The 110,707-nt window shown below is 65.3% G+C and carries 112 protein-coding genes and 1 other annotated feature (2 of these 113 running past the window's edge); of the genes, 64 read left to right on the plus strand and 48 right to left on the minus strand.

The genetic code is table 11. The features are described from left to right. Both QOL62_RS06090 and QOL62_RS06095 read right to left on the minus strand, forming a co-directional pair. Positions 1-278, minus strand: partial view of an FAD-binding protein gene (locus tag QOL62_RS06090; RefSeq protein WP_283405601.1) — the 5' end (the start) only. Its footprint begins 1,417 nt before the window's first position; 278 of the gene's 1,695 nt are visible here — the first part of the coding sequence; the start codon lies at positions 276-278; the stop codon falls past the left edge of the window. Between the two features lie 49 nt (positions 279-327). Continuing rightward, entirely contained in the window at positions 328-1,101 is a 774-nt protein-coding gene (locus QOL62_RS06095; protein ID WP_283405602.1) for an SDR family NAD(P)-dependent oxidoreductase, read from the minus strand. A 148-nt stretch (positions 1,102-1,249) separates the two neighbouring features. Between QOL62_RS06095 and QOL62_RS06100 the strand changes: the two genes are divergently transcribed. The 6 genes from QOL62_RS06100 (at position 1,250) to QOL62_RS06125 (ending at position 8,308) form a co-directional block, all read left to right on the plus strand. Continuing rightward, positions 1,250-2,011: an SDR family NAD(P)-dependent oxidoreductase gene (locus QOL62_RS06100; RefSeq protein ID WP_103730777.1), complete on the plus strand. Its 762-nt coding sequence runs from the start codon at positions 1,250-1,252 to the stop codon at positions 2,009-2,011. Between the two features lie 151 nt (positions 2,012-2,162). Continuing rightward, positions 2,163-3,029 carry an SDR family NAD(P)-dependent oxidoreductase gene (locus tag QOL62_RS06105; protein WP_283405603.1) on the plus strand — a complete coding sequence of 289 codons (867 nt, stop codon included), beginning with the start codon at positions 2,163-2,165 and terminating at the stop codon, positions 3,027-3,029. Positions 3,030-3,053: 24 nt separating this feature from the next. Continuing rightward, a complete protein-coding gene (locus QOL62_RS06110) occupies positions 3,054-4,778 on the plus strand; it encodes a class I adenylate-forming enzyme family protein (RefSeq protein WP_233204160.1) in 1,725 nt (574 codons plus the stop codon). Positions 4,779-4,786: 8 nt separating this feature from the next. Next, complete coding sequence (locus QOL62_RS06115; RefSeq protein ID WP_346770669.1) at positions 4,787-5,650, plus strand: amidohydrolase family protein; 864 nt, start codon at positions 4,787-4,789, stop codon at positions 5,648-5,650. Between the two features lie 22 nt (positions 5,651-5,672). Next, positions 5,673-6,788 carry a Rieske 2Fe-2S domain-containing protein gene (locus QOL62_RS06120; protein ID WP_283405604.1) on the plus strand — a complete coding sequence of 372 codons (1,116 nt, stop codon included), beginning with the start codon at positions 5,673-5,675 and terminating at the stop codon, positions 6,786-6,788. Between the two features lie 101 nt (positions 6,789-6,889). Next, a complete protein-coding gene (locus tag QOL62_RS06125) occupies positions 6,890-8,308 on the plus strand; it encodes an amidase (protein ID WP_283405605.1) in 1,419 nt (472 codons plus the stop codon). A 44-nt stretch (positions 8,309-8,352) separates the two neighbouring features. Here the strand turns inward: QOL62_RS06125 and QOL62_RS06130 are convergent, their stop codons facing one another. Next, positions 8,353-9,135: an SDR family NAD(P)-dependent oxidoreductase gene (locus tag QOL62_RS06130; RefSeq protein WP_283405606.1), complete on the minus strand. Its 783-nt coding sequence runs from the start codon at positions 9,133-9,135 to the stop codon at positions 8,353-8,355. Positions 9,136-9,252: 117 nt separating this feature from the next. On the opposite strand from QOL62_RS06130, the gene QOL62_RS06135 reads away from it, so the two are divergent. The 5 genes from QOL62_RS06135 to QOL62_RS06155 all read left to right on the plus strand — a co-directional run bounded on the left by QOL62_RS06135 (position 9,253) and on the right by QOL62_RS06155 (position 13,680). Beyond that, positions 9,253-10,011: an SDR family NAD(P)-dependent oxidoreductase gene (locus QOL62_RS06135; protein ID WP_283405607.1), complete on the plus strand. Its 759-nt coding sequence runs from the start codon at positions 9,253-9,255 to the stop codon at positions 10,009-10,011. Continuing rightward, positions 10,004-11,314, plus strand: coding sequence for a spinster family MFS transporter (locus QOL62_RS06140; RefSeq protein ID WP_283405608.1), 1,311 nt, complete (start codon positions 10,004-10,006; stop codon positions 11,312-11,314). Before QOL62_RS06135 ends, QOL62_RS06140 begins: the two co-directional genes overlap by 8 nt. A 200-nt stretch (positions 11,315-11,514) precedes the next feature. Further along, positions 11,515-11,991, plus strand: coding sequence for an Lrp/AsnC family transcriptional regulator (locus QOL62_RS06145; RefSeq protein ID WP_103730770.1), 477 nt, complete (start codon positions 11,515-11,517; stop codon positions 11,989-11,991). After that, positions 11,991-12,470 carry an Lrp/AsnC family transcriptional regulator gene (locus QOL62_RS06150; protein ID WP_103730769.1) on the plus strand — a complete coding sequence of 160 codons (480 nt, stop codon included), beginning with the start codon at positions 11,991-11,993 and terminating at the stop codon, positions 12,468-12,470. The genes QOL62_RS06145 and QOL62_RS06150 overlap by 1 nt, the downstream gene beginning before the upstream one ends. 130 nt (positions 12,471-12,600) lie before the next feature. After that, entirely contained in the window at positions 12,601-13,680 is a 1,080-nt protein-coding gene (locus QOL62_RS06155; RefSeq protein ID WP_283405609.1) for a 3-ketosteroid-9-alpha-monooxygenase, oxygenase component, read from the plus strand. Positions 13,681-13,755: 75 nt separating this feature from the next. On the opposite strand, the gene QOL62_RS06160 is transcribed toward QOL62_RS06155, so the two are convergent. Continuing rightward, positions 13,756-14,508, minus strand: coding sequence for a glucose 1-dehydrogenase (locus QOL62_RS06160; protein ID WP_283405610.1), 753 nt, complete (start codon positions 14,506-14,508; stop codon positions 13,756-13,758). A gap of 79 nt (positions 14,509-14,587) precedes the next feature. Between QOL62_RS06160 and QOL62_RS06165 the strand changes: the two genes are divergently transcribed. Next, positions 14,588-15,679 carry an alkene reductase gene (locus QOL62_RS06165; RefSeq protein WP_283405611.1) on the plus strand — a complete coding sequence of 364 codons (1,092 nt, stop codon included), beginning with the start codon at positions 14,588-14,590 and terminating at the stop codon, positions 15,677-15,679. Between the two features lie 190 nt (positions 15,680-15,869). Further along, positions 15,870-17,987, plus strand: a complete 2,118-nt coding sequence (locus tag QOL62_RS06170; protein ID WP_283405612.1) for an NAD(P)/FAD-dependent oxidoreductase — start codon at positions 15,870-15,872, stop codon at positions 17,985-17,987. A gap of 200 nt (positions 17,988-18,187) precedes the next feature. On the opposite strand, the gene QOL62_RS06175 is transcribed toward QOL62_RS06170, so the two are convergent. Beyond that, positions 18,188-20,713 carry a TonB-dependent receptor gene (locus QOL62_RS06175; protein ID WP_283405613.1) on the minus strand — a complete coding sequence of 842 codons (2,526 nt, stop codon included), beginning with the start codon at positions 20,711-20,713 and terminating at the stop codon, positions 18,188-18,190. Positions 20,714-21,220: 507 nt separating this feature from the next. On the opposite strand from QOL62_RS06175, the gene QOL62_RS06180 reads away from it, so the two are divergent. Continuing rightward, a complete protein-coding gene (locus tag QOL62_RS06180; RefSeq protein WP_283405614.1) occupies positions 21,221-22,195 on the plus strand; it encodes an alpha/beta fold hydrolase in 975 nt (324 codons plus the stop codon). Positions 22,196-22,283: 88 nt separating this feature from the next. Here QOL62_RS06180 and QOL62_RS06185 read toward each other — a convergent pair whose 3' ends face one another. From QOL62_RS06185 to QOL62_RS06195, 3 genes are all read right to left on the minus strand, one after another. Continuing rightward, the gene (locus QOL62_RS06185) at positions 22,284-23,708 is read right to left on the minus strand and encodes an aldehyde dehydrogenase family protein (protein WP_283405615.1); all 1,425 of its coding nucleotides are present in this window, start codon (positions 23,706-23,708) and stop codon (positions 22,284-22,286) included. A gap of 160 nt (positions 23,709-23,868) precedes the next feature. Beyond that, positions 23,869-25,647 (minus strand): thiamine pyrophosphate-binding protein, encoded by a 1,779-nt coding sequence (locus QOL62_RS06190; RefSeq protein ID WP_103730762.1) that lies wholly within the window; start codon positions 25,645-25,647, stop codon positions 23,869-23,871. A gap of 103 nt (positions 25,648-25,750) precedes the next feature. Next, positions 25,751-26,923: a CaiB/BaiF CoA transferase family protein gene (locus QOL62_RS06195; protein ID WP_283405616.1), complete on the minus strand. Its 1,173-nt coding sequence runs from the start codon at positions 26,921-26,923 to the stop codon at positions 25,751-25,753. A gap of 138 nt (positions 26,924-27,061) precedes the next feature. Between QOL62_RS06195 and QOL62_RS06200 the strand changes: the two genes are divergently transcribed. The 4 genes from QOL62_RS06200 to QOL62_RS06215 all read left to right on the plus strand — a co-directional run bounded on the left by QOL62_RS06200 (position 27,062) and on the right by QOL62_RS06215 (position 31,263). Then, on the plus strand, positions 27,062-28,228 hold the full coding sequence (locus QOL62_RS06200) for an acyl-CoA dehydrogenase family protein (protein WP_283405617.1): 1,167 nt from the start codon (positions 27,062-27,064) through the stop codon (positions 28,226-28,228). Between the two features lie 72 nt (positions 28,229-28,300). Further along, complete coding sequence (locus QOL62_RS06205) at positions 28,301-29,191, plus strand: HpcH/HpaI aldolase/citrate lyase family protein (protein ID WP_103730759.1); 891 nt, start codon at positions 28,301-28,303, stop codon at positions 29,189-29,191. Positions 29,192-29,225: 34 nt separating this feature from the next. Beyond that, a complete protein-coding gene (locus tag QOL62_RS06210; RefSeq protein ID WP_283405618.1) occupies positions 29,226-30,494 on the plus strand; it encodes an acetyl-CoA hydrolase/transferase family protein in 1,269 nt (422 codons plus the stop codon). Position 30,495: 1 nt separating this feature from the next. After that, complete coding sequence (locus QOL62_RS06215) at positions 30,496-31,263, plus strand: enoyl-CoA hydratase/isomerase family protein (RefSeq protein WP_283405619.1); 768 nt, start codon at positions 30,496-30,498, stop codon at positions 31,261-31,263. A 9-nt stretch (positions 31,264-31,272) separates the two neighbouring features. Here QOL62_RS06215 and QOL62_RS06220 read toward each other — a convergent pair whose 3' ends face one another. Further along, complete coding sequence (locus QOL62_RS06220; protein WP_103730756.1) at positions 31,273-31,833, minus strand: thiamine phosphate synthase; 561 nt, start codon at positions 31,831-31,833, stop codon at positions 31,273-31,275. On the opposite strand from QOL62_RS06220, the gene QOL62_RS06225 reads away from it, so the two are divergent. Then, a complete protein-coding gene (locus QOL62_RS06225; RefSeq protein WP_283405620.1) occupies positions 31,832-32,491 on the plus strand; it encodes a YggS family pyridoxal phosphate-dependent enzyme in 660 nt (219 codons plus the stop codon). The two genes, QOL62_RS06220 and QOL62_RS06225, sit on opposite strands and share 2 nt — an antisense overlap. Before the next feature lie 76 nt (positions 32,492-32,567). On the opposite strand, the gene pyk is transcribed toward QOL62_RS06225, so the two are convergent. Continuing rightward, positions 32,568-34,040, minus strand: a complete 1,473-nt coding sequence (pyk, locus tag QOL62_RS06230) for a pyruvate kinase (RefSeq protein WP_283405809.1) — start codon at positions 34,038-34,040, stop codon at positions 32,568-32,570. Positions 34,041-34,141: 101 nt separating this feature from the next. Here pyk and QOL62_RS06235 point away from each other — a divergent pair, with 101 nt between their 5' ends. After that, positions 34,142-34,453, plus strand: coding sequence for a DUF1244 domain-containing protein (locus QOL62_RS06235; protein ID WP_103730754.1), 312 nt, complete (start codon positions 34,142-34,144; stop codon positions 34,451-34,453). Between the two features lie 30 nt (positions 34,454-34,483). On the opposite strand, the gene sugE is transcribed toward QOL62_RS06235, so the two are convergent. After that, positions 34,484-34,798, minus strand: coding sequence for a quaternary ammonium compound efflux SMR transporter SugE (gene sugE / locus QOL62_RS06240; protein WP_103730753.1), 315 nt, complete (start codon positions 34,796-34,798; stop codon positions 34,484-34,486). 239 nt (positions 34,799-35,037) lie between these two features. Between sugE and QOL62_RS06245 the strand changes: the two genes are divergently transcribed. Further along, a complete protein-coding gene (locus QOL62_RS06245; RefSeq protein ID WP_103730752.1) occupies positions 35,038-35,274 on the plus strand; it encodes a DUF2312 domain-containing protein in 237 nt (78 codons plus the stop codon). A gap of 43 nt (positions 35,275-35,317) precedes the next feature. Here the strand turns inward: QOL62_RS06245 and QOL62_RS06250 are convergent, their stop codons facing one another. Continuing rightward, positions 35,318-36,040, minus strand: a complete 723-nt coding sequence (locus tag QOL62_RS06250; protein ID WP_283405621.1) for a CPBP family glutamic-type intramembrane protease — start codon at positions 36,038-36,040, stop codon at positions 35,318-35,320. A 188-nt stretch (positions 36,041-36,228) separates the two neighbouring features. On the opposite strand from QOL62_RS06250, the gene QOL62_RS06255 reads away from it, so the two are divergent. Both QOL62_RS06255 and ruvC read left to right on the plus strand, forming a co-directional pair. Further along, entirely contained in the window at positions 36,229-36,972 is a 744-nt protein-coding gene (locus QOL62_RS06255; protein WP_283405622.1) for a YebC/PmpR family DNA-binding transcriptional regulator, read from the plus strand. Between the two features lie 56 nt (positions 36,973-37,028). Continuing rightward, the gene (gene ruvC / locus QOL62_RS06260; protein WP_103730749.1) at positions 37,029-37,505 is read left to right on the plus strand and encodes a crossover junction endodeoxyribonuclease RuvC; all 477 of its coding nucleotides are present in this window, start codon (positions 37,029-37,031) and stop codon (positions 37,503-37,505) included. 16 nt (positions 37,506-37,521) lie between these two features. On the opposite strand, the gene QOL62_RS06265 is transcribed toward ruvC, so the two are convergent. Further along, the gene (locus tag QOL62_RS06265; protein WP_283405623.1) at positions 37,522-39,045 is read right to left on the minus strand and encodes a glycosyltransferase family protein; all 1,524 of its coding nucleotides are present in this window, start codon (positions 39,043-39,045) and stop codon (positions 37,522-37,524) included. A 75-nt stretch (positions 39,046-39,120) separates the two neighbouring features. Between QOL62_RS06265 and ruvA the strand changes: the two genes are divergently transcribed. After that, positions 39,121-39,726: a Holliday junction branch migration protein RuvA gene (gene ruvA / locus QOL62_RS06270; RefSeq protein ID WP_103730748.1), complete on the plus strand. Its 606-nt coding sequence runs from the start codon at positions 39,121-39,123 to the stop codon at positions 39,724-39,726. Between the two features lie 12 nt (positions 39,727-39,738). Next, the gene (gene ruvB / locus QOL62_RS06275; protein WP_103730747.1) at positions 39,739-40,770 is read left to right on the plus strand and encodes a Holliday junction branch migration DNA helicase RuvB; all 1,032 of its coding nucleotides are present in this window, start codon (positions 39,739-39,741) and stop codon (positions 40,768-40,770) included. A 535-nt stretch (positions 40,771-41,305) separates the two neighbouring features. Here the strand turns inward: ruvB and QOL62_RS06280 are convergent. The 5 genes from QOL62_RS06280 to QOL62_RS06300 all read right to left on the minus strand — a co-directional run bounded on the left by QOL62_RS06280 (position 41,306) and on the right by QOL62_RS06300 (position 46,290). After that, the gene (locus QOL62_RS06280) at positions 41,306-41,896 is read right to left on the minus strand and encodes a hypothetical protein (RefSeq protein WP_283405624.1); all 591 of its coding nucleotides are present in this window, start codon (positions 41,894-41,896) and stop codon (positions 41,306-41,308) included. Positions 41,897-41,963: 67 nt separating this feature from the next. Continuing rightward, entirely contained in the window at positions 41,964-43,199 is a 1,236-nt protein-coding gene (locus tag QOL62_RS06285) for a hypothetical protein (protein ID WP_283405625.1), read from the minus strand. 2 nt (positions 43,200-43,201) lie between these two features. Further along, positions 43,202-43,999 (minus strand): sugar phosphate isomerase/epimerase family protein, encoded by a 798-nt coding sequence (locus QOL62_RS06290; protein WP_283405626.1) that lies wholly within the window; start codon positions 43,997-43,999, stop codon positions 43,202-43,204. A 2-nt stretch (positions 44,000-44,001) separates the two neighbouring features. Beyond that, positions 44,002-45,168, minus strand: coding sequence for a sulfotransferase family protein (locus tag QOL62_RS06295; RefSeq protein WP_283405627.1), 1,167 nt, complete (start codon positions 45,166-45,168; stop codon positions 44,002-44,004). Positions 45,169-45,171: 3 nt separating this feature from the next. Next, on the minus strand, positions 45,172-46,290 hold the full coding sequence (locus tag QOL62_RS06300) for an LLM class flavin-dependent oxidoreductase (RefSeq protein WP_283405628.1): 1,119 nt from the start codon (positions 46,288-46,290) through the stop codon (positions 45,172-45,174). Between the two features lie 142 nt (positions 46,291-46,432). Here QOL62_RS06300 and QOL62_RS06305 point away from each other — a divergent pair, with 142 nt between their 5' ends. The 3 genes from QOL62_RS06305 to QOL62_RS06315 all read left to right on the plus strand — a co-directional run bounded on the left by QOL62_RS06305 (position 46,433) and on the right by QOL62_RS06315 (position 49,256). Further along, positions 46,433-47,518 carry a helix-turn-helix transcriptional regulator gene (locus QOL62_RS06305; RefSeq protein WP_283405629.1) on the plus strand — a complete coding sequence of 362 codons (1,086 nt, stop codon included), beginning with the start codon at positions 46,433-46,435 and terminating at the stop codon, positions 47,516-47,518. Positions 47,519-47,665: 147 nt separating this feature from the next. After that, positions 47,666-48,418, plus strand: coding sequence for an SDR family oxidoreductase (locus QOL62_RS06310; RefSeq protein ID WP_346770670.1), 753 nt, complete (start codon positions 47,666-47,668; stop codon positions 48,416-48,418). Between the two features lie 28 nt (positions 48,419-48,446). Next, a complete protein-coding gene (locus tag QOL62_RS06315) occupies positions 48,447-49,256 on the plus strand; it encodes an SDR family NAD(P)-dependent oxidoreductase (protein ID WP_283405630.1) in 810 nt (269 codons plus the stop codon). Here the strand turns inward: QOL62_RS06315 and QOL62_RS06320 are convergent. Together QOL62_RS06320 and QOL62_RS06325 are read right to left on the minus strand one after the other, a co-directional pair. Further along, positions 49,253-49,777: a VOC family protein gene (locus tag QOL62_RS06320; protein WP_283405631.1), complete on the minus strand. Its 525-nt coding sequence runs from the start codon at positions 49,775-49,777 to the stop codon at positions 49,253-49,255. The genes QOL62_RS06315 and QOL62_RS06320 overlap by 4 nt on opposite strands. Next, on the minus strand, positions 49,774-50,925 hold the full coding sequence (locus QOL62_RS06325) for a sulfotransferase family protein (protein ID WP_283405632.1): 1,152 nt from the start codon (positions 50,923-50,925) through the stop codon (positions 49,774-49,776). The genes QOL62_RS06320 and QOL62_RS06325 overlap by 4 nt, the downstream gene beginning before the upstream one ends. A 133-nt stretch (positions 50,926-51,058) precedes the next feature. Between QOL62_RS06325 and QOL62_RS06330 the strand changes: the two genes are divergently transcribed. Both QOL62_RS06330 and QOL62_RS06335 read left to right on the plus strand, forming a co-directional pair. Continuing rightward, on the plus strand, positions 51,059-51,862 hold the full coding sequence (locus QOL62_RS06330) for an SDR family oxidoreductase (protein ID WP_103730737.1): 804 nt from the start codon (positions 51,059-51,061) through the stop codon (positions 51,860-51,862). Beyond that, positions 51,855-52,277, plus strand: a complete 423-nt coding sequence (locus QOL62_RS06335; protein ID WP_283405633.1) for a nuclear transport factor 2 family protein — start codon at positions 51,855-51,857, stop codon at positions 52,275-52,277. Before QOL62_RS06330 ends, QOL62_RS06335 begins: the two co-directional genes overlap by 8 nt. Here QOL62_RS06335 and QOL62_RS06340 read toward each other — a convergent pair. Beyond that, positions 52,268-53,344 carry an aldo/keto reductase gene (locus QOL62_RS06340; protein WP_283405634.1) on the minus strand — a complete coding sequence of 359 codons (1,077 nt, stop codon included), beginning with the start codon at positions 53,342-53,344 and terminating at the stop codon, positions 52,268-52,270. The genes QOL62_RS06335 and QOL62_RS06340 overlap by 10 nt on opposite strands. A gap of 132 nt (positions 53,345-53,476) precedes the next feature. Between QOL62_RS06340 and QOL62_RS06345 the strand changes: the two genes are divergently transcribed. The 3 genes from QOL62_RS06345 to QOL62_RS06355 all read left to right on the plus strand — a co-directional run bounded on the left by QOL62_RS06345 (position 53,477) and on the right by QOL62_RS06355 (position 56,168). Next, entirely contained in the window at positions 53,477-54,625 is a 1,149-nt protein-coding gene (locus QOL62_RS06345) for a pyridoxal phosphate-dependent aminotransferase (protein ID WP_283405635.1), read from the plus strand. Positions 54,626-54,706: 81 nt separating this feature from the next. Further along, the gene (locus QOL62_RS06350; RefSeq protein WP_283405636.1) at positions 54,707-55,423 is read left to right on the plus strand and encodes an alpha/beta fold hydrolase; all 717 of its coding nucleotides are present in this window, start codon (positions 54,707-54,709) and stop codon (positions 55,421-55,423) included. A gap of 286 nt (positions 55,424-55,709) precedes the next feature. Next, positions 55,710-56,168 (plus strand): hypothetical protein, encoded by a 459-nt coding sequence (locus tag QOL62_RS06355; RefSeq protein ID WP_283405637.1) that lies wholly within the window; start codon positions 55,710-55,712, stop codon positions 56,166-56,168. 22 nt (positions 56,169-56,190) lie between these two features. On the opposite strand, the gene QOL62_RS06360 is transcribed toward QOL62_RS06355, so the two are convergent. The 5 genes from QOL62_RS06360 to QOL62_RS06380 all read right to left on the minus strand — a co-directional run bounded on the left by QOL62_RS06360 (position 56,191) and on the right by QOL62_RS06380 (position 60,163). Further along, entirely contained in the window at positions 56,191-56,793 is a 603-nt protein-coding gene (locus QOL62_RS06360) for a response regulator transcription factor (RefSeq protein WP_283405638.1), read from the minus strand. A gap of 206 nt (positions 56,794-56,999) precedes the next feature. Further along, positions 57,000-57,401, minus strand: coding sequence for a nuclear transport factor 2 family protein (locus QOL62_RS06365; RefSeq protein ID WP_283405639.1), 402 nt, complete (start codon positions 57,399-57,401; stop codon positions 57,000-57,002). After that, complete coding sequence (locus tag QOL62_RS06370) at positions 57,398-57,808, minus strand: nuclear transport factor 2 family protein (RefSeq protein ID WP_103730730.1); 411 nt, start codon at positions 57,806-57,808, stop codon at positions 57,398-57,400. The genes QOL62_RS06365 and QOL62_RS06370 overlap by 4 nt, the downstream gene beginning before the upstream one ends. Before the next feature lie 145 nt (positions 57,809-57,953). Further along, a complete protein-coding gene (locus QOL62_RS06375; RefSeq protein WP_283405640.1) occupies positions 57,954-59,705 on the minus strand; it encodes a bifunctional metallophosphatase/5'-nucleotidase in 1,752 nt (583 codons plus the stop codon). A gap of 56 nt (positions 59,706-59,761) precedes the next feature. Next, positions 59,762-60,163, minus strand: coding sequence for a metallopeptidase family protein (locus QOL62_RS06380; RefSeq protein ID WP_283405641.1), 402 nt, complete (start codon positions 60,161-60,163; stop codon positions 59,762-59,764). A 127-nt stretch (positions 60,164-60,290) separates the two neighbouring features. On the opposite strand from QOL62_RS06380, the gene nagZ reads away from it, so the two are divergent. From nagZ to tatC, 6 genes are all read left to right on the plus strand, one after another. Next, positions 60,291-61,301, plus strand: a complete 1,011-nt coding sequence (gene nagZ, locus QOL62_RS06385; RefSeq protein WP_283405642.1) for a beta-N-acetylhexosaminidase — start codon at positions 60,291-60,293, stop codon at positions 61,299-61,301. A 47-nt stretch (positions 61,302-61,348) separates the two neighbouring features. Further along, on the plus strand, positions 61,349-62,113 hold the full coding sequence (locus QOL62_RS06390; RefSeq protein ID WP_103730726.1) for a segregation and condensation protein A: 765 nt from the start codon (positions 61,349-61,351) through the stop codon (positions 62,111-62,113). 1 nt (position 62,114) lies between these two features. Next, entirely contained in the window at positions 62,115-62,744 is a 630-nt protein-coding gene (gene scpB, locus QOL62_RS06395; protein WP_283405643.1) for an SMC-Scp complex subunit ScpB, read from the plus strand. Positions 62,745-62,856: 112 nt separating this feature from the next. Further along, entirely contained in the window at positions 62,857-63,108 is a 252-nt protein-coding gene (locus QOL62_RS06400; RefSeq protein WP_103730724.1) for a twin-arginine translocase TatA/TatE family subunit, read from the plus strand. A 20-nt stretch (positions 63,109-63,128) separates the two neighbouring features. Then, positions 63,129-63,521 carry a Sec-independent protein translocase protein TatB gene (gene tatB, locus QOL62_RS06405; RefSeq protein ID WP_283405644.1) on the plus strand — a complete coding sequence of 131 codons (393 nt, stop codon included), beginning with the start codon at positions 63,129-63,131 and terminating at the stop codon, positions 63,519-63,521. 20 nt (positions 63,522-63,541) lie between these two features. Continuing rightward, a complete protein-coding gene (gene tatC / locus QOL62_RS06410; RefSeq protein ID WP_283405645.1) occupies positions 63,542-64,372 on the plus strand; it encodes a twin-arginine translocase subunit TatC in 831 nt (276 codons plus the stop codon). Positions 64,373-64,432: 60 nt separating this feature from the next. Here the strand turns inward: tatC and QOL62_RS06415 are convergent, their stop codons facing one another. Both QOL62_RS06415 and QOL62_RS06420 read right to left on the minus strand, forming a co-directional pair. Further along, positions 64,433-66,136 (minus strand): amidohydrolase, encoded by a 1,704-nt coding sequence (locus QOL62_RS06415; protein WP_379501795.1) that lies wholly within the window; start codon positions 66,134-66,136, stop codon positions 64,433-64,435. Beyond that, positions 66,133-67,053: an NAD(P)-dependent oxidoreductase gene (locus QOL62_RS06420; RefSeq protein ID WP_103730721.1), complete on the minus strand. Its 921-nt coding sequence runs from the start codon at positions 67,051-67,053 to the stop codon at positions 66,133-66,135. Before QOL62_RS06420 ends, QOL62_RS06415 begins: the two co-directional genes overlap by 4 nt. 160 nt (positions 67,054-67,213) lie before the next feature. On the opposite strand from QOL62_RS06420, the gene QOL62_RS06425 reads away from it, so the two are divergent. The 7 genes from QOL62_RS06425 to QOL62_RS06450 all read left to right on the plus strand — a co-directional run bounded on the left by QOL62_RS06425 (position 67,214) and on the right by QOL62_RS06450 (position 73,200). Continuing rightward, positions 67,214-68,470, plus strand: coding sequence for a threonine ammonia-lyase (locus QOL62_RS06425; RefSeq protein WP_103730720.1), 1,257 nt, complete (start codon positions 67,214-67,216; stop codon positions 68,468-68,470). 210 nt (positions 68,471-68,680) lie between these two features. Then, positions 68,681-69,514 carry an arginyltransferase gene (locus tag QOL62_RS06430; protein ID WP_283405646.1) on the plus strand — a complete coding sequence of 278 codons (834 nt, stop codon included), beginning with the start codon at positions 68,681-68,683 and terminating at the stop codon, positions 69,512-69,514. Between the two features lie 129 nt (positions 69,515-69,643). Beyond that, positions 69,644-69,796 carry a YjhX family toxin gene (locus QOL62_RS19840; protein WP_417629198.1) on the plus strand — a complete coding sequence of 51 codons (153 nt, stop codon included), beginning with the start codon at positions 69,644-69,646 and terminating at the stop codon, positions 69,794-69,796. Positions 69,797-69,819: 23 nt separating this feature from the next. Then, the gene (locus QOL62_RS06435) at positions 69,820-70,317 is read left to right on the plus strand and encodes a GNAT family N-acetyltransferase (RefSeq protein WP_283405647.1); all 498 of its coding nucleotides are present in this window, start codon (positions 69,820-69,822) and stop codon (positions 70,315-70,317) included. A 110-nt stretch (positions 70,318-70,427) separates the two neighbouring features. Beyond that, on the plus strand, positions 70,428-70,943 hold the full coding sequence (locus QOL62_RS06440) for a hypothetical protein (protein WP_283405648.1): 516 nt from the start codon (positions 70,428-70,430) through the stop codon (positions 70,941-70,943). Between the two features lie 107 nt (positions 70,944-71,050). Further along, positions 71,051-71,467, plus strand: coding sequence for a hypothetical protein (locus QOL62_RS06445; RefSeq protein ID WP_283405649.1), 417 nt, complete (start codon positions 71,051-71,053; stop codon positions 71,465-71,467). Between the two features lie 112 nt (positions 71,468-71,579). Beyond that, positions 71,580-71,636: a sequence feature (sul1 is cis-regulatory element that is thought to sense ions involved in sulfur or methionine metabolism; They are found in Alphaproteobacteria), on the plus strand. Between the two features lie 73 nt (positions 71,637-71,709). Next, a complete protein-coding gene (locus tag QOL62_RS06450; protein ID WP_283405650.1) occupies positions 71,710-73,200 on the plus strand; it encodes a SulP family inorganic anion transporter in 1,491 nt (496 codons plus the stop codon). A 48-nt stretch (positions 73,201-73,248) separates the two neighbouring features. Here QOL62_RS06450 and QOL62_RS06455 read toward each other — a convergent pair whose 3' ends face one another. The 6 genes from QOL62_RS06455 to QOL62_RS06480 all read right to left on the minus strand — a co-directional run bounded on the left by QOL62_RS06455 (position 73,249) and on the right by QOL62_RS06480 (position 79,078). Continuing rightward, the gene (locus QOL62_RS06455) at positions 73,249-73,833 is read right to left on the minus strand and encodes a lysozyme (protein WP_283405651.1); all 585 of its coding nucleotides are present in this window, start codon (positions 73,831-73,833) and stop codon (positions 73,249-73,251) included. Positions 73,834-74,064: 231 nt separating this feature from the next. Next, entirely contained in the window at positions 74,065-75,474 is a 1,410-nt protein-coding gene (gene glnA, locus QOL62_RS06460) for a type I glutamate--ammonia ligase (protein WP_283405652.1), read from the minus strand. A gap of 115 nt (positions 75,475-75,589) precedes the next feature. After that, positions 75,590-75,928, minus strand: coding sequence for a P-II family nitrogen regulator (locus QOL62_RS06465; protein ID WP_021233466.1), 339 nt, complete (start codon positions 75,926-75,928; stop codon positions 75,590-75,592). 390 nt (positions 75,929-76,318) lie between these two features. Further along, positions 76,319-77,242: an N-acetyl-gamma-glutamyl-phosphate reductase gene (gene argC, locus QOL62_RS06470; RefSeq protein WP_283405653.1), complete on the minus strand. Its 924-nt coding sequence runs from the start codon at positions 77,240-77,242 to the stop codon at positions 76,319-76,321. Beyond that, positions 77,239-77,601, minus strand: a complete 363-nt coding sequence (locus tag QOL62_RS06475) for an SH3 domain-containing protein (RefSeq protein ID WP_346770671.1) — start codon at positions 77,599-77,601, stop codon at positions 77,239-77,241. The genes argC and QOL62_RS06475 overlap by 4 nt, the downstream gene beginning before the upstream one ends. A gap of 94 nt (positions 77,602-77,695) precedes the next feature. Continuing rightward, positions 77,696-79,078, minus strand: a complete 1,383-nt coding sequence (locus QOL62_RS06480) for a leucyl aminopeptidase family protein (protein WP_283405654.1) — start codon at positions 79,076-79,078, stop codon at positions 77,696-77,698. A gap of 49 nt (positions 79,079-79,127) precedes the next feature. On the opposite strand from QOL62_RS06480, the gene QOL62_RS06485 reads away from it, so the two are divergent. The 3 genes from QOL62_RS06485 to QOL62_RS06495 all read left to right on the plus strand — a co-directional run bounded on the left by QOL62_RS06485 (position 79,128) and on the right by QOL62_RS06495 (position 81,970). After that, entirely contained in the window at positions 79,128-79,970 is an 843-nt protein-coding gene (locus tag QOL62_RS06485) for a DUF4163 domain-containing protein (protein WP_283405655.1), read from the plus strand. A 38-nt stretch (positions 79,971-80,008) separates the two neighbouring features. Continuing rightward, positions 80,009-80,839 (plus strand): type I methionyl aminopeptidase, encoded by an 831-nt coding sequence (map, locus tag QOL62_RS06490; RefSeq protein WP_103730710.1) that lies wholly within the window; start codon positions 80,009-80,011, stop codon positions 80,837-80,839. A 93-nt stretch (positions 80,840-80,932) separates the two neighbouring features. Further along, a complete protein-coding gene (locus tag QOL62_RS06495) occupies positions 80,933-81,970 on the plus strand; it encodes a DUF7064 domain-containing protein (protein ID WP_283405656.1) in 1,038 nt (345 codons plus the stop codon). A gap of 48 nt (positions 81,971-82,018) precedes the next feature. Here QOL62_RS06495 and QOL62_RS06500 read toward each other — a convergent pair whose 3' ends face one another. The 6 genes from QOL62_RS06500 to bioF all read right to left on the minus strand — a co-directional run bounded on the left by QOL62_RS06500 (position 82,019) and on the right by bioF (position 88,777). Beyond that, complete coding sequence (locus QOL62_RS06500; protein WP_283405657.1) at positions 82,019-84,148, minus strand: TonB-dependent siderophore receptor; 2,130 nt, start codon at positions 84,146-84,148, stop codon at positions 82,019-82,021. A gap of 167 nt (positions 84,149-84,315) precedes the next feature. Then, positions 84,316-85,593, minus strand: a complete 1,278-nt coding sequence (locus tag QOL62_RS06505) for an adenosylmethionine--8-amino-7-oxononanoate transaminase (RefSeq protein WP_283405658.1) — start codon at positions 85,591-85,593, stop codon at positions 84,316-84,318. Further along, positions 85,590-86,222 (minus strand): dethiobiotin synthase, encoded by a 633-nt coding sequence (bioD, locus tag QOL62_RS06510; protein ID WP_283405659.1) that lies wholly within the window; start codon positions 86,220-86,222, stop codon positions 85,590-85,592. Before bioD ends, QOL62_RS06505 begins: the two co-directional genes overlap by 4 nt. Positions 86,223-86,229: 7 nt before the next feature. After that, entirely contained in the window at positions 86,230-86,991 is a 762-nt protein-coding gene (locus QOL62_RS06515; protein ID WP_283405660.1) for a methyltransferase domain-containing protein, read from the minus strand. Continuing rightward, on the minus strand, positions 86,988-87,617 hold the full coding sequence (locus tag QOL62_RS06520) for an alpha/beta fold hydrolase (RefSeq protein WP_283405661.1): 630 nt from the start codon (positions 87,615-87,617) through the stop codon (positions 86,988-86,990). Before QOL62_RS06520 ends, QOL62_RS06515 begins: the two co-directional genes overlap by 4 nt. After that, positions 87,614-88,777 carry an 8-amino-7-oxononanoate synthase gene (gene bioF, locus QOL62_RS06525; RefSeq protein ID WP_283405662.1) on the minus strand — a complete coding sequence of 388 codons (1,164 nt, stop codon included), beginning with the start codon at positions 88,775-88,777 and terminating at the stop codon, positions 87,614-87,616. Before bioF ends, QOL62_RS06520 begins: the two co-directional genes overlap by 4 nt. Before the next feature lie 131 nt (positions 88,778-88,908). Between bioF and ybeY the strand changes: the two genes are divergently transcribed. The 4 genes from ybeY to QOL62_RS06545 all read left to right on the plus strand — a co-directional run bounded on the left by ybeY (position 88,909) and on the right by QOL62_RS06545 (position 92,161). Then, positions 88,909-89,412 carry an rRNA maturation RNase YbeY gene (ybeY, locus tag QOL62_RS06530; protein WP_283405663.1) on the plus strand — a complete coding sequence of 168 codons (504 nt, stop codon included), beginning with the start codon at positions 88,909-88,911 and terminating at the stop codon, positions 89,410-89,412. 22 nt (positions 89,413-89,434) lie between these two features. Beyond that, positions 89,435-90,358, plus strand: a complete 924-nt coding sequence (locus tag QOL62_RS06535) for a hemolysin family protein (protein WP_103730701.1) — start codon at positions 89,435-89,437, stop codon at positions 90,356-90,358. Positions 90,359-90,409: 51 nt separating this feature from the next. Continuing rightward, positions 90,410-91,294, plus strand: coding sequence for a LysR substrate-binding domain-containing protein (locus QOL62_RS06540; protein ID WP_283405664.1), 885 nt, complete (start codon positions 90,410-90,412; stop codon positions 91,292-91,294). A 144-nt stretch (positions 91,295-91,438) separates the two neighbouring features. Further along, positions 91,439-92,161 (plus strand): DUF2059 domain-containing protein, encoded by a 723-nt coding sequence (locus tag QOL62_RS06545; protein ID WP_283405665.1) that lies wholly within the window; start codon positions 91,439-91,441, stop codon positions 92,159-92,161. A 127-nt stretch (positions 92,162-92,288) separates the two neighbouring features. Here the strand turns inward: QOL62_RS06545 and QOL62_RS06550 are convergent, their stop codons facing one another. Further along, complete coding sequence (locus QOL62_RS06550; protein WP_103730698.1) at positions 92,289-93,308, minus strand: PhoH family protein; 1,020 nt, start codon at positions 93,306-93,308, stop codon at positions 92,289-92,291. 276 nt (positions 93,309-93,584) lie between these two features. Here QOL62_RS06550 and QOL62_RS06555 point away from each other — a divergent pair, with 276 nt between their 5' ends. Then, entirely contained in the window at positions 93,585-94,076 is a 492-nt protein-coding gene (locus QOL62_RS06555; protein ID WP_103730697.1) for an RcnB family protein, read from the plus strand. Between the two features lie 66 nt (positions 94,077-94,142). Here QOL62_RS06555 and QOL62_RS06560 read toward each other — a convergent pair whose 3' ends face one another. Continuing rightward, positions 94,143-94,838, minus strand: a complete 696-nt coding sequence (locus QOL62_RS06560; RefSeq protein ID WP_283405666.1) for an alpha/beta fold hydrolase — start codon at positions 94,836-94,838, stop codon at positions 94,143-94,145. Further along, positions 94,835-96,169, minus strand: a complete 1,335-nt coding sequence (miaB, locus tag QOL62_RS06565) for a tRNA (N6-isopentenyl adenosine(37)-C2)-methylthiotransferase MiaB (RefSeq protein ID WP_283405667.1) — start codon at positions 96,167-96,169, stop codon at positions 94,835-94,837. The genes QOL62_RS06560 and miaB overlap by 4 nt, the downstream gene beginning before the upstream one ends. Positions 96,170-96,382: 213 nt before the next feature. Between miaB and QOL62_RS06570 the strand changes: the two genes are divergently transcribed. Beyond that, positions 96,383-97,048, plus strand: coding sequence for a hypothetical protein (locus QOL62_RS06570; RefSeq protein WP_283405668.1), 666 nt, complete (start codon positions 96,383-96,385; stop codon positions 97,046-97,048). A 113-nt stretch (positions 97,049-97,161) separates the two neighbouring features. Here QOL62_RS06570 and QOL62_RS06575 read toward each other — a convergent pair whose 3' ends face one another. Continuing rightward, positions 97,162-97,326: a hypothetical protein gene (locus QOL62_RS06575; protein ID WP_199183877.1), complete on the minus strand. Its 165-nt coding sequence runs from the start codon at positions 97,324-97,326 to the stop codon at positions 97,162-97,164. Positions 97,327-97,666: 340 nt separating this feature from the next. Between QOL62_RS06575 and QOL62_RS06580 the strand changes: the two genes are divergently transcribed. The 3 genes from QOL62_RS06580 (at position 97,667) to QOL62_RS06590 (ending at position 101,016) form a co-directional block, all read left to right on the plus strand. Beyond that, positions 97,667-98,182 carry a hypothetical protein gene (locus QOL62_RS06580; RefSeq protein WP_103730692.1) on the plus strand — a complete coding sequence of 172 codons (516 nt, stop codon included), beginning with the start codon at positions 97,667-97,669 and terminating at the stop codon, positions 98,180-98,182. A gap of 302 nt (positions 98,183-98,484) precedes the next feature. Continuing rightward, on the plus strand, positions 98,485-100,233 hold the full coding sequence (gene argS, locus QOL62_RS06585; RefSeq protein WP_283405669.1) for an arginine--tRNA ligase: 1,749 nt from the start codon (positions 98,485-98,487) through the stop codon (positions 100,231-100,233). 3 nt (positions 100,234-100,236) lie between these two features. Beyond that, positions 100,237-101,016, plus strand: coding sequence for an SPOR domain-containing protein (locus tag QOL62_RS06590; RefSeq protein ID WP_283405670.1), 780 nt, complete (start codon positions 100,237-100,239; stop codon positions 101,014-101,016). 20 nt (positions 101,017-101,036) lie between these two features. Here the strand turns inward: QOL62_RS06590 and QOL62_RS06595 are convergent, their stop codons facing one another. The 3 genes from QOL62_RS06595 to hemC form a co-directional block, all read right to left on the minus strand. Next, entirely contained in the window at positions 101,037-101,936 is a 900-nt protein-coding gene (locus QOL62_RS06595) for a hypothetical protein (protein ID WP_346770672.1), read from the minus strand. A gap of 64 nt (positions 101,937-102,000) precedes the next feature. Next, positions 102,001-102,699 carry a uroporphyrinogen-III synthase gene (locus QOL62_RS06600; protein WP_283405672.1) on the minus strand — a complete coding sequence of 233 codons (699 nt, stop codon included), beginning with the start codon at positions 102,697-102,699 and terminating at the stop codon, positions 102,001-102,003. A gap of 1 nt (position 102,700) precedes the next feature. After that, positions 102,701-103,636, minus strand: a complete 936-nt coding sequence (gene hemC, locus QOL62_RS06605; RefSeq protein ID WP_283405673.1) for a hydroxymethylbilane synthase — start codon at positions 103,634-103,636, stop codon at positions 102,701-102,703. A gap of 53 nt (positions 103,637-103,689) precedes the next feature. Between hemC and tsaD the strand changes: the two genes are divergently transcribed. The 5 genes from tsaD to QOL62_RS06630 all read left to right on the plus strand — a co-directional run bounded on the left by tsaD (position 103,690) and on the right by QOL62_RS06630 (position 108,776). Then, on the plus strand, positions 103,690-104,730 hold the full coding sequence (gene tsaD, locus QOL62_RS06610; RefSeq protein WP_283405674.1) for a tRNA (adenosine(37)-N6)-threonylcarbamoyltransferase complex transferase subunit TsaD: 1,041 nt from the start codon (positions 103,690-103,692) through the stop codon (positions 104,728-104,730). Next, entirely contained in the window at positions 104,727-105,725 is a 999-nt protein-coding gene (locus QOL62_RS06615) for an NAD(P)H-dependent glycerol-3-phosphate dehydrogenase (protein WP_283405675.1), read from the plus strand. The genes tsaD and QOL62_RS06615 overlap by 4 nt, the downstream gene beginning before the upstream one ends. After that, on the plus strand, positions 105,722-107,251 hold the full coding sequence (locus QOL62_RS06620) for a lipopolysaccharide biosynthesis protein (RefSeq protein ID WP_103730684.1): 1,530 nt from the start codon (positions 105,722-105,724) through the stop codon (positions 107,249-107,251). The genes QOL62_RS06615 and QOL62_RS06620 overlap by 4 nt, the downstream gene beginning before the upstream one ends. A 32-nt stretch (positions 107,252-107,283) precedes the next feature. Further along, positions 107,284-108,006, plus strand: a complete 723-nt coding sequence (locus tag QOL62_RS06625) for an OmpA family protein (RefSeq protein WP_283405676.1) — start codon at positions 107,284-107,286, stop codon at positions 108,004-108,006. A 146-nt stretch (positions 108,007-108,152) separates the two neighbouring features. Further along, positions 108,153-108,776 carry a hypothetical protein gene (locus tag QOL62_RS06630; RefSeq protein ID WP_283405812.1) on the plus strand — a complete coding sequence of 208 codons (624 nt, stop codon included), beginning with the start codon at positions 108,153-108,155 and terminating at the stop codon, positions 108,774-108,776. A gap of 181 nt (positions 108,777-108,957) precedes the next feature. On the opposite strand, the gene QOL62_RS06635 is transcribed toward QOL62_RS06630, so the two are convergent. Further along, positions 108,958-109,428 carry a PilZ domain-containing protein gene (locus QOL62_RS06635; RefSeq protein WP_283405677.1) on the minus strand — a complete coding sequence of 157 codons (471 nt, stop codon included), beginning with the start codon at positions 109,426-109,428 and terminating at the stop codon, positions 108,958-108,960. 305 nt (positions 109,429-109,733) lie between these two features. On the opposite strand from QOL62_RS06635, the gene QOL62_RS06640 reads away from it, so the two are divergent. Beyond that, positions 109,734-110,707 carry the start of a RelA/SpoT family protein gene (locus tag QOL62_RS06640; protein ID WP_103730681.1) on the plus strand. It continues 1,120 nt past the right edge of the window, so 974 of the gene's 2,094 nt are visible here — the first part of the coding sequence; its start codon is at positions 109,734-109,736; its stop codon lies off the right edge, out of view.

Here is a 110,707-nt window from a genome sequence, read left to right on the forward strand (position 1 = left end):
GCGCGGATGTTGGCGTCCGGCACGTCGGCAGCCGAAAGGCCCCGGACGTACGTGAAGGCATCTTCGAAGCTGTCGTCGAAGCCCGCAGCGGCGGCCTGGTCGCTCTTCGGGATCCAGATGCCGCCGCCAGAGGTCGCCGAGGTCCCGCCCCACAAAGCGGCTTTCTCGATAATGAGGGTCTCGGCTCCCTCGGTGGCGGCGACGAGCGCCGAGAGAAGCCCGCCGGCACCTGAGCCGACAACCAGTACGTCGATTTCCCGGTCCCACTTGCCAGTCATGCTATCCTCTCGCCGGTCGTTGCCGGTGCTCAGTTTCGGTCGTCTGTGATTATGAGGGCAGATAAAGCTGCGCCGACTTGCCGCCATCCACCGGCAGCGAAACGCCGGTGATGTAGCTCGCCGCGTCGGACAGCATGAAGACGATCGCTTCGGCGAGTTCGTCGGGCTCCCCACCGCGGCCCATCGGGATGGCATCCGCAGTCTTGGCGGCAAGTTCCGGTGCCATGGCGTTGTACTCCATGGTCGCGGCGGTGTTTACCTGGCCGGGGACAATGGCGTTGACGCGAATGCCCTGACGCGCGCCCTCCATCGCGGCCACGGCCGTGAACTGCATGAGGGCAGCCTTCGATGCGGAGTAGCTCGACATGTAGGCCGCAGCGCGCATGCCGCAGGTGGAGGAAATATTGACGATGGACCCTTTGCCGGCGGCGCTCATAGCCTTCATCGCCGCCTTCGTGCCCACGAAAACGGCTTCGGCGTTGACTGCGAAGTCACGGCGCCAGTGGTCGAGCGTGAGGTCGCTGATCGGCGCGTAATGGGTCGACATGGCGTTGTTCACCATCATGTCCAGGCGACCGCGCTCCTGTGTCACACGTTCCACGAGTGCAGTGAACGCGTCGTAGTGGGTCACGTCGAGCTGCATGGCTTCGACGCTGCCGCCCTCAGCTTCGATCTCCGCCCGTGCCTTGTCGAGCTGTTCGGCGCGGCGGCCGCAGATCACCACGTGGGCACCGCGCTTTGCCAGCAGTGCCGCAGTCGCGAACCCGATGCCGTCGCTACCACCTGTGATAATTGCAACCTGTCCGCTGAAGTCCTGTGCCATCGCCAATCCTGCTCCTTGTCATGCCGTTCCGGGCCAAGTTGGGATTGTCCTAGCGGCACAACGCAATTGACGCAAGCATCAGCATCATGGCAGAGCAATGCGTAGATAAATCAATAGCTGTTTACGAAAAACGATTTTGGAGAGAAGAGTGGCCGATCTTTCGGGAAAGGTGGCGCTGGTCACCGGCGCTGGGCAGGGCATCGGGCAGGGCATTGCAATGGCGCTTGCCAATGCGGGGGCTGCGGTTGCGGTTACCGGGCGAACCCAGGCGAAGCTGGACGCGACTTGCGATGCCGTAGCCGCGGCAGGTGTAGAAGTGATGGGGATCACTTGTGACGTCAAGGACCCGCTGGCGCTGCGGGATCTTGTGCAGCAGGTCCGCGCACAGCTGGGCGGAATCGACATCCTCGTAAACAATGCGCAGGAGGTGCCGAACGGAAAGCTGCTGGACGTCAGTGACGAGGCCTTCCAGGCCGGCTTCGATTCCGGCCCTCTAGCCGCATTTCGCCTGATGAAGGCCGTTCATCCGATCATGGTGGAACGCGGCGGCGGCACGATCATCAATCTCGCCTCTTCTGTTGGAGTGCGCTGGGACATGACCGGCTATGGAGCCTATGCTGCGGTAAAGCAGGCTCTGCGTTCGCTGACCCGCGCTGCGGCGGCAGAATGGGGCGACGTTGGTATTCGCGTCCTTACCGTTGCTCCGCATGGTAAGTCTCCCGGGCTGGAGCGCTGGCTGCGCGATAATCCTGAAGAAGGCGCGGCCTTCTTCCGCACAATTCCACTGCGCCGGATCGGTCGACTGGTCGAAGACATCGGCACTGCCGTCGCCAGCCTGTGTGGAGACGAATTCTCGTACCTGACTGGCGCCACCATCCCGCTTGACGGGGGGCAGGCCAATTTCGACTGACGGAGTTCAGCCTTTCGCGCCGCGGCAACTTACGCCACCAGAGCCAAGAAAATTTTAGAACGCGTATTTTTGACCTTTTGTTTCTTCGCAAAGTGAAACATATTGAGGTTTAATAATCGGCTATGCGTCGAATCCATGAGAGGGGACTGAATTGCGTAAGATTGCGCTTGTCACCGGCGGCAGCCGAGGAGCCGGTCGGGGTATCGCTCGCGGTTTCGGTGAACTTGGCTATACCGTATACGTCACGGGGCGCACGCTGCAATCGGGTGCGGCAAAGGGTTGGGACGGCTCGATCCTGCCCGGAACGGTCGCGGAAACCGCTGCCGAAGTGACCGCCGCTGGCGGGCAGGGCATCCCGGCCATCTGTGACCATGCCGACGACGGGCAAGTCGCAGCGCTTTTCCAGCGCATCATGGACGAGCAGGGGCGTCTGGACGTTCTCTTCAACAACGCCACCTACATCCACTCCCAGCTCATCGAAAAGAAGCCCTTCTGGGAAAAGGATCTCGACGCCGTCAGGATCATGGATGTGGGCCTGCGCTCGGCCTACGTCGCGTCGTGGCATGCGGCACGCATCATGGTTCCCCAGGGCAGTGGCATCATCGGCTTCGGGTCCTCGTTCGGAGGATCGTGCTACATGCATGGGCCCGCTTACGGCGCGCAGAAGGCGGGTATCGATAAGCTCGCGCATGACATGGAGCATGACCTGCGCGGGTCCGGCGTGGTCGCCGTTTCGATCTGGATGGGTCCGCTGGTCACCGAGCGCTCGCTTATCGCGCAGAAGACCAACCCGGAGCAATACGAAGACTTCATCGACAGTGCCGAGAACCCGGAGTTCACCGCGCACGTCGTCGATGGCATCGACAAATCGCCGCGCCGCGACGAGCTGTCCGGCCAGACGCTGATCGCAGCGGAAATCGCCCGGGAGCTTGGCATAACCGACCGGGGCAAGGAACGGCCCAGCTACCGCGAGATGCTGGGGAGCCCCCGGGAGAAGAACCCGGCAGCGGTCTACTAAACGAGCAAGAGGGAGAGAGCCGCAGTGGGTGACGAAGAGGTGGCAATTCGCCATCCGGCCACAGAACAAAGCGTGGATGGCGTGACGGAGATCGACCCGATCTTCACGGCCCTCACCGCACCCGGGGCGCCGTTCGCCATTGGTGAGCGCGATGGCATCCGGCAGTTCCTCAACGCCCCGTCTGATCTCAACCAGATGATCGAGCGGGCTCGCGCATTCGGTGACCGAACCTTCATCGTCGAGGAAGGTGACGATGGCCGCCAGCGCCGTTTGAGCTTCGAGCAGGTGTTCGCATGGCGCGATCAGCTCGTGTCGATTCTGGGAATCGCGCGTGGCGATCGCGTGGCGATCTGCATGCGCAACCGCACGGAATGGATCGTTGCGTTCCTCGCCGTGCTGAAGGCGGGCGGCGTCGCCGCCGTTCTTAACAGCCGCGGTGCTCCGGCGGAACTCGTCGCGATGATCGACGATGTCGGCCCGAGGGTCGTGGTCGCCGATACCGATCGTGCCAGGCTGATCCGGGCGGGGGGGTACTCGGGTCGCCTGCTCGACCTGACCAGACCGTTCGAGGACGACGTTCGGCTTGAAACCGGCGCAGAGCCGCTTGGGGATCTGGGTGCCGCTGCTCCGGGTGATCCGTGCGCCATTCTGTTCACGTCGGGCACCACCGGCAGGGTCAAGGGCGCCGTTCTCACGCATCGAAGCATCATCACCGGCCTGATGGGGGTCCAGCTTTCGGGCATGCAGGTTCTGCATTCAACCGCCAACGCGATGGGCATGCCGGTGGACACGTTGTTGCAGCACATGCCGCAGCAGGCCGCACTCCTGGTCTACCCGCTGTTTCATATTTCCGGTCTGGGTTCGGCCTTCCTGTCTCCGATGCTGGCGGGCGCGAAGGTCGTCATCATGCGGCGCTGGGATGCGCAGGACGCCATGAGGCTGATGAGCGAGGAGGCCATTACCATGTTCTCCAGCGTCCCGACCATGCTGTGGGACGTGCTGCAGAAGGCCAGGGGTGTCGAGGCTGACCTTTCGAGCATCCGCAACATCGGCGTGGGCGGGCAGGCCTTGCCGGTCAATCTGCTCGACGAGATCAGGGCGGTCTGTCCTCAGGCAATGATGGGCACCGGCTATGGCATGACCGAATGTTCGGGTGCCATCGCCCAGGCTGTAGGCCACGAGTTCGTGCGCAAGCCGTCTTCCGCCGGTCGCGTGCTGCCCCTCGTCGATATCCGCATAGAAGGTCCCGACGGCACTGAGCTTCCTGCCGGTGAGGTGGGTGAAATCGTCCTGCGCGGCGCACAGATCATGCAGGGGTACTGGAACCGGCCGGAGGAGACGGCTGCAGTTCTTTCGCCCGACGGGTGGCTGCGAACAGGAGACATCGGCCTGGTGGACGAGGAGCGCTACGTCTTCATCGTCGATCGCAAGAAGGACATGGTGATCTCCGGCGGAGAGAACATCTACTGCGCCGAAGTTGAGCGTGCGCTCGGGTCGATGCCGCAGGTTTCCGAATGCGCCGCTTTCGGCATTCCGGACGACAGGCTGGGTGAACTGCTCGTCATGGTGGTCCGGGCCGAAGGCGTGTGCGAGGCGGACGTGATCACCTGGATAGGCGAGCGCCTCGCCCGCTACAAGGCGCCGGGACGGGTCGTCATCACGCGTGAGCCATTGCCGCGCAACGATGTGAGCAAGGTGGACAAGGTGGCGCTGCGCAAGGCCTGGCCCACCATGTCGGGAGGGAAATGACAATGGGAATGCCGAAGAATATCAAAGTCATCGATGCAATGCTCGGGATTCCGGAAGCGGAAGACCGTTCGGAATGGTTCGCTCCGTTCCGGCCGCTGATAAAGGATCAGCAGACGCTGCAGCAGTTCGCCATGCCGGCGCAGTACATGTTCAAGGATATCCCGCAGAGCGCCGGGGTCGACGATTTCGTCAAGTGGACCGTGGACGAGATGGACCGCTTCGGGATCGAGCGTGCCATGGTGGGGTGGAACGACAACGCGACGTCCCGCCGTGCCAAGGAGATGTACGGCGAGCGCTTCTTCTTCGACCTGCCGTGCGATCCCAACCGGGGCATGGAGGAAGTGGCTCGCATCCGTCGCATCCATGCCGAGGTCGGCCTTTCGGCGCTCAGCGTGTTCCCGGCTGGAACGCTTCCCCAGGTTGCGATCAATCATAAGTATATGTTCCCGCTTTACACGGTGGCGTCGGAACTGGGCCTGCCGATCTGCATCAACGCCGGTATTCCCGGCCCTCGCATTCCCATGGAAACGCAGAAGGTCGAATATCTCGACGAAGTCTGCTGGTTCTTTCCCGACCTCAAGGTGGTGATGCGCCACGGCGGTGAACCTTGGGCCGATCTCGCGGTGAAGCTGATGCTCAAGTGGCCGAACCTTTACTATTCGACCAGCGCATTCGCGCCCAAGCACTATCCCAAGGCGATCATCGACTACGCCAATACACGCGGTGCCGACAAGATCATCTACGCCGGTTACTTCCCCATGGGGCTCAGCCTGGATCGCATCTTTTCGGACATGGAGAACCTGCCGCTCAAGGACGAGGTATGGCCCAAGTTCCTGCGCGAGAATGCCGTCAAGGTCTTCAACCTCAAATAACTGGAAAAGCGGAGTAACGCCCATGGCCGAAGCTGATACACCTGCCCCTGGCGACGCTCGTACGCCGCCGGTCGCCGTCTGGCAGATCCTCGAGAAGCTGCGCGGACAGGACCTTGTCGACTGGCGCCTCGCCAATGTCGAGGGCCGCGCCAGCGTTGAGGAACGCAACCTCGACATCGGGTTCCCGTTCGGCTGGTACGCGATGCTGCCCTCGGCGGATCTGGCCGCCGGCGAGGTCAAGCCACTGCGCTACTTCGCCAAGGATCTCGCCATCTGGCGGGGCGAGGATGGTGAAGTCCGCATGGTTGATGCCTACTGTCGCCACCTTGGGGCGCATCTGGGCCACGGCGGCAAGGTCAGCGGCAACCTGCTGGAATGCCCGTTCCACGCCTGGCGCTATGACGGCACCGAGGGGAATGTGAAGGAGATTCCTTACACGAAGATCATCCCGCCGCAGGTCAAGCGCAAGTGCATCCGCACGTGGCACATCGTCGAGGCAAATCGCTGGATCTGGGCGTGGTATCACCCTCACGACATCGAACCGCTGTTCGAGCCCGCACATATCCCGGAGTGCTCAGACCCCGACTGGACGGATTACGAGGTCTTCGAGTGGAATGTCTGGGGCAACATCCAGAACATGGCCGAGAACGGCGTGGATGTGGCTCATTTCAAGTACATTCACGGCACGTCCAACGTGCCGCTGGGCGAATTGCGCTGGAGCGAGTGGGGCCGCGGTGCGGACGTGCGCGCGAAGATGGGGACGCCCTGGGGCGAGGTCGATGGCTGCATCAGCTACGACACCATGGGGCCGGGCCAGAGCTGGACGCGCTTCACGGGCATCTCGGAAACGCTGCTGATCGCCTGCATAACGCCGGTCGATCTCGACCATGTCCACACCCGTTTCTGCTTCACTCAGCCGCGCAGTCAGGCCGAGGGGGAGCGGGCCGGGCTGGCCAAGGCCATCATCCGCGACATCTGCAAGCAGTACGACCAGGACAAGGTCATCTGGGATCGCCAGAAGTTCGAGCCTGAGCCGGTAATCTGCGCCGGGGACGGCCCCATCGCGGACTTCCGCAAGTTCTATTCGCGCTACTACGTCGAAGGCGAGGGCGTACCCGCCTCACGCAAGCGCGACTGAATATGCTCACCCGGCGCGAAGTCGTGGCAGGAGTCTCGGTGTCGGCAGGCGCGCTGCTGGCACCGGCCGTGCAGGCGCGAACTGGAGAAGGAAACGCGGGCGTGCTCGACGAAAACGACGCTCTCGGCCTTGCCGAACTCGTCCGCAAACGCAAGGTCTCGCCGACGGAACTGCTCGACGCGGCGATCGCTCGCGCCGAGGCAACGAACCCGCGTTTCAACTTCATGGCCCAGGAGCTCTATGATCTCGGGAGGCGCGCCATCGCACAAGGGCTGCCGCAAGGTCCCTTCACGGGAGTTCCCTGGCTGCTCAAGGATCTGCAGGTCTACAAGCAGGGGGAGCTGACGCGAAACGGCAGCCGCCTCTACCGCGACTACCGGCCCGATGTCACATCCGAACTCGTCAGGCGCCATGAACGTGCCGGCTTCGTCATCTTCGGCAAGACGACGACGCCGGAGTTCGGGCTGACCGGAACCACGGAAAGCGCCTTGACCGGCGCAACCCGCAACCCATGGGATCCGAACCGCATAGCAGGCGGCTCCTCGGGGGGCGCTGCGGCAGCGGTTGCCGCGGGCGTTATCCCTGCGGCGCACGCGAGCGATGGTGGCGGCTCCATCCGCATTCCCGCCTCGTGCTGCGGCCTCTTCGGCCTGAAGCCGAGCCGCGGGCGGGTTCCCATGGGGCCCCTGCGCACTGAAGGGTGGGGCGGGCTTTCCACCTATCATGCGATCACTCGCAGCGTGCGCGATTCAGCCGCCATTCTGGACGCGACGCATGGAGTGGAGCCCGGCTCGCGCTACGGAGCTCCCTCGCCGGAGGGAACGTTCCTTTCGAATGTCGGCCGGGATCCCGGCTCGCTGCGGGTGGCGCTGATGACGCGGCCGATCTCAGGAAGTCCGGTCGATCCCGAATGCATCGAGGCGGTCCGGAAGGCCGCTCTGCTCTGTGAGAGCCTCGGACACATCGTTGAAGAAGCGAACCTCGAACTTGATGCCGCCGCACTTGGCCAGGCCAGCTTTGCGATTATCGGACCTGCCGTTGCTGCGGATGTGACGGACAGGGCAAGGCGGCTTGGCGTGACGCTCGGGCCCGATCTGCTTGAGCCGATAACGCTGGGCTTCGTCGAGTATGGCAAGACCTTCTCGGCGATGGATCATGCAAGGGCGGGTAACGTCCTGCAGGAGGCGGCCGTTCGGGTCGGGCAGTTCATGCGCCGCTATGATGTCGTATTGATGCCCACCTTGGCGTCACCGCCGCTGCCGATCGGCCGGATCGGCCTTTCTCCCGATTGCAGCTTCGAGGAGTGGGGACGCCGGACTTCGGAGTTCTCGCCGTTCTGTCAGGTGGCGAACTGGACCGGGCAACCCGCGATGTCCGTTCCCCTCGCCCATTCCGCCAGCGGGCTACCTGTGGGTGTGATGTTCCTTGGGCGCTATGGCGAGGAAGATCTGCTGTTCCGTCTGGCGGGCCAGCTTGAGCGCGCGGCACCGTGGAAGGACCGGCGTCCGACATTCCCGTGATGCTCTCATGCCCCACCGCGTCTTAGGGACGCGGCGCGGTCGGCTCAGTCGCTGCCGAGGTCCGGAGCCCAGGCGACGCCATTGATATGCGCTCCGCCATCGACGAACAGCGTGTTGCCGGTCACGTAGCGGCAATCGTCGCTTGCGAGGAATGCCGCCACGCCGCCGATGTCGGCTTCCGGATCGCCCATGCGGCCCATCGGATTTGCCGCTTCGATGCGTTCCATCATCTCCGGCTGCCCGGCCATGATGCGCCGTGTCGAGGCCGCCATGGCTGCCGGGCAGATGACGTTGCAGCAAATGCCGTAAGGGGCCCACTCCCGAGCCGCCGTGCGGGTTAGGGCGCGCAAGGCCTCCTTGGCGGCATTGTAGTCCGCGCTGCCCATGTGCGCATTGACACCGTTGAGCGAAGCGATGTTGATGATGCGTCCCCAGCCTTGCGCCTTCATGTGAGGGAATACGGCCTGCATCGTCCACTGCGTGGCATAGACCCCGAAGCGCAGGGCGGCATCGAACTGTTCGTCAGTTTTCCGTTCGATGCGCGCCACTCCGGAACCGCGCCAGGCATTGTTGACGAGGATGTCGACCTTGCCGGCCCGGGCCATGAGGCGGTTGACGCTGGCCCTGTCAGTGACATCAACGGGTTCGAACCGCGCCTGCAGCCCCTGCTCGACCAGTTCCCTGGCGGCCGCACTCCCGGACTCCTCGTCGAATTCCGCGATGATGACGGATGCCCCTTGTGCCGCCAGCCGTCGGGCGATGCCGTTCCCTACGCCCCCGCCGGCCCCGGTCACGACGGCGACCCGCCCGTTCGGTTCATTCGGCATATTCTCGCCTCCCCATTGCCTCTACTGCGGATTCAGTCCGCATAGCTGTGGCAAAAATATTGATAATCGTCCAATCGCGTATAAAGTGGCGGCTGATAAAACGCAAAGGAGGGTAAGATGCGAGGCTTGAAAGACAAAGTCGGCGTCGTGGCCGGGGGAGCACGCGGAATAGGCGCAGCAACGGCCCGGCGCCTCGCTGAAGAGGGCGCCTGTGTTGTCATTGGCGATCTTCTTCTCGATCTGGCCCAGGCCGTCGCCGAGGACATCGCCGCCAAGGGAGGACGGGCGGTCGCCGTTCCTCTCGACGGCACGAGCGCTGAATCGCAGGCGGAAATCGTTCGCAAGGCGGTCGAGGCGTACGGCCGTCTGGACTTCTACCACTCCAATCTCGCGGGCGGTACGGACGGCGATATCGATGCGCTCAACTGCCCGGTGGAGGTGCTCGACAAGAGCTTTGCGATCAACACCAAAAGCCACTTCCTGGCAACGCAGGCGGCACTGCCGGTGATGCTGGAAAGTGGCGGGGGCGCGATGATCTACACCTCTTCCGGTGCTGCAGCGAACGGCGCGGCATGGCAGGTCGCCTACCCGATGACCAAGAATGCTATTCACGCGTTGGCGCGCCATGTCGCACAGAAGTGGGGCAAGCAGGGCGTTCGGGCCAACGTGATCTGTCCGGGGCTGGTTTTGACGGAAGCTGCCGGCGTTCATCTGACGGAAGAGTTCCGCAAGCAGGGTCTCGAAGCGGTGCCGCACACGCGCCTTGGCAAACCGGAAGATATCGCGGCCGCCGTGACGTTCCTCGCCTCCGAGGACGGGGAATGGGTAAACGGACAGGTCTGGTACGTGAATGGCGGAACCCTGAAGCGTGACTGACGGCCACCCGCGTCTCAGTAATCCCTGGTTGGTCCTGACCACGCTTCTGTTCATCTACATCTTTAACTTCGCTGACCGCTTCCTGATCACGGGCCTCGTCGGACCAATCAAGGCTGAGTTTGCCGTGGGTGACGGCACCATGGGACTGCTGATGGGGCCGGCATTCGTCCTGCTGTACGTCCTTCTAGGCGTACCGCTCGCACGCCTTGCTGATCGCGGTTCGCGGATAAGGATCATCGTCGGTGGATGCCTCCTGTGGAGCGTGGCAACGGCGGCTACCGGCCTTGCGAAGGGTGTCGTCGCTCTGGCACTGGCCCGCGCGGCCGTCGGGATCGGCGAGGCGGCTTTCGTGGCGCCGGCTTATTCGCTGCTTTCCGATTACTTCCGCGCCGAACGACGCGGCCTGGCATTCGCCATTCTCGGTCTGGCGACCTACTTCGGGCAGATGGCCGGGCAGGCTGGCGGCCCGGCTATCGCAGCCCATTTCGGCGACTGGCGCCTTGCCTTTATCTTCATGGGCTGCTGCGGGGTGCCGCTGGCGCTTGCCGCTCTGGCACTTGTCCGCGAACCTCCTCGCGAGCAGCAAGGCCAAGCGCAGCAAGTGGAACAGATCGCCTTCTTGGACCTTGTCGCAATCCTGATCCGCACCCCCGCCTATCTGCTGCTGATGTTCGGCTTCGCGCTGGGCGCACTTTCGGGCGTGGCTTTCGGAGTGTGGGGACCTGAGCTGCTGACCCGGATTCATGCTCTCGACCCGGTGGACGTGAAGTCGGCCTTTGCGATCAACTTCGGTGTTTCAGGCTTGCTCGGCATGCTCGCGTTCGGAGCTCTCTCGGATCGCTTCGCACGATCGGGGATGCACTGGCCGGTGCGGCTGTCTGCCCTGGCGATCGCATCGGCGACACTCGCGGTTCTTGCCGTCTTATGGATGAAGACCTTCACTGCGGCCATGTTCGTGGCGGTGCCTGCCGGCCTGCTGGGTGGAGGCTGGTCGGTCGGCTTGCTGGCGACGCTGCAATACATTCTTCCCGCGCGCTTCCGGGCAAGCGCCACCGCTCTGTTCATCGCTGTCACCACCATCGGTGGCTACTTCGTCGCTCCCTGGATCACCGGGGCGCTCAGCGAAGCTCTGGGCGATGACGCTGCATCGCTGCGCATGGCCCTTACGCTAGTCATACCCATCGGATTTGCCGGTGCGGCACTCGCGTGGATCGCGTCGGCCAAGGTGGAAGCGGCAAGGGCGAACCTGAACGGCGCCCGGGGGGAAGCGAAAGCCGTCGCCAATGAATCGGCACAGCGCTAATGCGCGTCTTGACATTGCGATGCGCCTTTGCCCCTTTGCCTTCCGCCGCTAGATCAATCCGAAATCATTCTCGCGCAAGGCGAAGCGCCGGTAAGTGATGGATGGATGGCCCCTCCCGGGGCGATCTATGGTTACGTTGCTGCAGGTGAATCGAAATCGAAGGCCGCTCTGCCGCCAGTTATGAAGGAACGCTCCACTGCATGCGGGATAATTTCAACGTCGACGACGTCGACATGGCGATCGTCGCGCAGCTTCGCAAGAATGGCCGCGCGACCAACCAGCAGATCGCGGATCTGCTCGGCCTGACGGCCGCTACAGTGTCTGCCCGTATCCGCCGCATGGAAGAAGCGGACCGGCTTCGTGTCGTGGCGGTGTCCGACTTCGCGGCCCATGGCTACAATGTCCTGATGCAGGTGGCGGTCGCCGTCGACGGTCGACCTGCCTCGGAAGTGGCGGCGGAGCTTGCCGAATTTCCCGAGTGCTTTGCCGCGCATCTGGTCACGGGCCGATACGACATCGACCTTCTGGTCGTCCTTCACGACTTCAACGATCTGCCCAAACTGCTGCTGGACAAGTTTTCGCAGGTCAAGGGCATTCGCTCCCTGACGCCCACGATCGCAGTTGACGTGATCAAGTACAAGTTCGACGTCGCCCCTATCTCCAGCGGAGCCAATTGATGAGCACCCCCAACCTTGACGATCTCGATCGCCAGATGATCGAGATCCTGTCGCGCGATGCTCGTGTTTCGAACCGGAAGATCGCAGCCGAACTGGGGGTCACGGAAGGAACCGTGCGTGGCCGCATCAAGCGGCTGCAGCAGGACCGGCTGATCTCGTTCACCGCCATCACTGACTTCGGGATGGCCAACGCATCGAACATCGCGTTCATCGGCGTGCAGGCCAGCGTCGAGCACGTGCGCGACGTGGCGCGGCAGATTGCCGAACTGCCCGATGTCAACGCCGTCATCATCACGATGGGGCAGTTCAACATCTTCGTGATCGCGTTGTTCGACGGGCTGGAATCGCTGTGGGCGGTTGCCTCTGACAAGATACTCGCGATGCCGCACGTGCACCACGTGGAGACCTCGATCGGCGTGAACACCGTGAAGTACAACGCGCGCGTGGTCCGCATTACCGAATCCGACCAGGACTTTTGATGGTGCGCAGAGAATAGGCTTATCTCCTACGCGTTTCATCGTCTCGTGGCGAGTTTACCGGGCTGTGCCGTAAATCAGTTGCTACGGGTGTGCGAATTATATATCTCTCTGACATCAATGGAGAGAGATGATGGCGACGACTGCGGATTATAAGCTCGGAGAATTCACTTTCCCGCGCGGCTGGTTCATGATCGGCAAGTCCGAAGATGCGACCTCCGTGCCGGTGGGCGTGCGGTACTTTGGCCAGGACCTTGTGCTCTACCGTGGAGAAAGCGGTAACGCTTACCTGATGGAAGCCTATTGCCCGCACATGGGTACGCATCTGGCTAAGAACACCACGTCCTATGTCATCAAGGACGGGGTCCACGTTCAGGGCGATAACATCCGTTGCCCTTACCATGGCTGGCGCTTCGGTCCGGACGGTCAGTGCAATCAGATCCCCTACTCCCCTTTGAAACCCCCCAAGGCCGCGAAGCTGAAGTCGTGGAAGGTGGTGGAGCGTGCGGGCTGCCTCTGGGTGTGGAACGACCCTGAGGGCATGGAAGCGGACGTCGATCTGCCTCCGTTCGAGCAGTGGGACGCGCCGGGCTGGGTGAACTGGAATGTGCGCCTGCTGGGCGAACTGGTTTGCCATCCGCAGGAGATCGTCGACAACATGGCGGACAAGGCTCACCTCGAGCCCGTTCATGGTTCGATCGAGATGGAGTACTTCCATAACGAATTCGACGGTGTCGTGTGTCGACAGTACCTGGCGGCAGGCCACAAGACGCTTGCGTCCGACGGGGGCGAAGTGATGACCAACGATACCTGGTACGTCGGCCCCGGCATCCTTCAGTCGACCATGCTCGGCGAATATCCCTCACACATGCTGATCGCCCATACGCCCATCGACGATGGGGTCGTGAAGGTGTGGTATGGCCTTTTCGTGAAGGTGCCCAACGATGAGCCGACGGAGGCCGACCGCGCCGTGGCACGCGGCTACGAGGATGCAGGCGTCGACGCCTTCGCGCAGGATTTCGAGATCTGGGGCAACAAGCGGCCCTGCTTCTCGCCGATGATGGTTCGCGGTGATGGCCCGTTCGACAAGGTTCGCCTCTGGTACAAGCAGTTCTACAACCCTCGCGCCCAGGCGGAGACATACCAGAAGCGTGTCAATGGTCGCTACACGACCCGGGGGACCAAGGAAGCGCCCTGGGAATCGGCGGCTTGAGCGGTAGGCGCTGATACAAAGAAAAGGGCGGATTAACCTCCGCCCTTTTTTCATCACGCTTGAGCGGATGCGGGTTCAGGTAGCGGTGGCGCCGCCATCAATGACAAGCGGGTGTCCGGTCACGAAGCTAGCCTGATCCGAACAGAGCCACAGCACAGCCGCGGCGATCTCCTCGGCCTGCCCCATGCGGCCCATCGGGGTCATGCCGCTGATGACATCGCGCATCCGGGGATCGGCGACGAGCGGAGCCGTCATCGGTGTTTCGATGACGCCGGGGCAAACCGCATTCACGCGGATGCCCTGCCGGGCCCAACGCAGTGCTCCGTGCCGGGTCAGCCCGATCACGCCATGCTTGGTGGCGGTGTAGGCGGGTTGCTGCCCGTTCCCCACAAGGCCATTGATGGACGCGGTGTTGACGATGGCACCCTTGCCCTGTGTCAGCATGACCTCGGCTTCCTCGCGCATGCAGTACATGACGCCCGACAGGTTGATGCCGAGGCTGCGATCCCATGCCTCGTCCTCGTATTCGTCGGCACCGAGGTTGTTTATCCCGGCGTTGTTGTGTGCAAAGTCCAGCCGGCCGAACGCCTCCACGGTGCGGGCGACCAGCGCCTTTACTTCAGACCTTTTGGCGACATTGCAGGATGCGAAGATCGCTCTACCACCGGCAGCCTCGATCTGCTGCACCGTTGCCTCACCGCCCTCGATATTGACATCGGAGACCACAACAGCAGCACCCGAGGCGGCGAAGCCCAGAGCCGTCGCGCGACCTATTCCTCCACCTGCGCCGGTGACGAGCGCAACCTTTCCGTCAAAGCCGTAGTGCATGCCTATCCCTCTTTCAAATGCGTAATTGTTGATCTATGCTTTAGCGCAAATGACATACAGCACAGGAATCTGAAAGCAAATGCGTACCATTGACGCTCTGATGGCCCCATTTGCCCTTGGATCCATAGAGATGCGCAACCGTATTGTCATGGCGCCGATGACGCGGGACCGGGCTGGCCCGGGTGACGTTCCCAACAACCTGATGGTGGAATACTACGCCCAGCGCGCCAGTGCCGGACTCATCATCACGGAGGGGGTTCAGCCGAGCAAGGCCGGGAAGGGCTATTGGCGTACGCCGGGCATCCACTCGCAGGAGCAGATCGAAGGATGGCGTCGGGTCACCGATGCCGTTCATGCGCGTGGCGGCACCATCGTGATGCAACTCATGCACTGCGGCCGGGTCGTTGTCCCTGCAAATCGCGGGTTCGAGGCGGACATCATCGCGCCTTCGGCGATCGCCTGTCCGGCGCTGGTGCCGGGGCCGGATGGCGTACCCGTTGCCACCGCGATGCCGCGCGCCGCCACACTTGCGGACATCGATCTCCTCGTCGACGAGTTTGCGCAGGCGGCACGCAATGCGATTGCGGCCGGCATGGACGGCGTGGAACTGCACTGTGCCAGCGGATACCTGATCCACCAGTTCCTCAATCCGGCCAGCAACAAGCGCGACGATGAATTCGGCGGCTCTGTCGAAAATCGGCTTCGCTTCCCGATCGCGGTGCTGCACGCGGTTGCCGACGCAATCGGCGGCGATAAGGTCGGGTTCCGGATTGCACCGGGCAATCCCTACAACGGCATGGACATCACAGAGCCGGCAGCCACCTATGCCCCGCTGTTGAAGGCTGCCGATGCGCTGGGGCTGGCCTATGTGCATGTGATCGACATGCACCTTGAAAATCTCGACACACTGGCAATGGTCCGCGCCAACTGGTCCGGCGCCGTCATGGCGAACGACAGCCAGAAGGTCGAAGGGGCGTGCAGGCTGCTGGAAACCGGCCTGGCGCACGTCGTGAGCTTTGGCCGCGCCTTCATTTCCAACCCTGATTATGTCGAACGCATCTGCGCTGGCGCTCCGCTCGCGCGGGTGGACTTCGCGCATGTCTATACAGGGGAGGAGAAGGGCTACACGGACTATCCGACGATGGCGGTCCTGGCGGAGAGCCAGGGCTGACCGGAAAGGCGCATCAGTTCGACCGGTGGATACAATACCGGCAGGCATGAGTGAAGCGGCATCATGAACAAGGCGGCGGTCCAGCGCGAGCGCGCCGACGGGCCGCTCCGATGAGAGGATACTGGTTTATGGCATCGATCTCCCAAGACTGGACGAAACGGCACGGGGTGCTCATGGAGGGGGCGGAACGATGACGTCGTCTTCGTTTGACAAGCTCCTCAGTCCGGGACGCATTGGCCCGATCGAGATCCCCAACCGCATCTTCGTGACCGCGATGGGCGTAAGTTTGTCCGAACCCGACGGTTACTGCAATGAACGGCTGATCGCCTATCACGAAGAGCAGGCAAAAGGCGGGGCCGGGCTCATCATCACCGGTGTCACGGGTGTCGCATGGCCGGTCGGCGCGGTCCTGCCGAACCAGACCGCCATCTCGGACGACAAGTTCGTGCCGGGCCTGACCGAACTCGTACAGCGGATCCACCGGCATGGCGCCAGGATCGCCGCGCAGTTGCACCACGGCGGGCTGGTCGCCGGCTATTCCTCGGATGACTTCGACGCCCAGCTCTGGGCGCCCAGTCTCCCCGATCCGTTCTCGGGCGACCTGCTGGACTACTTCCTGCCCGAGGAACTGGCCGGGTTCGCCAGCGGCAAGATGCCGTCGATCAAGGTCATGGAACAGGAGGACATCGACCTCGTCGTGCGCCAGTTCGGAGAGGCGGCGCGGCGGGCGCGTCAGGCCGGTTTCGACGCTCTCGAGATCCATGGCGCGCATGGCTATCTGCTGTCGTCCTTCGTTTCGCCCAAGACCAACAAGCGCACCGACCGTTACGGCGGCTCGCTTGAGAATCGCCTGCGCCTCCTGCTGGAAGTGATCGCAGCCGTTAAGGCCGAGGCTGGCCCCGAGATGGCGATCTGGTGCAAGCTGGACTCGCGCGAGATAGGCAAGCCTGGCGGCATCGCTATCCCGGACTTCGTTGCCGCAGCCAGGATGATCGAGGCTGCAGGCGTCGATGCAATCGCCGTTTCGGCCTACCATGATGCGGGTCAGGGCAAACTTCATTCGGCGTCGAATATCCCGCACGAGCCGGAGAGCAACCTGCCCGCTGTGGATGCGCTCCGCCGGGAAGTTGCGCTGCCGATCATCGCGTCCGGGCGGATCGAGCCCGACGCCGCCGACAAGCACATCGGGGCGGGGCGCTACGATTTCCTGGCGATGGGGCGCAAGCTGCTTGCGGATCCGGCGCTCCCGCGCAAACTGGCGGACGCCAAGGTCGAGCAGGTACGGCCGTGCATCTATTGCTACACCTGCGTCACGGCAGCGTATGTCCGCCAGCCACTTCGTTGTGCCGTTAACTCCGATACCGGCTTCGAATGCGAGCGCACGGCCCCGACCGGCGAGCGGCACTATGCGGTTATCGGCGGCGGGCCCGGCGGTATGGAGGCGGCCTGCAGGCTGGCCGAAGCCGGCAACCGGGTCACCCTTCTGGAAAAGGGCAAGCGCCTGGGCGGGACGCTTCGTTTCGCCAGCCTTGCCTACCCACCCAACGAGAAGCTGCTGAAGTGGCTGATGGAGCGGACCAGGCGCCTTGGCATCGAGGTGCGCCTGGATACCGAAGCAACGCCCGAAATGCTGCGCAGTATGGGCGTGGAGCGCGTGATCGTGGCAACGGGTGCCCGCCGGGACATGCCCGATCTCCCGGGCAACGACTTGCCGCATGTCCTGAGCGGGGACGACCTGCGCTCCCTGATCCTGGGCGAGAGCTCCGAAGAGGTGAAGCGCAAGACCGGCCTCATCACGCGTGCGGCCGCGAAGATCGGCGCTGCCACCGGCATGACCGCCAATCTCGACTTCGTGCGCAGGGCCACGCACGGCTGGATGCCGCTGGGGCAGGACATCGTGATCGTCGGGGGTGAACTGGTGGGCCTGGAACTGGCGGAGTTCCTGCATGAGCGTGGACGTACCGTCACCATCGTCGAACCGGGTTCTCATCTGGGCAAGGGGCTGCTGCTCGTTCGCCGCATGAGACTTGTTTCCGAACTGAAGGAACACGGTGTCGCGATGCACACCAGCGTGCAAAACATAGCCGTAGGGGCAAAGTCGGTTACCGGCGAGAAGGATGGCAAGATCCTCGAAATCGCGGCCGATCACGTCATCGTCGCCATGGGCGCCTCGGGTGACACCAGGCTTGCCGACCATCTCAGGGCGCAGGGCTTCAAGGTCGAAACGGTGGGCGACTGCAATGGCGTGGGATATATCGAAGGTGCCATTCGCGGAGCCGCCGACGCGGTAGCACGCCTGGCCGTCTGACAGCGCCAGCACGGCCATTCTGGATCGAGTAAGGGGCGGATCGGAACCGCCCCTTTTTTGCGCCATCAGCGGAGCCAGTCTGACTGGTCCCCAATGTCTCGCCACGCCGAAAGGCCAAAAAAATACCCGGCCGCAGCCGGGTATCGTAGAGCAGTGCAACTTGATGATGTAGCGCCTGAACGGCGCTACATCCCGATCATTCAGTACTTCACGCCGATGGTGATGCCATAGGTGCGCGGATCGGCATAGTAGCCGCCGGCATAGCCGAGCTGGCCGAAGTCGATGCCGCGCACAAAGTCCTTCGCATTGGTGAGATTCTTGCCCCAGATGCGGATTTCGCCTTCCGCATTGCCGAGCGGAATGCGGTCGATGCCGATCTGAGCGTCGATCAGGTCGCGATCGTCACCCTTGATGGCGTCGTTGAAGGGAGCGGAAAGCGCCGTGGGAAAGCTGTACTTGCCGTCTTCGTGGGTATAGCCGACCCGCCCGACGAGACGCGCACTGCCTGCACCGATAGGGAACTGCGCATTGAGGGCGATGTTGCCTGTCCATGGCGAGGTATACGAAGGAACAGCGATCGATGCGATGTCGACGGCCGGAGCGCCCGGGACAGTCGACTTGCCCCCGAGGAATTCCTTGTAGTCCACGTTCACGTAGCCGATGGCCCCGTCGATCGAGAAGTTGTCGGTAAGGATCGCCTGAAGCTCGGCTTCGAAGCCTGCGTAGTTGACCTTGCCCGCATTCGCGATGCGTGTGCTGAACGTGCCTTGGGGTGCGTCCGGCACCGGAACGTTGACGGCAAGATCCTTGTAGACATTGTAGTAGCCCGCAACGTTGAAGCGCACGCGGCGGTGGAACAGTTCGGTCTTCAGGCCGACTTCATAGGATGTCACGTTCTCCTGGCCGAAGGAGGGGATGGTGTTCGTGCCTGATGCGACCGGATCGGATGCGTTGAAGCCGCCTGAACGGTAACCCGTGGCCACGCGGGCGTAAGAGGAGATGCCATCCGCCAGATCGTAGCCGAGCATGAGGTTCCAGGTGAACTTGCTGTAGCTTGCCTTGCCGACCTGCGGGACCGCGAAGGGAACAGCGCCGTTCTGGGTGCGGAACAGGCGCTTGTTATCCCAGGTGTAGCGGCCGCCAGCCGTCACGCGCAGGCCGCTTCCCCGGCCGCCCGGATAATACGTCGCCTGACCATAGAGCGCCGAACTTTCTGCTTCAGCCGTATAGCTCAGCGTGGTCAGCGTCTGAACGAGACGATAGCGCGCGGGATTTGCGGCCGCTACGGCAGATCCATAGCGGCTGAGAATGGAATTGGTATCTAGCACGAAGCCGCTGTTCTGAGGGTTGTACTCGCTGCCCTTTTCCCAGAAATAGAAGCCGCCGACGACCCAGTCGAGGTGATCGGAGTTGCCGGAGACCTCGATTTCCTGGCTGAGCTGACGGTGACGGCGCGTATTGCTGGTTTCGAAAAGGTTTTGCTGAACCGTCGGAACGGCGGCAGAAGAAATGAACGGGATCGAGGCCGCCGGCACGATGCCCTGCAGAACCGAGGCCGGCAATCCGTTGAGCAGGCTGGTGGGCGTGAATGCCGGACCGCTGAACGCGCCGAGCCCGTCGAGATCAGAGACGGAGTCGCTGTGCCAGATGCGATATCCCGAAGTCATCTTGACCTTGAAGATGTCGAAGTCGTTTTCGACCTGCAGGTTATGGCCCCAGATCTCGTCGACGGCGTAGCTGCTGATATCGTTGCAGATCTTGCTGCGATACGCGCGGCGCGGCTCCGCCAGAGCCGCGCAATCAGCGTTGGCGAAGGTGGCGGACTGAAGGTACTGCTCGACCGGCGCGGGCTGTGTCACGACAAGCTGCTGGCCATCGACCACGATGTTGCGGGGCGTTCCGTCGGACACGTTGGTCAGCTGGAAGGCCATGGGGCTGCCGCTCACCTTCGACCAGTCGAAGATGTACTGGATGCTGCCGGTGCCACCCAGCTCGATCTTCGCCGCACCGCGGAAGGAGTCCGACTTGCGCGAGCCTGGATCACGGGAATCGCGCGGCTCGAGGATATTGTCGACGACGCCGTCGCGCTGGCGGTGGCTGTAAGAGAAGCTGGTGGCGATACCCGCGATCGCGCCCGGATCTACTGTGATCCTGCCATTCCAGGCATCAAAGTTGCCGTATCCGCCTTCCGCTTTCAGGCGAAACTCGTTCGAGGGCGCGCGTGAGATGAAGTGGATCGCGCCACCGGTCGTGTTGCGGCCGAACAAGGTGCCCTGGGGTCCGCGCAGAACCTCGACACGTTCGATATCCGCAACATCGAGCCCTGCCGCTCCGGAGCGGGAGATGTAAACCCCGTCGACGTAGAGGCCACTCGCGGTATCGACGCCGAAAGTCTCCGACCCGCCGTTAGAGATGCCGCGCATGGAGATGACTGCGGCCGAGTTGCTGGTTGTTCCCGACACGATCGTCACGTTCGGAGCGAGGCCGCTGAGATCGCGAGCGTCCTGCACGCCCAGCTTCTCGATCTTGGCGGAATCGATAGCGCTGATGGCGATCGGAACATCCTGAAGGTTCTGCGATCGCTTTTGAGCGGTGACGACGATGGTATCAAGCGCCGGAGCGGCATCGGCGCCGGTATCTTGGGCTGCCGCGGGCTGCGAAACTGCGATGAGACTTACGCCGATAGCAAGCGCAGATGCGCGATGGACGTGGAACGCCTTCTTCAAGATACCCTCCCAAGCAGCTCTTAAGCCTTGTTTCGACGACACTGCGCCAACGCGTAGCATATGTCAATGCATGCTACGCAGAAATGGCTTTCATATGGATTGAGGTGAGGAATGCGATATGTTTTTAATAGTCTTTTGCGCATTGTGTGGGTCCTGCCCCGGGGTTCGTCTGACAGATGGCTGGCCAGCAAGGAGCGGCACTCCTCCTGTGGCCGTTTCTGCTCGGTCATCCCTGCTGGAGAATGAAGGGCAGGCACTCGCGCATGGGCACAGGGTCGTTTTCACTGCGCCAACGAAGAACCTAAGCTGCTCGCTTGCTGCCAAAAGCACGTGCGCGTCCGCCTGAAATCACCTTGCGGGCCGCGCGATTTTCCGGTTGGTAGCAGAAGCGTTTTGCACTCTCGCCGGGTCTTGCAGGGCTTCGGTTGATGGCCTCTTACATCCTGCGGGAACGACTATGCCGGCAGGCGGTTTGGGTATTTTCTCGCAAGGGTTATTGATGAGGCTATGATCAGATCGTTGCTGGCGATGGCGGTGCTGGGTCTTGCTGCACCGGCCGCAGCTCATCCGATGCTGGCCGACTTCGATTATGGCTGGCCGGTGCAGCGCCATTCGCTGACGAGCCAGGGCGAATCCATGGAGATGGCCTATCTCGATGTCCGGCCGCCGCGCGCCAATGGCCGCACCGTCGTATTGCTGCATGGCAAGAACTTCTGCGCCGGCAGTTGGGAAGGTTCGATCCGCCGCCTTGTCGCCGCCGGCTACAGGGTGATCGCCCCCGATCAGATCGGCTTTTGCAAATCGAGCAAGCCGGGGCGCTATCAGTACGGGCTGCACACCCTTGCTGCCAACACGTCGGCCTTGTTGGCGTCGCTGGGCGTGGAAAAGCCGGTGGTCGTCGGCCACAGCATGGGCGGCATGCTGGCGATGCGCTACGCCTTGCAGTACCCGGAGGCTGTGTCCCAGCTGGTGCTGGTCAACCCGATCGGCCTTGAGGACTGGCGCGCCAAGGGAGTTCCAAACGCCACGGTAGATGCCCTGTACGAGGGTGAGCGCAAGACCACTCGTGCCAGCATCAAGGCTTACCAGCAGGCGACGTACTATGCGGGTGAGTGGCGAGCTGAGTACGACCGCTGGGTCGACATGCTGGCCTCGATGTATCTTGGGCCGGATGGGGACGTGGTCGCCTGGCATCAGGCCCTGACCGCCGACATGGTGTTCAACCAGCCGGTCGTGCATGAACTGGAGCGCGTGGCAGTGCCGACGGTGCTCATGATCGGCGAAAAGGACAACACCGCGATCGGCAAGAACCGGGCCGACAAAGTGCTGGCGGCGCAATTAGGAAATTATCCCGTGCTGGCGCGCGATGCGGCGCGTCGAATTCCGGATGCGCGGCTCATCGTCTATCCGCAATATGGCCATTCGCCGCAGATCCAGGCGCCCGACGCATTCCACAAGGACCTTCTGGACGCGCTGCGGTAAGGACGGGAAATTTTTGAGCTGGCGGTAGTTCGATCGGGCAAAAGGAGCCCCGGGTATTGCCCCGGGGCTGCTTTTTCCGATCCGCCGCTCAGGCGGGCGCGGGCAGGCCGATGATCGACTTCACTTCAAGATACTCGTGGAAGCCGTGCTCGCCCCATTCACGTCCGTTGCCCGAACGTTTGTAGCCGCCGAACGGAGCGTGGAAGTCGAAGCCGCCATTCACCCAGATCGCGCCGGTGCGCAGCCGCCGCGAAATGGCGCGGCAGGCTTCGAGATCCTCGCCGGAGACGTAGCCGCCGAGGCCGAAGTTGGAGTCGTTGGCGATCCGTACGGCGTCGTCGACATCGGTGTAGGGAATGATCACGAGGACCGGGCCGAAGATCTCTTCCCGGGAAATGACCATGTCGTTCGTTCCCACGAAGACGGTTGGCTTGACGTACCAGCCCTTGTCCAGCCCGTCGGGCCGGCCGAGGCCACCCGTGATGAGTTCGGCGCCTTCTGCAAGGCCTTGCTCGATGTACTGCTGGATGATGTTGTACTGGCTCTTGGAGACGACCGGGCCCATGGCCACTTCGCCCTGCGGGTTGCCGACGGTCACACCGCCGGCGGCTTCTGCGGCAGCCTTGCGCACTTCGTCGAGGCGAGCGGCGGGGACCAGCAGGCGCGAGCCGGCCGAGCAGGTCTGGCCCGAGTTGCCCATCATGCCAGCCGTCGCGCTCGCCACGTTGGCAGCTAGAGAGGCATCGTCGAGAACGATCCAGGCGGATTTGCCGCCCAGCTCAAGGCCGACGCGCTTGACGGTGTCGGCGGCATCCTTCTGGATCTGGACGCCCACCTGTTCCGAGCCGGTGAAGGAAATCATGTCGACATCTTCGTGCTTCGACAGCGCCGCGCCGATGACGGAGCCCTGGCCCTGCACCATGTTGAAGACGCCGGCCGGTACGCCCGCGTCGTGCAGGATCTCGGCAAGGATCTGTGCGGAATAAGGCGCGAGTTGCGGGGGCTTGAGGATCATCGTGCAGCCCGCTGCCAGCGCCGGAAAGATCTTAACGCAGGTCTGGTTCATCGGCCAGTTCCACGGCGTGATGAGGCCGCAGACGCCGATCGGTTCCTTGCGGATCACCGTGACGCCGCGCTGTTCCTCGAACTTGAAGTCGCGCAGCACTTCGATGGCGGTTCCGAGATGGCCCTTGCCCAGGAGGGTGTGAAAGCCGCAGGCGAGCCCGCGCGGTGCGCCCATCTCCTCCATGATCGCCTCGCCCAGTTCGGTTTCCCGCCTGAGGTATTCGGCCTGAATGGCTTCGAGCAGGTCGAGGCGTTCCTTTACGCTGCTTTCGCCATAGGTGGCGAAGGCGCGGCGAGCGGCAGCAACGGCGGCGTCGACGTCTGCTGGGGAACCGAGGGAGATGGTGCCCGACACTTCTTCGGTGGCGGGATTGATGACGTCGGCAGTGTTTGGAGTGACCGGGTCGACCCAGCGACCGTCGATGTAGAACTGCGTGTAGTTGCGCATGATGGCTCTCCCTTGTGTGTCCCCGTCGCGCAGCGATAGGGAGGGGGCCATGCGAACAGAGTGGAGGGAAGGCGGTGGCAGGAAGGCTGCCGTGGCGCCCGCCCCTCCGATACCGTGCAGATGGTCCCCTCCCCGGCAGGGCCGGGGAGGAATGGTCTGCTTACTGGGTGCCTTCGGCGTACCAGGTGCGGAATTCGGAATAGTTGGGCATTTCCTCCGAGTTCGCGGCCGGGTCAATCGGCACATGAATGACGGTGCAGCCGCCGCGTGCGTAGGCGCGTTCGATGGCCGGACCGATGTCCGCCGCCTTCTCGACGTATTCGCCGGCGGCGCCGAAACCTTCGGCGATTTTGTCGAAACGGACCTTGTCCGACCAGTGCACGCCGGTTTCCTTGGTGCCGTGGCCGAAGGTGCGCTTGTACACACCAACTTCGAGGCCCCACTGGAAGTCCACGCCCACCACGATGACCAGCGGCAGGTTTTTGCGCACCGCCACTTCCAGTTCACCCACGTGGAACAGGAACGAGGAGTCCGACGTCAGCAGCATGCCCGGGCGCTGCTTGCCGGTGGCGGCCTGATCGGCGAGCATGGCGCCGGTGGCGTAGGGCAGGCCCGTGCCGATGTGGCCGTAGTTCTGGTTCCAGATGACGTCGTGCGGCTTGGCTTGCGAGTAGGTCCACTGGAAAATCACCGTGGCGCCGCCGTCACGGATGAGGATGCCGTCCTTCGGGAAAGCCTTGGTGGCTTCTGTCACGAACTGGCTGGTGTGCATCTTGCTGGTCGAACCGTCCGGCTTCGACGCTGCCTCCTCGAGCAGTTCGTCAAGCTGCTGCGCTTCGCGCTGGATGTATTCGGACAGCGATGGCGAAGCGTTGCGGCCGCCAAGAGCCTTCAGGGCACGCGACAGCTGCGGCACGACGGCGCGCACGTCGCCCACCAGCGGCACGTCGATGGGACGGTTGACGCCGATCGCGGTCGGATCCTGCTGGACGTAGATCCACTTGCGGGTGGCTTCGTTGTCCACCCAGTGACGCCAGCGGCCGTAGTGGCTCGGTTCGCCCAGTTCGGTCGCCAGTGCCACGCAGCAGTCGCTTTCGACGACCGCGTCGATCGACGCTTCCGAGAAGCCGTAGGGGAAGGTGCGCTCTTCAAGGCCCTTGATGAAAGAGGTGCCGCCGGAGGTCTGGATGACCGGGCACTGCATGAGTTCGGCCAGTTCGCGCACCGCATCGCCTGCCTTGGCGGTGTGGACACCGTGGCCGACGAGCAGGATCGGGTTCTTGGCGTTCTTGATGGCCTCCGCGGCCTCCGCGATGCGATCACCGTCAGCGCCCTGCATCGTGAGGCGGTAGCGGTGCGGCGGCAGGACCGGCGGCAGGTCCAGCTCTTCGAGGATCACGTGCGCGGGGTATTCGATGTAGGCAGGGCCGGGCGTGCCGGACATGGCGACGCGAATGGCTTCGCGCACGATCTCATCGGTCTGGTCGGCATATTCGATCGAGCTGGAGAACTTCACCGAATCCTCGATCATCGGCTCCTGCCGGACGAACTGGATGCGACCGCGGCGCACGCGGCGCTCGGTCACGCGGGCGCGTTGGCCGCCCATGAAGATCACCGGGTCGTTTTCGACCTTGGCGCACTGGATCGCGGGCATCATGTTGGCAAGGCCCGGCCCAAGCGTGCCGATGCACAGAGCCGGTTTGCCGGTGATGCGGGCCGCAGCCGCCGCCATGTGGCCGGCCGATGCCTCATGGTGGGGCGAGACGACGGTCCAGCCCCGGGTTTCCGCTTCGAGGAAGAGGTGCACGAAGTTGGGATCCGGAATGCCGAAGAGCGTGCGGATACCCTCAGCCTCGAACAGGTCGAGGATGCGCTTGTAAACCGGAATGCCCTTCTTCGCGTTGGCCGGAGCTTCCGCCTGGGGCTGGTCGTCGTACATTTCAGTGCCTTTCTTCTCGATCCGCTGGTGCGCTCTTGGGTCGCTTTGAACAGCTGGTTAGCTCAAGCGTCTGGATGCTGTCAGGTGAAATCAACAGCAGTGTTCAGTCCGGCTCGTGCGCTATCGCCGGGGCGACGCTCGCGAGGATCTGTTCGTTGTCCTGGCCCAGCATCGGTGCCGGGCCACGTACCCGGCCCGGAGTCTTCGAGAACCACGTGGGCACACCGGGGAAGCGCACCGGGCCTTGCGGAGTATCGACCTCCTCGAAGAAGCCGATGGCGTTCAGGTGCTCGTTCTCGAACAGGTCGTCGGTGGCGTGCAGCCGCGAGCAGGGGATGTGGAGGCTCTGCAGTGTGTCGAGCCATTCCTGCGTGGTGCGGGTAAGGAACGTCTCGCCCAGCAAGCCGTAGACGCGCCCGATCTGCTTTGCTCGCTGGGCGAGGGTGGCGAACTCCTCGCTCGCCCAGGGGGGGGTCACGGCGCCGACGAAGGCGTTCCAGTGCTTGTCGTTGTATACGAGCGCGGCGACATACCCGTCCTTCGTCCGGTAGGGACGACGATTGGGCTCGACCGCGCGGTGATAGTGGGCCGGTGTGGTGGGCGGCGAGAACATGGCGCCATTGGCGTGCTCCACCAGCATGAACGAGGACATGGCCTCGAACATCGTGACTTCGACTTCCTGGCCTTCGCCTGTGCGCTCACGGTGGAACAGTGCCATCATGGTCGCATAGAGCGCGTGGAGTCCGGCCACCTTGTCCGCCATGATCGTGGCGACGAAGCCGGGCTCCCCGTTCATCAGCCCCTGCACATGGGGGATGCCGCACTGGGCCTGGATGGTGTCGTCGTAAGCCGGCTTATCGCTCTCCGGTCCGCGGCGCGAATAGCCGTAGCAGTTGGTGTAGATGATGTCGGGCCGGAGCGCGCGCACCGCCTCGTAGTCGAAGCCGAGCTTGCGGATGGCACTCCCGCGCATCGAATGGATGAAGACGTCCGCCGTCGCGATCAGGCGGCGCAGCGCCTCGCGGTCCGTCTCGCGGCGAAGGTCGAGCATGACGCCGCGCTTGCCCCGGTTCACGTTGACATAGATCCCGCCCATGCCGGGCACAGGGCCGGTGGTGATCCAGCGGGTGTTGTCCCCTTCCGGCGGCTCCACCTTTATGACCTCGGCGCCCATGTCAGCCATGATCTGCGTGGCGTAGGGGCCGAACACCACGCTCGTCAGGTCCACGACCCTGATGCCCTTCAGGGGCCCGCCGTCCGGTACTGCTTCGCTCATGCCAATCTCCCGCAGGAGACGTACACGTGTGCGCATTTGCGTTCAATGTGCAAATATCGGAACAACTGCGTTGTGCCAGGCGGGCGGCGCTGTTAGTCGTGTTCTTCAGAGGAAACGCGGGAAAAGGCGGAAAAATAGGTGGATTTCTCTCTTACGCAGGATCAGCTGGATATCCGCGAAGCGGTTCTGAAGCACTGTTCGCAGTTCTCCGACGAGTACTGGCTGGAAAAGGATCGCAGCGGCGAATTCCCGTTCGAGTTCCACACGTCGATGGCGGAGGCGGGCTGGCTTGGTGTTGCGATGCCGGAGTCGGTCGGCGGGGCAGGCCTGGGCATCACAGAGGCGGCGGTGATGATGCAGGCGGTCGCCGAAAGCGGGGGCGGCATGACGGCGGCTTCGGCGATACACGGGCCGGTGTTCGGGCTGGAGCCGGTAATCCTTTTCGGTACGCCCGAACAGCAGCAGCGCATGATCCCGCCGATCCTGTCTGGCGAGGAGAAGATGTGCTTCGCCGTGACCGAGCCGAACACGGGCCTCGACACCACCAGCCTCAAGACCCGGGCCGAGCGTGTGCCAGGCGGCTACAGGGTGAGCGGCGAGAAGATCTGGATCACCAACGCGCACGTGGCCGACCGCATGCTCCTGATCGCGCGTACGACCCCACTTGAAGACGTGAAGAAGAAGACGGACGGCCTGACGCTGTTCTACTGCAAGCTCGATCGAGAGGCGGTGGAGCATCGCCTCATACCCAAGATGGGGCGCCACGCGGTCGGCTCGAACATGCTGTTCATCTCAGACCTGTTCATTCCGGAGGAAGACCGCATCGGTGAGGAAGGGCAGGGCTTCAAGATCCTCCTCCAAGGCCTGAACCCGGAGCGCGTGCTCCTGGGTGCCGAGGCGACGGGCCTTGGCCGCGTCGCGATTCAGAAGGCCGCTCGCTACGCGCGGGAGCGCGTGGTGTTCGGGCGCCCGATCGGGCAGAACCAGGGTATCCAGCACCCGCTGGCCAAGGCTTGGATGCAGGTGGAGGCCGCGTCGCTCATGGTGTTCAAGGCGGCCACGCTGTTCGACAAGGGGCTGGAGTGCGGCACCGAGGCGAACACCGCCAAGTACCTTGCCGCCGAAGCGGGCTTCGAAGCCTGCCAGACGGCAGTCATGTCGATGGGTGGGATGGGCTACGCGCAGGAATACCATGTCGAGCGCTACTTGCGCGAAGTCATGATCCCGCGCATCGCTCCGGTCAGCCCGCACCAGATCATGAACTACATCGCCGAGAGGGTATTGGAGTTGCCAAGGAGCTATTGAGCGTTGTCTTGACGCTCCGCTGCTGCAAGGCCCGGCCCCAGCGACAAACGACCGGATTGAGGATACCCGTCCATGCCTGTGACCCACGAACCCGTTGCCGCCCGCTCATGGCTCTTCGCGCCGGGTGACAGCGAGAAGAAGATGACCAAGGCGATGGAAGGCGATGCCGACATCGTGCTCATAGACCTGGAGGACGCGGTGGCGCCGGACGCCAAGGCGGCGGCTCGCCCCATGGTGCATGACTTCATCAAGGCCAATCCGGCCCAGCGCAACCGGCTGTGGGTGCGGATCAATCCCTTCGACGGTCCGCACACCTTGCTTGATCTTGCCGCGATCATGCCGGCACATCCCGGCGGCATCATGCTGCCCAAGGTCTACAGCCGCGCGGAGGTGGAGAAGCTGGACCACTGCCTTTCCGCGCTGGAAGTCGCGAACGGCATCGAGGAAGGCTCCACGCCGGTCATCGTCCTCATCACCGAAACGGCCGAGGCCATGTTCCACACCGGGAGCTACAAGGGCGCGCCGCGTGTGGTGGCCCTGACCTGGGGCGCGGAGGATCTGGCGGATTCCATCGGTGCGTCGTCCAACAGGAACGAGGATGGCTCCTACAGCTTCACGTACGAACTGGCGCGCAGCCTCACCGTTCTCGGTGCGGCGACGGCCGGCGTGACCGCGATCGAGACGATCAGCGCCGATTTCAAGAACCTCGACGCGCTGCGGGCCCGGGCGGAGAAGGTCCGCCGTGATGGCTTCCGGGGCATGATGGCCATTCACCCGGCGCAGGTGCCGGTCATCAACGAAGCTTTCACGCCGACCGAACAGGAGATTGCCGAGGCTCAGGAAATCGTCGATATCTTCGCGGCCAATCCGGGTGTAGGCGCAATCGGCTGGAAGGGCGGAATGCTCGACCGTCCGTACCTTGCCCGTGCGGAGCGCTTGCTGCGGCAGGCCGGGCGGCTATGAACGCCGGCGGGCTGCCGACGGCAGGGCCGTGGCAATGATCCGCACGACGCTGGAGAACCTTGATCTCTCGCAGTATCTGCGATCAGGCGACCACGTCGTCTTCGGCCAGGCTTGCGGAGAGCCGACCGCGCTGGTGGAGGCGCTTGTCGCGCAGGGAGCCGGGATCGGGGGGCTTCACGCCTTCATCGCCACCAGCTTCTCCGGTCTCTTCACGCCCGGAACAGCCTCTGCCTTCCGCCTGTCCTCCATGGGCGCGATCGGAGCCCTGCGGGCCATGACCAAGGCCAACGCGCTTGACGTGATCCCGGTGCATGTCAGCCAGGTCGCGCCGTTGATCACGGCCGGTGTCCTTCCCTGTGACGTCGCGATGATCCAGGTGAGCCCCGCCGACAGCGCCGGCAATTACTCCTGCGGGCTCATCTCGGACTACGTGCGCGCCGCAGTGGACAAGGCGCGCGTCGTCATCGCCGAAGTCAATGACCAGGTTCCTTGCGTTGCAGGCGAGATGATTCCCGCCAGCGCCATCGACGTCGCTGTGGAGGTATCGCGCCCTCCCGTCGAGGTGGCACCCGCGAAGATCGGCCCCGTCGACGAGGCGATTGCCCGGCTTTGCGCCGGGTTCATCGAAGACGGATCGGTGATCCAGACCGGGGTTGGCGCGGTGCCGGACGCCATCCTGCGCCTGCTGCACGACCGCCGTGACCTGGGCGTGCACTCGGGGATGTTAGGCGACGGTCTGGTGGATCTGGCGGAGGCCGGCGTGCTCACCAACGCGCGCAAGGAGATTGACCGCGGCATCTCCATCAACGGCGCGCTGATCGGGACACGGCGCTTGTACGATTGGGCGAACGGCAACCCCGCCATCCGCATGACCCCGACGAGCTACACGCACGATGCGGGCGTGCTTGGGCAATTGTCGCGCCTCGTCACCATCAACTCGGCGCTTGAGGTGGACCTCACCGGGCAGGTCAACGCCGAGCAGTCCGGCTCGGCGTACCTGGGCGGAACGGGCGGGCAGGTGGACTTCGTCCGCGCGGGCGCACGTTCACCGGGCGGCGCCTCGCTCATGGTGCTGTCCGCGACCGCAAAGGGCGGAACGATCAGCAAGATCGTGCCGTCGCTTTCCGGCCCGGTCACCAGCGCGCGCAGCGAGGTCGATGTCGTGGTTACGGAGTTCGGAGCCGCACAGCTCAAGGGGCAGGCCCTCGCCGAGCGCGCCCGGCGCCTCGTCGCCATCGCGCATCCGGACTTTCGAGAGGAGCTGGACCGGACCGCTTTCGAAATCGCCAGGAGAGGGTTCTGACATGCAAGACGCGGTCCTGTTCGACGCGCGTGAGGATGGCATCGCCGTCATCACCATCAACCGCCCTGACCAGCGCAACGCTCTCACCCGCGAAGTGCGGGAGGGTCTGCGCGAGGCGTGGGCGCGCTTCGAAGGCGACGATAGCTTGCGGATCGCGATCCTTACCGGAAGTGGCGAAAGGGCGTTCTGTGCGGGCGGCGATCTGAAGGAGATGGTCGAAACCGGCATGGCCGTTCCTCCGCGCGATATGTACGCGCTCCCGTACGACACCATGGAACTGTCGAAGCCGACCATTGCGGCGGTGAACGGCGTGGCCTTCGCGGGCGGCTGGATGATCGCGCAGGCTTGTGATCTGTGCGTCGCATCGACCACAGCCAAGTTCGCGATCACCGAGGTCAAGGTGGGGCGCGGCAGTCCCTGGGCGGCGCCGCTCATTCACATGATCCCGCAGCGCATCTTCATGGAAATCGTGCTCACCGGAAAGCCGATCAGCGCCGAGCGCGCTTACGAGATTGGGTTGGTGAACCGGCTTGCCGAACCGGGTGCGGTCCTGGAGGAGGCGATTGCGCTGGCGCAGGACGTTCTGGAAGGCGCGCCGCTTTCGGTGAAGGCTGCACGCGAGACGGTGATGCTCTCGACTGAGATGGGCCGCAGCGCTGCCCTTGCCGCAGCCCGTGCGGCGCATGAACACGCCTACAACTCGCGCGATGCGCAGGAGGGGCCGCGCGCCTTTGCGGAGAAGCGCAGGCCCGTGTGGCAGGGCCGCTGAGCCAGAGGTTCAGGAAAGCCCGTCGATCGCGGCCCAGCGGCTGATGTTGTAGCCGCGCGCCTTGCGGCGGGTCATGCCGCCAAGGGCGATAGGCTTCGCTCTCGCCCGGGCGGCCAGCAAGCGCAGTCGCACCGGCCCCAGCGTCGGTGCGCCGGGGTGCGAGGCGGTCGGGAACGCAGGTGAGATCAAGACGGCGTCCACGCCGGCGCGGTGGGCCTCTCCGAGTTCTCGGAGCGAGTGAACCGTTGCCAGCCGCAGCAGGTTCGGCGCCGAGCCGAGCCGGGCCGGCGACGCGTAGGCGCCATCGGCTTTCCAGCGCCGGGCCTGAGATGTGTCACCGGCGAGGATCACGGCATGGCCATGACGCCGGGCGGTTCGACATAGGCGAAGGTAGCGCGCGCGGCGTCGGTCTGCCGGAAGGTGATAGTGGCGGAAGATGAAGCCCGACCCGCGCGGCAGACGGCTCAGGGCCCGCTCCAGCACCGCATCGTTGCGGGCATCGCTGATGAGCCAAACGTGAGGTAGGGATGACTGGCGGTTCTTCACCGGGACGCTATAGCAGCGCGCCATGGATCAGCTAGAAGACATCCGTTCCCGCATTGCGAAGTCCGCCGCGATCGCCGGGCGCGACCCGGCGGGAATCGAACTCGTCGCCGTTTCGAAGACTCACGACGCCGACGCCATCGTGCCGCTCCTGGAGGCCGGGCACCGCGTCTTCGGGGAGAATCGCGTTCAGGAAGCCGCGGCCAAGTGGCCGGCCCTGCGCGAGGCATTCCCGGATGTGAAACTGCACCTTGTGGGGCAATTGCAGTCCAACAAGGCCGAAGAGGCGGTCGAACTGTTCGACTGCATCCATGGGCTCGATCGGCCCTCGCTGGTCACGGCGCTGGCCAAGGCGATGGAGAAGGCCGGGCGCAAGGTGCCGTGCTTCATCCAGGTGAATATCGGGGACGAGGAACAGAAGGGCGGCTGCGCCATTGCGGAAGTGCCGGCGCTCCTCGCCTCAGCGCGGGAGGCGGGCATTCCCGTCATCGGCCTGATGTGCGTCCCCCCCGCCGGGATCGAAGCAGCCCCGTTCTTCGCCTTGCTTGCCGAAATCGCGGCGGACAACGGGCTGGATCAGCTCAGCATGGGCATGAGCGACGACTTCGAAACGGCGGTGCTGCTCGGGGCCACGCACGTGCGCGTGGGCAGCGCACTGTTCGGCGCGCGCAAAAAAGCCGCCTGAACTCTCCCGCACGGGGCGCAGGTTTCACGTGCAACAGGCGGCGCGTGCAGGGATGCTCCCCCGCACGCGCCGGCTCTCACCTCGGGGTGTCGAGTTCGTTGCCGGTAAGCGTCACGATGTGCAGCAGGTTGGTCGAGCCTGGTACGCCGAAGGGGACGCCCGCCAGTGTGATCAGGCGAGACCCGGCCGCGCCGAAGCCATGGCGCAGGGCCATGCGCTTGCCCTTGCCGATCATTTCCTCGAAGCTGCCGATGTCCTTGGTGATGACGGTGTGCGCGCCCCACAGAAGCGCGAGGCGGCGGGCCGTCTTGCGCGAGGGGGTGAGCACCAGCATCGGCGCAGCGGGACGTTCCCGCGCCACCCGGCGGGCCGAGATACCCGAACCCGTGAAGACGATGATGCCTTCAATCGTCAGCGTGTCCGAAATCTGGGCGCAAGCCTCGGACAGGGCGTCCGCGCTGGTCGCGTCGGGCGGTGTGTTCGTGATGTGGATACGCTCGCGATAGGTCGTGTCGGCTTCGACCTTCATGGCGATGCGGTCCATGATGGTCACCGCCTCGACAGGCCACTGCCCCGCCGCCGTCTCGGCCGAGAGCATGACGGCGTCGGCACCGTCGTAGACGGCGTTGGCGACGTCGGACACTTCGGCGCGCGTGGGCGAGGGGCTCGTGATCATCGATTCCAGCATCTGCGTAGCGACGACCACCGGCTTGCCGAGACGGCGCGTCTTTTCGATGATGTGCTTCTGGATCGGGGGCACTTCTTCGGGCAGCAGTTCGACGCCAAGGTCACCGCGCGCCACCATTATGCCGTCCGATAGCTCGATGATCTCGTCGAGGCTTTCGACGGCCGCCGGCTTTTCGATCTTCGCCATGATGGCACTCTGCCCGCCCGAAAGGCGGCGTGCTTCGGCCACGTCCTCCGGGCGCTGCACGAAGGAGAGGCCGATCCAGTCGGTGTTCTGCTCCACCGCAAAGGCGAGGTCCCGCCGGTCCTTCTCAGTAAGCGCCGGGACGGGGACGATCGCGTCCGGAATGTTCACGCCCTTGCGGTCGGAAATGGGGCCGCCCACTTCCGCACTGCACAGGATGGCGTCCTCGCTGGCGCGGATGACGACCAGACGCAGCTTGCCGTCGTCGATCAGCAGGCGCTGGCCCTTCTGCAGGATACCGAAGAGTTCCGGGTGCGGCAGGCAGACGCGCTCGTCGTTGCCGGGCGCCGGGTCGCGATCGAGGGTGAAGTGCGAGCCGTGGTGGATGAACGCCTTGCCGCCTTCAAACTGGCCGACGCGCAGCTTGGGGCCCTGAAGATCGCACAGGATCGCGATCGGCCGCTCCAGATCCTTTTCCACCGCGCGAATATTGGCGATCGTTTCGCGGTGCGTTTCGTGGTCGCCGTGGCTCATGTTGACGCGAAAGGCATCCGCGCCGGCCTTGAGCAGTTTGGCTATGGTCTCGCGGTCCCGGCTGGCGGGGCCAAGGGTTGCGAGTATCTTTACCTTGCGCTGGCGCTTGATGCCGCGATGATGGGGGGACCGACGATAGGGCATCGCGCCCGAGGGAATGGTGCTGACCAAGTTTGCTGCCTCTTCCGGAAACCGCGCCTCATATGGCAAAGGCCTTATTACAAACCAAGGACGATTGGCGGATTATGAACGGGCAAAATGACATTGATGCAATTGACGATGCCGTGGCCGCGGCGGCTTTCCGCCGGCTGGTGCGCCATCTGCAGCACCGCCACGATGCACAGAACATCGATCTGATGGGCCTGGCGGGCTTCTGCCGCAACTGCCTGGCGGACTGGATCCGCGATGCGGGCTACGCCGGCGACAAGGCACAGGCACGCGCGGTCATCCACGGTATGCCGTTCGACGAGTGGAAGGACAGGTATCAGAGCGAGGCGACGCCCGAGCAGATTGCGCGCATGGAGGAGAGCCTTGCGAAGAACGGCGGCGCGCACTGATCGAATCCCGGCGCGCGCGGCGGCCTGCCGTCAGGAAGAAGCCTTCATGAGCATGATCCCTCCCAAGATCAGGGCCGCCGCCAGCAGCCGTGTCGCATTGGCGGATTCGCCCAGGAACGCGATGCCCACAACGAACGCACCAAGCGCGCCGATCCCGGTCCAGACCGCATAAGCGGTTCCCAACGGCAGCGAGCGCATCGCGGCGGCAAGAAGGCCAAAGCTCGCGAGCATCGCGATCAGCGTGATGAGGCTGGGCCAAAGGCGGGTGAAACCCTGCGATTGCTTCATGGAGAAGGCCCAGACCACTTCCAGAGCGCCTGCAATCGACAGTAGAATCCAAGGCACGACGACAATCTCCTTTCTCGCGAGGGGGATCGCCGGGCCGTCCCGGTCTTGACACTGCCCGTCCGGGCAGACGCACGAACGTGGTCGGCGCCGGGGCGGAATAGGGGCGGCGGAATGGGAAGGCAACCTCGGCGCGTCCTCCACATGATTTCCACAGGGCAGCGCTTTGCCCGAATCCGCACGCGTGGCTATCAGCCGCCACCAACCGATTCACCAGCCTTCACCGGAGCATTCAACCCATGGCCGAAACCACCGACGATCGCCTGCGCCTGCTGATCGAACGCGTCGAGCGTCTCGAGGAAGAGAAGAAGGGCATCTCGGACGACATCCGCGACGTCTACAATGAGGCGAAGGCGGTCGGCTACGACGTGAAGATCATGCGTGCCATCGTGCGTCTGCGCAAGATGAAGCCGGACGATCGCCGCGAAATGGACATGCTGCTCGATACCTACAAGACGGCTCTGGGCATCGACTGAGGCAGCCACTGTCCCCATCCGGTGCCGGATGGGGACAGTGGCCTCAGTTCCCCGCGAGGGCCAGCGCCATGCTGGCCGCGTTTGCCGCGCCGTGCTGGAGCATGGCGGCGACAAGGCCCACGCGCTGGCGGGTAAAGCCCAGCAGCAGCGCGGCCCAGAGCTGGGGCAGGACCATCGGCAACGACAGGAGCGATGCCGACGGATAGTTCATGAGGTGGACGGCGGCGAAAGCGAGCGCCACTACCCAGAACACGATAGGGTAGGCGGCGCGATAGACCTTCGGCGCATCCTTGCGCTTCCGCAGGCGGAACCAGCCCACGCCCGCCGCTGCCGCCATCACCCCGATGGTGGCAATCAGCACGACCGGGTCGAGACCAGGCGCCAATGCGGCTATGGCGACAAGAGCCGCGAAGCAGCCGAGCAACCACAGCGCGCGGGGGCGGCCCGTCTGCCATCCGCGAAAGATGGATTCCTCCAGTACCGGCGCGGCAAGGATCGTCAGCGGCAGGAGCCAGTGTGATGGCACTTTGCCGAAGGCGTCGGGCAGGGGCAAGTCCTGCGTCTTCTGCCACAGGGTCAGCAGCGGCAGTATCAGCAGCAGCATCCCCGCGAGGTGAAGCGCGGTCACTGAGGCCAGTATCCTCCACCCGCTGCCCGAGCGCAGTCCGATCGGGGTGAGCACCTGCGGCCGCGCCAGGAAGCGGGCCAGCTGTGGCAGAACCGCCGGTGCGGTCCGGGGTGAAGGGTCGCTTTGTGTCGTCGTCATGGGGCCTTGTACCTTGGAAAGCCTTGCGGGTTCCTTGCCCGCAATGCGGATGGGGCTCCACCGGCACGGCTGCCGGTCTCCGGTTGCCCTTTGGTGCACGCCTGTTGTAAGGCCCGCGCCACTTCATTCATCGGACCCGCGGAACGGCCTTGCAGAAGGAGGATCGCGGGCAGTCAGCGAGCGGACCCATGGCAGGCCATTCCAAATTCAAGAACATCATGCATCGCAAGGGTGCGCAGGATAAGAAGCGCTCGGCGATGTTCTCCAAGCTGTCGCGCGAAATCACCGTCGCCGCGAAAATGGGCATGCCCGATCCGGACATGAACCCGCGCCTGCGTGCCGCCGTGAACGCGGCCAAGGCGCAGTCCATGCCCAAGGACAACATCCAGCGCGCCATCGAGAAGGCGAGCAAGGGCGACGGCGAGAACTACGAGGAAGTGCGCTACGAGGGTTACGGCCCGAATGGCGTCGCCATCATTGTCGAAGCGCTGACCGACAACCGCAACCGCACCGCGACCAACGTGCGCACCGCCTTCGCCAAGAACGGCGGAAACCTGGGCGCTTCGGGCGCGGTCAGCCATGGCTTCGAGCGTCTGGGCCTTATCGAGTACCCCGGCACCGTGGGTGACGAGGACAAGGTTCTGGAAGCCGCTATCGAAGCGGGCGCCGACGACGTCGAAAGCGACGGCGACAGCCACGCAGTCTGGACTTCCGTCGAGAACCTGCACGAAGTCGCGCGTGAGCTCGAGAAGGTGCTGGGCGAAGCGGAAGGCGTAAAGCTGGCCTGGAAGCCGAGCCTCAAGGTCGATGTCGATCTGGACACCGCCAGCACCCTGATGAAGCTGGTCGACACCCTTGAGGACGATGACGACGTGCAGACCGTCTGGGGCAATTACGAGATCTCGGACGAGGTCATGGAGAAGCTGGGCTGACAGGCCGGAAGCCGGGGCTTCGGCTCCGGCATGCCGGCTGACGGCCTCTTAGCGCGATGATCCTCATCGGTATCGACCCCGGCCTCACCTGCACGGGCTGGGGCATCGTCGCGAAGAGCGGCAGCCGCCTCAGCCATGTGGCGAACGGGCAGATCCGCACCAACGCCAAGGCCGGGATGGCCGAGCGGCTGGTGGAACTGGACGCGGCGCTGACCGACGTGATCCTTCACCACCGCCCGGATGCGGGCGCGGTGGAGGAAGTCTTCGTTAACGTGAATCCTCAGTCGACGCTGAAGCTGGGGCAGGCGCGCGGCGTGGCCATGCTGTCGGTCGCCCGTGCCGGGCTTCCCGTGGCGGAATACTCCACCCGCCTCATCAAGAAGGCGATCGTCGGCACAGGCGCGGCCGAGAAGGCGCAAGTCCAGGCCATGCTCAAGATCCTGCTGCCTGGCGTGAAACTTGCCGGCGAAGACGCGGCCGATGCCCTCGCCGTAGCCATCACTCACGCCAACATGCTCGGCAGCCACCGCTGACCGCCCGCCGGCCGGATTAGAGCCCGGCCCGTTCGAGCGCCGCCTGCACATCGTAGACGGGATCTGCCGTGCAGGTGCCCGGCCGGACATAGAGGCAGGGCTTTTCCTCCGGCAGCACGGTGCAGGCCACGCGCCGGTAGCCGTCTGCGCCTTTCGGCAGGCTGTGCCCCATGAGCAGGGCGTTTGATGAGCGGCTGATGGAAGCGGGGAGTGGCACCCGCCCTTCCAAGACGCCCTCTGGCACGACCGAGAGCGGGAGCGGTCGCGGCAGGATGGAGGGGGCGGCGTAGAGGTAGTATGCCTGCGCCACCGCCAGGCGGCACACCTCCGGGCGCTTCGCCGCAGTTATGGCCAATTCGCTCAGTCCGCCACCGCCCCGCAAGGACCGGTAGCCCCCCGTCGCTGAGGCGGAGGCGAAGCTGAGCAGGCACCAGATCGATGCCGTCGCCAGCAGCGGCTGGAACGGGCTGCGCGCCGCGCCCTGGCGGAACGCGCGCTGCACCAGCGAGAGCGATCCCACGCTGGCGACTATCATTACCGACTGGGTGGCCACCCACACGAAGCGATACTCCTTGTGCGCCAGAAGGCTGTGCGCAAGGATGGTCGCCGCTGCGGCAAAGAGAAGCGGAGCGTAGCGTCTGGCTGCCGGGACGATGGCAAGGACCGTGAACAGGAGCGCGGCGGCGCCGAAGTGTCGGTAGTATTCGACAAGGTACTCGAACGGACCGCTCGTTCCGAACCGCGCCGCCCGTCCTTCCCCGATGTTGTGCGCGAAGTTGGCGAAGATCCATGCGAACGGCAACGTGCCGGCGAGAAGATCACTGGCGGCCCCTGCAGCCGCCGCGGCAAGCCCGCCTGCGAGAAGCGGTCTCCAACGGCGAGGCTCCAACCGCAGCGTATGAATGGCCAGAACCGCGGCGAAAGGGGCGAACTGAAATCGCAGCAGCACACCCAGCCCCAGAAGGCACGCGCTCGCAGCGATGCGGCGGTGCGTCGCTCCTTCATCCAGCAGCGGCGCGGCGGCCAGCAGGAGTATCGCGGCGGCAAGGCTTTCCGAAAGCAGCAGATCGGAGAACAGAATGCTCTGCCACCACACGGCCACGACGAGCATCGCGATCCAGGCGTGCGCGCGCGAGGTCAGTGCGCCCAGCTGCCAGGCCGCAGGCAGTGCCAGCAGGGTGAGCGCGGCATAGATGCCGCGCGCCAGGTAGAGCGGGGCCATCGTACCGGGGGCAAGCCATCGCCCCAGCGCGATCGGCATGGCAAGCAGCTGCGGGATCAGCGAGTTGCGGATGCCGAACCGCGCCTCCCACGGAACGATGCCGCTGCCGGTGACGATGCGGTGTGCCTGCTCGAAGTACTGCGTCAGCTCGTCGGCGTGATGCTGGTCGAGCGGCGAGAAGGCGAGGGCGCGCAGGAGCACGGCCACCACGGCCGTTCCCACGGCGAGCAGTCGCCACACCGACGGCGTGAAAAGTGCCTCGTCGCCCGATCGGAAATCGTCCTGCCCCTTTCGCCCCATCGCTGCCTGATACGGCAAGCCGCCCGGCAAGTCACCGCCGTGCGCGCAATTCGCTCTTTCGTGGCCATTCCCGGTATGCCATAGGAACAAACCATGATCGCCAAGCTCACCGGACTGTTAGACGACACTGGCCCCGACTGGGCGATCATCGACGTCAACGGCGTCGGCTACCTTGTCCATTGCTCGGCCCGGACTCTGAGCCATCTGGGCATCCGGGGAGACCGCGTCGTCATCCACACCGAAATGCAGGTGTCGGAAACCGACCAGCGGCTCATCGGCTTCGCCTCGGCGGCGGAGCGGAACTGGTTTCGCATGCTGACCGCCATTCAGGGCGTCGGGTCCAAGGTGGCGCTGGCCATCCTGTCGGCATTGACGACGGAGGAATTGCAACGAGCCTGCGCGGGCGGGGACAGCGCGATGGTCGCGCGTGCCAATGGCGTGGGTCCGAAGCTGGCGAGCCGCATCGTCAATGAACTGAAGGACAAGGCAGGCGGCCTGCCGGTCGCGCCCGGTGCGCCTGGGGGTAGCGCGGCCTTGCCGCAGGGCTCGTTCAGCGCAGATGCCGTTTCGGCGCTGCAGAACCTGGGCTTCAAGCCCGTCGTCGCCGCTAACGCCGTCGGCAAGGCGGTGGATGAACTCGGGGAGAATGCCGGGCTTAACGATCTTGTGCGCGTGGCGCTCAAGCTGGCGGCCGGGTAAGCGGCCGGTCGCATGACGGACAATCCGATTCTCTCCCCCAGCCGCCAGACCGAGGATGTCGACGCGGCCCTGCGACCCAAGAGCCTTGCGGAATTCGTCGGTCAGGCCGCCGCCAAGGACAACCTGCAGGTCTTCATCGAATCCGCCAAGTCGCGGCGCGAAGCGATGGACCACGTGCTTTTCTTCGGCCCGCCGGGGCTGGGCAAGACGACGCTGGCCCAGATCGTCGCGCGGGAACTGGGTGTCGGCTTCCGTGCGACCTCTGGGCCGGTCATTGCCAAGGCGGGCGACCTCGCCGCGTTGCTCACCAATCTTGAGCAGGGCGACGTCCTTTTCATCGATGAGATCCATCGCCTCAATCCCGTGGTGGAGGAAGTGCTCTATCCCGCGATGGAGGATCGTGCCCTCGATCTCATTATCGGCGAAGGGCCCTCGGCCCGTTCGGTGCGGATCGACCTTCCGCCCTTCACCCTGATCGGGGCCACCACCCGGCAGGGTCTGCTGCAGACGCCGCTGCGCGATCGCTTCGGGATACCCGTGCGGCTGCAGTTCTACACGGTCGAGGAACTGGAGAAAGTCGTGACGCGCGGGGCCGGGTTGCTCGGCATCGGCATGGACCGGGGCGGGGCGACTGAAATCGCCCGGCGATCGCGTGGTACGCCGCGCGTGGCGGGCCGCCTGATGCGCCGCGTCCGTGACTTCGCGCACGTTGCGGGCTCCGATGTCATCACCCGTGGCATAGCCGACAACGCCCTGACGCGGCTTGAGGTGGATTCCATCGGGCTCGACGCGCAGGACCGCCGCTATCTCCGGATGATCGCCGAGATCTACAAGGGCGGCCCGGTGGGCGTCGAGACGCTGGCCGCCGGACTGTCCGAGCCGCGTGATACGATCGAGGAGGTTATCGAACCCTACCTCATCCAGCTCGGCCTGATCGCCCGTACCGCCAGGGGGCGCTGCCTGAACGACCGTGGCTGGCAGCACCTCGGGATGACGCCGCCTGTGGGGCCGCAAGGCGGGCTCTTCGATTCCTCGGACGGCTGATTTCTCTCCGGGCCAAGCGGCCCTCTCCCGACGGCCTGCGCCGGGCGGCGGCTGCCAGACAGTGCCGTTTCGGCACAACCCGTGCCACAGTGCCGAATATTAACCAGGATTTTGCTTTTTAGACGCGGTTTTGCTCGAAATCGCGTTGCCGCATCGGGCGCTCTCTGCGTTTGCTTTTCTCAACCTGGCGAGGCGGCTTCCTTGGCGAGCCGCAGCCGCCATGCGCAAAAAGAGGGCAATGGTTTATGTCGGTTAGGATGGCCCTGGCGAAATTGTCCGCCTGCGCGGCGGGCTGCGCTATCATCGGCGGTGGCGCCGTTCACGTTGCCGAGAAGCAGGCCGCCAAAACCGAATACCGCAAGGTGAAGATCGCCAAAGTCGCCAAGCCCCCGAAGCGGCCAGCCAAGCGTATCATCCGCAAGGAGCCAGCGCCCGAACTCAAGCGCGCCCGCAGGATCGACAGGCCAGATGAACCTGTAGCCGTGGCCATGGTCCCTGCGCCCGCGCCTTACGTGCCGGTATCGGCGCCCCCGTCCTACGTCGGTGGCAGCGGCGGCGCTCCGACGGTGATCGGCGGTGGAGGCGGCTTCGGTGGCTTCGGCGGCGGCTTTTTCGGCGGTTTCTTCGGCGGTGGCGGCGGCGGTGGCGGGGGCAACGTGGTCATCACGTCGACGACCACCGGCGGTGTCACCTCGACCACCGGCGGTGTCACCTCGACCACGAGCTCCAGCTCCAGCACCGGCGGCATGACGTCGACCACGACGACCGGCGGCATCACGTCCACTACGTCTACCAGCTCCGGAAACATCTCCACGTCGAGCAGTTCCTCCTCGTCCTCGTCGTCCTCCTCCAGCTCGTCGTCCTCCAGTTCGTCGGGCGGGGACGACGAGAACACCTCGGGTGGAACAACGTCTGGAGGCTCATCGACGAGTTCCTCCTCCGGTTCGTCCACGTCCAGCTCTTCGTCCAGCTCGTTCGGGGGCACCAGTTCGTCGTCCTCCTCGACAAGCTCGGGTTCCTCATCGTCCTCGACCTCGTCGGGCGGGTCCACCTCGACAAGCTCCGGCGGTACGCCCGTTCCCGCGCCGCCGATGCTGCTGCTGTTCGGTGCGGCGGCCGCGGCCATCTTCGGCCGGCGCCGGCTGGCGCGGGTGAAAGCCTGAAGCTATCCCACTGGGCGCCGTCCCTTCAGGTCAGATGCCGTAGCGCCGCTTGACGGCGCGATACCGTTCCAGCCGCATGTCCTCGCGTTCCGCCGTGCTGACCATCGCGGTATCTGCAGGCAGATGCGCGAGGATTCTGTCACGTGGCACCACTTGCGTGCGGAAGTTGGCTGCGTCCTGCGTCAGCAGATTGCGATAGGTGAGATTACCGGCGCGGAAGCCCTGCGTATCGAGCCAGTTGTGAACGCCCGGGTCGTCATGTGCGAGCACCAGCCGCACGACTCCGTCGCGATCGATGCGCGTTCGGGCGGGCGTGTAGCTGACCGGGCGATGGAGGAAATCCATCGAGCCCACGAAAGCTCCCCCCATTCCGAAGATCCAGAATCCGGGATGGGCATCCATCTCGACGATGAGCGCCTCCTCGGGAGCCAGCTGCCAGACCATGTGCGCCGCCATGCGACCCCGGTGGAGGTCGGAGGCATCGTTGGCGGTCTTGTCGGCAGGGAAGGTGTTGAGCGCGTGGGGATCACAGACCCCGCGCGAGGTGCGCCAGGAATGCTCCGGCCAGTCCCGCATCAGCCCGGTCACGAAGTCCCCGGCCCAATCCATCGCCTGCGTCATGGTGGCCGGTGTCGGGAGCGGGCGCGGGCTGTCCATCCCGACGCGTTCGATCGTCATCGTCGTCGGTGTCTCCTCCCACGCGTCGAAGGCTTCGCGAATGAACAGCTTGCGGCTTTCGGACGTGGTTGGAAGCCAGTTGCCCTTTCGCTCCGGCCCGCCGATGAACAGCTCGAAAACCCCGTCGCTGTCGGCTTCAATCTGGGTGCCGAGGATGTTGCACTCCGGGATGTCGCCGAAGGGCTCGTGCAGCGAAGGCCAGTCCGTGCCGGGGATGGTCAGGGGACGCGGCCCCTGCACGGTGATGTTGAGCCAGCGCGCCGTGCCTTTCCGCCCCGTGATCCGGTAGGTGTGATTGCCGTCAATCCAGGCCTGTCGGTACGTGAAGTCCGCAACGTCGCCGCCGAGCTTGCGTGTAGGGGTGACGAAGGGGTGGATCTGAGGAAAGGCCGGATCCTTCGTCTCCAGCGCCAGATCGAACGCCTGTCCGAGGTTCTGGGTGAGGAAGCGGAAGGCGTCCGCGCGTTGCAGTGGGCTCGCCGGACTGGCGTCCTTGAAGGCTGCGAGCCCCGCATCCTTGAGGCTGTTGCAGAAGCTCTTCCACGCGGCGCGCAGGCGGGCATCGTCGGAACCGTCACCATAGGCCATCGTCAGGCTCCCAGCCGGTAGAGGAGGTCGGAAAGGTAGTGTGCGGCGCGTCTGCACGCCTGGCGCGGGCCTTCGGCCTCGATGCGCGGGCCGATAAGTTCAAGGTCGAAGAGGCCGGCGTAGCCAAGGTCCAGAACGTCGCGCAGGATGCGTTCGAGGGGCATGGCCCCATCGCCGGGAACGGCGCGGCACGGGGTGCTGCGGTCTCCCAGCACATAGTCGCTCACTTGTACCAGACCCGTCAGCGGCAAGGCCTCTGCGAGGTTGGAGCGTAGATTGGCTTCCGGCCAGCAGGCATGGAGCTCCACGCACACGCCTATTCCCGCTGTGCGGGCCAGTTGCGTGGTGTCCGGCAGGGTGTGGGCGATATGGATGTCAGCGTTCAGGGCGGACGCGTTCTCGACCAGCAGGGCAATGTCCGCACGCTCGGCTCTGTCGCGACAAGGCGCGAGCAGGTCGGTGAAGCGGGACGCCGCTTCTTCCCAGGACAGGCGGCCCCGTCCGCCCGTGAGCAGATAAATAGACGGCACACTCAGTTCGGCGGCAAGGTCGATGGCCGCGAGCAGCACCTTGGCGGCATCCCCCTTGTCCCGCTCCAGGTCGGGGTAGAGCGCGAAGGGGTGATTGATGCAGCCGATACGGACCGGGCTTTCCCGCGCGGCCTTGCGATCGGCCTCGTGCCGCAGACGCGGAGTGACGAGCGTGCAATGTTGGATGCCCTCGCCATGGCAGAATTCGAGGAACGCCGCCGTGGGCTCCTGGGCAAGGGCTACCTGGTGCAGGCTGACGCGCGGGTGCATGGTCAGCGGCGGACCTCGATCGGTACGCCGAACCGTTCACGGAAAGGCGCGAATTCGGCGTTAAGCTCGTCGATATCGTATCCGGCACCGACGAGCACCTGTGTGGAATAGTGGAACTTCCCGTGCCGGTCGCCCCGGTTGTTGGCGAGATAGTCGCGCATGGCGGTTTCCTGCCGCTCACCGAAGTTGCGACCGGCGAACGCGTAGTAGCCCCGTACCGTCTCCACCGGATCGGCTACGAAGTCGTGGTAGAGGACGTGGTGGATGCGCGGATCGTTCACCAGGGGATTGCTCATGGTGTTGCCGATCGACCAGCGCACCCGTTCCAGATGAGCGCGCGCCTCCTGCCTGAGGTCGATCCTGCCGACGATCCCCTCCATGATGTCCGACATCATCATCGTGGAACTGGCCGCCACCATCACCGGGTCGCGGTGCAACCACACGAGCGTAGCGTCCGGATAGGTGTCGAAGAACGCTTCAAGTCGGGTCGTGTGAAACCCCTTCAGCACCCAGTAGGCGGGCGGGCGCTTGTACTGAAAGGCCTGCAGCATCGCCTTGTGGATGCGGTACTGCGCTGCCGGATCGGTGGGAAGTCCCATCGACAGGTTCTGCATCGGCACACGCCACCAGGCGGTAGGAGTCATGACGCGGAAGTCGAAAGCCCAGGTCCGCTCATCCTCCGGCAGGCCGTTGCCCAGCATGTCGTTGTAAGGATGGCAGTGTAGCCACTTGGCCATCTTCGTGTTGATTTCGCGCCATTCCGTGTCGGCCTGCGCGTAGCGGGGGTCATCGCCTTCCACGGCACCGGGCGGCGGCGAGGGATGCATGACCTCGGCAAAGCGCAAGGCTCGTGCATCCGGGTCGACCGACATGAGCGCGTGCATCAGGGTGGTGCCGGAACGGGGCTCGCCGCTGGCGAACATGGGGCGCTCGATCACCTCGTCGGCAAGCGGATAGTCCTTGCGGTCCTGAAAGAAGCGGAGCCGGTCCGTAAGCAGCCACTGGATGTTCCGCGCGGCGGCCTGGCGGCCGTTGTCATCCATCGGGATGGAGTTGATGTGCGCCACGGCCAGACCGAACCGTTCCACAAAGCCGTCGTCCGACCAGTCCGACAGGCCGGTGGCTGCCATGGCCTCCTGAAGTAGCTCCTCGGCGTCGAGTTCCGCCACGCCTCAGCCCTCCACCAGCTTCTGGATCTCGTCCTCGGTCTCGCGCACCTTGGCGGCGGATGTGGCCGAGAATTTCATGCCGCCCATGCCGCCATACTCCATCAGCTTGTAGACGCGCATTCCGGCATCGGCGAAGCCCTTGATCTTGCGGGCGACCTCCTTGGGCGTGCCGACCGGGAAAATGTCGCGGATGGCCTGCGGGTTCATGTCGGCGCAGAACTTCAGCATGGCGTCCCGGCTCAGCTTGACCGGATCGAAATCCATGATGCCGCGCCAGTCCGGGCCCATCGGGTGCTCATGGCCGAACTGGGCAAGATCCCTGGCGGTGAGCATCAGGATGATCGACTTGACCATGGGGGCCTGCAGCATCTCGTCGATCTCGTCCGGCTCGCCGATCAGGCAGATCTGAGTGATCGCAGGCGTGAAGTGGCTCATGTCGCGGCCCACCGCGTCGCCTGCATCAAGGATGGTCTTGAGCTTCGCGGCGTAATCTTCGGGCGTGTAGGAGCCCGCGGGCCACCAGCCATCCGCCTCGCGCCCGGTGATGCCGAGCATGCGGGGGCCGGCGGCGCCCAGCCAGATCGGGGGCGCCTTTCCATCGTAGAACTCGGTGTCCATGCGGGCGTGTTCGAGGTGGAAGAACTCTCCCTCGAAGTCGACCGGGCCGTCGGCGTGCCAGAGCCGCTTGATCACCTTGATCGCCTCTTCAAGGCGGCCGACCGGCTTGGCGAAGTCGAAGCCGTAAGGAACCGTGTTCTCCAGCTCACCGGAGCCGAGGCCCAGAATGAAGCGCCCCTTGGACAGGTGGCTGATCGTCAGGGCCGCCTGCGCCAGGAGGGAGGGATGGCGGCGTACGGTATCGACGACGGTCGTGGCGAGCGGCGTTTTCCGCGTCAGCACCGCGGCGGCGGCGGCCACGGCCATTCCGTCGAGGTGACGGTGGGGGCTTGGCGAGGCCTTGGCGAGATCAGTGAATTCCGGCGTCCAGATCGAATCGGGCCAAAAGCTGACCATATGGTCTGGCAACCAGATTGAGTGGTAGCGGCCCGAATCGTAGTCCGCGACCATGTCGATGCCCAGCGGCAGGGTGGTGCGCAGAAAGGCTGCCGGCTGCACGTTCATTGGCCTTTTCCCCTCCGGTTCTTGGGGGCGCATCGCGGGAACGATGCCTGCGGCGCCGCCTCTTTGTCGGTGCCCGGTAGGTGGTCTAGGCATGGAGGAAAGCAAATTCCCATTTGGGGATGAAACGATGCCGGGAGAATCGTTGATCGTTCCTCTGATCGAGGGGCTTCTGCAGGATCCGCCCTGGAGGCGCTTCCTCGATGCGCTGCGCGCAAGCGTTGGCGGCGACTACGCGAGCCTCGTCTTCCGGCCGCTGCCGCTGGGCACGCCTGAAGCGCGTGTGATCCACCTGTATTCGGGGCAGCCTTCGCCGCCGCCCGTGACGCGCCATTACCGCGAGAGCTTCTATCTGCGCGATCCGGTGCCTTACCACGAAATGGAGGAAGGCCGTTCGTACCGGCTGGAGCAGCTGCTTCAGCACGGCGGAGCCGATCACGACGCCTACCTCACGCAACTGCTGCTTCCTTCGGGCATGAACCACCTTCGCATGATCCGCATGAGCGACAACGCGGGCGTAAGCGGGTGGATAACCGTCACGCGTCGCAAGGGCGAATTCGGCACGGAGGTGGACCGGCTGCTTGAACAGCTGGCGCCGTACATGCGCGCCGCGCTCGGCAGCTTTGTAACGCTGGAACGGGAGCGCATGACGGCGGCCGTCGCGTGCGAGGCGGTGCGGCGAATGAATTTTGGCTGGATCACACTGGACGGCGAAGGATGCGTGCTGGACGCCGATCCGCATGGCGCCCGCATTCTGCAGGCGGGTGACAGCATCGCGCGGGCAAAGGACGGCAGGCTGACCGCCAGGGATGCCTCGTTGCGGCGACAACTCGTGAGCGCGGTTCGGGATCTGGCGATCAACCCGCAGGCCAGGCCGCGCGCGGTGGTGCTGGGCCGCGAACCCTGGCTCGACCTGCTGCTCGTTCCGTCCGGTCAGCGCATGGGCACGACGCAGGCGGCGCCAGCCATCGTCGGCTATCTTCATGCGGACAACTGGTCGTCGGCTGATCGCTGTGACCAGCTCGCCCAACTTTTCGATCTCGCGCCCAGCGAGGCGCGGCTTGCGCTCGCCCTGAGCCGCGGCATGTCGATCAGCGAGGCGGCGCCGGAACTTGGACTGACGGTCGAATCGGCACGAACGTACTCCAAGCGTATCTACGCCAAGACCGGCGCACGCGGGCAGGCTGATCTGGTGCGCTTCATCCACCGCAGCGTCCTCGTGATCGCCTAGGACCTTTCGGATACATCCGGGTGCCTCGCCGGAGCGATTAGAACGGGTGTTCAGCATTCCCGGTTGACCTTACCGTCTTGGGGGATCAGCAAATGCATACGATCGGCCCACAAGGAGGGCCGCACAAGCATCGGGAGAATGCCGCAGATGACCAAGCCTCTAGCCGGAAAAGTCGCGCTCGTGACAGGGGCTTCGTCAGGCATCGGGGAAGCCGCAGCGCTGTGCCTTGCCGAAGCCGGGGCGACGGTTGCGCTCTCGGCTCGCCGGGTCGAGCGCCTGTCCGGGCTGGTCACGCGGATAGAGGCCGAGGGCGGAAAGGCTCTTGCGATCCCCGGCGACATGACGGTGGAGGATGATGCGCGGCGCGCGGTGGCGGAAACGGTCGCGCAGCTTGGAAGCATCGACATCCTCATCAACTCCGCCGGCATCATGGAAGCGGGCGGCATCGAGAACTGCGACACCGCCATCTACCGCAAGGTCATCGACATCAACCTGATGGGCACCGTCTATACCTGCGCGGCGGCCGTGCCGCACATGCTGGAGCAGGGCGGCGGAGACATCATCACCATCTCCTCCCTGGCAGGGCGCAAGGGCGGCCCGATGACGAGCGCCTATTCGGCCAGCAAGCACGCGGTCAACTTCATGACGGACGGCATGCGCCAGGAGCTCGGCGGCAAGAACATCCGCGTCACCACCCTGATGCCCGGCGCCACCGAAACGGAGGTGGGAGACAGCATTTCCGACCCCAACTGGCGGGCCGCAATTCAGGCCCATGTCAGCAAGGAAGGGGCGGTGAAGCCGCGCGATATCGGCGAGGCCATCGTCTTCATCCTGTCCCTGCCGCGCCGCACGAACATCTCGGAAATCGCGATCCGACCGACGATCGACACGTCGGCGTAAGCGGCCTCTAATCCAAGGGAGAAGGGCTATGGCCGGAAGGCTTCAGGACAAGGTCTGCATCATCACCGGCGCGGGTTCCGGCATGGGCCGTGCGATGGCGAAGTTGTTTCATGCCGAAGGGGCGCGGCTGGTGCTCGCGGATATTTCGGGCAACCAGGATGAAGTGGCGTCGGAACTGGGCGGCGAAACCGTCGCCGTCCATTGTGACGTATCGGACGAAGGGCAGATCAAGGCGATGATCGCCACCGCCGAGGAGCGCTTCGGCCGATTGGACGTGCTGTGCAACAACGCCGGGTTCGGCGGGGGCATGGCGCCCCTCCACACGCAGCCGGTGGAACTGTGGGACAAGGTCCACGCCACCAATATTCGGGGCGTGTTCCTCGGCATGAAGTACGGAATCGAATCGATGCTCAAGACGGGCGGCGGCGCCATCGTCAATACCAGCTCCGCCTCGGCGGTGGTCGGGTGGAAGCACCACAGCGTGTACAGTTCCGCCAAGGCAGGCGTGCACCAGCTGACCAAGGTGGCAGCGCTGGACTATTCGGACAGAAACATTCGCGTGAACGCCGTCGCGCCCGGCACTATGTGGACGGGGCTCGTGGAAGCCTCGAAGACGCACGATGCGCCGCCTGAAGGCTTTCCGACGCTCGCGGGCATCCCCATGGGGCGCTGGGGCAGGGCCGAAGACATCGCCGCCGCCGCGCTGTTCCTGGCCAGTGACGAGGCGGCCTATATCACAGGCGTCATCCTGCCAGTGGACGGAGGCTATTCGATAGGATTCTCGGGCATGGGAGCCGAGCGGCCCGGCATCGTCAGCGTCAACGCGGACGACAGCTAGAGCCAGGGCGCCACGGGGATGCCTGCAAGCGACGGATCGGCCCACAAATATTCCGTGAAATGGCCGATCCGCCTTCGCGTGTCGACATAACAGAAGCACAGGCCCGCTTCGGGCGAAGGCACGGCAGGAAAGAGCAGCGCCATGGCGTCCCCGCTTGCGTGCACCTCGTCCAGCAGCGTTTCCCACGCGGCGTAAGGGCCGGGGACAGCGATCGCGACGTGATGAAAGGCGAGGATGTGGGCCGAGAGGTCCACCGCTCCGCTGTAGATCTCCGTCACGCCGGACACCGGCTCGATGATCTCGAACTGGCGCACGGCGCCCGGCTCACCCATGTTGGCGATCGCGGATTTCACGCCCAGCCGCCGGTGCTCTCCATAGGAAAGGACCTCGATATCGGACTCGTTGCGGCGCAGCCCGGTGATCCCCAGTTCCGCCCCCGCGTGCGCCACCGCCGCGTCCATGTCGCGGGTGGCGTAGCTCACCTGGACAAGCTGGCCGTAGCGGCGGCCGAGGTGCGTCATGCGCCCTGTTTCACGGGGATGCGATACCGCTCGATGTAGTCCGCGAACGTGGAGTGCACGGCGTCGCGGGTAAGGCCGTAGCGCTCCAGAGAATACTCGTGCTTGCCGTGCTTGCCCTTGGGATTGGCGGCCATGTAGCCTTCCATCGCGGCCTTGGCCTCAGGCGTGAAAGGCTCGCCGAAGTGCTCGTAGATGCCGCGGCACGTGCCGATCGGGTCTTTCATGACATCGACGTACTGCACATCCAGGATTGCGTCCTGCCCGTGCTTGGCGCGGAAGGCGTCCTGCCGCTCGATCATGATTGCGAAGGTGTCCATGAAGGAGCGGCCGATCCCTTCGAGATCGACCTCGTCCGAGTAGATCCGCCGCACGTTTTCGATGAGGCTGCCGACCGAGCCGAGCACATCGGCGGGGTCACGGTGCGTCATCACCAACTGCGCGTCCGGGTAAACGTCCGTCAGCGCGTCCAGGAACAAGGGGTGCCACGGGTTCTTGAGCGTCCACCGTCCGCCGGCCTCGGCCTGCAGCGTCTGGAGCAGGCGCTTGTGGAAGCGGAAGGCGGGGCCGTAATCGGCTTTGTGCAGCAGCCAGTCGCGATAGCTCGGTATGTCCGCCTGCGCTTCGAAGACCTGCGCGCAAAACGAGTACGTCATCGCGAACTGGCACTCGGTCGGGCTATGCGCATCCTCGTAATGGATGGCGGCGATCTGCGGCATGTGCTGCAGCGAGGCCAGCGTCTGGTCCTGCATCTTCTGCCAGCGGGGGCCGGCGGTCAGCTCCTCCGGGCGCGGCGGCGGCACCGGGTCGTGCGATTCCCAGCGCAGAAATGCCCTGCGCGCCGGGTCCGAAGCGAGGAGGTTGATCACCAGCGTCGTGCCCGTGCGCGGCAGCCCGAACACGAAGAGGGGCTTTTCGACTGGTCGCTCGAGCAGTTCGGGGTGACGGGACAGCCAATCCTCGATCCGCATCCTTCCCGAGAGGTACTTCACCAGATCGCGATGAGCGAGCTGCTCGCCGCGTTCGCTGAAGCCGGCTTCCTGTGCGTACGAGCGAAGCAACAGGTCCAGGCCCTCCGTCACCGCTGGATCGCCGATTCCAGTCAGTCCGGTTTCGGCCCGCGCGGCCGCGATCACCTCGTCCAGGGTCATCCCTGTATCCTCCATCCCGTTGTCTTATCGTCCCTGCGGTGATGCGCAGAGGCTCTGGCGATTGCAAGATAGTGATTACTTCGACACTCTGCAGGAGGAAGCGGCAGGGTGCTGGATGGAGAGGTCAAAAGCCATGGATTTGAGTACGGCACGGCATGCGTTCGTCACAGGTGGTGCCAGCGGGATCGGTCTAGGTATCGTCGATGCGATGGTCGGGCGCGGCGTGCGCGTTACCATCGCGGACATCGATGAGGACAGCCTCCGCTCCGTCGTCGCGGAACGCGGCCCGGCCGTGCGCGGCGCCGTTCTTGACACGCGTGATCGAGAGGGTTGGGCGCGCGCGAAAACCGAAGCCGAAGCAGCGTTCGGCCCCGTCGACCTTCTCGTTAACAACGCCGGCATCGCGCCGAACGGTCGCGAATTCGCGGACATGGATCCGGCAAGCTTCGACCGTATCGTCGCGATCAACCTCACTGGCGTTGCCAACGGCGTGTTCACCTTCGCCGCCGATATGCGCGCACGCGGCAAGGGGCATGTCGTCAACACCTCATCCCAGGCGGGACTGGTCGCAAGTGTACCGGGAGTGGGCGCTTACGCCGTGGCCAAGTTCGGCGTCACAGCGCTGACAGAGGCGCTGCGACAGGAACTGGCGCCGCATGGCGTGGGCGTTTCGTTGCTGTGCCCCGGCTACATCGCGACGAACCTTGCCGAGAGCACCCGCAAGGTGGGAGGCGAGATCCGCGACGCGGCCGGCCGGATGCCGCCTTCCCGGATCACGGTGGAGGACGTGGGGCTGATGGTGGTGGAAGGAATTGAGAACGACGAGCCCTGCATCGTCACGCACCCGCGGGTCTGGAGCAGCGTCGAGCCGCGCTTCGCCGCCATCCGCGCCGCCTGCGAGCATCGGGACAGCCAGGCGACGCCGCCGCATGGATGAGGAACGCCTTGCCCGGATCGAGGCGCAGCTGGCCGTGGCGGATCTTGTTCACGACTATGCCCGTGCCATCCGGCGCGAGGCGCATGAGGATATCCCCGCGTTGTTCGCCCCTGACGGCACCTTCGAGGTGCGCTCAGGCTGGCCCGATCGCAGCGACTTCGCGGTGCGGCAGCGCTTCGAGACACCGGACGCGCTTGCCGCCTTCCTGATCGAGGGCAGGGGGAAGCCTCATCCCGTGCCGTTGATCCATAACCTCATGATCGAGGTGGACGGCGATACCGCCACCGCCAACGCCATGATGTCCGCCGCGATACCGGGGACCGACCGCACCGTGACGGGCGAATACCTCGACAGCTTCGTTCGTCAGGAGGGGCGTTGGGTGTTTTCGTCCCGGATCTACACCGTCTATCCCTGACGCGCCCCTCGGCGCTCCACGCTGACCCCGCCGAACATCATTCCTTCGGCGGGGCCGGTGAGCACATCCATGGGAAACACCTTGGGCACGGCACTCACCGCGTCCAGCCGTGCAAGATGGCTGTCGTCCAGCGTCAGCGAGAGCGCGCCCAGATTGTCGTCAAGCTGTAAGAGCGTGCGGGCACCGACGACCGGCGAGCACGTCGCCGGGTTCGCCAGCGTCCAGGCGAGCGCCACTTGCGCTGCGGTGCATCCGAGTTCACCGGCGATTTCCACCACGGCGTCCGCAACATCAAGGTTGCGCGCGGAAAGCTTGCCGGTGAGCGCGTTGATCGCCTTGCGCGAACCGCCAGACTCAAGGCTTTCGCCCTCAGCCAGGTCGGCCCGGGTATACTTTCCGGTGAGAATGCCCTGGCCGAGCGGTGCCCAAGGTGAAACGCCCATGCCCATCTCGACAGCCATCGGGATGAGTTCGCGCTCCACCGTGCGCTCGATCAGGCTGTACTGGATCTGCAAGGCGCAGAACGGCGTCCAACCCCGCAGTTCGGCGATCGCCTGCATGCGGCTGGCCTGCCACGCCGGAACGTCCGAAAGCCCGATGTAAAGAACCTTGCCGCTGCGCACGAGGTCATCGAAAGCGCGCAGGATCTCGTCGACGGGCGTGCGGAAGTCCCACATGTGGAGATAGAGCAAGTCGATGTAATCGGTCTGCATACGCCGGAGGGAGTCCTCCACGGCCCGCACCATCGTCTTGCGCTGGTTTCCCGCTGCGTTGGGATCGCCGGGGCGTGTGGTCAGGGAATACTTGGTCGAGATCACCAGCGGGTGCCGCCGACCCTGGACGATGCGTCCGAGCCATTCCTCCGAGCGCCCCATCCGGCCGTAGAAATTGGCGGTGTCGATGAAGTTGCCGCCGCCGTCGATGAAGCGGTCGACCATGGCCCGAGCCTCATCCTCGGTGCTGCCCCAGCCGCCATCGGCGCCGAACGTCATCGTTCCAAGGGCGAGGGGGGAAACCCTCAAGCCCGAACGGCCGAGCAGGCGGTAGTGATCCAGGCTTGTCGCCATGTCGTGTTCTCCTCCAATCCTTCTTGCGGGCCTGCCGCGCCGCTGGCCATGGGGAGATGCCGCGCTGCCGTCTGGATCAAGCGACCCTTCCGTCGCATTGCGTCGCCTGCGCGCTGGGCGTAGCAGGCGAACATGATCGCGCATGTCGAACCCTTTCACGCCACCACCATCGGCCGCCTCGCCTACGAACTCGCCGCCCAGGGACGCGACGTGATTCACATGGAATACGGCCAGCCATCCACCGGCGCACCGGCGGCGGCCATCGCAGCGGCTCACGCGGTGCTCGACAGCGAGGCTGGCGGCTACTGGGAGAGCCCCGCCCTATGCGACCGGATCGTGCGGCACTACCGCGAGGCTTACGGCGCCGAGGTTTCGCCTGAGCAGGTGTTCCTGACCTGCGGCGCCTCACCTGCTTTCGTGCTGGCCCTTTCGTGCCTCTTCCGGCCTGGATCACGGGTCGCCGTGGCACGGCCCGGATACGTGGCATACCGCAATGCGATGCGCACCCTCTATATTGAGCCGGTGGAGCTGCCCTGCGGTCCGGCGGAGCGTTACCAAGTGACGGCAGCGGCGCTCGACGCGCTTGATCCGGCGCCGGAGGGGCTGATCCTCGCCAGCCCGGCGAACCCGACCGGGACCGTCATCGCGCGCGAGGAACTGGCCGCGATCGCAGAGGTGTGCAGGCGCAAGGGCATCGCCGTCATCTCGGACGAGATTTACCACGGCCTCACCTATGACGTGGAAGCGGACTCCATGCTGCAGCACATGCCGGACGCGCTGGTGGTGAACAGCTTCTCGAAATGGTTCTCCATGGCGGGGTGGCGGCTGGGCTGGCTGGTCGTTCCACTCCACCTGATCGAGGCTGCGCGCGCGCGGATCGCCAACCTTTTCCTGACGCCTCCCGTACTGTCCCAGCATGCGGGGCTGGTCGCCTTCGACTGCGTGGAGGAACTGGAAGGGCATCACGCCAGCTACGCGCGCAACCGCGAACTGCTGCTTTCCGCCCTGCCGCGGCTGGGCCTCCAGAAGATCGCCCCGCCCGACGGGGCCTTCTACATCTGGGCCGACATTGGCCATCTCACGCAGGACAGCCTCGCGTTCTGTCGCCGGCTTCTTGCGGATACCGGGGTGGCGACGGCGCCCGGTATCGATTTCGATCCGGTGGAGGGCAACCGCTTCATCCGCTTCAGCTTCGCCGTTTCCACGCCGGAGATCGAGGACGCCATCGAACGCATGGTGCCGTGGTTCGCGGCGCAGGGGGAGATGGCGTCGCCCGCCTGATCCCTTTGGCACCCGGGCAGATGCGTTGACACGCACTTATCTCGGAGGGATGCTCGCACCCTGAGGAACGGGGAGGGCCGGATGGCGATATTCGTGCTGGTTCATGGCGGCGGCCATGGCGGCTGGTGCTACAAGTTCGTGGCGCAGAGGCTGCGCCGCATGGGCCACGAGGTCCATGCCCCTTCGCTTACCGGGCTTGGCGACCGGGCCCATGTGATGAGCGCGGACATAGACCTGGACACGCACATCAGGGATATCGTGCAGCTCATTGCGTTCGAGGATCTTACCCGGGTCATCCTCGTCGGCCACAGCTATGGCGGAATGGTCATCACCGGTGTGGCCGACCGCGTGCCCGAGCGCATTGGTCATCGCGTCTATCTCGATGCCGCTTATCCGACGGACGGAGAATCGCTCCACGACCATGCTCACGAAGCCATCGAAGGCGCGCGTCGGGGGCTTCATGAGGTGGACGGCGTGCCCCTCGTCATGGCGCCTCATGCGGGAATGGCGGCTTTCTTCGGCGTGACGGATCCGGAACTCGGCGCCTGGACGGATGCGCGGCTGACAGCGCACCCGTGGAAATGCTTCGAACAGAAGCTCACCTTGAGGAACGAAGCGGCGATGAGGGCGACGCCTGAATCGCACCTCATCTGCACCTCGACGATTCCGGGGCGAGCGATGGAGCAGCTTCACACGCGCGCGCAGGGACGGGTATGGGACATCGACACCGGTCACGACCTCATGTTGACCGAACCGGACTGGGTGGCGGACAAGCTGGATCATATCGCTTCACGCTAGAAGCGATTCGCCCGAATGGGGGAAAAGCGGCGGATCTGGTGGATCGGCGCACAGGTTTTCGCCGCTCCTAGAAATCCGGAATGGTTCTCGGTTTTTGGTTAGGCCGCTTTGGCTTAGGATGGTGGTCCCGGCGCTGGACGGTCCGGTTTCGCGTACTGGTATTCCACCTTCATTACACAAGTTGTAATGCGACAAGGATGGCGGCTAACCCCTAGAGTTGGTCGTAGCACCGCGCACCTCTTTTGGGGGACAAAGACGCGCCCTTCGGAACGCGAAAGACGATACAATGATGACGACAATCCTGGAGAAGATGGGCGGCAGCCGCGCCCATGCGGCGCGGCTGCGGGACTTCCTGCATGACGTTGCGGGCAGTACCGCTTGTGAAGAGGCCGATCGTGTCCGGGAGGCATTGATCCTTCTGCCGGGCGGCGGATCGGATGGCGCTTCCGGGCTCGACTATCCGCGTATCGAAGCCATGCTGGAATGTGGCGCTACGCTGAACGCCGTGCTCGAAATCGTGGGGCCGGACGCAGCCCTCATGCTCTCGCGCGGCAGCAATGCCGTCTGCCTGGCGACGGTGGTGCCTGCGGGCGCACCCGAGGAAGCGATCACCGACGGCCCAACGCTGGCGCTTGCGGTGCTTGCCGGGCATGTCTCGGGCGTGGTCGCGCATCTGGAACGCGGTGACGTGGAGCCGGAAACCCCTGAGATGCCGGCCATTCCGCTTTCCCTGCGGCTGCACTGACGACGCATAGCGGGGGCGCCGGTCAGTTTACCAGCGCGGCCTCGATGGCGATGCGGATCGCATCGGAGGTGTGATTAGCGCCGAGCTTGGTAAGCATGTTCGCACGGTGGATTTCCACGGTGCGGGGGCTGATAGCCAGTTTTTCGCCGATCAGGCGGTTGGACAGACCGCTTGCAACGCCGCCCAGCACTTCCCGCTCGCGCCGGGTGAGGCGTTCCACGCGGGCGCGGGCCATCACTTCGCGCAGCTTGGCGTTGCCGAGGCTTTCCGCGCGTGCGATGGCCGTGCCAAGACTGGTCGCCAGATCTTCGGGGGAGATGGGCCAGGCGATGTAGTCGATCGCGCCATCAAGAATGGCGCGGACGATACGTTGCGCATCGGGTTCTTCGCTGAAGGCGATGATCGGGAACCAGTCTCCATGGCTGGCCATGCTGGCGACCAGCGTGTCGATCGCGCCGGCGTGGTCGTGCACCATCACCACGCCGGCACGGGGCCAGGCGGCTGTCAGCTCCTCGATCGTCTCGAAAGGTTCCACGTGGATGCCGCCGCCGGAAAGTACGTGACTGATAGTGGCCCGTCGACGCATGTTTGCGTCGACAAGGATGAGATTGGAAATAAGTTCCACGGCCCGTCTCCCAATGGATATGTCCCTAGGGAGTTATTCGCAGCATCGCTGCCGCGTCTCGCTTCACCTCATCCGAATTCGAGAGAAAGCCGGCCGTTCAGCCAGCAAGGCCACTTTTGCAAAGAGTAAGGATCACCGAAACGGCGCTGTTTCAAGCAGCAGCAGGGGCGGTCTATCGGAACTGAAAGCAGGGGAGCCTGACAACCCTACTCGGCAATGTTCATCACGTAGGTCCGCCGGGCGAAGCGCCAGCGGCCGTCATGGCGCACCAGATCGTCGTCGTAGCGAGCGGCGAACTTCATCACCTTGCCCCCGATCCGGGCGATTTCACGCACATGGCAGCGCGCTGTCGCCGTATCCCCCGCCACCTGGATCGCGCCCGGCATGGCGAAGAAGATCATCGCGTCCATGTCGGTGAAAAGGTCGTCCCAGGTGCGGCCTAGCTCGTCATGACCGCGCACCTGGGCGTGGCTGGTGATCCACTCCGCATCGGGAGCCCAGCAGTCCAGCCACTGCGCCTTGTCGATGCGTGAGGCGGCATCGGCATACGTCTCGAGCAGTTCGCGAATGGCGGCGCGGTCCTCCGGCGGGCCGGAAAAAGCGCTCATTCCGGGAATTCGCCGATGGTCATTGTGTAGGCGCGGTGCGTGAACTTCCATTCGCCGCCCAACCTTGCGAGCGCATCGGTGTAATGGCCGCAAAGCTTGAACACTGTGCCCGCTTGGGTCTGTACCACCTCCCGGGCGTAGGAGCGGGCGGCGGCCATGTCGCCGTCGATCGCCATCGCTCCGATTTCGCCCAGGAACGCGACCGAGGCCCAGTCCTTCCAGAGGCTGTCCCACGTCGCGGCAAGGGCATCATGCCCGGTCGCGTCGAACAGGTGGCTGCTCCACCGTCCGTCTGCAGCGAACGTACTCAGCCACAGTTCACGGTCGCCGCGCCAGCTTGCGTCGGCATAGGTGCCGTAGAGTTCCCGAATGGCGAGACGGTCTTCGAGCGGACCGGTGAATGGCATCGCGTTCTCTCCCCTGTTTTGCAGGTGAGTGTGCGCAAGACGATGCCATGTGCAAGCGCCCTTCCATCGTCCCGGCAGTGAATGTGCGTGGATTGGCGACCGGCAGGCTACGAAAGGGCGGAGCCTTGCTCCTCCGCCCGTTCTCTCACGAGTCGAGCCGGACCGCGCGTTCTTCCCGGGGGACCTGGCGCACCGGCACGGCTGCCAGCCATTCCTGGAACGCCTCGTTGTCCACCATGCCGCGCACCACGTCCGTGCCCTTCCTGAAGGTCGCGAAACCGTCGCCCCCTTCGGCGAGGAAGTTTACGGCCGTGACACGGTACTTCGCCGAAGGGTCGATCGACCGGCCATTCAGCGTCAGCGATACCACCCGCTGCCCGGACGGGCGACGCATGTCGTAGGTGAACTTCAGGCCCGCAGACGCGGCAAGAACCTGCTTGTCGCCCTCGTCGTCGAGGCCGTCCTCGATCACTTCGCGCACTTGCGCGCCGGTGAGGGTCATGGTCACCAGTTCGTTGCTGAAGGGCTGAACCGCGTAGACCTGCCCGAAGTTGACCGAGCCGTCAGGCGCAGGATCAATGGGCGCGCGGAGGCCGAAGGGGTTTGTGAAGGCGATCTGCGCGCCGGCGGAACGGCTTCCGGCGAGCTGCGAGTCGGCAACGAGGTTGCCGAGCGGGCCGCCGGTGCCGCTGGTGCCGCCCTTGGCCACCGGTTCCGACAGCTTGCCCACCGGCCGCGCAATCAGGTCCGCAGCGGCGTGGACGTAGGACGCCACGTACTGCGCGACATCGGCGCGAGGCTGGAACTGCGGGAACAGCGGCGTATTGGGTGCGTCGCCACGGCCGCTGCTGTAACCTTCCGACTGGACGATGACGTTGTGCGCCTTCTTGGCGATGACCTTGTTCGCGACCGGATCGATGGTGAGGGTGATGTCGGTCACGACCTTGCCATAGACGCCCGCGCTCGTCAGCAGGATCGGCGAACCGGTGCCGTTCTTCGCCGGGTACTCGCAGACGTACTGCTCGTGCGTGTGGCCCGAGACGACGAGGTCCACCCCGGGGTTCAGCGCATCGAGGATGGGCCGGATGCCGCCGGTGAGGTCGGTGCAGCCGTTCGGATCCTGGCCGAAGGTCTTGCCGCCCTGGTGGATCAGCACGACGACTGCATCCGCCCCTTGCGCCTTCAGGGCCGGAACGGCGCGGTTGATCGCTTCGGCCTCGTCGCCGAAGGTCAGGCCCTTCAGCTGGTTGGGAGAAACGAGCGTCGGCACCGACTTCAGGGAAAGGCCAACAAAGCCGACCGTCACCCGTGAAGCGCCTTCGCCGAAGGTCTTTATGCCGGTGGCCGGGAACAGGGTGGAACCGTCCTCTCGGAAGGTGCTGGCGGAAAGATACCGGTAGCGGGCACCGCCGAATTGCTCGACCTTGCAGGGATCGAGGCGCGTATTCTTCTCACAGCCGCCGTTCTGCAGGCGCTGGAGCTCCTTGGGGCCGCGGTCGAACTCGTGATTGCCGACCGCGTTGAACTCCAGTCCGATGCGGTTCATCACGCCGACCGCCGGCTCGTCGAGGTGCAGCGAGGAGGCGAGCTGGGATGCGCTGGTCAGGTCACCGGCAGCCACAACGACGTTGTTCGCGTGGCGCGCCTTCAGCGAATCGACGGCGGAGGCAAGCCAGGCCGCGCCGCCCGCGGGAACCGACACCGTGCGGCCGTCCCCGGTCGGCGCCGGGATCGAAGCCTTGGGCGGCTCAAGGGCGCCGTGGAAGTCGTTAAGGGCGATGATGCCCACTTCGACAGGTCCGGCCGCAGAGGACTGGCGAATGGCCTGGGGTGTGGCGCAGGCCGCGATGAGCGGAAGAGCGAGGAGCGGAATTGCTCTGAGGCTTGGGGAGGTCATGGCCGCGCTCTATCGCAGGTGATCGTGACGAACCAAGGACGAATTTGGCTGCCGGATCAGTTCGCCTGGCCCTCCAGCGCGTGCATCTGCTCGTCCGTCAGGCCGAAGTGATGACCTACCTCGTGAACGACCACGTGTGCCACCAGATCCTCCAGCGCGACATCCGTTTCGCACCATTCGGCAAGGAGGGGCTGGCGGTAAAGGGTGATGCGCGGCGGAAGCTCACCCGAAAGCCAGACCGAATCCTCGTCCATCGGGCGGCCGTGGTAGAGGCCGGTCAGTTCCCAGGCGTCTGCGATGCCCATGTCGCGCAGGGTGTCCTCGTCCGCGAAGTCCTCGATGTGAACGGTGATGCCCTCGAGGTGTAGGGAAAATGGCTCCGGAATACGGGCGAAGGCCGCATGAGCCAGAGCTTCGAATTCGGCGGGCGAGGGGGGAGATCCGAAACTGCGCGTCATAACCCCAGGTGTGACAGCATCGAGGGGGCGGCGTAAAGCCCGGCGGGTACAGGGCCGATTGCGCCATCCACATCCTGTCGTGGGCGCTTCCTTGCGATCGGTGCAGGATTCTGCGACGAAACCGGGCATGACTCCCGCGATATTCGGCCTTTCCGGCCTGACCCTGACGGACGATGAACGCGCCTTCTTCCGCGATGCCGACCCCGCAGGCTACATCCTGTTCGGCCGCAATGTGGAAAGCCGCGAGCAGGTCCGGGCGCTGACCGACGAGTTGCGCGCCCTCTTTGGTCGGGACCGCCTGTTCATCTGCATCGATCAGGAAGGCGGCCGTGTCGCCCGCATGAAGCCGCCGGTATGGGACGCCTATCCCGCCGGTGAGGCGTTCGACCGCCTGTTCGACCAGGCGCCTGCCAGCGCCATCGAGGCCGCACGGGTGAATGCGCAGGTCCTCGGCATGGATCTGGCCGAAGCCGGCATCAGCGTCGACTGTCACCCGTCGCTCGACGTCCGCCAGCCGGGCGCCCACGATGTGATCGGCGATCGCGCCCTCGGCTCGGACCCCGTGCGTGTCTCCGCTTTGGGCCGCGCGATCCTGGATGGTCTGGGGCGAGCCGGGGTCGCGGGCTGTATCAAGCATATTCCGGGGCACGGGCGGGCCACGGCGGATAGCCACAAGGAATTGCCGACCGTCACCGCCTCGGGCGAGGAACTGGAAACCGACCTCGCGCCGTTCCGGACTCTGGCTGCGGCGCCCATCGGGATGACGGCGCATGTGCGCTACACCGCCTGGGACGCGGAGAACCCCGCCACCCTTTCCCCCTTCGTGGTAAACGAGGTGATCCGCCGGGACATCGGCTTCGACGGCCTGCTCCTGACCGATGATCTCGACATGGAGGCGCTCTGTGGCTCCGTGCCCGAGCGGGCGGCGCGCGCGATTGCGGCCGGGTGCGACATCGCCCTCAACTGCTGGGCGAAGATGGATGACATGGGCGGCATCGCCGAGGCCTTGCCCTCGATGAGCGAGGCGACCGCCGCGCGGCTTCAGCGGGCACTCGAAGGGGTGTCCGTGCCCGAAGCTGCCGACAGGCGTGCGCTGCTGGCGAAGCGCGATGCGCTGCTGGCGCTGCGGGCAGCCTGAAGGTGGCGAGTTCCCCCACTCTCTTCGCTGACTGGGACGCGCAAGGGATGGACGCCGGCACGCCTGGTGCCGGGGCGGACAAGCTGTACCTCGAGATCGAGGGATGGGAAGGCCCGCTCGACCTCCTGCTCGACCTTGCACGGCGGCAGAAGGTCGATCTGTTGCGCATCTCGCTGCTCGAACTGGTCGATGCATACCTGACCTACATCGAAGAGGCCGAAGCCTTGCAGCTCGAGCTTGCGGCGGACTACCTGGTGATGGCGGCATGGCTGGCATACCTCAAGTCCGCGCTTCTGCTGCCGCGCGAGGAGCAGGAAAGCCCCGGGCCGGAGGAACTGGCGCTGCGCCTGCAGATGCGTCTGCAGCGCCTGAACGCGATGCGCGAAGCCGCAGCCCGCCTCATGGCGCGCGACCGGCTGGGGCGCGACGTGTTCCCGCGCGGTGCGCCGGAAGGCTTGCGGGTGGACCGCAAGTCCCGCTGGCAGTGCGACTGGTATGATCTGGTCCGTGCCTACGGCGGCGTGAAGGTCCGCTCCCAGCCTGTCGTTCACATGGTGCGCGAACGCATGGTGATGACGCTGGACAGCGCGATCCAGCGCGTGTCCTCCATGCTTGGGGTGGCGATCGACTGGATGGACCTGCGCGACTTCGTTCCCGCCGCCCAGGACAGCTGGGCGGATCCGCAGTTGCGGCGTTCGGCGCTGGCATCCAGTTTCGTCGCGGCGCTGGAACTGGCCCGCACCGGCAAGGCGGAACTGGCACAGGAAGAGACGTACGGACCCTTGCGCCTGCGCGCGCTGAAAGGCAGCTGAAGTGACGGAGATCGAAAACGGCGTGCCCGATGACATCATCCGGGCCGTGGAGGCGACCCTGTTCGCTGCGGAAGAGCCCCTGACCGTCGACCAGGTGGCGACGCATCTGGGCCTCGCGGGGAAGGCGGCGGACGTGGCGCCGGCGTTTACTCGTCTGCAGCGGCATTACGAAGGTCGCGGCATCCAGCTGGTCAGGCGCGGCGAGCGCTGGCACTTCGAAACGGCGCCTGACCTTGCTCACCTTCTTCGCCGGGAGAAGGAGGAGCTTCGCCGTCTCAGCCGCGCCGCCACCGAGGTTCTGGCCATCGTCGCCTACCATGAGCCCGTCAGCCGGGCCGAGATCGAGGCGATTCGCGGCGTGCAGACAGCCAAGGGTACGCTCGACGTGCTGATGGAAGCGGGATGGGTGCGCGTCGCCGGGCGGCGCGAGGTGCCCGGGCGGCCGGTCATCTACGCCACGACACCAGCGTTCCTGGAGCATTTCGGCCTTGGGTCGCTGCGGGAACTGCCGGGGTTGGAGGAACTGCGCGCCGCCGGCTTGCTCGATCCTGTGGACGAGGACATGATCGGGGCCGCCCTCGATCTCGAAAACGCCCGCAGCCCGCAGACCGTGGGGAACGGCGACGATTGAGCCTGGGCGGCAGCCACACAGGTGCCATACTCGACTGGTAACTTGCCGCCAAAGGGCTTACATGCCCATTGTAAACCGGTCGGTATCGACCGGCTGATTTGGAGTTGAGGTTATGGGTAGCTTCTCGATCTGGCACTGGCTGATCGTTCTCGTGATCGTGCTCGTGCTGTTCGGACGCGGCCGGGTGTCTGAAATCATGGGTGACTTCGGCAAGGGCATCAAAAGCTTCAAGGACGGCATGAACGAGGAGGAGGCCAGGAAGGCTTCGCCTACTCCGCCTGCTGCCCAGATCGGCACGCAGAAAGCCGATCCGGCGCCGGATGCCGCGGCCACGCCGGTCGAAAACAGGAACGAGCAGGTCTGATCGCCCGGGACTGATCGGGAATGTTCGATATCGGCGCATCCGAAGTGCTGATGGTCGCCATCGTGGCGATTGTCGTCATCGGCCCGAAAGACATGCCGGCGGCGTTGCGCACGGCTGGCCGCTGGATCGGCAAGATGCGCCGGATGTCGAACCATTTCCGGTCCGGCATCGACGCGATGGTGCGCGAAGCCGAGCTTGAGGAGATGGAGCGCAAGTGGCGTGAGCAGAACGAAGCGATCATGAAGGCGAGCCCGCAGCTTCCTTCCATGGAGGCTTCTCCGGACCGGATCGCGCATCCCGGAGCCGAGGACATGCAGGCGCCCTCCGGAGCGGCAGTTGCCCCGGAAGCCGGTGACGAAGGCGAAGCGCCGGTCCGGCAGGCCGAACTGCAGCTGCCGCCGCCCCCGCCCTGACCCTCGTCCAGAGTTCCATCATGCCGCCCTTTCGCATTTCCGACATCGACGACACGCAGGCGCCGCTGCTCGATCACCTGATCGAACTCAGGGGCCGCCTCGTCCGCGCCGTCTTCGCCTTCCTCGTCGCCTTCGCCGTGTGCTTCTACTTCGCGAGCGACATTTTCTCGTTCCTGGTGCGGCCGCTCACCCAGGCCTTCCCGCCGGGCGAGGGCAAGCTGATCTACACCAAGCTCTACGAAGCCTTTTTCGTGGAAGTGAAAGTTGCCATGTTCGCGGCGTTCTTCGTGAGCTTTCCGGTCATCGCCAACCAGATCTGGCTGTTCGTCGCACCGGGCCTCTACGCGAAGGAAAAGAAGGCGTTCCTGCCGTTCCTCATCGCGACCCCTGTCCTTTTCACAATGGGCGCCGCGCTCGCCTACTACGTGGTGATGCCTACGGCCTTTCACTTCTTCCTCGGCTTTGAAGGGCAGAAAGGTGGTCTCAAGCTGGAGGCGCTGCCGGGCACCGGCGATTACCTCTCGCTCGTGATGCAGTTCATCCTCGCGTTCGGCGTCAGCTTCCTGCTGCCGGTTCTGCTCATGCTGCTGAATCGCGCGGGCATCGTCACCCGCCAGCAATGCGTGGCGGCACGGCGTTACGCGATCGTCGTCGCCTTCATCATCGCCGCCGTCGCGACCCCGCCGGACGTCATCTCGCAGCTGCTTCTGGCAATCCCGCTGCTGCTGCTGTTCGAAGGCACGCTGGTCGTCATGTGGTTCACCGAGCGCAAGGACGCTCAGGAACGCGCGGCTGAGGAAAAGGCGATCGAGGAGAACGCCAAGGCCGCAGGACACGCCGCCGCCGAGTGACCCCGGCTCGCGGCGGTCGGAAGGCTGGAGGAGGAGGGGCGTTCCCTCCTCCGTGACGGATCAGCGCCGGACGCCGGCTTTGCCGCCGTCCTGCGCGGCGGACCACGCCAGCTTGCCGCCGATCCACGTTTCCAGAACCCGCGTCGCGCGAAGCTGCTCCGGGCTGGCCGTCATCGGATCGGCATCCACGAACAGGAAGTCCGCGCGCATGCCCTTGGCGATCCGGCCCAGCCGGTCTTCCGCGAACAGCGAGTAGGCCGCGCCTGTCGTGTAGGCGCCAAGCGCTGCCTCGCGGGAGAGGGCTTCCCGCGGCTGCCAGCCGCCCGTTGGCTGGCCATCCGGGCCGGTGCGGCTGATCGCCACGGCTATCCCCTCGAACGGGCGCGCCGGTTCGACCGGAGTGTCCGAACCGCACGCGAGCCGCGCCCCGGCATTGGCGATAGACTTCCACGCGTAGGCACCCGCAAGCCGTTGCGGACCCAGCCGCGCTTCCGCCATGACGCGGTCCGACGCCTGGTGTTGCGGCTGCATCGACGCGACCACGCCGTTGCGGCTGAAGCGGGGAATGTCGGCAGGATCAACGATCTGCGCATGCTCGATGCGCCAGCGCCGGTCGCCCTTGTAGGTCTGGGACAGTTCCTCGATCGAATCGAGCACGGTCGCGTTCGCCTGGTCCCCGATGGCGTGAACGGCGACCTGGAAACCGTCCATCGCGGCCCGGCTCATGAGGTTGCTCAGCTGAGTGCCGCTCATCTGCGGCAGGCCCCGCGTCTTCGCGTCGTCCGCGTAGGGCGCCTTGAGCCATGCCCCGCGTGAACCAAGGGCGCCATCGAGGTAAAGCTTCACGCCGTTCAGGCGCAGCCGGTCGTCGTAAAGCCAGGGTGTAGGGCCGGGGCCACCGATCAGGGTCATGGCGTCGATCCCGCCGGCATAGGCGACAATGCGCATACGCATCTCCCCACGGTCGGCCGAACGGCGGAAGGTCTGCCAGTCCTCCATTGTGGTGCCCATGTCGGCGATGGTGGTCACGCCTGCTGCAAGGAACTGCAGCTGCGCTTCGCCAAAGGCGGTGTCGCTGTCCTCGGCCCGGGGCTTGGGGCGACGCTTGTCGACGAGATCCGTCGCCGCATCGACCAGCACGCCGGCTGGCGCCGTCGAGCCTTCGACGCGCACGATCTGCCCGCCCGCCGGATCCGGTGTTGCGGCGTTCACGCCTGCGGCCGCCAGCGCGGCGCTGTTGGCCCAGCCGGCGTGGCCGTCGACACGGGTGAGCCATGCCGGCTTGCCACCTGTCACCTGGTCGAGCTCGGCTGCGGTGGGCATACGGTCCAGCCCCCACTGAGCCTGGTTCCAGCCATGGCCGAGGATCCACGGTGCGTCCGGATGCGCCGCGCTCCAGGCAGCGACACGCGACAGCGCCTCGTCAAGGGTCCGCGCCGCCGAGAGATCTAGCGTCATGCGAGCGAAACCGGTGGCCATCACGTGGCCATGCGCGTCGATCATGCCGGGAACGAGCGTGCGGCCCTTGCCGTCGACCTGGTATTCCACCTTCTTGGGCCTCTTCTCGCCCTTGCGGAACACCTGCTTGATGCGGCCGTCGGTGCCGACCAGGAATCCTTCGAAGCGCTCCACTCCGCCGTGTCCGTCCGGGGTGATGCCCACCACGTTGTCCACCAGCACGTCAGCCAGAGCCGTGTTCGGGCTCGTCAGTACCAATGCCGCGCCGCAAAGCAGAAGGCGGGCGGCCGTATTCGATTGCTTCACTTGTTACCCTTCTTCGGGAGCCGCTTGATGATCGCGCTCGTGTCGAGACGCCCGCCGCCCTGGCTCTGCACTTCGGAAAAGAACTGATCGACGAGCGCGGCGATCGGCAGCGATACGCCAAGGCCCCGGCCTTCCTCGAGGCTGAGGCCCAGATCCTTGCGCATCCAGTCGATCGCGAGGCCGAAGTCGAATTCGTCGGCGTCCATGGTCTTCCAGCGGTTGTCCATCTGCCAGGACTGCGCGGCGCCGCCGGAGATCGCATCGTAGACCTTGTCCATGTCGAGGTGCGATGCCTGGGCGAAGCGCACCGCTTCGGCAAGGGCGGCGACGTTGCCGGCGATGCAGATCTGGTTGGCCATCTTGGCGATCTGGCCGGAGCCGGCCTTGCCCACGTGAACGATACGGCTGGAGTAGGCCTCCATGATCGGGCGCGCCGCCTCGATCGCATCGTCGCGGCCACCGCACATGAGGGTGAGGGTGCCGTTCTCCGCACCGATCTGCGAGCCGGTCATCGGCGCATCGACGCAGTGGATCTTGAGATCGCGGGCCTCAACCGAGATCTGGCGCGCGATGCGGGCCGAGACCGTCGTATGATCGATGAAGGTGCCGCCCTTTTTCAGCATGCGGAACACGCCGTTCGGGCCGAGCACCACGTCGGCAAGGTCGTCGTCATTGCCGACGCAGGTGATGACGACATCGGCGTCCTGCGCGGCGTGAGCAGGGTTTGCGGCGATGCGATGCGCAAGACCGGGATTGTCCTGCGTCCACTTGCGCGCGCGTTCGGGCGTGCGGTTGTAGATCGTCAATTCGTGCCCGGCCCTGGCGATGTGGCGTGCTATCGCGCCGCCCATCGTGCCAAGGCCGATCATGGAGACTTTCCGGGGCGTGACGGGGGAAGGGGCGGTCTGCTCGGTCATACGGCGCTTTCTAGCGGGTTTTCCAGGAAAGCAAACCGCCAGCCTTCAAGACGTTGCGTCTTGTGGTCTGTGCCCCGGCACAGAGGCGCCGACGCTGCGCCTTCACCCCTGTCCGGACGCGCTTTCCATCGGGCGCCAATTCCGGTACTCGCCCGCAGCTATGGACCAGACTCTGCTCAACATCGCTCCCGCGGCCGTCGACGACGCCCCGCTGACCGCAGCCGACGTACGCGCGGCGGCCGAGCGAATTTCGGGCAAGGTCGTGCGCACGCCTACCGCATACAGCGCCACTCTCAGCGCGATCACGGGCGCAGAGGTGTGGCTGAAGTTTGAGAACCTGCAGTTCACCGCCGCCTACAAGGAGCGCGGCGCGCTCAACGCCCTGATGCAGCTGCCGGAGGAGCGCAAGGCGCGTGGCGTCATCGCGGCGTCGGCGGGCAACCACGCACAGGGCCTGAGCTACCACGGCACGCGCCTGGGCGTTCCGGTGACGATCGTCATGCCCAAGACCACGCCGACGGTGAAGGTCATGCAGACTGAGAGCGTGGGCGGGAATGTCGTGCTGGAAGGCGAGAGCTTCGATGAGGCTTACGCCCACGCCCGCAAGCTCGAAACGGAGCTGGGCCTCACCTTCATCCATCCTTTCGACGATCCGCATGTCGCCGCCGGTCAGGGAACCGTCGCTCTGGAGATGCTGGAGGACGTGCCGGATCTCGACACGCTGGTCCTGCCGGTCGGCGGCGGCGGCCTCGCCTCGGGCATGGGCACGATCGCGCGGGACATCAATCCCGCGATCCGGCTGATCGGCGTTGAGGCGCAGCTTTATCCCTCGATGTATAACCTGCTCAAGGGCACGAATTTGCCTATCGGCGGCGATACGCTGGCGGAAGGCATCGCCGTGATCGCGCCCGGCCTGTTCACCTCGAAGGTGCTGCGCCCGCTGCTGGACGAATTCCTGCTCGTCAGCGAATCGCAGATCGAAAGTGCGCTGGCGCTGCTCCTGCAGATCGAGAAGACACTGGTCGAAGGCGCTGGCGCTACCGGTCTGGCCGCCGTCATCAACAACCGCGAACTCTTCGCCGGCCGCAGGATCGGCATGGTGCTGTCTGGGGGCAACATCGACACCCGGCTGCTGGCCAATGTCCTCCTGCGCGATCTTGCGCGATCCGGCCGCCTCGCCCGCTTGCGCATCGGCCTGCAGGATCGCGCCGGTGCCCTGTTCAAGGTGGCCAAGGTGTTCCACGAGCACAACGTGAACATCATCGAGGTCTTTCACCAGCGCATCTTCACGCACCTGCCTGCCAAGGGCCTGGTCACCGAAATCGAGTGCGAGGCTCGGGACAAGCAGCAACTCGAAGCGCTCGTCTCCGCCTTGCGGCGCGAGGGCTACGAGGTGAAGCTGGTCGAGACGGAGTAAGTACGACCAGAAGACCCGTGCCCATGCCGGCAGGGGTTCCGATGCCCCGAAATGGCACGGCTGCGCCGGATAGGGCCGTAGCGGTGGGAATCAGGCGTCGGATGGTCGGTTTTTGTTGCTAAAGGACTCGCATGACGCTGATCGGGGATGCATATTTACCCGACGAGACGGACACTGCGCCGGCCCCAAGCTAAAGGATGACACAGTTCGGTGACGGCACCCGTTCGATTCCCGCGCTTTTTCGTGACGAGCCCGGCGCCGTGCCCGTATCTGCCGGGGCGTAGCGAACGCAAGGTCTTCACGGAACTGAAGGGGCCGCACGCCGATTCGCTGAACGATGCGCTCGGCCGCATCGGGTTCCGGCGCAGCCAGACGGTTGCGTACCGGCCCTCCTGCATCGACTGCAGTGCCTGCGTCTCCGTCCGCGTCGTGGCCAATGAATTCCAGCCGTCCCGCACCCAGAAACGGACGCTGCAGGAGCACGCGGATCTGGTGACGACCGTCTGCCGCCCGTGGTCGACCAGCGAACAGTTCGATCTGTTGCAGCGCTACCTTGCCGTGCGTCACCCGGAAGGTGGTATGACCAGCATGGACGAGGTCGACTTTGCCGACATGGTGGAGCACACGCCGGTCACCACCTACGTCATCGAATACCGCGAACCCTCGATCGACGGCACCACGCCCGGACGTCTGGTCGGCGCGTGCCTGACTGACCGGCAGTGCGACGGCCTCTCGATGATCTACTCCTTCTACGATCCGCAAAGCGCGCGGCAGGGCCTCGGCAACTACATCATCCTCGACCACATCCAGCGGGCGGAGGATATGGGCCTCAGCTATGTCTATCTGGGCTATTGGGTCGAAGGCTCGGCGCGGATGCAGTACAAGGTACGTTATCGCCCGATGGAGAAGCTGGGGCGCGCGGGATGGGAACGGATCGATGCCGCTCAACATAGCCGCCTGATCGCGGCAGCCGCCGCCGGCCAGGACTCCCGGGAGAACGTCACCGGGTCCAAGGACGGGATGCCTGCTGTGGTCAAGAGGTAGGTCGCGGCACGAGCGTCGCCTGCAAGCGGAAAACTAGCTGCCCGTCGGCAAACGGCCTCGTTCGGACACTCCGCCCTTAGCTCAAGGCGGACTTATCAGGTTTCGCCATGACACGGCGTCCGACAGCAGATGTCTTCTGCTTTACCCCGCGAGGGCCATGGCCTGTCAGACTGTACGCTGGCTGTTTTCAGCAAGCTGCCACGCGGGCGGCTGACCAAGTCCACATCATGGCAGCCCTACCGCGTTCGTATTTCGACCGGCGCTCCCTGCACGCGCAGCTAGACAATTGCCAAGGAAGTTCGATCATGATGATACGACAAGAACAAGAGCAGGATCGCGATGCGATCAAACAGGTTACCGCTGACGCTTTTGCCTTGGTGGAACATAGCAATCAAACGGAGCCGGCCATCATTGCAGCCTTGCGGGATGCAGGGGCGTTAACGATTTCGCTGGTTGCCGCGGAAGGGGATGAGATCATCGGCCACGTGGCATTCTCGCCGGTCACGATCGACGGCGAAAATCGCAAATGGTTCGGGCTGGGGCCGGTATCGGTCCGGCCAGACCTGCAGGGCCGTGGCATTGGGGGTGCCCTGATCCGGCAAGGTCTCGAGGAACTGCGCGCGCAAGGTGCAGCAGGGTGCGTACTCCTCGGAAATCCCGGCTATTATCGTCGCTTTGGGTTCGAGAATGATCCCGGTCTGCGATATCCGGACGCGCCACCAGAATATTTCATGCGACTTACTTTTGAGGGCAGTGATCCAACAGGCGAGATCGCATACCACGCGGCTTTTGGCGCTTGCTAACATTCCGGAGGCGGGCCACCGTGTAACCCGCCTCCACCGACATTAATTCTCACCGCGTCTCTGCGCGCCAGCGGACTGACTGCTAATCACCCTCTCACGCCGAAATCCGGATGAACTTCAAGCGCCCCATTGTGGACATTCTCCTTTTGCGGCAGCCTTCCGCAATGCTCTCCGCGCTCTTAATCCTCGCTGCTGCTCCGGCTCATTCGTGTGACTTAGGCGACATCACGTCTGCAAGAGCAGTTCACGACGCTCTTGCCCATCGAGCCGTTCAGCTTATCGCCGCAGCGCTGACGCTGACAAACGATAACGGCGCTTCGCAAATGTCACGGATCGTCGATGACAACGCGCAATTTAGCCTTGGTGCAGGCGACGTTGGCAGACCTCTTGGAGCGGGTGTCGCCGGAGCAAAAGCATTGGCTCTAGCGATGAACGCAGATGGATTTAGGTTTTTCGGGTGGGATTACATGGACAGCCCGGCGGACGGATGCGGAGAGCAGACCGTGACAGTCGAGTTTACGAATTCATCCGATCATTTGGTTTCACAAGTTCAGTTTAATTTCGATCAGGGCCGTGTCCGCGAAGCGAAGGGATGGCAGCGCACTTTCCAGAGTGGAGGATTGTAGCCAGCGCCTCCCGCCAAGAATGTCCGCAAACCACCCCTCGCGGACAAAATCTGCCAGTCGGCACGCGCCCCATTGCGGACAAATCTCGGCTGACATTAGAGTGGATAATGACGCACGTATTTTCCGACTTTCACGATGGCGAACTTACAGGAATTGTTCTCGGCAGCGAAACGGCAACGGTCTTCCTGCGGCAAGCAACTGGCGGGGAATATACCCTAACGCTGGCAGGCGTTGAGGTTCTTCACATGGAAGACTTCAGGCAAGGCAATATCATTTCAATGGTCGAGGTGGTCACGGCGCAAGCGCCTTACGAGCATTCCGGACTTGAGCGCCTGTTTGAGCCACCCCATCCGTCAGCCGCCGAGCCGTACCATAGCGAGCATGCTAAGATCATTGAGCAGCAATCAGCGCGCATTGCCGCTGGCGAGGTCTCGATGGTTGTAATCGTGCCATCTTACGGGGCCAACCTTATCGCAATCTGCCGCGACATCGCTTTTGCGCCTTATAAGCTGTCCGTCACTTAACCACCCGTCTCGGTCATCGTGTACGCCGACTTATCCACGCGCCGATGAGAGGGCGTTGCGGATACTCCCACTTGCGCAGGTCCCGCAGCTTCCGCTAAGAGGCCGCCATTCGCAAGGATCCCGGTGCAAATCCGGGTGGCTATTCCGGCCGCCGATCCGCCGGACAACACAGGCATGATCTGCAGCGCAGCACGCAGCTGTGCCGTTCATGCCGGCGACACGCCTTCTTGTCGGAAAATTCTATGTCAGACACTCTCACCCGCTACCGGCGGCAGTGGTTCAGCGATGCTGCGGCCGCGCGCGCCGACATTCTGGCCGGCATCGTTGTTGCCCTGGCCCTGATTCCCGAAGCGATCGGGTTTTCGATCATCGCCGGCGTCGATCCCCGGGTCGGTCTCTATGCCTCGGTCGCCATCGCGATGACCATCTCGCTGATCGGCGGGCGCCCCGGCATGATATCCGCCGCCACCGCCGCAGTGGCGGTGCTGATCGGGCCGCTCGTTCGTGACCACGGCGTCGAGTATCTCTTCGCCGCCACCATCCTCATGGGCCTGTTCCAGATCCTGGCGGGGCTGGCGCGGCTCCACCTCGTGATGCAGTTCGTGTCGCGCTCAGTCATTACCGGGTTCGTTAACGCTCTGGCCATCCTCATCTTCATGGCCCAGATCCCCCAGCTCACCGACGTCAGCTGGCACACGTACGCCATGGTGGCCGGGGGCCTGGCCGTGATCTACCTCTTCCCGCGTGTTACCAAGGCCGTGCCGTCGCCGCTCGTCGCCATCGTCCTCCTCACCGCGATCAGCCTGAGCCTGGGACTGCCGGTGAACACCGTGGGCGACATGGGCAAGCTGCCGGAAGGCCTGCCGAGCCTGGCGCTTCCGCAGGTGCCGCTGACGTTCGAAACCTTGCGGATCATCGCGCCGTACTCCCTGACGATGGCTGCGGTCGGACTGCTGGAATCGCTGCTGACCGCGCAGATCGTGGACGACATGACCGACACCGACAGCGACAAGCAGCGTGAGTGCATGGGGCAGGGCGGCGCCAACGTCGTTTCGGCGCTGTTCGGCGGCATGGGTGGCTGCGCCATGATCGGCCAGTCCGTCATCAACGTGACCTCCGGGGGGCGCGGGCGTCTTTCCACCTTTGTAGCGGGCGCGTTCCTGCTGTTCCTGCTTGCCGTGCTCGGTCCTTTCGTGGGCCGGGTGCCGATGCCGGCGCTGGTGGCGGTGATGGTGATGGTCTCCATCGGCACCTTCAGCTGGGCGTCTATCGCCAACTTGCGCCGCCACCCACCGACTTCGTCTATCGTCATGATCGTGACCGTGGCCGTCGTGGTCGCCACGCGGGATCTGTCGCTGGGTGTCCTCGCGGGCGTGCTGCTCTCCGGGATCTTTTTCGCCGGGAAGGTACAACGCATGTTCTCGGTCGAGCGCATCGCCGAGGGAGACACCGCAATCTACCGCGTGAGCGGGCAGATCTTCTTCGCCTCGGTCGAGCGTTTCACCCGCGCCTTTCAGGCGGAGGACAGCGCCCGCCATGTCCGCATCGATGTCTCCGGCGCGCATTTCTGGGATATTTCGGGCGTCGGCGCGCTGGACCGCATCGTCGATCGTCTGCGGCGCGAAGGTCGCAGCGTGGACGTGATCGGCTACAACCGGGCGAGCGCGGACATCGTCGACCGCTTCGCGCTTCATGACAAGACCGGCGTGGAAACCGGCGCGGTGCCGCACTGACAAGGCCGTGATCGCGCTGTGCCGGCAGCGTGATCGCTTGCGGGAAGGTCAGGCTGTTCCGTAGAGTTCCGCTTCTTCCCGGCGGCGGTTCTGAAGGCCTTTCATGGGTTTGCCGTTGTTGTGAATCCACCGGCCGAACTCCGCGCGGGCCTCCGCGAAGCGGCCGGCCTTGTGCAGCGCGCCCAGTGTCGAGCGGCGGATGGCGCCCGTGTTGTAATGAAACGAGACGAGCGCGTCGAACTGGTTGGCGCTGGTGGGGGAGGCGCTCAGGAACTCCGCCACCTCGCGCACGTAGGCGGCGATGTCGCGTTCGAACCGGGCATCGCATTGCGCCTGTGTCCAGATCAGGCCAGGCCGGATGTCCGGGCCTGTCGAGCCCCAGCCGATCGTCCAGGGGCGACCATCCGCGCTGCCGGGGTCGGGGTAAGCCTCGAAGGTGCCGTCCTTCAGCCGCTTCTCGCAACCTTCCCAGGTCTTGATCAGCGCCGTGCCGGCTGGGCCCAGCGCTCGCGGCGAGGGCGTGCCTTCTTCGATGGCGGCGTCGATCGCCGCGTCGAGAGCGTCGACCTCGGGTTGAGAGAAGGCGCGGCCCAGCGTGCTGCGGACCTGGTCGAAAATGGGTTTGCGATCCATGGCTGTTCCTTTCGCTGCAGCCGGACGCGCGCGATGGCGCGCAGAGGGCCTGCGTGACGTGTATTCGGGCTTTGGAAACGAGGCGGCGTGCGTGTCGCAGGGCCGCCACGGGGGGAAACAACAGATACCCCCGCCGGGATCGTGTAGGAAAGTGAAAACGCCAAACGAAAGGGGCGCCCGGATCGCTCCGGATGCCCCCTCTCGGCGAACAGGTCGCCGCCTGTCCGTGGATCAGGCGCTGTAGTACATGTCGAACTCGACCGCCGACGGCGTGGTTTCCCAGCGCAGCACTTCGGGCCACTTGAGTTCGAGGTACGCTTCGATCTGATCTTCGGTGAACACGCCGCCTTCAAGGAGGAAGGCGTGATCGGCCTGAAGGCTGTCCAGAGCTTCACGCAGTGAACCGCAGACGGTCGGCACTTCGGCCAGTTCGGCCGGCGGCAGGTCGTACAGGTTCTTGTCCATCGCTTCACCCGGATGGATCTTGTTCTTGATGCCGTCGAGGCCGGCCATCAGGATCGAGGCGTAGCACAGGTACGGGTTGGCCATAGCGTCGGGGAAGCGGAATTCCACGCGCTTCGCCTTCTCGCCGGCGCCGTACGGAATACGGCAGGAGGCCGAACGGTTGCGGGCCGAGTAAGCCAGCAGAACCGGTGCTTCGTAGCCCGGCACTAGGCGCTTGTAGCTGTTGGTGGTCGGGTTGGTGAAGGCGTTGAGGGCCTTGGCGTGCTTGATGACGCCGCCGATGAAGTACAGGCAGGTGTCCGACAGGCCGGCATACCCGTTACCCGCGAAGAGCGGCTTGCCGCCTTCCCAGATCGAGATGTGCGTGTGCATGCCCGAACCGTTGTCCTTCATGATCGGCTTGGGCATGAAGGTTGCGGTCTTGCCGTATGCCTGTGCGACCATGTGCACGACATACTTGTAGATCTGCATGCGGTCGGCGGTCTGCACGAGCGTACCGAAGGTCAGGCCGAGCTCGTGCTGGGCCGCGGCGACTTCGTGGTGGTGCTTGTCGCAGGGCAGGCCCATTTCAAGCATGGTCGACACCATTTCGCCACGGATGTCGACGGCCGAGTCCACCGGAGCGACGGGGAAGTAGCCGCCCTTGGCGCGCGGGCGGTGGCCCAGGTTGCCCGTGTCGTACGACTTATCGGAGTTGCCCGGCAGCTCGATGTCGTCGATCCTGAAGCCGTTGCCGTCGTAGCCGTCGTAGAACTTCACGTCGTCGAACATGAAGAATTCGGCTTCGGGGCCGACGTAGACGGTGTCGCCGAAGCCGGCCGACTTCACGAAGGCTTCCGCGCGCTTCGCGGTCGAACGCGGGTCGCGGGCGTAGAGTTCGCCGGTCGAGGGTTCGACGACGTCGCAGAACAGGATCAGCATCGGGGTGGCCGAGAACGGATCGGTGTAGACGGCGTCGAGGTCGGGCTTGAGGATCATGTCCGATTCGTTGATGGCCTTCCAGCCCTCGATCGACGAACCGTCGAACATGAGGCCGTCTTCCAGCTCATCTTCGCCGAGAACCGACGAGACCATGGTCAGGTGCTGCCACTTGCCCTTGGGGTCCGTGAAGCGAAGATCGACCCATTCGATCTCCTCGTCCTTGATCTTCTTCAGGACGTCCTTTGCACTAGCCATTTTCTTCGTTCTCCAGCGTTGCTCTTCCGATCCCGAAAGAGGATTAGGTTGATCGTGTTGCAGGAATGCGGCCGGCACCCCTGCCAGCGCGCGTCCTCATCGGCTGTGGCCGGCGTTACAGTGCGTCGTCGTCCCGCTCACCCGTGCGGATGCGCACGGCGGTTTCGATGGGAACGACGAAAATCTTGCCGTCGCCGATGCGGCCGGTCTGCGCCGCGTCCGCGATCGCTTCGACGACGCGTTCGGCCAAGGCATCGGGGACGACAACTTCCAGCTTCACCTTCGGCAGGAAGTCGACGACGTATTCTGCGCCACGATAAAGTTCTGTGTGGCCCTTCTGGCGTCCGAAGCCCTTCGCCTCGGTGACGGTGATGCCTGACACGCCCACTTCGTGGAGCGCTTCCTTAACTTCATCGAGTTTGAACGGCTTGATGATGGCTTCGATCTTCTTCACGCCTGCCTGGACCCCTGCACTTGCACCCGGACTTTCCTTGTAGAGGTCACCGGTCCGGGAACCAGAAGCCTCGCGCGCGATTCCCATCAAGAATCGTGCCAATGCGGTCGCGCTACTGATAGGACGAGTGGGAGGCCGCGGAAAGACCGGAATTGGGCGATTTGCCCGGTCCACGAACAATCTGTCGCATTCGATGCGGTGGGTTTGTGGAAGGTTGTGTCCAGAAAATAGGCAAGTAGTGCCTTATAATTGTGCAAGCGGTCTTTTCTGCCGTCAAACCAAGCAGGGCCGGCACCCGCCGCGGGCAGCGAAGCGGGGCCGCGGCTGCAGCGCGCGCGTCTGCCTTCCCGTTCCTCGGGACAGGAAGGCGAGCGGTATTCGGGATTAGGCCTAGAGGCGCAGACCGGCCGTCTCGTCGAGATCGGCCATGATGTTGAGGTTCTGGACGGCCGCACCGCTGGCGCCTTTGCCGAGATTGTCGAGCATCGCGACAAGGCGAGCCTGGCTGCCGTCTGCGGCGCCAAGGACGCGAAGCGTGAGCGTGTCGACCGGCTCCATGGAGGCGCGCAGCAGCAGTTCGTCCGGGCGATCGTCCTCGACCTTCACGACCATGCTGCCGGCGTAGAAGTCGGCCAGAGCGCGGCGCAGGGCGTCGGGCGCTCCCGCCCCGCTCATCATCGAAAGATGGAGCGGCACTTCAACCAGCATGCCGCGATGCGCAGGCACCACAGCAGGGGCGAAGAGCGGATCGTGCGCCAGCCCGGCGAGAGCCTTCATTTCCGGCACATGCTTGTGCCCGAGCGCAAGGCCATAGGCACGAAACGCAATGTCGCGATCGGCTTCGAAGCGGCTGATCAGCGCCTTGCCGCCGCCTGAGTAGCCCGACACCGCATGGCAGACATAGGGCCATTCGGCTGGCAGCAGTCCGGCGCGTACGAGCGGCGCGACGAGACCGATGAAACCGGTGGGATAGCAGCCCGGGTTGCTGACGAAACGCGCCGCGGCGATGGCGTCGCGGCCGACGATCTCCGGGAACCCGTACGTCCAGCCGGAAGCAACGCGGTGAGCGGAGGAGGCATCGATCACCCGTGTCCGCTCGTTGCGGATCATGCCGACGGCGGCTTTCGCGGCATCGTCCGGCAGGCACAGGATGACGAAATCGGCGTCGTTCAATGCTTCGGCGCGTGCATCGTCATCCTTGCGGCGCTCGTCGTCGAGGATGACGAGGTCGAACTCGGCCCGGCCCGCCAGGCGTTCGGCGATTTCGAGGCCGGTGGTGCCGGCGGCGCCGTCAATGAAGACGCTGACGCTCATCCGGCGTGCTCCTGTGCGGGGATGTCTTTGAGGTCCGACAGGGCGACATAGCCCACCGGGCCATCTTCGCCGAGCTGGCCCCACGACCAGTCGCCTGCGATGTCGAGGACGTTGAAGCGCTCGCCTGCGGCAGGCGCGGCAACCTCTTGCGCGTCGGTCCGGCCAAGCGTGCGCAGGACCGCTCCCGCGCGCAGGGTTCGCGCCATGGGCACGGCGTAATGAGGCACGAAGTAGCGGCCCGCCAGCTTGATGTGGGCAAGGTCGCCCCGGACGGGAAGGCAGCCGGGATCCGCGCTCACGCTCGGCCCGGTCATGGCGAGCATGCCTTCCGGCACCAGGGGGCGGTCAAACGAATCCACAGTGGCCAACGCGGGTACTTCTCCAAGGGCAAAGAGGGGCGCGCCTAGCCGAGGAACGCGGTTTTCGCAAGTTCGGCCGCAGCCGTGCTCCCCCTCATCCGTAGCGCTGCCGGAGCATGTGCCAGGCGGCGCGCAGGCCCAGGGCGTCGCCCCCCTTGGGCCGTCCCGGCTTCGCGGCCGGCCGCCATGCGAAAGTGTCGAAGTGAGCCCACTCGATGTCCTTGGGTACGAAGCGGTCGAGGAACAGCGCTGCCGTGCTGGCGCCTGCGAAGCCGCTGGAACCCGCGTTGTTGATGTCCGCGATGTCGGACTTGAGGTATTCCCGATATCCTTCGAACAGGGGCAGGCGCCAGCAGGGATCGTCCACAGCGCGACCGGCGGAAAGCAGGGCTTCTGCTGTCGCGTCCTCGCGCGTGAACAGGGCGGGCAGGTCCGGGCCGACGGCCACGCGCGCGGCGCCCGTGAGCGTCGCGAAGTCGATCACCAGTTCAGGCTTGTCCTCGCCGGCGCGGGTGAGGGCATCGGCAAGGATCAGCCGCCCCTCCGCATCGGTGTTGCCGATCTCCACTGAAAGCCCGGCGCGGCTGCGCAGGACGTCGCCGGGGCGAAAGGCGTTACCGGCGATGGCGTTCTCCACCGCCGGGACCAGCAGGTGGAGGCGCACGGGCAGGTTCGCGGCCATGATCAGCCGCGCCAGCGCCAGGGCATGAGCGGCACCGCCCATGTCCTTCTTCATCAGGAGCATCCCCGCGCCCGGCTTGATGTCCAGACCGCCCGAATCAAAGCAGACCCCCTTGCCCACGATTGCGATGCGCGGATGGCTGGCATCGCCCCATTCGAGCTCGATGAGCCGGGGCGCGTGGGACCGTGCGGCCGCGCGCCCGACGGCGTGGACCATCGGAAAGTCGCGCTCCAGAACGTCGCCGCGCGTGACGCGGATTTCGGCGCGGAAGGAACGGTGGAGGTTTTCCGCCTCGGCTTCGAGCTGGGCGGGGCCCATGTCCTCGGCCGGGGTGTTGACGAGGTCGCGCACCAGCATCACGGCTTCGGCTTCGGCGGTGAGCGCATCGATCTGGGCGGGTTCACCGGTCAGGAGGATGCGCGGGCCTTCCTCTTCCGGTTCGCTCTTGTAGCGGTCGAAGCTGTACTGCCCGGTGATCCAGCCGAACGCGGCCGGTCCCGGTTCGCCTCCGACGCGGCGGTAGGTGCCCGCCGGAAGCTTCTCCGCGAGCTTGGCCATGCACCAGCTGCTGAGCGCGTTCGCGTCTGCGACTCCGGCAACCACGGCCCAGCCATCCCCATCCGGCATGATCGCGAATTCATAGCCGCTGCCGTCGAAGCGGCTGGCTTCGAGCGCCGCGCGTTGGCCGGCGCTCAGGCCCTTGAGGAAATCCTCCAGCCCCTGCTTGTCGACGAGGTGGATGGCGATGGCCTTTTCGCCGCGGTCGGGCTGGATCAATGCGTTCTTGTCGCTCATGGCATGATTCTCTAGCCTTTGCCGGCGGGTGAGAGCGAGAGGAAATTTGATGCGTGACAGGTCTTGGGTCGCAGGTCTGGCCCTGCTGGTGGCTGCGTGCGGTGGCCCGGGCCCCGCTGACTCTCCGCCGGGCGGTTCGACCATCCCTGCGGCAGAGGGCCCCGGGGCGGCTGCAACCGAGCCGGTCGCGAGTGCCGCGCCTTCGGCCCCGGCACCGGCCAAGGGGCGCACGGTGAAGGAGGAGAACGAGATGTACACGTTCTCCTACGCCTTCCCGGACGCGGCGGCCGCCATACCCGACCTTCGCGTCCTGTTCGATCGCAGGCTGGAGGAGGAGAAGGCCGATCTCGTCTCCGCCACCCGTAGCGAGAAGGCCGACGCGGAGAAGGAAGGCTTCCCCTTCCGGCCGCACGCGCGCGAGATCGAGTGGAAGGTGGTGGCCGATGTTCCCGGCTGGCTCTCCCTTTCTTCCACCCAGTACGGCTATACGGGCGGAGCCCATGGCATGACCGTGTCCGATTCGCTGCTGTGGGATCGAAGCGCGGGCATCTCACGCAAGCCGAAGGATCTTTTCACCAGCGCCGAAGCGCTGCGTTCGGCGGTGCAAAAGCCCTTCTGCGATGCCCTCGACAAGGAACGCGCAAAGCGCCGGGGCGAGCCGGTGCGTCGCGACAGCGGGGCGATGTTCGACGAGTGCATCAACCCGGCCGAGCAGACGCTGATCCTGGGATCCTCGAACAGGCGGACGTTCGATCGCATCGGCCTGCTCGTCGCGCCCTACGAGGCGGGGCCCTACGCGGAGGGCAGCTACGAGGTGACCTTGCCGGTGACACGGACGGTGCTGGCCGCGGTGAAGCCGCAATTCCGCAGCGCGTTTTCGGTGGCGCCGTGATCTCGCAATTCCGGCCGGGATACGCTATGTAAGGCGGCATGACCGAATACCAGATCGTAGAGCCCGGCCAGGAAGCCCTCCTGCGCGACGGTACCATCAAGCTGCACGGCCCTGACGGCTTCGAGGGGATGCGCCGCGCGGGCGCGCTCGCCGCGAAGATCCTCGACGAGATCGCACCCATGGTGCAGCCGGGCGTCACCACCGCCGCTATCGACGACCGGGTGCGGGAAATGACCCTCGCCGGCGGCGCCGTCCCTGCCACGCTCGGCTACCGCGGCTACGCACATTCGTGCTGCATCTCGATCAATCACGTCGTGTGTCACGGCATTCCTTCGGAGAAGACGCTGAAGGACGGGGACATCGTCAACATCGATGTGACCCCGCTGCTGGACGGATGGCACGGCGATTCGAGCCGCATGTACCTCGTGGGCGACGTGCCCCTTAAGGCGCGCCGCCTGGTCGACGTGACGTACGAATGCCTGATGATCGGCATAGAGCAGGCCAGACCCGGCAACCGTGTGGGTGACATCGGGGCGGCCATTCAGGCTTATGCCGAATCGCACCGCTATGGCGTTGTCCGTGAATTCTGCGGACACGGGCTCGGCCGTCTGTTCCATGACGCGCCGGAAGTGGTCCACGCCGGGCGCCCCGGAACCGGGCCGCTCCTCAAGCCGGGCATGTTCTTCACCATCGAACCGATGATCAATCTCGGCAAGCCGCCCGTGAAGCTGCTCAACGACGGCTGGACGGCGGTGACGCGCGACAAGTCGCTCTCGGCGCAGTTCGAACACTCGATCGGCATCACCGAGGATGGCTGCGAGATCTTCACGCTGAGCCCGGGCGGCCTGCACAAGCCTCCTTACGCCTGACAGCCGTCACTGATCGCCCGGGCGCACGCCTCCGCGCGTGACCCGGGCCTGCCGTCATGACAGCCTCGCCTCTCCAGAAGAGGAGGGAGAGCTATGGCGCAGGACTTGTCCGGCGGCCTTTCGGCTGGCCGCGAACACGTGGTGGCGGAAAAACCTGACGACGGTATCCGCGATGCGGTGAACGTGTGGATCGAGGAGGAGAACGGCCTCTTCGGCATGCGCGTCGGCGTTGAAGCGGTGGGCGCGCAGTGGGATCGGCATGAGCTGTGGCTGGATATCGCCTTTGCGGACGGTCGGCTCTGGTCTTCGCGGGCCGCCGGTCAAACCCATCCTGCCTACGGCCCCGACGGCCAGCCGACCATTCGCGGCACCGGCTCCGTCCGGTTCGAATGCGTGGAGCCGTTCCGGCGCTGGCAGGTGACCTTCGACGGCCCGGTGGCGCGCACGAGCACGCAAGAGATCCTCGACAATCCTGACTTCGAGGAAACCGCCTGGAGTGCGGTATCCTTCGACATCGACATGGAGATGGCCGCTGTTCCCTGGGAGCCGGGCACGATCCTGCCTGAGGCGGCTGAAGCGCTGGGCGGCAGGCAGGGCGATTACATGAGTCCGCGCTACGAGCAGCTGTTCCGCTGTACCGGCACTCTCGCGATCGACGGCGAGGAGCGTGCGTTCCGTGGCAACGGACTGCGCATCCGGCGGACCGGCTTCCGGGCCTTCGCTGGCTTCTGGGGGCATTGCTGGCAATCGGCCATCTTCCCCAGCGGCCGCGCCTTCGGCTTCAATTCCTACCCTCCGCGCGAGGGGGAGCCGCCGAGTTACTCGGAGGGCTGGATCATCGAGAATGGCGTGCGCATCGGCGCGAGGCCGCTGGTGATTCCGTGGCTGCGGCGGCTGGCGACCGGTGGTGAGGATGTCTCCTGCATGCTGGAGACGGTCGACGGGCGCCGGATCGCGATCGCCGGGGAAACTTTCGTCAACGTGCGCTCGCGCGGTGGGCACGTGCTCCCGCCGGACTGGCCGAAGGACTGGCCCATCGTGCAGCAGAGCCATGCCTTCTACAGCTGGGGCGGGGAACGCACCACGGGCATGATCGAACGGTCCAGCAAGCCGAGCGTAATGGACCTTTAAGCGACGGGGGACGCCGGGCGCAGCGCCCGCCATCCCCCGCAGGCGCCCTCAGAAGCGGTAGTTCGCCGCGATCGTGAAGTTGCGCGGCGCGCCGTAGCGGTACTGGCTGAACGAACCCGCCTGGCTGTAGTACTTCTTGTCGAGCAGGTTATCGAGGTTGCCCTGGATCTGCAGCGAGTCGGTCACATTGTAGCGCGCCATCAGGCTGACGAGCGCGTAGCCGTCCTGCTGGAATCGGAAGGCCGCGCCCGTTGTCGGGTTGGTGCCGTCCGAGTAGGCCTTGCTGCGGTAGTTCACGCCGCCGCCGATGGTGAGGCCATCAAGGGTGCCGGTCAAATCGTAAGTGGTGAATATCTTGAGCAGCTTGCGCGGCTGGTCGGTGTTGGCAGCCACGTCGTTCTCGTCGTCGGCCTTGAACTGGCTGTAGCTGGCGTTGATGTTCCAGCCCGGCATCGGCTGGCCGGTGACTTCCACTTCGAAGCCCTTGCTGACGACGCCTTGTGCCGCGCGATAGGGCTGGAAGAGCTGGCCGTCGACGATGATCTCGGGACCGTCCACCTGACCCACGTTGTCCTGCTCGATGCGGAACAGCGCCACCGCAGTCTGCAACGCCTCGTTGAAGAAGCTGCTCTTCAGCCCGATCTCCAGCGCGTCTCCGTCGAGTGGGTCGAGCAGGCGCTGTTCGCGATCGTAATAGTTCTGCGGCTGGAAGATCTTCGTGTAGCTGGCATAGACGCGGTGGTTGGGCGCAAGGTCGTAAAGCGCTCCGAGATAGGGGATGAAGACGTTGTCGTCGCCATAGTCGCTCGGCCCGCTCCACGCGAAACCGCGCTGATTCCAGCTGGCCACGCGGCCCCCGACGATGATCTTGAAGGGATCGGCCACGTTCAGGCGCACCGCCCCGTAGTAGCCGGTCTGTTCGATGCGCTCCTGTTCGTTGCGCTTCGGCGTGGTGCCCCACACCGGCTCGGGATAGGGGACGCCCTCCCGGCCGAGCACCGGGATGTCGGTGAGCCAGGGGAGGGGCGCCTCGAAATTGTCGGTGTGGCGCTTGAGCACGCTGTGGAGCACACCGAGCACGATCTCGTGCTCGCGGCCGAACAGGTCGACCTGGCCCTTCAGCTGCGCATCGATGCTGTTCTGGACGCTGTCGCTCTTTGACTTGTACGGGTTTGTCCCGTCCATCGTCCCGGTTGCCTTGTCGACGCCGCCGTAGAGGTAGAGCAACTGCGTGTCGCCGGTGTTGCGCAGGCGGTTGTAGTTGGCCGTCAGATTCCACCTCTCCCCGATGTCCTGGCTGAGGGTGGCGTAGATGTTCTGGTTGGTCGAGTTCCAGTACGTCCAATCGGCTGCGGTCGTCTGCGAGCGCGGCAGGTCAGTGAGAGTGCCGTCGGTGTAGAAGGTCGGCAGTGCGCCCCAGGTTGCGCCTTTGGGCTTGGTGTCCTGATGGCTGATTCCGGCGCGCACCAGCGTAGAATCGGTGAGATCCGCCTCCACGACGCCGTACAGGACCCATTTCTTGCGGTCTTGGATGTCCATGAAGTACTCGCCTTCCTCGTAACGGCCGACCACACGGGCGCGCACGCGTCCATCCGAGGTGAGTGCGCCGCCGATGTCGGCGGAAAGGCGCCAAGTGTCCCAGCTGCCGATGCTGGCGTTGACGTAGCCGGTCAGATCAGTGGCGTCGGCATGCTTGCGCACGAGGTTGACCGAGGCGGACGGATCGCCCGCGCCCGAGAGGAGGCCGGTCGCGCCACGGACGATCTCGACGCGCTCGTAGATCGATACGTCGATGCTCGTCTCGCCGTTGCCCCCCGCCAGCGTCCATGCGGCCGGAACCCCGTCGACCTGGGTGTTGCGGATCTGAAAGCCTCGGGCGTAGAAGTTGTTGCGCACGTCGTCGAACTCGTTGACCGAAACGCCCACCGCGTTCTGGATCACGTCCTTGATGGTGATCAGGTTCTGGTCGACGATGCGCTGAGCGGTCATGATGCTGACCGACTGGGGCGTCTCCTGAATCGAAAGGCCAAGGCCGGTTGCCGTGTCGATCTTGTTCGGCAGGGTATAGCGGCCGGTGACGACGATCGGGTCGCCATTGCCGGTATTCGCGTCCTGTGCCGCAGCCGGAACGGCTATCACGGCCCCTGCGCAACCTGCGAACAGTGCAATCTTCTTCATATCTGGCCCCCAGCCGTCAGCGTTAACTCTATGCGAGCGGGGCTGCTAATAGGAGTGAGAAGCATTCGCAATAAGAAAAGGCGGCTGCACGGACACATTTTCGAGAAAGGGCCGTGAAGCGACGTGCCGGTATGCCGCCACGCCGCCGTCTAGATCGGGCGATGCGTTCAGAAGGTGGTTACAGCTTCCGCTATCGCCTGCCAGACCTGATCGAGTTGCGCCTGCGTGATGCAGTAGGGAGGCATCACGTAGATTGTGTTGCCAAGCGGGCGGAGCAGGACATCGCGCTCCCGGAAAAAGGCCATGAGATCGGGCGCAAGCGTGTTCATGTACTCGGTCTCTCCATCGGTGCGCAGGTCGAAGGCGGCGATGGTGCCCAACGTGCGGGGGTTGTCGACCGGCGCTGCGCGGCAGAGCGCGTCCAGCCGGGCGGACTGTTCGAAGGCCAGGCTTCCGATCCGGTCGCGCACCGGCTCCTCGCGCCAGATACGCAGGTTGGCCGCAGCCGCCGCACAGGCGATCGGGTTCGCCGTGTAGCTGGAGGAGTGGAAGAACATCCGGGCGCGGTCACTCGACCAGTGAGCGGCGAAGATGGGCTCCGTCGCCATCGTCACCGCCAGCGGCAGCGCGCCCCCGGTCAGCCCCTTCGAGAGGCAGAGGACGTCAGGCACGATGCCCGCCTGTTCGCAGGCGAGAAGCGTCCCGGTGCGGCCCCAGCCGGTCATGACCTCGTCGGCGATGAACAGGACGCCGTGCTTCGCGCAGATCGCGTGCATCGCCCGGAGCGTCTCTGGGCTGTAGACCAGCATGCCGCCGGCGCCCAGGATGAGAGGCTCGATGATGAGGGCCGCCACGTCGCCGGCTGCGCAGAGCGCGTCGAGGGCATCGAGCGTGTCCTGTTCGGCGCCCTCGGCCGGGAAGGGGATGCGGCCCACATCGAACAGCAGCGGTTCGTAGGCGCGGTTGAACACGCCGCGTGCGCCGATGGACATCGCCCCGATGGTGTCCCCGTGGTAGGAATGCTCCATCACCACGATCCGGTGCCGCGCCTCTCCCCGTGCATGCCAGTAGCCCAGCGCCATCTTCAGCGCGACTTCCACCGCGGTTGAGCCGGAGTCAGAGAAGAACACGCGCGTCAGTTCGGGCGGCATGATGGCTGTCAATTCGCGCGCTACGGTTTCGGCAGGCTCGTGCGTCCAGCCCGCGAAGATAAGCTGATCAAGGCGCTTCGCCTGCTCGGCGACGGCCGCCATGATGGGCGGATGGCAATGCCCATGCGTGGTTACCCACCAGGACGAGATCGCGTCGATGACGCTGCGGCCCTCAGCCGTATGGAGAAGCGCTCCCTCTGCGTGCGTGACGAGGGGGATCTGTTCGCGAAGGCCGTGCTGGGTGAAGGGATGCCAGACGGGGGAGGATGAGGTCGGGGATCCGGGCGTAGTCATGCGAAGTCCTCCACGCGGAAGCTGGCGGCAAAGGCATCGCGCAGGGTCGCGGGCGTGAGCGGATCCAGGTGAGGCAAGCGGCCGAGGCGCCGCACTGCGCCCATCGTGCAGATCGTCGCCTCGCTGTCCTCCATGGCATCCCCTACGAACGCGACACCGAGGATGGCCACACCGCGCGCGCGCAGCGCCTCGATCGACAGCAGGCTGTGGTTGATCGTGCCCAGCGACGTGCGCGCCACCAGCACCACCCGGGCGCCCCAGCGGGCGAACTGGTCGGCGTAGGTTTCCTGCCGGGAGATCGGCACGAGAACGCCGCCGGCGCCCTCCACGATAAGTGGTCCACCGACGTCCGGAAGCGCAAGGCGTGCGGGATCGATGGAAACCCCGTCGATCTCTGCGGCGCGGTGCGGGGAGCAGGGCGTGGCGAGGCTGTAGGCCTCCGGGAGCACGCGGTCGCGCGGGATGCCGGCCAGATGAGCCACGCGCTCGGCGTCGGAGCCTTCCTCCTCGATACCGGCCTGAACCGGCTTCCAGTAGTGCGATCCGAGGGCGCCCGTCAGGGCGGCGGCGAAGATGGTCTTGCCGATACCAGTGTCGGTGCCGGTGACGATGATCGGGCGGGTAGTCATGGCGCCATCACCTAGCGCGGTGCAGATGACAGGTCACCACCTCGTACGTCACTTCGCACCCGTTGCGGGCGAAACGGTCCATCACGCGGCGTAGTTGCGCGGGCGAGAGCGGCCGGTGGGACGGCGCTGCCGTTCCTGCGCCTATGGCCTTCACCGCGCGCAGAAAGGCGCGCGGGTCGGCGTGGCGCTCCCGGTGTTCCTCCACGATCAGCATTGCCGGATCGAGGGCGGCAAAACGCTCCACCGGCAGGAAGGCGGGTGTTCCGGGCAGGGCGCCTTCCGCTTCATGGGCGGCGCGCCATTCGCGGAAGCTCCCGCTGCCCAGCGTCGCCACCACGAGGTTGCCGCCCGGCGCCAGCCAGCCGGTCATGCGGGACAGCGCGGCCGGGGGATCGTCGAACCACTGCGCGGCAAGGCTGGAACAGATGAGGTCGAAGGGGCCACCCTTCGGCGTACCGTGTTCGCCGTCAAGCGTCGCGAAGCGCAGCGTGCGCCGACCGTCGACATCCTCCATCCGGGCCCGGCAGCGCGCGACCATCTCGTCAGCGATGTCGGTGACCAGCCATTCGCCCCCGATGCCTTCGGCCGCAAGGGCGCCCGTGAGGAAGCCGGTGCCGCAACCTACCTCAAGGACACGCGGACAGGAGGGCAGGTCGAGAGCGGCGATCCGCTTTGCCAGGGCTTGCGCGATGTCGCGCTGCACACGAGCCTTGCCGTCGTAGTCGGGAGCGGCGGCGAAGGCGTTGCGGATCTGGTCGCGCCGGCTCACGCCCCGATCATCCCGCGTATGGCGGTAGCGCAGAGCTGGGGGAACTGGAGCGGCAGGAGGTGGCCGGCTGCCCCATACTCGATGCGGCTGAGCTCGGCCCCGGCAAACCCGGCCGCACGCGCTGCGGGGGGCAGGAGCGGGTCCTGTCCGCCGTGAAGCAGCAGCACCGGCACTTCGGGAAGCGGCGGTGCGGCGTCCCGCAGGCGCAGCAGGTCGCCGTGGAGCGCTTGCGTGTCGAGCGTGGCCGCGTCCCCTTCGGTGAACCGCCGGGCGCTGCCGCAGTTGGCGTGGAAGTCGTTCAGCACGCCTATGGGATCGTTCTCGAAGCGCCGCAGCATCCGGTCCAGCACACGGGTCGGGACACCCGCGCGTCCCGGCAGCGCCGTGAAGCGCTCGAAGCCGTTGATGGCGACAATCCCGACCAATCCCGCCGGGAGCGCGGCCAGAACGCGCATGGTTCCGAAGGAGTGCGTCACCGCAAGGCATGGCCCCTCAAGGAGAGGTTCGCACGGCTCGCCGAAGTACCCGCGGTCGTCGATGGCGTGGTCCCATTCCGGCAGCAGAGCGGCAAGCGGTGCCCAGAAGTGCCGATCGAAACCCCAGCCATGCGCAAAGAGCAGCTTCACGAATGCGCCTCGATCGCCGCGAGAAGAGCGTCCACGTCCTCTACCGAATGGCCGGCCCGCAAGGCGAGGCGCAGCCGGCTGGTTCCGGGTGGAACCGTCGGCGGCCGGATCGCCGCTGCCAGGAATCCGGCCTCCTCCAGCCGCGTGGACAGCGCCATGGCCTTCTCTTCGGGGCCGATCATGACCGGCACGATCTGGGTCGAGGAGGCGCCATGGTCATACCCCAGCCGCGAGAGCCCCGCGCGGAGGCGATCCGCCAGCCCGGCAAGGTGCGCGCGCTGCGCGTCCATGGCCGGCATCAGGTCCAGGGCGGCATCGATGGCCCCCAGCACGGCCGGCGGGGGCGCAGTGGTGAAGATGAAGCCGCTTGCCGCATTGACGAGATAGTCGATCAGCACCTGCGATCCCGCGACGTAGGCGCCGAAGCCGCCCAGCGCCTTGCTGAAGGTGCCCATCACGATGTCGACCCGCCCAGGGACCAGCGCCGAGAGGCCGCGGCCCTGCGGGCCCAGCACGCCTGTTGCATGCGCCTCGTCGATGAAGAGAGCGGCGTCGTGCCGCTCGGCGATCGCGGCGAGGCGGGCGACATCGGCACGATCACCGTCCATCGAGAAGACGCTCTCTGTCAGGATCAGCCGTGACGACGCCCCGGCTCCTTTCTCCGCAAGCAGGGCTTCGAGGTGATCGAGATCGTTGTGCCGGAAGCGGTGCTGGCGGATGCCGGCCATGGCGACACCCGCGTGCATGCTGGCATGGATCAGGCGATCGGTGAAGACAGCCGCGCCGGGAAGGGCCGCCAGCAGGGCCGGGATGACGGCGGCGTTGGCCTGCCATCCGCTCGCGAAGAGGAGTGCGGCCTCGCAGTGTTTGAAGGCCGCGATGCGCCGTTCGAGCGCCAGGTGCCCTTCGCTCGTGCCAGTCACGAGGCGGGATGCGCCGGAGCCCGAACCATCCCGCGCCGCCCAATGCGCGGCGCGGTCGGCCAGCAGCGGGTGCCGCGCAAGGCCGAGATAGTCATTGCTGGAGAAGTCGAGCATGGTGCGCGCGCCCCGCTGCACACGGCCGCCGGCCAGCAGCGCGGTGGGCCGCAGGACGCGGCGCTGCCCGGCACGCTCTACACGCGCCAGTGCCGCCTCCAGGTGGGAATCGATCCTGCTCATGCCGGCCCGGTATGGCAAGCGGGCGCCCGGCACAATGGCGGGCAGCGCCCAACGCACGGCGTCGGGCGCAACTCAGCCGTGCCGCACGCAAGGCGCTCGACCCGCAGCGGCCGCAGCGGTAAGGCGGGCGCATGGACTTTGACATCGACATCGAGGAACCCTGGAACGGGTTGGGCACGGCAGGGACCGATTGGGCCGATCTGGCTGAAGCCGCGCTGGAGGCGCTGGGCCAGGTTGCGCCGGAACTGGGCAATCCGCGCCTGACCGCAAGCCTGTTGTTCACCAGCGACGCCGAAGTCCACGTTCTGAACCGCGAATGGCGGGCGAAGGACAAGCCGACCAATGTGCTGTCCTTCCCCATGCTGCAGCGCGAGGATCTGCTGTCGCTGGCGCCGGACGGACCGCCCGAGATGCTCGGCGACCTGGCGCTCGCGGGGGAAACCTGCGCGCGCGAAGCCACGGAAAAGGGCGTGCCGGTGGAGCATCACGCCAGCCACCTCATCATTCATGGCCTGCTTCATCTGGCGGGGCATGACCATGAGATTTCGGATGACGATGCCGAGGCAATGGAGGCAATCGAAACGAAAGCCCTTGCGATTCTCGGCATTCCCGACCCATATGGGGACCGCACGTAGGCAGCAGGGATAACACCGAACGATGGCCGACAATGGCCGGCACGCCGACTCCGGGTCTGGAGAAGGGGACAGTACAAACACGCTTTGGCGTGCTTTCAAGCGGCTTTTTCATGCAGAGGGCGACCAGTCCCTGCGCGCCCAGCTTGAGGAAGTCATCAACGAACACGAGGGCGATGCCGAGGAGGGATCCGCGGCTAAGGGCGATCTCTCGCCGATCGAGCGGCAGATGCTGCGCAACCTCCTTCACTTCAGCGAGCATGATGCGGACGATGTCGCCATTCCGCGCAGCGAGATCGTGGCCATCCCGGCCTCGGCCAGCTGGGCGGAAGTGGTGGAGGCTTTCGCCGAGCATGGGCACAGCCGCATGCCCGTCTATGGCGAGACGCTGGACGCGATCAAGGGCATGATCCACATCAAGGACGTGTTCCCGCTGCTGGCGCGCGGCATGCCCGCTCCCGAGGACTGGACCGCGCTGCTGCGCCAGCCGCTCTACGTGCCGCAATCGCGCGGCGCGCTTGACGTGCTGGCGGACATGCGGGCACAGCGTACGCACCTCGCGGTCGTGATAGACGAATACACCGGCACCGATGGCATCATCACCATCGAGGATCTCGTCGAGGAAATCGTCGGCAGCATCGAGGACGAACACGACGATGCGCCAGAGGAATTGCTGGTTGCAATCGAAGAGGGGATGTGGGACGCCGATGCTCGAGCGGAACTCGACGAGGTGGCCGAGCGGATCGATCCGCGGCTTGCCGAGGTGGAGGAATCGGTCGACACTCTGGGCGGCCTCGCCTTCGTGCTGGCTGGGCAGGTGCCGGAAGTCGGCACGGTTCTGGATCACGGCAGCGGCTGGCGCATCGAGGTGACGGACGGCGATGAGCGGCGCGTGACCCGGTTGCGCCTGCATCCGCCGGTGGAAGAGTTGGAGGGAGAGGCGGAGTAATCCTCGCCGCCGTTTCTCCGCAGCATCATTAGTGAGCGAAAAGAACGTCAATTGCCAGTACGCCGATTACCCCCCCTTCGTGCGCTCGAAGCGTTTGTGCGTGTCGTGCGCCTTGGTTCGGCCAAGGCGGCCGCGAACGAACTCGCCCTGAGCCCGTCAGCGCTGTCGCGCCGCGTCGCCGCGCTGGAGGACTTCACGGGCAAGCGGCTCTTCACCCGCCAGCACCAGGCCATGAAGCTGACGGAAGAGGGACAGGCGTTCTACACCGCGATCGCGCCCAAGCTGGAGGATCTCGCCGAAGCGGTGGAGGCGCAGATCGATCGCGGGCAGGTGCTGCGCCTGCATTTGGGCGTTCCTTCGCTGTTCGGTGGCCAGCGCCTGTTCCCGCGCTTGCCCGAACTGCGCAAGCTGCACCCGCGCCTGCACATCGACATCGACACGGGAACGCACCTGGAGGACCGGGTCGGGGACACGCTCGACGCGGCTATCATCCTCGCCAAGGAACCGGACCCGCAGTATTATCGCATCCAGCTTGACCATAACAAGGTCTACGCGATCACCTCCGTCGACCTTGCGGAGGAACTGGGGCCGGTGCCTGACGAGGCGAAGCTTTCGCGGCAGACCTTCCTGATTCACCAGGACCTGCCGGACAGCCTCGATGCATGGAAAAAGGCGATCGATCTGCCCGATCTCGATCCCGCGTCGGTCGACCGGTTCGATTCCGGCCAGATTATCCTGGAAGCTGCCGCGCAGGGGCTGGGCATCGCCATCATGCACGATGACCACTTCCGCCGCGCGCACGACCCGCGGCTGGCGCGTCTCTACGACATCGATGTGGAAAGCCCGTACCGCTACTGGTTCGTCTGCCGCCCGAAGTCGCTGGAATCACGCCCGGTGCGCATCTTCCACGAGTGGCTTCTGCAAGCCGGGCTTTGACGGCCCGCTGCCCGTGTTGAGAACTTCGCGTAGCCGGTGATTGCCTGACGGGCCGCGACCAACCGTCATTTTCGTTTTTCCCATGCGGCGAACGGGATATGCCCCGTGGCGTCCCGCTCGTGCGGCCCATGGGAGAATCCTGAAATGCGTTTCGTCCTCACCGCCTGCGCCGCTTTGCTGGCGTCCGCTTCGCCTGTCCTCGCGGCCGATCCTGCCCCTGCCAACGATCCGGCGCGCCTTGCTGCTGCGAAGCAGACGGTCGACTACGTGTTCCCGCTCGGCACTTACGGGCGGATCATGAACGGCACCATGGACAAGATGATGGATTCCGTCATGGATTCGATGATGCAGATGCCGCTCAAGGACCTTGCGGGGATTGGGGGCGTCGATACCTCCAAGCTGGGCAGCGGCACCATGGCGCAGATCATGGACATCTACGATCCCGCCTTCAAGCAGCGCATGCAACTTACCAACCGCACCATGATGACGGACATGATGGATCTGATGACCCAATTCGAGCCCGACATCCGCGAGGGTCTGGCCGGCGCATATGCGGGACGGTTCGACACGAAGCAGCTGCAGGAGATGAACGCTTTCTTCGCTACGCCCACCGGCAGGGCCTATGCGGCGGATTCCTACATCGTCATGATGTCGCCCGAAGTCATGAGCAAGATGCAGGGGCTGGTGCCCCGGCTGATGAAGGAAATGCCCGCCGTTATCGAGAAGGTGAAGGCCGCCACCGCCAGTCTCCCGGAGCCGCGCAAGTACGCGGACCTGACGAGCGCCGAGAGGGATAAGCTGGCCGCCCTGCTCGGCATTTCGCGCAAGGAGCTGGAGGAGGGCGAGGCGAAGAAGGCGGCGGAGTAACGCTGGGCAGGGCGCGCCATCATCCTTCGACACGCAGGATGAGCGGGGAAGGCGTGATGTCGCCCGGTTTCCCGGAGGCCTTCGATCCGCTCACCCTGAGCGTGTCGAAGGCCCGGCGGCCGGGATCTTACTCTGTCGGCCCTTCGTAAGCCTCGACGATGCGTCCGACGATGGGGTGGCGCACCACGTCCGCCGCCGTGAAGCGGGTGACCGCTATGCCTTCCACGCCCTCCAGCCGCGAGACCGCGTCGGCGAGGCCTGAGTGGCGGTCGCCGCCGGGGATGTCCACCTGACGCGGGTCACCACAGACGACCATCCGGCTGTTCTGGCCAAAGCGGGTGAGGAACATCTTCATCTGTTCGCGCGTGGTGTTCTGCGCTTCGTCGAGGATGACGAAGGCGTCGGCCAGCGTGCGCCCTCGCATGAAGGCGATCGGCGCAATCTCGATTTCACCGTTCGCCAGCCTGCGCTCCACCTGCTCGGGCGGCATGCAATCGTACAGCGCGTCGTAGAGCGGGCGCAGGTAGGGATCGACCTTGTCCTTCATGTCGCCCGGCAGGAAGCCCAGCTTCTCCCCGGCTTCGACCGCCGGACGCGAGAGGATCAGGCGCTGGACGGACCCGGTCATGAGCTGGCTGACGGCCTGCGCCACCGCCACGTAGGTCTTGCCGGTGCCTGCAGGGCCCAGCGCGAAGATCACGTCGGATTTCGCCAGTTGGCGCATGTAATCGATCTGCGTCGCGGAGCGCGGAACGATGGTCTTGCGGCGGGTGCGGATCATGATGGGGGGCGCGCCTGCGTCCCCGGTGATGATGCCTTCCAGCGTGGGTTCGGAAGACATCGCGATCAGCGATTCGATGACGCCGGAGTCGAGATCCTGTCCCATTTCCAGGCGGTGATACATGCCTTTCAGCGTGTCGCGGGCGCGTGCCACGGCTTCATCCGGGCCTTCGATCTGGATCTTGTTGCCGCGTGCCGAGATGTAGACGCCCAGCCGGTTCTCGATTTGCACGAGATTGGCGTCGAACTGGCCGAAGACGGCCCCCAGCAGCACGGGTTCATCGAAATCCAGTTCGACACGCGCCCGACGTTGGTGTTCGGGGCGGAATTGCGCCGGATCTCCGGCACGGGCTGCTTTTCGGGCCATGCGCTCCTTTCGTGCGAGATGCTTTCTCGTCCTGATCCGAAGATGGCTCCGCGCGGGTGCGGCTGCAAGATGCCGAACGAAAGATTTCATGCGCTTCGCGGGGGATAAGCCGCCGATTTTGCTCTTGGTTCTTTCCTCGTCGGCAACTGTAACGGTGCCGCGACACTTATGACCGCTCCCTGCAAGCTATGTTCCTCACGCATTCAGGAGCGGGCGGGCAGTTTCAATTCAGAAGGCCCCAGTGGCTTTGCAACACGAAAGATAAGGAGAATGACGATGCGCAAGGTGTTTATGATTGCTCTGGCAGCAAGCGTCGCACTGCCCACGATCGCCGTTCCGACCATGGCCTCTGCCCAGAGCGCCCGCGAGGTGCGCGAAAGCTCGCGGGACGTGCGCCGCGACCAGCGCGATCTGCGTGAGGCACAGCGCTATGGCGATCGCCGCGACGTGCGCGACGCGCGCCGGGACCTGCGTGACTCCCGCCAGGAGCTGCGCGAGGACTGGCGCGACTACCGGCGCAGCAACCGCCAGGCGTTCAAGCGCTCGGCCTATGTAGGCCCGCGTGGCTACGCCTATCGTCCGGTCTCGGCCGGTTACCGCTTCGAGCCCGCTTACTATGGCGACCGCTACTGGGTGCGTGATTATGCGCGCTACAGGCTGCCCGCACCCCGCGCCGGCCACCGCTGGGTGCGCTACAACAACGACGTGGTGATGGTGAACCCGCGCAACGGCCGTGTGGTTCAGGTCTACAACGGCTTCTTCTGGTAAGAGATCGCCTTCCTTCCCGAACAGCCGATCGGCCCCGGAGCCCAGCGCTTCGGGGCCGTCTGGCGCTCAGGCAGCCAGCCAGCGGCGCAGCGCGGCGTTCACTTGCCCGGCGCGTTCCATCGTGGACATGTGGCCGCAGCAGGGGATGCATCGCAGGTCCGCGCCCGGTATCGCCGCCGCCAGGGCCTGGGCGTGGCGCGGCGGAGTGGTGCGGTCCTCGTCGCCGACAAGGACGAGCGTGGGAACGGTAATCGCGCACAGCGCCGGGCGCGGATCGCTCCTGCCGATGATGGCCGATTGCTGCCTCTCGAAGGCCTGAAGACCTACCCGCAGCGCCATCGCGACGACCGCTTCGCCGATCGCCGGATCCGCCTGCGGGTGAACCAGAAGCGGAAGGCTGCCGCGCAGCACCTTTTCAAAACCGCGCTCCCTTGCGGTGCTGACCGCAGCGCGGCGTACGGCGGCCTGCCCGGTATCGTCCACCGTCCCGCTCGTGCTCAGGAGGGCGAGCCGCGCGACCCGATGAGGCGCCCGCCTGACGGCCTCCATCGCCACGTAGCCCCCCATCGAAAACCCTGCCAGCGCGAAGCGATCGGGCGCCTCGTCAAGCAGTCGCTCGGCCATGGCGGCGATGGTGTCGTCCTCCAGCGTGTCGGCGACGGTCATGTCCGCCACGTCCGACAGCCCGGCGACCTGCCCGCGCCAGACTTCGGCGTCGCAGGTCAGGCCGGGGACGAGAACAAGCGGCTGGCGGCGGCTCAAGAGACCAAGGCGTCGAGCGGAACGGCGCCGAGGCTGTTGGGACCGGCGCTGGTGATTTCGACCCGCACCAACTGGCCGACCTGCGCGTCTCCCGTGAAGTGGACGGATTGCAGCCACGGTGACTTGCCCAGCCACTGGCCCGGGTGCTTGCCCTTGCGTTCGACCAGGACGTCGCAGACCTTGCCGACCGACGCCGTGTTGAACGCGTACTGATCGCGGTTGAGGGCCGCCTGCAGGCGCTGCAGCCGCTCGTCCATCACGGCGGCGGGAACCTGCCCATCCATGGTCGCGGCGGGGGTGCCGGGACGCGGCGAATACTTGAAGCTGAAGCACTGCGCGTAGCCGACCGCGTCGACCAGCTTCAGGGTGTCCTCGAACTCGGCGTCGGTTTCGCCCGGGAAGCCGACGATGAAATCTCCGGACAAAGCGATGTCGGGGCGGACCGCGCGCACCCTATCGAGAATGGCAAGGTAGCTTTCCACGGTGTGACTGCGGTTCATCGCCTTCAGCACGCGGTCGTTGCCGGCCTGCACGGGCAAGTGCAGGAAGGGCATGAGCTTCCCGATCTCGCCGTGGGCCTCGATCAGCGCCTGAGTCATGTCGTTGGGATGGCTGGTGGTGTAGCGGATCCGCGCCAGTTCAGGGATCGCGGCCAGTTCGCGCGCGAGCCCTTCAAGGCCGACGGTTTGTCCGCGGGCGTTCTCACCGGTCCAGGCGTTCACGTTCTGGCCCAGCAGCGTGATCTCCCGCGCACCCGCTTCGACGAGGCGCAGCGCCTCGTCGACAAGGGCGGCGTAAGGACGGGAAACCTCTGCACCGCGCGTATAGGGCACCACGCAGTAGGTGCAGAACTTGTCGCAGCCTTCCTGCACCGTCAGGAACGCGGTCGGGCCCGAACGCTTGCGGCGGGGAAGGGCGTCGAACTTGGTTTCGGCGGGCATGTCCGTGTCGGTGACGCGCTGGCCTTCGCTGGCAGCACGAACCATCTCGGGCAGCCGATGATAAGCCTGCGGTCCGACGACCATCTTCACGGCGGGCGCGCGGGCCATGATTTCCTCGCCCTCGGCCTGCGCGACGCAGCCGGCGACGGCGATCAGGGGCGACGATCCATCCTCGCGCTTGAGGCGGCCGATATCGGAATAGACCTTCTCGGCGGCCTTTTCGCGGATGTGGCAGGTGTTGAGCACGACGAGATCGGCGTCCTCGCCTTCGGGTGCAGGGACGATGCCCTGCTCGGTGAGCAGTTCGGCCATGCGATCGCCATCGTAGACGTTCATCTGGCAGCCGAAGCTCTTGACCCGGTAGGTCTTCGGATTCGCGGAAGTTTGCATGCGCGCGCCGTTACCGGAAAAGGGCGCGCTTGGACAGGGGTGGCATGCGCGCCCGGCGGGCCGTTCGCGCGTTTGCGCTCGGAGCAGCATCGGCGCCGCACCGGCGCTTTGTCACAGCGGTCGTCGTAGTCTTGTGCTTGCGTATTCGCCCCGCTTCGATCAGCATCCTGGAATACAGAGGCGGCTTGTACTCCCTGAGCAGAAGGTGACGGAATGATCGGACTTCTTCTTGTTGCGCTGCTCTCCGCGCAGAGCCACGACCTCCCGCCTGCCGGGCAGGCCCATGTTTCGCAAGCGTCCGTAAAGGCCGAAGGCGCCCCGGCCAAACCGTCGGAGCGGGCGCGGGTGGATCCGGCCTCGGCGGCCCAGATGCAGGCCTTCGGCCGGTGCGTCGCGCAGCGCCAACCCGCCAGGGCTGCGGCCCTGCTGCAGATGGATTTCAACACCCCGCAGTTCAATGGCGCGCTGAAGAAGCTTGCCCTTTCGGAGGCAGGCTGTCTTGGCCTCAGTTCGAAAGCCCGGTTTGCGGGCGTGCTGTTCGCAGGCGCCCTCGCAGAACAGTTGCTGGCTGGGACGGAGGACCTGGCCGCCGCGCTCGCCTACGATCCGGCCGGTGTGCCGGTGAGGACCTTCAGCCTGAGCGACTACATCGCGGCCTGCGTGGCCCGCACCGCACCGGACGGGGTTGCCGGCCTTCTGGAAACACCCCCCGCAAGCGGCGCCGAAGAGACGGCGATGAGCCAACTCCTGCCTGTGGTGCAGCAATGCGTGCCCAAGGACCAGCAGGCGCAGTTCAACCGGGCAGGCCTGCGCGCGATCCTCGCGACGGCGTCGTACCGCATGGTCGAGGCGGCCAGGAACACGGGTGGGCGCGGGTAAAGCCGCGTTCCGACTTTGGCAGTGTCGCACCGCCCTGTGTGCCGCGCTGGCGATCTTTCAGAGGTGGCTGGCGGGGGCATTAGCTAAGCCGCCCCCGGGATTTTCCATCGCCGCTATGGCTGAGGCGGCTCTTGCCGCGCCTGCATCATCGCGATCGCGACCATGGCAAGTAATCCGATTGGAAACCACAGTCCCGGTTTGCCGAAGACAATACCGATGAACCAGCACAGAGCCAGTGCGCCAATAGGTGCGGGCTTCAGGGGATTGAATGTCTCCATGCTGAACACACTATGCCAGGCATGGTAAAGCTGCAATCCCACTCACACGAATCCGCAGTCTGCCGCGACCGTCTCCAAGTATTTCAGTAAAAAGGGCCGGTGAGTAGACGGTCTACCCTACCCCGATCGGAATGAAGGACGTGGTCAGCGGTTGCCATGCAACTGGACTGAAATGGGTGGCTTGGCGGACCGTCCACTTAGACCGGGCTAGACGGGCTAGATACGGCGCGCGACCCCCGCCGCCTCGGTAGAAGCCTTGTATTTTGGAGTGTGCTGAGGGAACGAGGAGCATGTTCCGCGTTTCTTGCCAACGGCGATTCAGCCGCGAAGGAGAGATAGCATGACAAAGGCATCAGCCATCTTCGACACCCATGCTGAGGCAGAGCGCGCAGTGTCCGAGCTGAGATCGTTGGGACTGAACGACAACGACCTTTCCGTTATCGCTCATCACGGGGGCACCACGACGGCTCGCTCCGGCGACGGCGAGATCACGGACGAGCACCACCGCAACGTCCTTCGAGGAATTCTGGGAGGAGGTGCGCTTGGGGCGGGCCTCGGCGTCGCTGCCCTTGCAATTCCGGGAGTGGGGCCGCTTGCCGCCGCCGGAGCTATCGCGGCCTCTGCAGTTCCAGAGGCGATTGGCATCGGCGCTGTGATAGGCGCTATCGGCGGGACGCTCAATGAAGCCCTTACCAAACATGGCGTCAGCGACGAAGATGCGACATACTACAGCGATCGCATCAAGAATGGCGGTGTCGTGGTCACGGTCGAGGACGCCGGCGTTGACGCTGGCAGAGTACGCGAAGTGCTTTATCGCAACGGCGGCCATAACTCCTCACAGGCGCGCAGTCTCTGAGTTGAGCAGAACCACATCGGTCCTGCGAGGGCGATAAAGCCTTCCATGGTAACAGATCGATGAAGAGGCAGCCGTTGGACAAGGCAGCGGCTGCCTTTTACCGATGTGGGCAGCTCAGCCCGGTCCTGTACATTTCACCGATGGCTCTTTGTCCCCCTTCAAGCACCGCGAGATCTCTCGCAAGGTCAAACCTCTGCCCGACGAGGCGGGCCTGTCCTCTCTGGACCCTGTAAACCGTGTAAACCTGCCCCCGTGCGAGGACCTGTTCCCCTTTGCCCGGACTTCCGCTATCCGCGCGCGTCATGAGCACTACGCAGACCCTTTACGCCGCCTTCGCAGGCCACCTTTCCGCCGCGCTCGATGCGCTGGAAGCCGCGGGAACGCTGCCCGGCGGACTCAAGCGAGGCGCGATCACGGTTGAGCCGCCGCGCGATGCGTCGCACGGGGATCTTTCCACCAACGCCGCGATGGTGCTTGCCAAGCCCGCCGGCCTGAAGCCGCGCGATCTGGCCGAGGCGCTGGTGGCGGAACTGTCGAAGCTCGATTCGGTTACTTCGGCGGAGATCGCCGGGCCCGGCTTCATCAACCTGCGTCTCTCGCCCGCGACCTGGCTTGCCGAACTGCGCGCCATCGCCGAACTGGGTGCGGACTATGGCCGGTCGAGCATGGGCGGCGGCACGACGGTCAACGTCGAGTACGTTTCCGCCAATCCGACCGGACCGATGCACATGGGCCACTGCCGCGGCGCGGTCGTGGGGGATGCACTGGCGACGCTGCTGGAATTCGCCGGGCACAAGGTCATCAAGGAATACTACGTCAACGACGCCGGCGCGCAGGTGCAGGTCCTCGCCCGCTCGGCGCACGTGCGCTATCGCGAGGCGCTGGGCGAGGACGTGGGCGCGATCCCCGAGGGGCTATACCCGGGCGACTACCTGATCCCGGTAGGCCAGCAGCTGGCGGCGGAATTCGGGGACAGGTACGCCGCCGCGCCTGAAGCGGAATGGCTGACGCTGTTCCGCGAAAAGGCCGTCGCCGCCATGCTGGTGATGATCAAGGAAGACCTCGCGCTCCTGGGCATCCACCACGACATCTTCTCGTCGGAGGCCGAGCTGCAGGCCAGCGGCAAACCTGACGAGGCGGAGGCCTGGCTGCGGTCGAAGGGTCTGGTCTACGACGGCGTCCTGGAGGCGCCCAAGGGCAAGACACCGGAAGACTGGGAGCCGGTCGAGCTGCCGCTGTTCAAGTCCACCGCGTTCGGGGACGACCAGGATCGCCCGATCAAGAAGTCCGATGGCACCTGGACCTACTTCGGCGCGGATCTCGCCTACCATTTCCAGAAGGCACAGGGCGCCGACGCCCTCGTTGATATCTGGGGTGCGGATCATGCGGGCACCGTCAAGCGCATCAAGGCCGCTGTTGCCGCGATGACGGGCGCCGATGGAGAGCCTACGCCATTCGAGATCAAGCTGGTTCAGATGGTCCAGCTGCTGCGCGACGGCGAACCGGTGAAGATGTCCAAGCGCTCGGGCAATTTCGTGACCCTCGCCGAGGTCGTCACCGAAGTGGGCAAGGACGTGGTGCGCTTCACCATGCTGACCCGCAAGCCCGAGGCGCAGATGGACTTCGACTTCGCCAAGGTGGTCGAGGCGTCGAAGGACAACCCGGTGTTCTACGTGCAGTACGCCAATGCCCGCGTCCACTCGACGCTGCGCAAGGGCCTTGCCGAAGGCGGTTTCACGCCGTCGGGCGAGCATGTCGAGCTGCTGGGCGAAGAGGAGCTGGAGCTGGTCAAGCTGGCCGCGCAGTTCCCCCGCATCGTCGAGGCCGCCGCCGCCGCGCGTGAGCCGCACCGCATCGCCTTCTTCCTCGGCGACATGGCGGCCGCGTTCCACGGCTACTGGAATCTGGGCAACGACAGGGTAGAAAAGCGGTTTGTTAACGCTCAGGATGCCAAGTTGACCGGCGCCCGCCTTTTCCTGGCGGCGCAGATAGGGCAACTTGTCCGCAATGGCCTTGCTCTGCTGGGAGTTGAGGCGGTGGAGGAAATGTAAGGCATGGCAGGCGCGGACGACGGTTATTTCCCGAAGGCGGAGACGCGGAAGAAACCCGTCTTCGGTAACGGATCCCGTAGCAGCCCGTATTTCGAGGATGATGGTCCGGTTGCCGGCGGTTCCGGTGTGGACGCATCGCGTCAGCTGGACCTCGACGACGACGTGCGTCTCCCCTGGCTTGAGGGCAACGATGAGGATTTTCCCCCTCGCCGCTCAGGGGTGAGTCAGGGGCTCCTGCTCGGCGGGCTGGGGCTGGCCGCGCTGGCGGTGATCGGCGGCGGGGTGGCCTGGGCCCTTATGAGCCGGCCGGAGCAGCCGCTCGTCGCGGACGGCGGCGTTATCACCGCGCCCAAGGAGCCTTACAAGGTGCGCCCCGAGAACCCGGGTGGAGAGTTCGTCGCCGGGACCGGCGACACCAGCTTTGCCGTCGCGGAAGGCCAGTCCCGGCCGGTCCAGATCGACAAGAGCCATGAGGCCCTCGCCGCCGTGCAACCGGCCGCCCCAGCGGGCGCCGCACAGGCCGAAGCCGGCGCGGCGGGCGCCGTCGCGGGCGTCGGCGTTCAGGTCGGCGCCTACGCCACGCGCGAACTCGCGGAAGCGGGCTGGAACACGCTCAAGACCCAGTACGAGCCGCTGGCGGCGATAAGCCACCGCATCGTGCAGGGCCGCGCCGATATCGGCACGGTTTACCGGCTCCAGGCCGTGCCGGGGGACCGGGCGGCGGCGCGCGCACTCTGCCAGGGCATGAAGGCGGCCGGGATGAGCTGCCAGGTCAAAGGCTGAGGGCGGCCGCCCCGAACCGCCTAGACGCCCTCTGAGGCGTCGGCCTGGGGCACCGCTTCGGCAGCGGGCTGCGTGTCCGGCGTGGGGGCGCTGCCCGGGGCGAGCGGGCTCGGCTGGTCCACCGTGTGACCGGCCGCGTCCTGCAGCTTGCGCGGCTCCAGCATAGCCGTCGTCTCCAGGAGATCGAGCGCCTTCTGCACCTCCTGGTAGCGGCGCGCGTCGGCGATCCACCTCTCCGCCGCTTCCGCCCCCGGCAGGCGTTCTACCTCGCCGATGGCCGATTCCATCCGCCGCGCCGTCAGCATCAGTCGGGCCCGCTCGATACGGGCGACAGGGCTGGCGAGAGCCGCCGAATCGCGCCGGACGACGAAGAGCGATCTGAATTCCCGCCGCGCCCGCTCCCACAGGCTCATGTCGGTGTCGGTCACCGTAAGCTCGGGCGACAGCGCCTCAAGCCGGGCGCTCAGGCCGTCGATGGTCACGGGATTTGCGGCAAAATCGAGGACCGTCTGCACCGCACGCGGCTGCGCGTTCATGAACCGCAGCCTCAGCTGGTCCGCGACGTAGCCGAGCGGCTCCCCGCGATCCACCATCCGGCGGGCCGCGAAGGCGATCAGCAGCCCTTCCGCACGGCCCGCATTCCCGGCCGCAGCGTGCGTCTGGAAGTCAATGCGCGAGATCCGATCCTCGATCATGGCGAGGCGGCCTTCGACCGTCGCGAACTGCGAGAGTTGCTGCGGGGTCGGTGCGGTGGCTTCGGCGCCGCGGGACGGTGTCTCGACCTGCGCGGGTGCTTCGGGCGTGGGAAGGACGGAGGGGAGATAGCCGCGCGTGGCAAGCCATGCCACCAGGCCCGCGCCGATGACGAAGGCGAGCAGGGCGACGAGCAGGGTCACGCCTGCGGAACGCTTGCGAGGCACGGCTCCGGGTATGGCGGAAGGGGCCGGCGGCGGGGTGTCCTGCATCAAGTCCTTGTCGTCACGCTTACTGTCCGGGACGGGCTTCTTGGCACATCTGCACGGTCAAGGCCAGTAATGCGGAATCTTCGGGATGCGCCGCGCTCCGGACCGATGCCCAACCGTCACCGGCACGGGCGGCCACACGCGGACCGATGGCCACCAGGTGAATGCGCGAGCGATCGATCCGGTGCCCGGCGCAGATCTGAAGCAGCCGCGCGGCCGCCTCGCCGGAGTGGAGCAGGGCAAGGGCGGGGCGTCCCAGCGCCCGGAGGAGCGGGCCCGGCGGCGGCAGGGGCTCGCTTGCGTAGACTTCGCGTGTGACGATGGCGACGCCTTCGGGCGCGTTCAGCACCGTGCGTTCCCGTCCCGCCAGCCTGAGCAGGCGGTGGTGCTCGGCACGGCGTGCATCGAGCAAGGCCTGCAAACCGCCACGGCCGGCCGCAGCAACGTGGAGGCCGGCCTGAGCAGCGGCGCGCGCGGTGGTCTCCCCGACGCAGTAGGCCGGCAGCCCGCAGTATGCCTCAAGTTGAGAGCCACCATGACGCAGGGCATTGGCGCTGCCCAGCAGCAAGGCGTCCACCTCCGTGCGGGCGACGGGTTCCCAGGCGAGCGGGCGCACCTCGAAGAGAGGGAAGGCGCTGGCGTCCAGCCCCTTGTCCCGAGCGAGGGCCAGAGTGGCCGATGCGCCCGGTTCGGGCCGGAGGACGAGTACCGGGAGAGCCACGTCAGGCCCCTGCGAAATGCACCGTGATGGCAGGAACGGCGCGAGAGAGGAGGTCGGCCGCCAAGGCGGCGGGACCGCGCTTGTCATCGGCGGCGAACCGGGCCACGCCGGTGACGTGTTCGGCTCCGTCCGGGCTGTAGATCGCCGCGCGCATGACGAGTTCATCGCCTTCCGTCTGCGTGAGCACCGCGATGGGCGAGTGGCAGCTGCCGCCGAGCCCGGCGAGCAGGGCGCGTTCGGCAAGGACCTGCGCGCGGCTCGGCGAATGGTCGACGGCGGCGAGGAAGTCGCGGGTGCGCTCGTCACCGGCCCGGCATTCCAGCATGATCGCGGCCTGCGCCGGTGCGGGGAGCCAGTCCTCCGCCGCAAGCGGATGGCCGGTGCCGCTCTCTCCCAGGCGCTTCAGGCCGGCAGCGGCAAGGAACGTGGCGTTCGCTTCCCCTGCCGCGAGCTTGGCGAGGCGGGTGGCGACGTTGCCCCGGAATGTGATGACCGTGCAGTCCGGACGCGCATGGAGCAGCTGCGCGGCACGGCGCGGCGCGCTCGTCCCGACGATTGCACCCTGCGGCAGGGCGGCGATACTATCGGCCCCGATCAGGACGTCGCGCACGTCTTCGCGGGGCAGAATGGCCCCGATGGTGAAGAGCTCCGGGCGCTGAGTCTCAACGTCCTTGGCCGAATGGACGGCGAAGTCGATCTCGCCGGCTTCAAGCCAGGCGTCGAGTTCCTTGGTCCACAGCGCCTTCCCGCCGATTTCCGCCAGCGCGCGGTCCTGGATGCGATCGCCGCTGGCGGTGACGGGAACGATCTCTATATGCGCGGGATCGATTCCATGCGCCTGGGCCAGCCGGTCGCGTGCTTCCTCGGCCTGCGCCATCGCCAGGGGCGAGCGGCGGGTTCCGAGGCGGAAGGTGTGAAGTTGTTTATCGTTGGTCATCGGCGGCTTGTGCTACCCCGCAATGTCGTTCAGGGGAAGGTCGGCCAGAAATTATGAAGACACGGACAGTTCTCGGCATTGAATCTTCCTGCGACGAGACTGCCGCGGCGCTGGTCACCGACGGCAGGGTGATCCTTGCCCAGCGCATCGCCTCGCAGGACGACGCGCACCGCCCCTACGGCGGCGTCGTGCCTGAGATCGCGGCCCGTGCGCATGCGGAACGCCTTGCCCCGATGATCGAAGCGACGCTTGCCGATGCGGGCATGATCCTGGACGAAGTCGACGCCATTGCCGCCACGGCGGGGCCTGGGCTCATCGGCGGCGTCATGGTCGGGCTGGTGACGGCCAAGGCGCTGGCGATGGCGACGGGCAAGCCGCTTATCGCTGTCAATCACCTCGAAGGGCACGCGCTTTCGCCAAGGCTGGCGGATGCGAGCCTCGAATATCCTTACCTGCTGCTGCTGGTCTCCGGCGGGCACTGCCAGATCCTGCTGGTGGAAGGTGTCGGCCGCTTTCGCCGGCTCGGCACCACGATCGATGACGCATTGGGCGAGGCGTTCGACAAGTCGGCGAAGGTCCTGGGGCTCGGATATCCGGGCGGCCCGGCGCTGGAGCGGCTGGCGCTTGAGGGCGATGCGCGCAAGGTGCCCCTGCCGCGCCCGCTCAAGGGGTCGCAGGAGCCGCATTTCTCGTTTGCCGGTCTCAAGAGCGCAGTTCTGCGGGCCAAGCAATCGGGCGAGTATACCGATGCCGATATCGCCGCATCGTTCCAGCAGGCAGCGATCGACTGCCTGATCGACCGCATGCGCAGGGCTCTGGCAGGGGTGGGCCCTGTCAACGCGCTGGTCGTGGCGGGCGGCGTGGCCGCCAACAAGGCTATTCGCGGCGCGCTGGAGAAGCTGGCGGCAGACCATTCCCTGCCGTTCATCGCTCCGCCGCTCGCATTGTGCACGGACAATGCGGCCATGATCGCCTGGGCGGGGCTGGAGAGACTGGCGGACGGGCAGTCCGACCCTCTCGATGTGGCGGCCCGGCCGCGCTGGCCTCTTGATCCGGAGGCCGAGGCAGTGCGTGGGGCAGGAGTGAAGGCATGAGTGCGAAACTGGGGGTCATCGGTGCCGGGGCATGGGGCACGGCGCTGGCGCAGGCGCTTGCGGGCGACGGCAGCGAGGTTCTGGTCTGGGCGCGTGAGCCGGAACTGGTCGAGCAGATCAACCGGGACCATCGCAACGAACTCTACCTGCCGGACGCGCCGCTGGCCGCAGGCATTCGCGCGACTGGCGAACTTGCCGAGCTTGCAGGCCTGCCTGTGCTCCTGGTGGTTGTTCCCGCGCAGTTTCTGGCGGGGGTGATCGCCCAGCTGCCGGCGGGCCAGCGGGATCTGGTGCTTTGCGCCAAGGGCATCGAGGCGGGCACCGGCCGCCTGATGGCCGATGTTGCGGCAACCGTCTGCGCACCGGAGCAGCTCGCGGTGCTTTCCGGGCCGACCTTCGCGCATGAAGTGGCCGCCGGTCTGCCGACCGCTGTGACGCTGGCATGCGGCGGCGGGCAGGCGCAGTGGGACCGTCTGGCGCCGCTGCTCGCGCGGCCGGCGCTGCGGCCCTACTTTTCGGACGACGTCATCGGCGCGGAGATCGGCGGTGCCGTGAAAAACGTGCTCGCCATCGCGTGCGGCGTGGTTGAAGGACTGGGGCTGGGACAGAACGCCCGGGCGGCCCTGATCGCGCGCGGCTATGCGGAGATGCTGCGCTTCGGCATCGCGCGCGGCGCCCGCGCCGAAACCCTTGCGGGCCTCTGCGGGCTGGGCGATCTCGTGCTGACCTGCTCGTCCACGTCGAGCCGCAACTTTTCGCTGGGGCTTGCGCTGGGCAGGGGCATGACCGCCGCTGAGGCGCTGTCAGGCAAGAACAGCGTAGCCGAGGGCGCGGCGACCGCCCCCGTGCTGGCGGAGCTTGCCCGACGCGAAGGCATCCAGATGCCCATCGTCGAGGCCGTGCATCGGCTTCTGATCGGCGAGATACCGGCGGACGCCGCGGTGAGCGACCTTCTTGCTCGTCCATTGCGCGCCGAGCAGGAGCTGGCTCTTTGAGCGCTGTCATAGCCGGGCCGCAGGGCGAGAAGGAGCGCGACGACATCGCCGCGCTTGCCAAGGGTGGGCGCACGAACCTTTTCGGATTCTTCCTTCGGCTTGCGGCGCGCATCCCCTTCCTGTTCATAGCTGGCCGCGCCTCCGTCTACGGACCGGCGGCGCTGGGCCGCTTCGCATCGGCCCTGGTGCTGATCGAACTGACGTCGATGCTCTGCACGATGGGCGAGAAACGGGGGCTGGCGCAACGTCTTTCAGAGTCCGAAGGGCAGGTCCATCCGGCCAACGTGATCGCCGACGGCACCATTCTTGCCGTGATCTCAAGCTGCCTTGCGGCGCTGTTCTTCTGGTGCGTGCCGGGGCTGCTGTTCCCGGGCGGGCATTATACCCAGATCGACCGCCTGATGGTCCTGGCCCTGCCCGCCATGACCATGACCGAGATATGGCTCGCCGCGCTGGCCTACCGCCTGCGGGTGGCGCCTACGGTATGGTCGCGCGCCATCGTCGAGCCATGGACGATTTCGATCATGGCCGGCGCGATGATCTGGATCGCACCGGCAAGCGGCCTTGCGATCGCCTACATAACCTCGGTTCTGGCAGCGGCGCTGACCGCGTTCATCCCCTTCTTCCGGGAGTATGGTGTGCCGCGCGGCTGGCGCCCACGCCCCAACGCGATGCGCAAGCTGGCCCTGCGGTCGCTGCCGATCGCCCTTGCCGACGCGATCGAGTGGGGCACGCGCCGCGTCGATATCTTCCTTCTGGGCTTTCTCGCGCCGCCATCGGCGGTGGGCATCTATTACGCCGCGCAGCAGGTGGCCAGTCTGCCGCAGAAGCTCAAGACCAGCTTCGAGCCGGTGCTTGGCCCTGTCATCACGCGCAATCTCAAGGAGCGGGACTACGCCGCAATCGCCCGGCAGGTCTGCCAGGTCGGATTCTGGATCACCGCCTCGCAGGCCGGTATCGCGCTCGCGCTCGGCATTCCGGGTACGGGAGTCATGGGCCTGGTCGGTCGGGAGTTCGTGGGTGGAACGGGCGCACTTGCGTTTCTCCTCGCGGCAGAAGTGGTGGCGGCGACCGCCGTGGTCAGCGAGGCGGCGCTCATCTACGTCGCACGGCTGCGCAACCTCTGGGTCTCGATCGGGACAATCGCGGTGCAGGCCCTGCTGACGCTGGGCGGCATTCTGCTGATGCAGAAGCTCGGCTTCAACACGCTGTACCAGGCCGCCGCCGCGGCGGCCGCGCTGATGATCGCGCTTGGTCTGTCGTCCATAGTGAAGTCGAGGATGCTCTCGCGCATCCTGCGTGAACCGGTAAACAACTGGCGCTGGGCCCTGGTCTGGGCGGCGGCGCCGGCGGTGGTCATCGGATTTCTGGCCGTACGCCTCCTGCCTGAGTGGGCGGCGATGGCCTTCGGCATCCCCGCGATCCTCGGCGCCTACTTCCTCGTCATCTGGAAGAAGGCCTTCGGGCCCGAGGACCGTCGCCTGTTCCAGACCGCCAAAAAGGTCGAAAGCGAAGTGCCCGGCTGACAGCCGGGCGCCTTTTCAATAGGCTGCCTGTCATGAATCCACGCAGCGCATCGATGATCGCAGCCGGCGCCGCGCTGTGCCTGGTCATGTCTTTCGGCGTGAACCGGGCGCGCGGCGACGCGTTCATCAACGATCTTCACACGAAGGCATCCGCCGCCCGTGACGCAGCGGGCGGGAAGGGTGTGGCCATCGCGTTTCGCGACCGCTACGGCTGGCTCACCCGTCATCCCGAGCTGTCCGGCGGCAAGGCTCTCTCGCCGGAAACCCGCAAGAGCGTAGCCGCCGCCGTGGCTGCCGTGCCGGGAATTGCGGGGGTCACATGGGCGCGCGAAGGGGATGCCCGGGCGGCCTCGATGCATTGCCAGGACGATGTGGAGCGCATTCTCGAAACCCGAACAATTCGCTTCGGTGAGGCAAGCACGCGGCTTGAACCTTCAAGCGAGCGATTGCTGGATGAGGTGGCGCGGGCGTTGCGGCCATGCGTGGGCAGCATCATCGCGGTGACAGGCCATACGGACGCGGGAGGCAACCGGCAGGTGAATGTCGCTCTTTCGCAGGCGCGGGCCGAAGCCGTCCGCTCGGCGCTCGTCCGTCGCGGCATCCCGGCCACCAATCTGCGCGCGGCAGGGGTCGGCTCGGCTCGCCCGGTGGAGGGACTGGATCCGCTCGATCCCGCCAATCGGCGTATCGAGTTTTCCGTGATCTACACGGCGCCGGCCAAGCCGACTCCGATCGACACGCCAGGTCCCGAATGAGCTTTACTCGGGCAAGAGACTAGGAAAGGACGAACCCTTGCCGCTATGGCTTGAAATGGCCGTCTCCGTGCTGCTGTCCTACGGGATCGGGTTCGGCATCGGCTGGCTCATATGGAACCCCAGGAAGGTGAACTGACGTGCTGGAAATGGTTCAGGCGAACTGGCTGGTCTTCATTGTCGCGCTGCTGGTGGGCATCGCGGTGGCTTACTGGGTCTTCGTGCATGGCTCGAAGCCTGTGCGTCGCCAGCATCGGCCCGATGTGCTGGATGAGGGCGCCGCGCCCGCCCAGCGCAACCAGGCCCTCATAGACGCACCACCGGCGGCGAAATTCGATGCGCCTGTCCACATCGATCCGCCGGCCATGGCGGGCACGATGGCCGGCATCGGCGAAGTCATCGCCGTAGCCGCGCAGGAAGAGGCTGAGGAAGCGATCGCCGCAAAGGAACCGCCGCAGACCATCGCGGCCGAGCCGGATCCTACGCCGGCGCCCGCGGCTACGCCGATTGCGGAAACGGCCGGCGGTCCGGTAGCGGCTGACGATCTGCGCAGGATCAAGGGCCTCGGCCCCAAGATGCTGACGCTGCTGCACGCGCTGGGCATCACCAGCTATGCGCAGATCGCTGCCCTGACGGATGCCGACCTGGACGAACTGGACACGAAGCTGGGTGCCTTCGCCGGGCGCCCGCGCCGCGACAACTGGGTCGAGCAGGCCCGCCTCCTCGCAGCGGGGGAAACCGCGGCGTACGAGGCGCAGTTTGGCAAGCTGTAACGCCGCGTCCCACGCAAGTCCCGCAGCCTATCAGCTGGAAAATCATCTACGATAATGATGGTGTGAAACGAATTGCCGGCTCAGGCATTCTTGCGAGGCGACCCGAAGGATCGGTTGAGTGCGATCCTTTTCGAACTTGCCCGGGATCCGCCTCGCCGGTCCCGGGCATCTTTTCCAGGCATCATGTGAAGCGCCGTCCCGCCCGCATCGCGGACGGCGGGACATCATCACGCAGCCGCTTCTCGACAGCATCCAAAAGCGGGGAATTGCGCCGGCGGCACGCCGCCTGAACCCCTGCCAGGTCAAGCCGTCGGCTGAGAAGCACGCCGAACGCATCCTCTCCCGCCCAGCGCACTTCCGCGTACAGTTCGTGTTGTCCGGGCAGCCGGATCCGCAGCATTTCGCCGGTTCGGGGCCGCAGCACCCGCGAGGCGATGCCCATGCCGTTAAGAGAGATGTTGCGCACTATCACAGCCTGCGCCTCGAAGCCGTCCCGGATGACGAGAGCCTTTATCAGCGTGCGGATCCGCGCTGCCCGCTCAGGGTAGGAGGGCAGGGGAGATCCCTTTGTAGAGGATCGAGTGCCCCGGCGGGCAAGCGCCTCAAGCCAGTCAGGCCGCTCCACCACGGCAAAGTCCTGTTGATCTGTCATCTGGTTGCTCTCCCCGCCAGCCCTTCCAAGCACCATGGCGCAAGCCGACGGTGCTCATGGCGCAAGGTCTCCCTCGCCCGTGCCACTGCCCCCGCCCTCGTTCCATCCGGCCAGTCTGAGGCAGCAGGGTTCACGAAGCCTCACGAACGGCTTATGTATGTTGACGGGCGAAACGATTGCATTCTCGCTTCTGCCTTCCTGCATAGATTTGCCCTTGGCCTGTACGAAGGTGATCGTTGCAAAATCTGCATTTTGGCGATCGCCCCCTTGCCGCAGCGCAATAAAACCTGACATGACGCACTAACATGCTCCGCCAGTACGAACTCGTCGAACGCGTCAAGGAATACGCGCCAGAGGCCGATGAGGCCCTGCTCAACCGTGCCTACGTCTATACCGTGCAGAAGCACGGCACTCAGAAGCGGGCCAGCGGTGACCCCTATTTCAGCCACCCGGTCGAGGTGGCAGGCCTGATGACCGAGCTGAAGCTCGATCAGGAAACCATCATCACCGCGCTGCTCCACGACACGGTGGAAGACACGCTCGCCACCATCGACGAGGTGGAGAAGCTGTTCGGGCCGGAGGTCGCGCGGCTGGTCGACGGAGTGACCAAGCTCTCCAAGATCGAGGTCATGACCGAGAGCGAACGCGCGGCGGAAAACCTGCGCAAGTTCCTGCTCGCCATGAGCGAGGACCTGCGCGTGCTCCTCGTCAAGCTGGCCGATCGCCTGCACAACATGCGCACTCTGCACTTCATCAAGAAGGAGGAGAAGCGCAGGCGCATCGCGCGCGAAACCATGGATATCTACGCCCCGCTTGCCGAACGGGTGGGGATGTATGAGTACATGCGCGAGATGCAACTTCTCGCTTTCGAGCAACTGGAGCCTGAAGCCTACGCCACGATCACCGGCCGCTTGGCGCAAATTCGCAGTGAGGAAGGCGGGCAGGTCGATGAGATCGCGCTGTCGATCAAGCAGGTGCTGGCGGAGGCGGGCCTCAACGTGGAGGTGTCCGGGCGGGAAAAGCACCCGTATTCGATCTGGCGCAAGATGGCCGAACGCCATGTGAACTTCGAGCAGATAACCGATATCATGGCCTTCCGCGTCCTGACGGACAATGTGGACGACTGCTATCGTGCGCTGGGCGTGCTGCATCAGGGGTGGCAGATGATCCCCGGCCGCTTCAAGGATTATATCTCGACGCCGAAGTCGAACGGCTATCAGTCCTTGCACACCGCATTGATATTCCAGCGTTCGATGCGCATCGAAGTGCAGATCCGCAC

This window comes from Novosphingobium panipatense, assembly GCF_900182875.1.
GTDB classification, from domain to species: Bacteria; Pseudomonadota; Alphaproteobacteria; order Sphingomonadales; family Sphingomonadaceae; genus Novosphingobium; species Novosphingobium panipatense.

Bases quoted from the DNA above. Each gene is read 5' to 3' on its own strand.
- QOL62_RS06095 (WP_283405602.1), bottom strand. From the start codon at position 1,101: ATGGCACAGGACTTCAGCGGACAGGTTGCAATTATCACAGGTGGTAGC.
- QOL62_RS06115 (WP_346770669.1), top strand. From the start codon at position 4,787: ATGCCGAAGAATATCAAAGTCATCGATGCAATGCTCGGGATTCCGGAA.
- QOL62_RS06120 (WP_283405604.1), top strand. From the start codon at position 5,673: ATGGCCGAAGCTGATACACCTGCCCCTGGCGACGCTCGTACGCCGCCG.
- QOL62_RS06130 (WP_283405606.1), bottom strand. From the start codon at position 9,135: ATGCCGAATGAACCGAACGGGCGGGTCGCCGTCGTGACCGGGGCCGGC.
- QOL62_RS06135 (WP_283405607.1), top strand. From the start codon at position 9,253: ATGCGAGGCTTGAAAGACAAAGTCGGCGTCGTGGCCGGGGGAGCACGC.
- QOL62_RS06145 (WP_103730770.1), top strand. From the start codon at position 11,515: ATGCGGGATAATTTCAACGTCGACGACGTCGACATGGCGATCGTCGCG.
- QOL62_RS06150 (WP_103730769.1), top strand. From the start codon at position 11,991: ATGAGCACCCCCAACCTTGACGATCTCGATCGCCAGATGATCGAGATC.
- QOL62_RS06155 (WP_283405609.1), top strand. From the start codon at position 12,601: ATGGCGACGACTGCGGATTATAAGCTCGGAGAATTCACTTTCCCGCGC.
- QOL62_RS06160 (WP_283405610.1), bottom strand. From the start codon at position 14,508: ATGCACTACGGCTTTGACGGAAAGGTTGCGCTCGTCACCGGCGCAGGT.
- QOL62_RS06165 (WP_283405611.1), top strand. From the start codon at position 14,588: ATGCGTACCATTGACGCTCTGATGGCCCCATTTGCCCTTGGATCCATA.
- QOL62_RS06170 (WP_283405612.1), top strand. From the start codon at position 15,870: ATGACGTCGTCTTCGTTTGACAAGCTCCTCAGTCCGGGACGCATTGGC.
- QOL62_RS06180 (WP_283405614.1), top strand. From the start codon at position 21,221: ATGATCAGATCGTTGCTGGCGATGGCGGTGCTGGGTCTTGCTGCACCG.
- QOL62_RS06185 (WP_283405615.1), bottom strand. From the start codon at position 23,708: ATGCGCAACTACACGCAGTTCTACATCGACGGTCGCTGGGTCGACCCG.
- QOL62_RS06190 (WP_103730762.1), bottom strand. From the start codon at position 25,647: ATGTACGACGACCAGCCCCAGGCGGAAGCTCCGGCCAACGCGAAGAAG.
- QOL62_RS06195 (WP_283405616.1), bottom strand. From the start codon at position 26,923: ATGAGCGAAGCAGTACCGGACGGCGGGCCCCTGAAGGGCATCAGGGTC.
- QOL62_RS06205 (WP_103730759.1), top strand. From the start codon at position 28,301: ATGCCTGTGACCCACGAACCCGTTGCCGCCCGCTCATGGCTCTTCGCG.
- QOL62_RS06210 (WP_283405618.1), top strand. From the start codon at position 29,226: ATGATCCGCACGACGCTGGAGAACCTTGATCTCTCGCAGTATCTGCGA.
- QOL62_RS06215 (WP_283405619.1), top strand. From the start codon at position 30,496: ATGCAAGACGCGGTCCTGTTCGACGCGCGTGAGGATGGCATCGCCGTC.
- QOL62_RS06225 (WP_283405620.1), top strand. From the start codon at position 31,832: ATGGATCAGCTAGAAGACATCCGTTCCCGCATTGCGAAGTCCGCCGCG.
- QOL62_RS06220 (WP_103730756.1), bottom strand. From the start codon at position 31,833: ATGGCGCGCTGCTATAGCGTCCCGGTGAAGAACCGCCAGTCATCCCTA.
- pyk (WP_283405809.1), bottom strand. From the start codon at position 34,040: ATGCCCTATCGTCGGTCCCCCCATCATCGCGGCATCAAGCGCCAGCGC.
- QOL62_RS06235 (WP_103730754.1), top strand. From the start codon at position 34,142: ATGAACGGGCAAAATGACATTGATGCAATTGACGATGCCGTGGCCGCG.
- QOL62_RS06245 (WP_103730752.1), top strand. From the start codon at position 35,038: ATGGCCGAAACCACCGACGATCGCCTGCGCCTGCTGATCGAACGCGTC.
- QOL62_RS06250 (WP_283405621.1), bottom strand. From the start codon at position 36,040: ATGACGACGACACAAAGCGACCCTTCACCCCGGACCGCACCGGCGGTT.
- QOL62_RS06255 (WP_283405622.1), top strand. From the start codon at position 36,229: ATGGCAGGCCATTCCAAATTCAAGAACATCATGCATCGCAAGGGTGCG.
- ruvC (WP_103730749.1), top strand. From the start codon at position 37,029: ATGATCCTCATCGGTATCGACCCCGGCCTCACCTGCACGGGCTGGGGC.
- ruvA (WP_103730748.1), top strand. From the start codon at position 39,121: ATGATCGCCAAGCTCACCGGACTGTTAGACGACACTGGCCCCGACTGG.
- ruvB (WP_103730747.1), top strand. From the start codon at position 39,739: ATGACGGACAATCCGATTCTCTCCCCCAGCCGCCAGACCGAGGATGTC.
- QOL62_RS06280 (WP_283405624.1), bottom strand. From the start codon at position 41,896: ATGGCCGCGGCCGCCGCACCGAACAGCAGCAGCATCGGCGGCGCGGGA.
- QOL62_RS06285 (WP_283405625.1), bottom strand. From the start codon at position 43,199: ATGGCCTATGGTGACGGTTCCGACGATGCCCGCCTGCGCGCCGCGTGG.
- QOL62_RS06290 (WP_283405626.1), bottom strand. From the start codon at position 43,999: ATGCACCCGCGCGTCAGCCTGCACCAGGTAGCCCTTGCCCAGGAGCCC.
- QOL62_RS06300 (WP_283405628.1), bottom strand. From the start codon at position 46,290: ATGAACGTGCAGCCGGCAGCCTTTCTGCGCACCACCCTGCCGCTGGGC.
- QOL62_RS06310 (WP_346770670.1), top strand. From the start codon at position 47,666: ATGACCAAGCCTCTAGCCGGAAAAGTCGCGCTCGTGACAGGGGCTTCG.
- QOL62_RS06315 (WP_283405630.1), top strand. From the start codon at position 48,447: ATGGCCGGAAGGCTTCAGGACAAGGTCTGCATCATCACCGGCGCGGGT.
- QOL62_RS06320 (WP_283405631.1), bottom strand. From the start codon at position 49,777: ATGACGCACCTCGGCCGCCGCTACGGCCAGCTTGTCCAGGTGAGCTAC.
- QOL62_RS06325 (WP_283405632.1), bottom strand. From the start codon at position 50,925: ATGACCCTGGACGAGGTGATCGCGGCCGCGCGGGCCGAAACCGGACTG.
- QOL62_RS06330 (WP_103730737.1), top strand. From the start codon at position 51,059: ATGGATTTGAGTACGGCACGGCATGCGTTCGTCACAGGTGGTGCCAGC.
- QOL62_RS06335 (WP_283405633.1), top strand. From the start codon at position 51,855: ATGGATGAGGAACGCCTTGCCCGGATCGAGGCGCAGCTGGCCGTGGCG.
- QOL62_RS06340 (WP_283405634.1), bottom strand. From the start codon at position 53,344: ATGGCGACAAGCCTGGATCACTACCGCCTGCTCGGCCGTTCGGGCTTG.
- QOL62_RS06345 (WP_283405635.1), top strand. From the start codon at position 53,477: ATGATCGCGCATGTCGAACCCTTTCACGCCACCACCATCGGCCGCCTC.
- QOL62_RS06350 (WP_283405636.1), top strand. From the start codon at position 54,707: ATGGCGATATTCGTGCTGGTTCATGGCGGCGGCCATGGCGGCTGGTGC.
- QOL62_RS06355 (WP_283405637.1), top strand. From the start codon at position 55,710: ATGATGACGACAATCCTGGAGAAGATGGGCGGCAGCCGCGCCCATGCG.
- QOL62_RS06365 (WP_283405639.1), bottom strand. From the start codon at position 57,401: ATGAGCGCTTTTTCCGGCCCGCCGGAGGACCGCGCCGCCATTCGCGAA.
- QOL62_RS06370 (WP_103730730.1), bottom strand. From the start codon at position 57,808: ATGCCATTCACCGGTCCGCTCGAAGACCGTCTCGCCATTCGGGAACTC.
- QOL62_RS06375 (WP_283405640.1), bottom strand. From the start codon at position 59,705: ATGACCTCCCCAAGCCTCAGAGCAATTCCGCTCCTCGCTCTTCCGCTC.
- QOL62_RS06380 (WP_283405641.1), bottom strand. From the start codon at position 60,163: ATGACGCGCAGTTTCGGATCTCCCCCCTCGCCCGCCGAATTCGAAGCT.
- nagZ (WP_283405642.1), top strand. From the start codon at position 60,291: ATGACTCCCGCGATATTCGGCCTTTCCGGCCTGACCCTGACGGACGAT.
- QOL62_RS06390 (WP_103730726.1), top strand. From the start codon at position 61,349: ATGGACGCCGGCACGCCTGGTGCCGGGGCGGACAAGCTGTACCTCGAG.
- QOL62_RS06400 (WP_103730724.1), top strand. From the start codon at position 62,857: ATGGGTAGCTTCTCGATCTGGCACTGGCTGATCGTTCTCGTGATCGTG.
- tatB (WP_283405644.1), top strand. From the start codon at position 63,129: ATGTTCGATATCGGCGCATCCGAAGTGCTGATGGTCGCCATCGTGGCG.
- tatC (WP_283405645.1), top strand. From the start codon at position 63,542: ATGCCGCCCTTTCGCATTTCCGACATCGACGACACGCAGGCGCCGCTG.
- QOL62_RS06420 (WP_103730721.1), bottom strand. From the start codon at position 67,053: ATGACCGAGCAGACCGCCCCTTCCCCCGTCACGCCCCGGAAAGTCTCC.
- QOL62_RS06425 (WP_103730720.1), top strand. From the start codon at position 67,214: ATGGACCAGACTCTGCTCAACATCGCTCCCGCGGCCGTCGACGACGCC.
- QOL62_RS19840 (WP_417629198.1), top strand. From the start codon at position 69,644: ATGTCTTCTGCTTTACCCCGCGAGGGCCATGGCCTGTCAGACTGTACG.
- QOL62_RS06435 (WP_283405647.1), top strand. From the start codon at position 69,820: ATGATGATACGACAAGAACAAGAGCAGGATCGCGATGCGATCAAACAG.
- QOL62_RS06440 (WP_283405648.1), top strand. From the start codon at position 70,428: ATGAACTTCAAGCGCCCCATTGTGGACATTCTCCTTTTGCGGCAGCCT.
- QOL62_RS06445 (WP_283405649.1), top strand. From the start codon at position 71,051: ATGACGCACGTATTTTCCGACTTTCACGATGGCGAACTTACAGGAATT.
- QOL62_RS06450 (WP_283405650.1), top strand. From the start codon at position 71,710: ATGTCAGACACTCTCACCCGCTACCGGCGGCAGTGGTTCAGCGATGCT.
- QOL62_RS06455 (WP_283405651.1), bottom strand. From the start codon at position 73,833: ATGGATCGCAAACCCATTTTCGACCAGGTCCGCAGCACGCTGGGCCGC.
- glnA (WP_283405652.1), bottom strand. From the start codon at position 75,474: ATGGCTAGTGCAAAGGACGTCCTGAAGAAGATCAAGGACGAGGAGATC.
- argC (WP_283405653.1), bottom strand. From the start codon at position 77,242: ATGAGCGTCAGCGTCTTCATTGACGGCGCCGCCGGCACCACCGGCCTC.
- QOL62_RS06480 (WP_283405654.1), bottom strand. From the start codon at position 79,078: ATGAGCGACAAGAACGCATTGATCCAGCCCGACCGCGGCGAAAAGGCC.
- QOL62_RS06485 (WP_283405655.1), top strand. From the start codon at position 79,128: ATGCGTGACAGGTCTTGGGTCGCAGGTCTGGCCCTGCTGGTGGCTGCG.
- map (WP_103730710.1), top strand. From the start codon at position 80,009: ATGACCGAATACCAGATCGTAGAGCCCGGCCAGGAAGCCCTCCTGCGC.
- QOL62_RS06495 (WP_283405656.1), top strand. From the start codon at position 80,933: ATGGCGCAGGACTTGTCCGGCGGCCTTTCGGCTGGCCGCGAACACGTG.
- QOL62_RS06500 (WP_283405657.1), bottom strand. From the start codon at position 84,148: ATGAAGAAGATTGCACTGTTCGCAGGTTGCGCAGGGGCCGTGATAGCC.
- QOL62_RS06505 (WP_283405658.1), bottom strand. From the start codon at position 85,593: ATGACTACGCCCGGATCCCCGACCTCATCCTCCCCCGTCTGGCATCCC.
- bioD (WP_283405659.1), bottom strand. From the start codon at position 86,222: ATGACTACCCGCCCGATCATCGTCACCGGCACCGACACTGGTATCGGC.
- bioF (WP_283405662.1), bottom strand. From the start codon at position 88,777: ATGAGCAGGATCGATTCCCACCTGGAGGCGGCACTGGCGCGTGTAGAG.
- ybeY (WP_283405663.1), top strand. From the start codon at position 88,909: ATGGACTTTGACATCGACATCGAGGAACCCTGGAACGGGTTGGGCACG.
- QOL62_RS06535 (WP_103730701.1), top strand. From the start codon at position 89,435: ATGGCCGACAATGGCCGGCACGCCGACTCCGGGTCTGGAGAAGGGGAC.
- QOL62_RS06545 (WP_283405665.1), top strand. From the start codon at position 91,439: ATGCGTTTCGTCCTCACCGCCTGCGCCGCTTTGCTGGCGTCCGCTTCG.
- QOL62_RS06550 (WP_103730698.1), bottom strand. From the start codon at position 93,308: ATGGCCCGAAAAGCAGCCCGTGCCGGAGATCCGGCGCAATTCCGCCCC.
- QOL62_RS06555 (WP_103730697.1), top strand. From the start codon at position 93,585: ATGCGCAAGGTGTTTATGATTGCTCTGGCAGCAAGCGTCGCACTGCCC.
- miaB (WP_283405667.1), bottom strand. From the start codon at position 96,169: ATGCAAACTTCCGCGAATCCGAAGACCTACCGGGTCAAGAGCTTCGGC.
- QOL62_RS06570 (WP_283405668.1), top strand. From the start codon at position 96,383: ATGATCGGACTTCTTCTTGTTGCGCTGCTCTCCGCGCAGAGCCACGAC.
- QOL62_RS06575 (WP_199183877.1), bottom strand. From the start codon at position 97,326: ATGGAGACATTCAATCCCCTGAAGCCCGCACCTATTGGCGCACTGGCT.
- QOL62_RS06580 (WP_103730692.1), top strand. From the start codon at position 97,667: ATGACAAAGGCATCAGCCATCTTCGACACCCATGCTGAGGCAGAGCGC.
- argS (WP_283405669.1), top strand. From the start codon at position 98,485: ATGAGCACTACGCAGACCCTTTACGCCGCCTTCGCAGGCCACCTTTCC.
- QOL62_RS06590 (WP_283405670.1), top strand. From the start codon at position 100,237: ATGGCAGGCGCGGACGACGGTTATTTCCCGAAGGCGGAGACGCGGAAG.
- hemC (WP_283405673.1), bottom strand. From the start codon at position 103,636: ATGACCAACGATAAACAACTTCACACCTTCCGCCTCGGAACCCGCCGC.
- tsaD (WP_283405674.1), top strand. From the start codon at position 103,690: ATGAAGACACGGACAGTTCTCGGCATTGAATCTTCCTGCGACGAGACT.
- QOL62_RS06615 (WP_283405675.1), top strand. From the start codon at position 104,727: ATGAGTGCGAAACTGGGGGTCATCGGTGCCGGGGCATGGGGCACGGCG.
- QOL62_RS06625 (WP_283405676.1), top strand. From the start codon at position 107,284: ATGAATCCACGCAGCGCATCGATGATCGCAGCCGGCGCCGCGCTGTGC.
- QOL62_RS06630 (WP_283405812.1), top strand. From the start codon at position 108,153: ATGGTTCAGGCGAACTGGCTGGTCTTCATTGTCGCGCTGCTGGTGGGC.
- QOL62_RS06635 (WP_283405677.1), bottom strand. From the start codon at position 109,428: ATGACAGATCAACAGGACTTTGCCGTGGTGGAGCGGCCTGACTGGCTT.